Consider the following 97247-nt stretch of genomic DNA (forward strand, 5'->3'; position numbering starts at 1 on the left):
CGCGCTGCTGGGTAGATGGTTCTTCTGGCCGCGGGTCGCCCCGCCGCGCGGTCCGGCGCCGATGAAAGCGCCCGAGCGCCAACTGGTTTCGACGGCAAGCAGCTAGCCTTTAGGATGCCGGCGCGGCGTCGAGCCGGAACACCGCACATCGGCCGGCGAGGGCCTCGAACTCATCGGCGGTGCCGTGCTCCACCAACCCGGAGCGCTTGTAGAACCCCACTCCCCGCGGCACCTTTTCCGGAAAAGCGCGCAGCACGGGACGGGCCTGCTCCACGGAGAGTTCGGCAAACGCCACACGCTCAGCTTTGCGGCCGCGCATGATGGTTCCGGTGCTGGCGGCGCGCGCGTTGAGCACCCAATCGGCCTGCGAATGTCCGACGAGGTAGCGGCTGTCATGAAGCGTGAACGGCGTGACGGGCGTGCTGCGCGGCCTCCCAGATTTGCGGCCCGGCACGGTAAGAACCCGGACTGGTCCGGCGACGATACCGAGTTTCTGCATCTCCATCATCACCTTGTTCATCGCCTTGAGCCAGGCTGGCGGTTTGGGATCAGTCATCTCGTCCCCCGGTCACTCCTCGGCGAATCGGTGTGGCGGCGCTTTCCCAGTGATATCAACCTGCCTGATTCATGTCAAGGGCCCTGATATCCCTTAGTCGCGGTCGTGGTGGCACACGGCCTCGAGACGCAGACCGAAGGGGTCATACCAGAAGGTGGCGTAATAGTGGGCGGCGTACTGCGGGAAATGTCGCGGGGGATGGATGACCGTGCCGCCGATCCGAAGGACATGGTCGTGTACGGCGTGCACCGAGGATCTGCGCCGCACCATGAACGCCAGGTGCTGCAGACCGGTCCGCTCTGCGGAGTACTCGCCCGGTTGGCCCGACGGGTAGAAGAACAGGTACGTCCCGGGCTTGTTGTCCGCGGGTTTGTAGGCGAATTCGTCGACGGCATCAAGGAAGAGCTCAAATCCGACCAAGGGCATCAGCGCGTCGTAGTACCGTTTCGCGGCCCGGAGGTCCGGCACGTTGACACCGAGGTGGCCGAGCATCGCGTCAGCTGGCCGGCCCGCGCCCGTCACCGGCCAGCCGGAGCAGCAGACGCGTGCCGCCCAACGGACTGGAGTGCAGGGACGCTGTCCCGCCGTGTAGTTCGGCCTGCTGGGCGACGAGAGCCAGCCCGAGACCCGACCCGGAACGGGAAGCGGTAGACCCGCGCGAGAAGCGTTCGAAGACCGCGGTGCGCTCGGACTCGGGCACCCCGGTGCCGTTGTCGTCGACGGCGATTTCCACGCCCTCGCCGGAACTGGTTACGTAGAGCCGGATTTCGGTGGCGCTACCGTGCTTGACGGCGTTGGCGATCGCGTTGTCGATCACCAGCCGCAGCCCCGTGGGCAATCCCACCATCAGCACCGTGGGCGACGGCACCAGCGACACCTGCACGTCGGGGTAGATCCGAAGGGCGTCGTGCGCGGCACGATCCAGAAGCTCCGTGATGTCGAACGGGACAAAGTCGTCGACCGTGGTCAGTTCACCCTGTGCGAGCCGTTCCAGCGCCGTCAGCGTCGCTTCGATCCGGCTCTGGGTGCGGATGACGTCACCGATCACCTCTTGGCGTTGTTCCCGCGGTATTTCCAAGGTGGACAACACTTCCAGGTTGGTGCGCATGGCGGTCAGCGGGGTGCGCAGCTCGTGCGACGCGACGGCGGCGAAGTCGCGGGCCGACTCCAGCGCCGCCTTGGTGCGCTGTTGCTCGTTGCCGATGCGGGCCAGCATGCCTTCGACGGCTTCGGCGATCTCCACGGCCTCGCGCACGCCCCGAACCTGGACTTCGTCGGGGCTGGATTGGGCGTTGATGGCGCGGGCCTGCTGCGCCAGCAACAGGAACGGATTGACCATGATCAACGAGATGACCCAGCCGACGAGGATCGTGCCGCCGATGACGCTGCCGCAGATGAGCAACACCCGCAGGTGCAGTTCGTTGATCCGGTGCTGCGCTTCGGCCAGCGGGGCGGCGAGCGCGATCGAGGCGGGGCCCGCGCTGAAGGTGCGGACGCGGTACTGCACGCCGTTGATGGTGGTGTTGGCGTATCCGTTCGGAAGCTTCGGCAAAACGATATTGCCCGGAACGGACACCGTGACATCCCCGATGCGCGCGGTGCGCACCAGGTTGCCGTCCGGCGTCGGCCGATCGGGATTGGCGAGCTGGCCGCTGTTGATCAGCGTGTTGATGTCTCCCAAACTGCTCACCGAATCCAGCCGGCGGTCGAGCTGGCTGTATTGATCGTTGGTGACGCCGATCCACACCCACGCGCCCAGAAGGACGACCAGCGTGATCACCGACAGCGCGGCGACGATGAGGATGGTGCGCAGCGAGAGCACCTTCATCGGCAACCGCAGACGATGAGGCGGAGGCCTATCGGTCGCCATCACTCACACCGTCCGCGGCAGCGGCCGAACTTCTCGTGACATCTTGCCTTCCGTCTTGGCCCTGGCTTGACCAACGAGCTCAGGATATAGGCGCGATGTTTGAGGTTAGCGGTTCACACGCGCGGCGCTACTAGCGCCGGCGCAGCGGTCAGCTCCCTTCGGCCGATGCCGTCTTGGGATGGACCAGGGTCAGCTGGGCCCCGCCGCGCTCGACGTTTGCGGCCTCACCGTCGGACGGACCGCTCCCGTCCGGCTCGCTCATGCCGTGGATGCGCACCGTGCCGCCGGTATGCCGATGGTGGCGCAGCCAGTCGCTAATCGCCTGGTGCGCGGCGTGATCGAGGTAGTTGGCCGCGACGTTGACCGTCACCACCGCGCCCGCCGGGACGGACGCCAGCACCCGGGTCAGCCGGGGCAGGGCGAGAAAGGTGCATGCACCCCCGACGTCGATCGTCCATTCGTCACCCACGCGCGCGGCCTCGACCCTGGCCCGTATCACCCGCCAGCCGGTCAGCGCCACCGCGACCGCAAGGCCGATCAGGACGCCGTGCAGCAGGTTGAGGAAGACCACCGCGAGCGCGGTGACGATATACACGGCGAGATCTCCGGTGCGGCGCGCGGTCTCGATATGGGCCGGCTTGAGTAGCTGAATTCCAATGACGATCAGCAGGCCGGCTAGCGCCGCGCTTGGGATCTGCTCGACCAGTTCCGCGAACGGAAGTGTGAACAGCAGGATCCACACGCCGTGCATGACCGTCGAGGCACGGGATTTCGCGCCCGCGTTGACATTAGCCGCGCTGCGCACGATGACACCGCTGATCGGCAGGCCACCGATCGCGCCCGACACGATGTTCGCAGCGCCCTGTCCGATCAGCTCACGATCGAAGTCGGTCCGCGTTCCGTTGTGCATTCTGTCGATCGACACTGCGGTCAGCAGGCTCTGAACGCTAGTGACAAGCGCGACCGTCAGAACACCCACCGCGACGGCGCCCCAACCGCCGTCGGGCAGTTCCGGCAGCTGCAGCGCGTCCAAAACGGATCCCTCGAGCTCGATCCGCGGCACGTCGAACGGAAAGACCAGCGAGATAACCGTCACGGTGACGATGGCGACGAGCGCGCCGGGTATGCGGGCGACTTTGGTGGGCGCCCACCGCCATCCGATCAGAATCAAAACCACCAGCACGCCCAGGATCACGCCGGGTCGGTGCGCGCCGAGCACCTGGTCCGGTAGGCCGATAACGTTTTGCCAGGCATTGCTTTTCGATTTGCCGCCCAACAACACATGAACCTGTTGAAGTGCGATGGTGATTCCGATTCCCGCCAGCATCGCGTGCACGACGACCGGTGAAATCGCCAGCGCTGACCGCGCGACGCGGCTCATGCCCAGCAAGACCTGCAGGACGCCGGCGCCGACGGTGATCAAACACGTCACCCCCCAACCGAAGTGGGACACCAGGTCGGCGACGATGACGGTGAGCCCGGCCGCGGGACCACTCACCTGTAGTGGCGATCCTCCGATCAACCCAGCGACGATCCCACCGACGATCGCGGCGATCAGGCCGGCGAGCACTGGAGCGTTGGATGCGATGGCGATCCCGAGCGACAAGGGCAGAGCCACCAGGAACACAACCAGTGACGCCGGCAGGTCGCTGCGAATCACGGAGCGCAGCCGGTCGTTTCGTTCACGTCGCGAAGCTTGGTCGCGGCCGACGCCTCGCTCCGGGAATTCTTCGACTTGCTGCATACTCGCCTTCTCGTTGGTTGTTGCCTTGTGCGTCGCAATATTCGGCGTCGACGCCCGCGTAACACGTTGGGGCCTAGCGGTTTACCCGACTAGCGGTGTCGTCATTCGGATGCGAATTCCCCGCCCCCTGCCGTGAAAGGTAATTGGGGTGTCGGGAGCCGGGCAACCCGACGGGCCCGGCGCTTATCGAATGCAAATGTTCCCGCGGGCCCATTTCGTCGCCGCCGACTGCCCCCGGGCACGCGATGTGAATTTCGCAACACAGATATGGCCACCGCCTTGGTGAGTGAGTACTCTCTCACCTATGCAACTTTCGGGGCGTGACCGACTGCTGGGCGAAGCGCTGCGGCTTTTCGCCGACAAGGGTTACGCCGCGACGTCGGTGGCCGACATCCAGCGGGCGTCCGGCCTGGCGCCGGGGTCGGGCGCGCTCTACAAGCACTTCGGCTCCAAGCGAGAGCTGCTGGAGGCCGCCGTCGCGCACCGGATCGACAGCATCGTGGCCGCCCGGGAGCAGTACGACGCCGGAGAGCCCGGCAGCGTCGAGCAGGCGGTGCGAACGGCGGGCCAGTTGATCTGGGGCAACCTCAAGGAGAGCGAGGACTTGCTCAAGGTCATGCTGCGCGAACCCGACGAGCTCGGCGATCTCGGCGAGAAGACCTGGCAGGTCATTACCGACAACGCCTACCAGCGGTTCGCCGACGAACTGGCCGCGTTGAATCGATCGGGCCGCAACGAGATACCCGATCCCGCGGCGACCGCGGCCGTGGCGATCGGGTCGTTGTCCTACGCCGCGACGTTGCAGTCGCTGACCGGGCGCCTGCCCGGCAATATCGCCGAGGACCGCTACATCGAGGCGTGGGTGAACCAGACGCTCAGCGTCCTCAAGCAATATCGCAAGCCGGAAAAGCCGGAAAGCTGAAATCCACCAACCTATTTCAGGAGCCTTACCCGTGACATTCTCACTGCAATTGAGCGACGACGTGATCGAGGTGCGCGATTGGGTGCACAAATTTGCGGCCGAAGTGATCCGCCCCGCCGCATCGGAATGGGACGAGCGGGAGGAAACCCCATGGCCCGTGATCCAGGAGGCCGCGAAGGTCGGTCTGTACTCCCCCGACTTCTTCGCCCAGCAGGCGGCCGAGCCGAGCGGGTTGGGATTTCTCACCACGTTCGAGGAGATGTTTTGGGGTGACGCCGGCATCGCGCTGTCCATCCTGGGCACCGGTCTGGCCGCGGCGGCGTTGGCGGGCAACGGAACCCCGGAACAGCTGGGTCGCTGGCTTCCCGAGATGTTCGGTACGCCCGGCGAACCCAAACTCGGCGCGTTCTGCTCCTCGGAGCCCGACGCGGGCTCGGACGTCGGCGCCATCCGCACCCGCGCACGATACGACGAGGCGGCCGGCGAATGGGTGCTCAACGGCACCAAGACGTGGGCGACCAACGGCGGCATCGCCAATGTTCACATCGTGGTGGCCTCGGTCTATCCCGAGCTCGGCACCCGCGGCCAGGCCACGTTCGTCATCCCGCCGGACACCCACGGCCTGTCGCAGGGGCAGAAATTCAAAAAGCACGGGATCCGCGCCTCGCATACCGCCGAAGTAGTGCTGGACAACGTCCGGCTGCCCGAGGACGCGATTCTGGGCGGACGGGAGAAGTTCGAGGAGCGCATCGCCCGAGTCAAGTCCGGCGCCTCGTCGCGCGGGCAGGCCGCGATGAAGACCTTCGAGCGCACCAGGCCCACGGTCGGCGCGATGGCCGTCGGGGTGGCCCGGGCCGCCTATGAATACGCCCTCGAATACGCTTGCCAGCGCGAGCAATTCGGCCGCAAGATCGGCGAATTCCAGGCGATCGCGTTCAAGCTGGCAGACATGAAGAGCCGCATCGACGCGGCGCGGATGCTGGTGTGGCGGGCGGGCTGGATGGCCCGCAACAACCAGAGCTTCGACTCCGCGGAGGGCTCGATGGCCAAGCTGGTGGCCAGCGAGACCGCGGTCTATGTCACCGACGAGGCCATCCAGATCCTGGGCGGGAACGGGTACACCCGCGACTACCCGGTGGAGCGAATGCACCGCGACGCGAAGATCTTCACCATCTTCGAGGGAACGAGCGAGATTCAGCGCCTGGTCATTTCGCGAGCGGTGACCGGCCTGCAGATTCGTTAGGCTGGCCACCTCATCGCCGGGCCCACTCCTCGGCGAGCAGCCGATAGGACCGAACCCGGTCCTGGTGATCATGAGTAATCGTCGTGATGATCAGTTCGTCGGCCTCGGTTGCATCGCGTAATCGCTCGAGCTGATCGGCGACCTGCACCGCGGAGCCGACGAACTGGGTCTCGACGCGGTCCGCGACTAGTTCACGGTCGGCCGCGGTCCAGGTGTGCCGGCGCGCTTCGTCGGGGGTGGGAAACGGGATCGCGCCCTCGCCGGTGCGAATGCTGCGCACCCAGGGCCCGTAACCCGCGGCGAGGTTGCGTGCGGTGGCCTCGTCGTCGGCGACGACGACGTCGGCCGACACCGAGACGTACGGCCGGTCGAGCTCGGGCGAGGGCTTGAAATCAGCCCGGTAGGCATCGGTGGCCTCCAAGACCGCCGCCGGTGCGACGTGGTAATTGGCGGCGAACCGCAGGCCCCGGTCACCGGCGACTGCCGCGCTCTCCCCGCCGCTGCTGCCGAGGATCCAGATCTGCAGGTCGGCGCCTTCCCCCGGCACGATACGCGCCTCTTCCCCCTCGGCGGATCGATAGGAACCGGCGATCAGGGCGAGAATGTCGTCCACCTGCTCGGTGTAATTCTGCGGTTCGGCACCCGGCAGCGACAGCAATGCCTTGTGCAACGCGAAGCGCGGCGAGCTCAGCAGCGGCGTCGGATCGAATCTGGCAGGGATTCGCAACCCATTCGATGCGTGCCCATTGACCACCGGCCGCGGCGCCGGAGCGACCCGTGCCGGCACCCGCGGCTTGCCACCGGAACGCCCGAGGCCCAAATCGAATCGGCCCGGATGCGCCGCATCCAGCAGGCCGAATTCCTCCACCGTGGACAAGGCGGTGCGATGTCCCATCTGGACCGCGCCCGAACCGAGCCGGATCGTCGACGTGTGCGCGGCGGTCAGGGCGAGCAGCACCGCGGGAGACGTGCCAGCGACGCCGGGGTTGAGGTGGTGTTCGGCGAACCAGTAGCGCGCGTAGCCCAAGCCTTCGGCGTGCCGCGCGAGGTCGATGCTGTTGCGCAGGGCCTGCGCGGCAGTCGAGCCGGACGAGATCGGAACGAGGTCGAGGACCGTCAGCGGGGTGGTCATGAGCCTTACGAAGCCACCCCTCTGGAGGCGTCCGGGTCAGCCGATCGCCCGGGCACCGGCAGCGGCGGCAAGCCGAGGTGCTCGCGCAGGGTGGTGCCCGCGTAGTCGGTGCGGAACACGCCGCGTTCCTGCAGCAGCGGCACGACCCGATCGACGAAGGGATCGAGCCCCCCGGGCGTGATGTGCGGGACCAGTATGAACCCGTCACTGGCGTCGGCTTGCACGAAGTCGTTGATCGTCGCGGCGACGGTCCGCGGCGATCCGATGAAGGACTGGCGCCCGGTGACCTCGACGATCAATTCGCGACTAGTCAGCTTTTGCGCCTCGGCTTTGGCCCGCCAGTCGTTGGCGATCGCGATCGGGTCCCGAAACATGCGGACGCTGGCCCGCCCGCGCGAAACGGTGTTTTCCCCCACGATGGGGTCCACGGCGGGCAACGGGCCGTCCGGATCGTGGTCCGAAAGTTCTCGGTTCCAGAGCTGTTCGAGGAATTTGATCGCCGTCTGCGGGGAAACCTGCGCCAGCCGCACCTCGTGGGCGATGTCGGCGGCCTCGGCGTCGGTGTCACCGATGACGAACGTTGCGGCGGGCAGAATGAGCAACTCGTCGCGACGTCGCCCGTATCGGGCGAGGCGTCCCTTGACGTCGGCGTAGAACGCTTGGCCCGCTCCCAGCGTGCTGTGTCGGGAGAAGATCGCGTCGGCCGCCGAAGCGGCGAACTCGCGACCCTCGTCGGAATCGCCGGCCTGGAAGATCACCGGCCGGCCCTGCGGGCTTCTCGGGACGTTGAATCGACCGTGGATGTCGAAATGTGCGTCTCGGTGGCCGAATGCGCCCGCGTGTGGGTCGGACAGAAAGACGCCGGTTTTCTTGTCCGCCACGATTTCGTCTCCGCGCCAGGAGTCGAAGAGCTCCAGCGTCGTCTGCAGGAAAGTCTTCGCCCGCTCGTAGCGCTGGTCCTCGGCCAGGAATCCGCCCCGGCGGAAGTTCTCGCCGGTAAACGCATCCCAGGAGGTGACGACATTCCACGCGGCGCGCCCGCCGGAGAGATGGTCCAGCGAGGCGAATTGCCGGGCCACTTCGTAGGGCTCGTTGAAGGTGGAGTTGATCGTGCCGGTCAGTCCAAGGCGGTCGGTCACCGCCGCGAGCGCGGCCAACACGGTGAAGGTGTCGGGACGGCCCACTACGTCCAGGTCGTAGATCTGTCCGTTCTGCTCGCGCAACCGCAGGCCTTCGGCCAGGAACAGGAAATCGAACTTGCCTCGCTCGGCCGCCTGAGCAAACCGCGCGAACGAGCTGAATTCGATGTGGCTTCCGGCCGCCGGGTCACTCCACACCGTCGTGTTGTTGACGCCGGGAAAGTGGGCCGCCAAGTGAATCTGTTTTGCCGGAGCGCTCATCTGGAGATCCTCAATATCGGGCCTGTTTCAGGCGACCGCGTAGCGGTTGGTGGGACGGCGCAATCCGAGCAGTCCGCGAAGCGTGTCCGCCTCGTAGGCGGAACGGAACAGCCCGCGACGGCGCAATTCGGGCACCAGGCCCTGGGTGATCTGCACGAGGTCATGGGGCAAAGCGGCCGGGCGTAACCGGAATCCCGACAGCCCTGCGGCATGCCACTCCTGCAGCACGTCGGCCAGCTGTTCCGGGGTCCCGACGAAAATGTCTGCGTCGCTGCGGTATTCGGCTCCGGCCAGTTCATCAAGTCGGCGTCGCCGGGCCTGAGCGGCCTGCGGGGTGCGATCGAGGAACACCACCACGTCACCGAATATGTGCAGCCCGTCGCCGCTTGGGCCCGCGGCGCTTCGCAGCGCCGTGATCTCGCCGACGATATCGCTCGCCTGCGCGGCGTCACGCGGTGTGACGAACCCGACGTCCGCGCTGCCCGCGATCAACCGGTACGACACATGGCTGTGTCCCAGCGCGGCGACGATCGGCTGCCCCTGCGGCGGGCGCGGGGTGATCGACGGTCCCTTGACGGAGAACCACCGGCCTTCGAAGTCGATGTAGTGCAGCTTCTGACGGTCGATGAACCGTCCGGTCGCGACGTCACGGATCTCGGCGTCGTCCTCCCAGCTATCCCACAGGCGGCGCAGCACCTCGACGTAATCCGCGGCCTCGGCGAAATGCTCGCGGATCTGCTCCTGAATGGCGGGATCATCGATTACGTCGAGGGACATGCGAGGCAGCGTGCGGCGCCCGAAGTGCGCCGCCGCGTCGTTGCGAGCGGAGATCTGGACCCGGAGCCCGGCCCGGCCGGTGCTCACGTAGTCGAGCGTGGCGATCGACTTCGACACATGGAACGGTTCGGTGTGAGTGATCGTCGCCGTCGGCACGAACCCAATGCCTTTGCTGCGCGGGGCGATTCGGGCGGCGACGAGGACCGCGTCCAAGCGACCGCTGACGCGGTCGACGCGATTGTCAGGCTCGAAGGGATCGTCCGACTGGACGGTCATCGCGTCCTCGATCGTGACGAAGTCCAGCGATCCGCTCTCGGCTTCGGCGACCAGGTCGGCCCAGTAGGCGGGGTCAAACAGTTCGTGCGGTCGCGCTTCGGCCTCCCGCCATGCGGCCGGATGCCAGCCGGCACCATCCAACGCCACCGCCAGGTGCACGAGGCTCGACGAATCGGGCATCACCAGACCAGCCTTCCTAACGAATACAACCACTGTGCCGCGATGCGCCCGGAGACGCGGACCGCGACGGCGGTTTTGGCCGGGCCCAGCCACCGAGGGGAATAACTGCTCGATGATCAGGTTCGCGTCGCACGGCGGGCGGCGCCGGCGCCCCCGTTGAGCAGGAAAACATGCCGGCGTCGGGGTGGCCGGTTTGCCGGCCGGGGCTTCGCCTCTCGCGCACCGCTCGTCCGCCGTGACTTCGCTTGTTGCGCTTGTGATCCCATCAGTTTGCTTTCCGCGTCCATTGGCGGTTCGGACGCCCAGCGGCGGCGGCCGGAAGCGCGCTGACGGCCCCCAGCGCGGCGCGTGCTTCGGCGGCAAATACGCGCTCTCGCGCTGCATGGCCGGGCGCTGGCGCTCTTGGAATCACACGGATTACAACCCCGTCACGACGTCCAGCAGGGATCCGCTACTTCGGCAGCAGGGGCAGCACGCCCTCGGCGAACCAGTACGCCTCTTCGAGGTGTGGGTAGCCCGACAGGATGAACTCCTCGAAGCCCAGCGAATGGTATTCCAGGATTAGGTCCGCGACCTCCCGGTGGCTGCCGACCAGCGCCGTGCCGGCGCCGCCGCGGACCAGACCGACTCCGGCCCACAGATTCGGGTAGACCTCGAGCTTGTCGACCTGGCCGCCGTGCAGGGCGGTCATCCGTCGCTGTCCCTCGGATTCCGATTTGGCATGCAGCGATGTGGCTTTGGCGATCTCCTCGTCGGTCAGATCGGCAAGCATCTCGTTCGCGACGGCCCAGGCCGCCGCCGAGGTGTCGCGGCTGATGGTGTGCAATCGAATGCCGAACCGAACCTTGCGGCCAACCGCGGCGGCCCGCTCGCGCACGCGCTCGATCTTGGCGGCGGCGTCGTCCGGAGGCTCGCCCCAGGTGAGGTACACGTCGGCATACTCGGCAGCGATCGGCAGCGCCGCCGCCGAGGATCCACCAAAGTAAATCTCCGGCAAGGGATTCGGCGGCGCCGACACCCTGGCGTCGGCGACTCTGTAGTACTTGCCGGTGAAATCTACCGACTCCTGCGTCCACACTGAAGTGACGATCTGTAGGAACTCGGCGGTGCGAGCGTAGCGCTCGTCGTGGCCGAGCCAGTCGCCGAAACGGCGTTGTTCGGCATCGTCGCCGCCGCTGACGACGTTGAGCAGCACCCGTCCACCGGAAAATCGTTGCAGCGTCGCGGTCTGCTGCGCGGCCAGGGTGGGAGGCACCAGGCCGGGGCGGAATGCGACCAGAAACTTGAGCCTCTCGGTCTCCGCCAGCAACGCTGCCGAGGTCAGCCACGCGTCTTCGCACCAAGTCCCGGTGGGTGTCAGCACGCCCTCAAAACCCAGCCGGTCCGCGGCGCGAGCCACTTCCGCCAGGTAGCGGCGGCTGGGTGGGCGATATCCGTTCGGAATTGCGCGGTTCGAGGATGCGTGCGATCCGCCGACAATCGAACGGCTGTCACCGGTGGTGGGCAGGAACCAGAAGAAGCGAGGAGTCATCTGCCGTCGACGCTAGGTTCCTGCCGAGCGGAGAGCAAGCTGGGTTCTGGCCGCACTCAACTCGTGTCCGAGGGAGGTGCGGGCACTGCCGCCGACGGCACGAGACATTATGGCGACATGAGCACCGACATTCGCATCCTCGAGGGCGAGGACGATCTCATCGCCGCGGCGAACGTGTTTCGCGCCGCCATGGTGGGATTTCCCCCGCTGGCGAACCTGGCGCCCGGCCAGATCACCGAGCTGGTGGAACCCGGCCGCACGATCGGGGCTTTCGTTTCGGGGCAACTCGTCGGCACCGCCGACGCGGTGACGAGCGGACTGACGCTTCCCGGCGGCGCGATCGTGGGCCATGCCGCCGTGACCCACATCGGGGTGCTGCCGTCGTTCACCCGAAAAGGCATCGCCACCGAGCTCATACATCATCAGCTTCGCGACATCGCCGCGCGGGGCGAAGCGGTCGCGACGCTGCGCGCCTCGGAGGCGACCATCTACGAGCGGTATGGCTACGGCGTGGCGAGTTCGTCGCAGACCGTCGAGGTTCAGACTGCACGTGCCGCGCTGCGCCCAGGGGTGGCGGCCGGCGGTCCGGTGCGGCTCGTCGAGGTGGGCGAATCCTGGGACCTCCTGCCCCGGATCTACGCCGAGAATCGTCCGTCCCGCCCCGGAACCATCGACCGCCCGGCCGTGTGGTGGCGCAGCCTGCGGATGCGCGCCGAATCCTCGCCGGGCGCTTCGTATGTCGCGGTGCACGGCGAACCGGGCTCGGAGACCGGATTCGCTCGCTACCGCCCCGTCGACACCGATGCATGGTTCGTCAGCGACCAGCGCACCATCGCGGTCGAGGACTTCTTCGCGCCCACGATGCAGGCCTACGTCGGGTTGCTGCGTTTCCTGCTCGGGCTCGATCTCATCGATCGCGTCGTGTTCTGGATGCTGCCCGCCGATGCTCCGTTGCCCTGGCTCCTCGTAGATCGGCGAGCCGCGCGGGTTACCGCGGTGCACGACGAGACGTGGCTGCGCGTCGTCGACGCGCGAAAGGCGTTGGCGGCGCGCGGATATGTCGGCGAGGGGGAGGTCACCGTCGCGGTCGACGACCCCCTGTTGCCGGGGAATTCGGCCAGCTTCACCATCACCGCCGCGGGCGCTGAGCCGACGGACCGACCGGCCCAGTTGCACACCGGAGTCGAAGCGCTCGGCGCCGCGCTGCTCGGTGGCGCGACGTGGCGCGGCCTGGCCACCGCCGGGCTGGCCCGCGCCGATGACCCGCAAGCGCTCGCCGTCGCCGATCGGCTGTTCGCGGTGCCCGACGCCCCGCACGCAGGATTTTACTTCTAACGATGATCGTCATCGTCGGCGCGGGCATCTGTGGGCTGGCGGCCGCCTACGAGCTGTCCCGGCGCGGGGAACGCGCGGTGGTGTTCGAGCGCGGTGCGCCGTTCGCGGAACAATCCGCGGGACTGGCGCGCATCTTCCGCATCGCGCATCGGCGCGCCGTGTTGTGCAGGCTCGCCATGCGGGCCCGCGACGGCTGGCAGCGCTGGGAGACCGAGTTCGGCGCCGGACGCCTGCTCGGCACGGAGGGCTTCATCGCCGCCGACGCCGGCCCGGACATTGCGGCCGCAATGGACGATGCCGGCGCCGCTTACTTTCGGCTTGACCGGTCCGAAATCGTCGCGCGTATACCGTTTTTGGCCGCGCCATGGGAAACCGGAGTGTTCGATCCGCAGGGCGGGAGCCTGCGCATCCGCCGCGCGCGCGACGCCCTGGCGCAACGTGCCGCCATCGAGCGCGGCCACGTCGTGTCGGTCGAAGACGACGGCGCGACGATGCTCGCGGACGGCACCGTCGTGCACGCGGACCGCGTGCTCATCTGCGCGGGTGTCGAGACGCCGGCCCTGTTCGGTCCGCTGGGCATCGAATTCGCCCCGCACACCCGCTTCACCTACGAGGGCGCCGAAGCGGCCGGCGCCGCATGCCTTTCCGCGCCCGAGGGATACGGATTGCCGCTGGGCAGCACGGGGCGTTGGGCGTTCGGGCAGGAGGTGCCCGACGCCGCGACAGTGCGCGCGCTGTTTCCGTCCCTGTCACCCGTGGGCCGGGTGGACTGCGTCACCGCTCGCGCCCCGTGGCTGGACTCGGGTGGCGACGGCTGGACGGTGGCCCGGCGGGGTCGCGTCGTCGCGTTTGTCGGCAGCAACCTGATGAAGTTCGGGCCGCTGCTCGGCGAATTGCTGGCGCGCGCAGTGCTGAACGACGAGCCGCCGAGCGAGCTGACCCTAACTAACGGCGGCATGTCGTAGAAGCCGTGTCCGCATTCAGTCGTGACGACCGCTCCAGGTGTGGTGAGCCTGCCCTTTCCAGCGGGCCGCCCTCGTCGCGATCACCTCATTTTTGGGACGTTTGACCCTTGGTCCGGGCTGTCGTGGCTCGGAATACTTGGGCGGCCTGCCGATTGCTCGGCCAGATTGCCACGTCCCTTGGAGGTAGATCGTGACCGCTGAGGCACCGTCCGTCGCCGCACTCGAAGCTCGCCGGCCATTTCCGCCCCGGCACGGCCCAAAGGGCAACTTGATCTACAAGCTCGTCACCACCACAGATCACAAGATGATCGGCATCATGTACTGCGTCGCCTGCTTCATCTTCTTCTTCATCGGCGGCTTGCTGGCGCTGTTGATGCGGACCGAGTTGGCCGCCCCTGGCCTGCAGTTCTTGTCGAACGAGCAGTACAACCAGCTGTTCACCATGCACGGCGGCATCATGCTGCTGTTCTACGCCACGCCGATCGTGTTCGGCTTCGCCAACCTGGTGCTGCCGCTGCAGATCGGCGCGCCGGACGTCGCCTTCCCGCGGCTGAATGCCTTGTCATTCTGGCTGTTCCTGTTCGGTGGGCTCATCGTGGCATCCGGGTTCATCACCCCGGGCGGGGCCGCGGACTTCGGCTGGACCTTCTACACCCCGCTGAGCGACGCGGTCCACTCACCTGGGGCCGGTGGGGACCTGTGGATCACGGGCATCATCGTCGCCGGCCTGGGCACCATCCTGGGCGCGGTGAACATGATCACCACGGTGGTCTGCCTGCGCGCACCCGGCATGACGATGTTCCGGATGCCGATATTCACCTGGAACATCCTGGTCACCAGTGTGCTTGTGCTGATTGTCTTTCCACTGTTGACCGCCGCGCTGTTCGGTCTGGCCGCCGACCGCCACCTCGGCGCGCACGTCTACGACGCGGCCAACGGCGGCGTGGTCCTGTTTCAGCACCTGTTCTGGTTCTTCGGCCATCCAGAGGTATACGTCATCGCGCTGCCGTTCTTCGGCATCGTGTCCGAGATCATCCCGGTGTTTTCGCGCAAACCGATCTTCGGTTACACCACGCTGGTGTACGCGACGCTGTCGATCGCCGCACTCTCGGTCGCGGTGTGGGCGCACCACATGTATGCCACCGGAGCCGTTCTGCTGCCGTTCTTTTCGTTCATGACATATCTGATCGCGGTGCCCACCGGGATCAAGTTCTTCAACTGGATCGGCACGATGTGGAGAGGCCAGTTGACCTTCGAGACGCCGATGCTGTTCACCCTGGGCTTCATGATCACCTTCCTGTTGGGTGGCCTGACCGGCGTGCTGCTGGCCAGCCCGCCGCTGGACTTCCACATCAGCGATACCTATTTTGTGGTCGCGCACTTCCACTACACGCTGTTCGGCACCATCGTGTTCGCCACTTATGCGGGCATCTACTTCTGGTTCCCGAAGATGACCGGCCGGCTGCTGGACGAGCGGCTGGGCAAGCTGCACTTCTGGCTGACCCTCATCGGCTTCCACACCACGTTCCTGGTGCAGCACTGGCTGGGCGATAAAGGCATGCCGCGCCGCTACGCCGACTACTTACCCACCGACGGCTTCCAAACGCTGAACGTTGTTGCCACGACAGGGGCATTCATTCTCGGTATCTCGGTGTTGCCGTTCGTGTGGAACGTCTCCAAGAGCTGGCGCTACGGCGAACCGGTGCTCGTCGACGATCCTTGGGGCCACGGCAACTCGCTGGAGTGGGCAACGAGCTGCCCGCCGCCGCGACACAACTTCACGGAGCTGCCGCGGATCCGTTCGGAGCGGCCCGCATTCGAACTGCACTATCCACACATGGTTGAACGGATGCGCGCCGAAGCGCACGTCGGCCGCCGGCACACTGACGCCACGACCGCAGAACCGGAGCCGGTGCCACCGCTATAAACACATGGCCGGGACAGCTCCTTCGGGCTAGTTGCGCCGCCTCACCATTCGGCGCTCGAGCGTGCCCAGCGCGGCGTCACTGAGTTTGCCCAATCCGGCGAGCAGGACGATCGCCAGCAGCATCACGTCCGTGCGCCCGGTGTTCTGGCTGTCGATGAGCAGGAAGCCGAGCCCCTTCGACGAGGCGATCAGCTCCGCCGCCACCAGAAACAGCCACGCATTCGCCAGGCCCAATCGCAGACCGTTGACCAGCCCGGGCGCGGCCGCCGGCAGCATGACGGTCGCCAGCAACGCCGCACCGTGCCGACCGTAGGCGCGGCCCACCTCCAGAAGCTGCGGGTCGACGTGCGTAAGTGCCGACGCCGTCGTCGTGTAGACGGGGAAGAACGCACCGATGGCGACGAGCAACACCTTCGGCGTCTCGTCGATCCCAAACCATAAGAGCAGCAACGGTACCCACGCCAACGAGGGCACCGTGCGAAGCGCCGCCACCGTCGGTGCCAGCAGGCTCCGCGCGGCACCCGACAGCCCGATCAGGGAACCGAGCGCTAGCGCGGCCGCCGCCCCGGCCAGGTAGCCGAGCACCACCCGTAACAGGCTGGCTTGCAGGTGGGTCCACAGTTCACCGTGGCGAAGCAGCCCGCCGAGGGCGGCCACCACATCGCCCGGGGGCGGCAGCTGACTGGCCGAGAAAAGTCCCGCGGCAGTGACCAGTTGCCATGTCGCCAGCAGCAGCAGCGGAACGACGAGCCCCGCCACCGGCGCGGCGCGTAACCTCAGGATGCGTGCTGGGCGTACTTCGGGTCGATGATCGTGTTCAAGGCGCCGCGCCCGGCTTCGTCGGATTTGATGTCCGAGTCCGCCACGGCGATCGGCAAGATGTTGGTCAGGACCGCGCGCTGGGGATCGCCCGGCGCGGGCTGGATGTCCAATGCCGTTCGCTGCAACTCCTCCTGGGCCACGCTCTGTGTCACCTTCGCCTGCGAGGCCAGCAACGCCGCCAACTCGTCGGGATGCGCCTTCGCCCATTTCCGGGCCTCCTCATAGCTACTGACCACGGATTGGACGAGATCCGGATGCGCGGTGATGAAGTCCTCGCGGGCGTTCAGCACGCCGTAGGAATTGAAATCCGGGTTGCGGTACAGCAACCGCGAGCCTTGTTGCTGGACGGTCTGGGCCATGAACGGGTCCAGTCCTGACCAGGCATCCACGTCGCCGCGCTCCAGGGCGGTCTTACCGTCGGCATGCTGCAGGTTGATGATCTCCACGTCGGAAGGCGAAAGCCCCGCCGTCGCAAGCGATTGCAACAGGAAGAAGTACGGATCGGTCCCCTTGGTAACCGCGATCTTCTTGCCCTTCAGGTCGGCCACCGAGTTGATCGGGGAGTTCTTCGGGACAACCAGCGCCGTCCATTCCGGCTTGCTGTACACGTCGATGATCTTGATCGGTGTGCCGTTGGCCCGCGCGACCAATGCGGCCGAACCTGCGGTCGACCCGAAGTCCAGCGCTTGCGAACGGAGCCCCTCGTTGGCCTTGTTGCTGCCGGCCGAAAGAACCCAGGTGACGTTGTAACCCCGCCCCTCGAGCAGGTGCTGGTCCCGCACCACCAGACTCAGGGGGTTGTAATAGGCGTAATCGAGTCGGATGTCCTTCGAAGCCGTCGGACCCGCTTTCGAACCGCAGGCGGACACGGCCGCGGCCACCGCGAAAGCCGAAATTGCCGCTAGATAACGGGCTTTCATTGTGCTATTGCCTCCTCATCGTCGGCAGCGCCGTGCCGGCGCACGCCGAGTTCGTCCAACAACCGATCACGCAGCCCGACGATGCGCGGGTCGCCACGGTCGCGCGGTTTGGGAATGGTGATGTCGAACGTCGCGGCAATAGTCGCGACGCCCCCGGTTTCGGCGCGGTCGTCGGCGCGCAGGATCAGCACGCGATCGGCCAGGATCACTGCCTCGTCGACGTCGTGTGTCACCAGAAGCGTGGTGGTGCCCGCCTCCTGCTGCACCGTGTCGAGCAGGTCCTGCATCCGCAGCCGAGTCAATGCGTCGAGGGCCGCCAACGGCTCGTCGAGGAGCAGCACGCTTGGGCGCCGGGCCAGCGCGCGCGCGAGCCCTGCGCGTTGGGCCATACCGCCGGACACCTGCCGCGGATAGTGGTTGCCGAATTCACGCAGCCCAACCACATCGAGCCAATGCTGCACCACGGCTGGCCCTTTCGACCGGGTGGTGCCGCGAGGCAGGCCGAAGGCCACATTGGCTGCCAGGTTTCGCCACGGCAGCAGTCGAGGTTCCTGAAAGACCATGGCGCAGCGCGGATCGATCCCGCGAACCGGAATGCCGTCGATGTCGATCCGTCCGTCAGTCGGACGGTCCAGGCCGGCGATGAGCCGCAAGAGTGTCGACTTGCCGCTTCCGGACGATCCGAGCAACGCGACCACCTCGCCCGGCTCGATCTCGACGTCAATGTCGTCCAGGACGGCGTGCTTGCCGAACGTTCGGTTGACACCGCGCAGGGACACACGCGCCGGCGCGGGGTTGCTCGACGTCACTCGCGCAGCCTAGGAATCGGCGTCGGCGGTCACCAGGTTTGGATCGTTCGTGATTCAAACCCGGCTGCGGCTAGCCCGGTCAGCCGTGCGGAGCCTCGGAGATCTTCGTGTCCGGCTTGCCCAACGTTTGGCAGTACGTCAACGCGGACAGCCGGGTCGCGGTTATCTCCGCGTTGGTCGGATCGGAGCCGTTCTTGTCCTTGAGCATCTTGCTGACTTCATCGCTTTGCTTCTTTTCGTCCTGCCCGGTGAAGTCCTTGCATTTCGTGTCGCCGCCGGTGTTGACGATCTGGGAGGCCGAGCATGCGCCGGACAGCAGCGCGGCCAGCGCGATCGTGGCCGCCGCGGTTCGCTTGATCATTTGCCCTCCTGGGTCCGGTTTGAGCTGTCTGTTCACCAAACCGGCCGATCTCAAACCTCGCTGCGGTTTGCGCCGACGGACGTTGTGTTTGCTTGCGCCGACGCGGGAATACCTTCGTAAGTCGTTACGTCTATTCGTGAGTCACAAAGCCCGGGGAGGACAAAGCAGTGAGCCCGTCGAACGCGTCGGCGTTGGCGACGGCGGACGAGCGCGACGCGGGCCTCGAGTCGGGCGCGAACCGAGCCGTGTTCGCGAGCGTGCTGGCCCTGCTGCTGTCGACGGGTTGGGTCGCCAACCACTTCGTCGCGTTGATGCCGTCGATCGACGATCGCCAGCACCTCGGCGCGGCTCGGCTCGACGCCATATTCGGGATCTACGCGCTCGGGTTGTTGCCCGGCCTGCTTTTCGGCGGGCGCGCATCGGATGCGCTCGGGCGCCAGTCCGTGGCGTTGGCAGGCTCGACGACCGCTCTGGTGGGCACGCTGGCCATGCTGTTCTCGCAACAACCCGACGTCTTGCTGGCGGGACGGTTGGTCGTCGGGCTCGGGGTGGGTCTCCTGATGAGCTCCTGCACCGCATGGGCGTCCGATCTGAGGGGTCCCGCCGGCGCGGCCACCGCGGGCGCGGTGTTGCTCGGCGGGTTCGCCGTCGGGCCGTTCGCCGCGGGCGTGATCGCGCGGGCCGGCCAGTCGGGCATTCGGGTGTCGTTCGGGCTGGCCGCCGCCCTCGTCGTGGCGGCGATGATTTTCTCGATCCTGGCGGTGCGGAGCTCGGCCGCGACGGCGACGGTAGCCGCGCGCGCCTGGGAGCCCCCGACCGTGGCGCGGCGGGGAACCGCGTGGGCCCTGAGCTGGGCCATGCCGCTCGCGCCGTGGGTGTTCGCCTCGGCGACTTTGGGATTCATCGCCATTCCCAGCCGCCTGCATACCGGGCTCGCGGCCCCGATGGCCGCGGGAACCGCCGCGCTGATCGTCAACGGCGTGAGCGGACTCGTCCAAATCCTGGGCCGCGTTCTTCGCTGGGGACCGCACGCCGGCACCGCCGGCGCCGTGCTGGCCGCCCTCGGCTACGCGGCTACCGCGGTGGCCCCGCCGACCATGTCGGTGGCGCTGGGCGTGCCGCTGTTCCTGATCCTGGGGTGTGCGTCGGGCCTATGCCTGCGCGAGGGTTTGATCGACCTGGAGGCCGCCGCACCGCAGCGGCTGCGCGGCGCGCTGGTCGGAGTCTTCTACGTGGTGACCTACGTCGGCTTCGGCCTGCCGCTGATACTCAGCACCGCCGGGTCCGCGGTCTCGACGACGATCTTGGCCGTCATGTCGGTCCTGGCGTTGGCGACAGCGGTGACGCGCGCGGTGCGGCTGCGACGGGCTGCTCACCGCCAGAGTTGATTTCGTGGTCGGATGCCCTAGGCCGCCACGATTTTCGGTCGCTCGCCGACGACGCTCAGCCCCGCCAAACGCCGCCATGAACGAATGGCGTGGCGCGTGATCTCCACGACGCGGGCGGCTCCAGCGTCCGCGTTTGCCAATCGATGCGCTTTGAGGGCGTTGCCGGTCACGGCATCCAGCGTCTCCCAGTCGTCGGTCTCGACGAGTGCAGTCGATTGAGCGGCGGTCCGGACGGCATACCTTTCGGCGGTCACCGGTGTGGTACCGATCGCGCGCGCGGCACGGGCGGCGCCGTCCCACTCGGCGATCGGCGGCAAATCGCCGGGGGCGAGCCGGCGATGCAGTTCTGCGATGTCGGTGATCGCGCCTGCCGCCGCCGCGTTCTCGGCGTAGCGAATGACGCTCCACGGGGGGCTGACCAACAGCTTCGCGACCCATGGGTGCACGACGGTTCCGGCGACGTCGGCGGTGCCAACCGTCAGCCACGCCAAGTCGAGCACCAACATGCTGTCATCCGGCGCGAGATACCCGTCGGGCCCGGCGAGCAGGTCGTTGCACAACTGGACGAAGGAGGCCAGCGGCCGCGCCGAGGTCGCCGGGAAGTCGGTGATCTGCTCGTCGCCGTTGATGTACGAAATCACGTTCATCGCACAGCCTTTGCCCGATCCGGGCCGATGCGATCCACGGGCCAGCCTCAGCGGGTGGGTGATTCGGTCCAGGTCCATTGCAGCTGCTTCCTACGGTCCGCCGGCGCGATAAGCACATGCTATGGCAAGCGCGGCCTCGGTAGGGCGTGACGCCGCGGTCAGAGCAGCTCGCGCAGGGTCTCGATCAGCTTGATCCGCTCCTGCGGCGTGCCCGCCATGGGCGCAACGTTCAGCGTGGTTACGCCCGCCTCGCGGTACGCCGCGAGGCGTTCCTTGACGAATTCGCGCGTACCGATCAAGTTGACGTCTCGCACCAGTTCGTCGGGCACCACCTTGGCCGCGCCGTCCTTGTCGCCGGCCAGGTAGAGCTCTTGAATGCGGTCCGCTTGCGGGCCGTAGCCGTACTTGGTGGCCAGGGTGTGATAGAAGTTCTTGCCCTTGGCGCCCATCCCCCCGATGTAGAGCGCCAGGTGCGGTTTGACGAATTCGCGCAGGGGCTCGACGTTTTCGCCGACGGCCAGCACCGGTCCGGCGTACACGTCGAGCGGCCCGAGGGCGGGGTCCCGCTTGGCCTGACCGGCGGCCAGCGCCTCCCCCCACACGTCGCGCGCCTTCTCGGGCAGATAAAAGATCGGCTGCCAGCCCTCGGCGATTTCGGCGGCCAGCTCGACGTTCTTGGGCCCCAGCGCGGCAACCAGGATCGGGATGCGCTCTCGGACAGGCTTGTTGATGAGCTTCAGCGGTTTGCCGAGCCCGCTGCCCTGGCCCGCGGGCAACGGGATCGTGTAGTGCTTGCCGCTGTGTTGCAGGGTCTCGCGGCGCCACACCTGGCGGCAGATGTCGATGACTTCGCGGGTGCGCGCGATCGGGGCGTCGTAGGGCACGCCGTGGAAGCCCTCGATCACCTGGGGGCCGGAGGCGCCTAAGCCGAGCGTGAACCGGCCGTCGGAGACGTAGTCGAGACCCGCGGCGGTCATGGCGGTCAGCGTGGGGGTGCGCGTGTAAAGCTGCAGGATGCCCGACGCCAGCCCAACCCGTTCGGTGCTCGCCGCCAGGTAGCCCAGCGCGCTGACCGCGTCGAACGAATACGCCTCGGGGACAAAGACGATGTCCAACCCGGCGCGCTCCAGGTCGGCCACTTCGGCGGCGACGTCCTTGAACCCGCCGGCGTAGTTGATTGCCAATCCGATCCGCATGATCCCCACCCCTACGCGGTGGCGAACTGGTTGGCCAGTTCGACGGCCTCTTGCTGAATCCGATCAAACTGCGCGGCCATCGCCTCGGACAGCGCCGTCGCACCCGACAGCGGCCGGACCATCACCATGAAGTCGTCGATCAGCCCGTCGTCGTTGAAGTGCAGGAAGTCGCAACCGGTGATCTTTACACCCGGCGCCCCCGCTACCCCGGTCTCGAAAACGAGCGCGTGGTCACGCCCGTTGCCGTCGCCGATTTCGCGGACGTAGTGGAAGTCCTCGAAGACCCGCAGCACACCGCGCAGGATCGCGGCGGTTATCGGCTTGCCGACATAGGGCTTGAACGCCACCGGGCTGGTGAACACCACGTCGTCGGCCAGGATCGCCTGGATGGCCGCCTCGTCGCGCTCCTCGACCGCCCTGCGAAAGGGATGCTTAGCACTCACGCGACACCTCGCATAGTCAATTAGTTGAATAGGCGTGCTCGACGCTAAAGCCTGTCGGTCGGTATGTCGATGTGCGATTAGTCACTTTGTTGATTATTCACATCGTTACACTGTCAGGCGTGTCCCTGCGTGATGCGGTGCTGGCCGCGCTCCTCGACGGCGAAGCCTCCGGGTACGACCTGGCCAAGGGCTTCGACGCTTCGGTCGCGAACTTCTGGATGGCCACCCCTCAGCAGCTGTATCGAGAACTCGAGCGACTCGCCGAGCAGGGTCTCATCCGGGCGCGGGTCGTGCATCAGGATCGTCGGCCCAACAAGCGCATGTTCTCGCTGACCGAAGCCGGCTACGAAGCGATCGTGCAGTTCACCGCCCGCGCGCCGAAGCCCTCCGTGATCCGCGACGAGCTTGCGGTCAAAGTCATGGCCGTCGACGCCGGCGACGCGCCGGCGGTGCGCGACTTCATGGTGGAACGAGTGCAACGGGCGAAAGCAAAATTGCAGCGCTACGAACGCACCCGCACCCGAATGCTCGACGGCCGCAGCGAAGGGGAATACCTGGCCCAGGCCGAACGAGTCGGTCCCTATCTGACGCTGCTGCGTGGAATCTCGTTCGAAAAGGAGAACATTCGCTGGGGTGAGCGCGCGCTGACGATCATCGAGCGTCGGCTACCCGGTTCACGCACCTAGGAGCGCTGCTCGGCCTGCACCGCGTCGCCGGGCTGTTGCTCGCCGATCAATTCGTCCACGCCCACCTCGGGGACATCGCCGTCGTCGGACGTCGGCGGGTCGGCCGCGAGCGCGTCGCCGGGGTGCTGTGAACCCACCAGTTCCTCGTGCCCGACCTCGGGGACGTTCCCGTGGCCGTTGGACCGACCGTGCTTGGCCGACTTCTTCTTCGCCCCCTTCGCCGCCGCCGCCGCGGCCTTGGCTCGTGAGGGGCGATGACCGTTGGGCGCCAGCCCGACCGCCTCGCTGACTACCTCCATGGCCTTCTCGGTGTACACGCGATAGCCGAAATTCGGTAGGTAGCCGTGGATTTCGGGTGTGTCGAGGTCGCGCATGAACTGCAGAATCTCGCGGCTGAACACCTGGCCGGGCACCAGGACCGGAAACCCTGGCGGGTAGGGCGTCACATACGTCGCCGATACGATGTCGACGCCCGCATCCAAGCGTTCGTCGATCTGCTCGCCGGTGAGGTATTCGCAATTGGTGTCGTCGTAGGAGAGGTAGAACGCTCGGCGGACATCCCCTTCGGGCGTCGCCTCACTTCCGCTGTGATCCAGGAACGCCGGGTGGAAGCCGCCGAAATCCGGCAGCGGCAAAGACATTTCGGTGAGTCGATAGACCGCCCGCGCGAAGTGTTCGCGCTCGCCGAGGCTCATCTCGGAGATGTTCTGGTCCAGCTCGCGGGCGATGTTGACGAGCACTTCCACCAGGAAGGCCACCGAGCTGCGGGTGGTGCCGATGTTGGTCATGAACAGCACGCTGTTGCGCGACGTCTTGTTGATCTGAATTCCGTAGCGGTCCATCAACTGTTGGCGCTTGAACGTGTCGCCGTCGTAGCCGGTGGGCCCGATGAACAACGTGATGCGGGACGGATCGAGCACGAATTCGTCCTGATCCCAGGCGGCCATCATGTTCCGCAGACCCGAGCGCAGGGGCTGTTCGATGGCCGACGGCCGGTAATCCTCGGGGATCAAATCGGAGGTCCGCAGGCAGCGCATGTACTTGCTGAGCAGCGGATGGTTGTCGATAGCGTCGCGCAGCTGCATCGCGTTCTCGATCTGCCGCTGCACCAGCTCGACACCCTCCAGCGCCACCTGCCGGCGGCCGAGATCCAGCGACGCGAGGATCTGGTAGTTCGGCGAGGTGGAGGTGTGCGCCATGTACGCCTCGTGGAACGGTTCCGCCACCTTCTGGTCGTAGTCCTGATCGAAGACGTGGATCATCGATCCCTGTCGCAGCGCGGTCAGGGTCTTGTGCGTCGACTGGGTCGCATAGACCCGCACCCGGGCGCGTGCCGGGTCGGGAAGCAGGCGGCGGTCCAGCAGGTCGTCGTCGCTGGGCGCACCCTCGGTTGCCAGCTCCTCCTCGAAGCGGCGCTTGTACTCGGGGTCGGCCAGCCGCTCCCGCAGCGCGCGTGCCGCCGCCATGGCGGTGCGGGTCCGATATACGGGATGGAAGCGGGCGAACGCGAACCATGCCTCGTCCCACAGGAACACGAGATCGGGCTTGATCGCGAGGCACTCCTCCATGACCCGCTCGACGTCGTAGACGATCCCGTCGAAGGTGCAGTTCGTCAGCGACATCATCTTGACGCGGTCGAGCTTGCCGGCGCGCTTGAGCGCCAGCAGTTTCGATTTGATCTCGCGCAGCGGGACCGCGCCGTACATGGAGTAGTCGTTGAGCGGATACGCCTCGAGGTAAATGACATTCGCGCCCGCGAGCATCATCCCGTAGTGATGGGACTGGTGGCAGTTGCGGTCCAGCAGCACGATGTCGCCGGGCGCCACCAACGCCTGCGTGACGATCTTGTTGGCCGTCGAGGTTCCGTTGGTGACGAAGTAGGTGTGGCGCGACCCGTAGGCCTCCGCGGCGAGCTGCTGGGATTCGCGCAGCGGCCCGGTCGGCTCGAGCAGGGAGTCCAGGCCGCCACACGTCGCCGACGTCTCGGCCATGAACACGTCCAGGCCGTAAAAGCCGACCATGTCCCGGATCCAGTGCGAGTTGACGATCGACTTGCCCTGCGAAATCGGCAGGGCGTGGAAGACGCCCGTGGGTCGGTGACTGTACTGCTTGAGGGCGCTGAAGAACGGGGTGCGGTAGCGCGCCGCCACACCCTGCAGGATCGACAGGTGAAGCTCGAGCATGCCCTCCCGGGCGTGGAACACCCGGCGGAAGTACTGGCCCAGCCGCCCCGCGATGTCCTCCACCTCGATCTCGGTCATCAGGTAGAGGTCGAGTTCCGGCCGCAACTTCGCCAGGGAAACCGCGAGGATCTGCGCGCGTTCCTCGGGCGACTGGTGGTCCGCCAACTCGTGCGACACCCCGGTATCGACGAACTCCGCCAGCGCCGACAGGTCCCGGGTCGATTGGTGTGAGAAGCGCCGCCGGATCACCACCGCCTGCAGGTTGACGTTGAGCCGTGCCGCAATGAGTGCCTCATCCCCGCTGGACACCACCACCAGCTCGTAGACGAATTCGTCGTCGGGGCGCCGCCATTTGCGGACCTCGTTGCGCAGCGCCCGCTCCTGGTCTTCGGTCATCTTCTCGACGACCAACACCTCGAAATAGGGGCGGTCCCGCTGCGTCGCCGGCTGATGCTCGACCAGCTGGCGCGGATCGGACGGGAACATGTCGAGGTCGTCGCTTCCGGCGTTCTCCACGTCGCCCGTGCGGTACGACTCCGTGGTCAGGGCGCGGTTGATCTGCACCAGGGCTTGCGCGAACTTGTCGTAGCTGCCGGCGGCGAACAGGCGCTGGACCCGGGCGAATTGCGGCGAACCCGGATAGGCCCAGTACGGCTCGAGAGTGCTTAGCCGCGTGAGCAATTCCTGGCAGGTGTTGATGCACTTCGTCTTCAGCGCGCCCTCGGTGGTCGGGCGGGTGAGCCGGTCGGCGGCCTCCTCCAACCGGCACCACGAGTCGCTACGGACCTGCCAAAGACTGTTGTAAGCGCGCAAGTGTTCCGTCATGGTCGCCCTTTCTTTGGTCGCGGCGACTCCGTCGCGGAGCGTCGGTCAAGGTTCGCAGACACAATCCGCCCGCCGGTTACCAGAAGACAAATATTGCACGTCCGTCGAGTAGACAGCACCCGGAGACAATGGTTACGGGCTCTCAGAACGCGGACGTCCAACCACACCGCCATCGGTTTAGGCGCGCGGCCCACGGGTAGGCCTCACACGTCAATGCTGACGACGACGTGAGGAGGCGCGCAATGGCCACGGGGGAAACCGGCTTCGACGATGTGACCTACGACCTTGTTTCGGTGCAGTACCACTCGCTGAAGGCCGGGCACGACTATGGACAGTACGTCCGTGATGCCAAGAACGCGGGGCTCGACGACGTGGCCTCGTTCTTCGAGGATGTCATGGCGGAGGATTCCAAGCGCGCGCAGCGCTGCCATGATTTCCTGGTGCAGCTCACCAAATGAGCTCGCCTTCAATCATGTTGCCTCGCAAGTCAATTGGTCGCTATCTTCGCGTATATGAGTGAAGCAACCGGTAACGACCGAATCGACGACGTCGCGCCCGGCGATGTGATCGCCGTCGACCGCGGTGCCGGCGATCAGCCATACAAAGTGGTGTTCAAAGACTTCACCGACGGCCGCTTCGTCGTGACACTCGAGGGCGCCGGCGAGACGTTCCAGCTCGACCTGTCACCCGGCACGCCGGTCAACAGATCCCTCGCGGCGAAATGGGAATCGGGCCAGAGTCCCACACCGCACGCGGACGGTTGACCGGGATCATTTGCCGCTCGTCGCACAGCTGACGGCCAAAGAGTTTGTCAGTTAAGCGGTTTCCGCCGTCCTAGGCAGCCGCGGTGGCTGCCGGGTACACCGACGTCACCTCGGAGTGGAGGTGACCGCAAGCGCCGCACCGCACCTCGTACTCGAGCTTGTTGTCAGCGAGTTCAAGAAATTGATACTCGGCCCACGCCGCGCACCTCGGGCATCGCGCCCGTCCACGTTCCACCGCCATCAGAATCTCGTCCCCCATTACTCGCTGCACAACCTCGACAGAGACATACCCATTCGGGAATCGGCCGAATCACCGTCCCGCCGGCGAGAGGCGCTGGACCTACTTCCAGGCGAACACCGGCTGTTCCAACTCGTCGACCCGGTCGTCGCGGCCTTCCAGGCACAGCCACCGCAGCTGCAGGAGCACGGCGCCGGTCGGGGCGTGGATGAGGTCGTTCCCCAGCGGGATCTGTACGACCGGTCGTGGGCTCTCCGGAATGCTGATGAACCGCGGCGAATCCTCCCGCTGCAGTTGGTGCAGGCCCACCCGGTACACCGCCAGGACCTCCGCGGGCGCGGGCCGCGGGTCCAGCCGTCCGCCTCCCCAGATCACCACCGGGGTGATGACGTAGCCCGACCGGGTCGGGTAGTCATCGAGCAAACCCAACACCGCGGAGTCGCGCAGTTCGATGCCGACCTCCTCGCGCAATTCCCGCAGCGCCGCGTCGACGGCCGTCTCACCCGGATCGACCCGGCCACCGGGCAGCGCCCACTGCGCCGCATGGGAAGTGAGACGAGATGCCCTGCGGCACAGCAGGAAGGCCGCGCCACCGGACACATCGACCATGCGGCCGTCGAGGGCGGTCGCCAACGCCGGGCCCGCGGCGATCCAGTCGTCCAGCGGCGCGGGATCGACCCTGTCCTCCCCGAGCTCCGAGTCGACCAAGACCACCGCGACGGCCGCGTGCCGCTTCGTCGGGTCGGTGACCGTGCGCCGGTCATGGGCGACCAAGTGTGCCCGGATCCGGTCGCGCAGGCCTTCGTCATAGGAGATCGTCACTTCTCGAGCCTAAGCAGCGGCCGGTTGAACTCTGGCTCGGCATGGAACACGATGGCCGAAGGCGTAGCGGTCCGAGAGGTTAGGAGCAGGCATGGCTGATATCACGGTCCTGATCCAGACCGACCACGATTGGTTCCGCGAGCAGTTCGCCAGGCTCGACTCGCTGCGGACGCAGGCGCCGGTCAACAACTCGGCACTCGAGCGGGTGTGGCGCCCGCTCGCCGACAAGCTGGATGTGCACGCCTACATCGAGGAAAAGATCTTCTACCCGCAGCTGCTGAAGCGCGGTACCAACGATCCCGAAGGCGAGACGCTCGACGCCATCGGTGATCACAACGACATTCGGGACGGGGTGCGCGACGCCAACGCGGCTCGGGTCGGCACCGACGAGTGGTGGGCCGCCGTTGGCCGCACCCGGTCGGCGAACGACGACCACATGGGCGAGGAGGAACGGGACGGGCTGCCCGATTTTCGTCGCAACGCCCCGATCGGTCTGCGCGAGGCGCTCGGGCGGCAATACAGCGAGTTCATGGCCGAGCATCCGACCACCGAGGGGTTGCCGATCGTCGACCGCGACCCCGAAGACTACGTCGACACGCTCGAAACCGATTCGCCGCCCAAACGCACGGACTTTTCCCTTCGGATCGGCAGCCTGAAAGGCCAATGAGTCCGTGGCTGCGCACAGTCGCGGGGTGTCCTCGGGACGGCTCCCGACGAGCGGCGTGGTTAACTGCGAACGTGCGCAGAGAACCGGCGTTGGCGCGGCGCTTCTTCGACCGATTCGAGCCGGTGCATGCAGTCACCTACTTCGCGCCGGAGGCGCGGGCGGCGCTCGACGCGCTGGGTTACCGCGGCTTCTGGATGGGCTACTTCGCCGCCCGATCGGCGCCGTTGGGCATGGTGCCGCGCGAGGTCGTCACCGCGATCTTCTACAACTTCGCGCCCGAGCGGGTCGCGAAGGCACTGCCCGCGGCGTGGGAGATCGCCGGTCCCGAGGCCGCGTTGCGTGCCCGGCAGGAATCGGCGGTCGCGGCCCTGCGCCGATACGGCGTCGTGGCGGATGAAAACGTCGCCGTCGCAGCCGAATTGGCGGCCAAGGCGGCCCGAGGGGCACCGCTCGACGGGCGACCGCTGTTCGCCGCGAATCTGGCGCTGCCCTGGCCGGACGAACCGCTGACCGCGCTTTGGCATGCCGCGACCCTGCTGCGTGAGCAACGCGGCGATGGGCACGTGGCGGTGCTGGCGGCCGCCGGTGTTTCCGGGCGGGAATCCAACGTGCTGCATGCGGCGACCGGCCGGGTCGAGCCCGACTACATCGCCCGCACCCGCGATTACGACGAAGCGGCATGGCGCCACCACGAGCAACGGCTCGCCGAGCGGGGACTGCTCAACGGCGACGGCACGGTGACCGCGGCCGGGCGGGAGCTGAAGGACCGCATCGAATCGAGCACCGACGCGCTCGCGCTGTCTGCCCTCGATGCCCTCAGCGACGACGAGGTGGAAACGCTGTTTCGGGCGCTCACCCCGATCACCCGCGCGGTGATTGCCGGCGGGGACATTCCGGCCAGGACGCCGATGGCCCTACGCCGCGACGAATTGGATGACAGCGGTGCGCATTTGGGCAGCGCTAACGAAATACAGTGAACTCACATGCCGCCGGCCGAGCCGCTGATCGGTTGTGCCGCAATGTGATCCATCGGGGGCCCGTCACCGTCTGAGGTGCCACGGTCCGCGACCGCCGTGGCCAGCGCCCTGCCGCCCTCGATCGTCCCGACGATGTCCACTTGCTCGTTGACGGTGAAATGGGAAGCGCCGCCGCGGGGTTGGCCGCCGTCACGGGAGATGACGGTGGTATCCGGGGTGATGCGGTAGGTCTGTGTGTAGCCGTTGGGGCTGCGGGCGGTCACCGAGTCCCCGGACACGGCGATGACGGTCCCCTGCTGGCGTACCGGGTGGGCGGCCGGTGGCGGCCCCAGCGTCGACTCGACCATTGGCTTGTCGGGCTGGACGTAGGCAAACAGGCCCGCCAGGCTGGCCGCGCACAACATCGACGCGGAGACGATCTCGCATGCCATCGTCACGCCGGACAACCCACGCCGCGCACGCCGGCCCGTGGCAGCGCTTCTTTGCTCCGATACTTCGCTCGCTTGGCACCTGACGTCCACGGTCAGTCCTTCCTGCGGTTTTGCACCCAAGCAGCCTCGGCCCCTACCGCATCAGGTCGTTGCTCGTGGTGTTACCCGCGGGGATGCGCCGATAAACCGCGCCGCCGGGGGGCGCGGCCGGTTCCAGCCCGCCGCAAGGGGCGTGACGTCAGCCCTTGGCGAGAGTGAATTGCGCGACGTCCGTGTAGCCGTCGCGGAACAGGTCGGCGCAACCGGTCAGGTACTTCATGTACCGGTCGTAGACCTCTTCGGACTGAACCGCGATGGCCTCGTCGCGGCGCGACTCGAGCGCGGCCGCCCACGTGTCGAGCGTCCGGGCGTAGTGCAGGCGCAGCTGCTGGATCCGCTCGACGGCGAAGCCGGCCCGCTCGGCGTGCTCGACGACGCCCTTGGCTTGTGGCAGGTCCCCGCCCGGAAAGATCTCGTCCATGATGAACTTCATGAATCGGATCTTGGTCATGGTGATGGGCAGTCCGCGCTCGCTGAACTCCTCGTCGCTGGGCTTGATGATGGTGTGCAACAGCATCACACCGTCGGCGGGGAGTGCCTCGTAGGCCATCTTGAAAAAGTCGGGGTACCGGTCGCGTCCAAAGTGTTCGAAGGCGCCGATCGACACGATGCGGTCCACCTTCTCGTCGAACTGCTCCCAGCCCCGCAGCAGCACGCGCTTGCTCCGGGCGGACGGGTGCCGGTCGAGGCGCTGCTGGACATGCGCCTGCTGGTTGCGGCTCAGGGTGAGCCCCACGACGTTGACGTCGTAGCGCTCGAGCGCGCGGACGATAGTGGTGCCCCAGCCGCAGCCGATGTCGAGCAGCGTCATGCCAGGCTGCAATCCGAGCTTGCCCAGCGAGAGGTCAACCTTGGCGATCTGCGCCTCTTCGAGGCTCATGTCGTCGCGCTCGAAATATGCGCAGCTGTAAGTGCGCGTGGGATCCAGAAATAGCGCGAAGAACTCGTCGGACAGGTCGTAGTGCGCCTGCACGTCCTCGAAGTGCGGCTCCAGGCCGACAGCTTCGGTCTGATTCTCAGGCATGGCACTTCCCCCGGACGTGAGTTTATTTGGGCTCAGCGGCGTGTGATCTCAGCCGCGCGAGTTTCTGGCCCGTCAGTCTATCCGTCCGGCCCGCGGCGGTGCCGCACGGCCTGCCGACGTCTCGGCTCCATCCCGCTCGGACCATCCGTCATGCCTTCGCCGGTGCCCAGAACCTAAGCCGCGCAGACTGATTCGTCGCCGGCACTCGCCACGCAGGTGTGAGAGACACCGGGCCGGGTATACCAGCCCAATGCCTGAACGTCGGCGCCGCCGCGGCGCCCCCCTCAGTTGCGCCGGCGTGTCGGAGTGGACCCCGTGATCGCGCGTCCCAAGCCCGTTTCGGACGACCTGCGCCGGTTGGCCGCCGCGCACGGCGTCGCCACGTCCTACCGCAACGAGCGCCGCGAGCCGGTCGAGGTCGACGCCGATGTCGTGATCCGCGTGCTCGGCCTGCTGGAGGTCGACGCCGGCACCGAGGCCGGCCGGCGCCGCGAGCTGGCCAGGCTGGACGAGCGTGAGCGTGCGGGACTGCTGCCGCCTACGGTCGCCGTTCGAGTCGGGGGACGGCCGCAGCCGCGGCCGGGGGCCGCCTTCCTCGTGGGCGAGGACGGCGAGCGGATCGAGGTGCGCGACGAGATCCCCGGCGACCTGGTGCCGGGATGGTACCGGCTGCACACGCGGGACGGCCGGGAAGCCACCGTGGTCGCGGCCCCGCCCCGGGTGCCGCAGGCCCCACCGACCTGGGGCTGGATGCTGCAGCTCTATGCGTTGCGGTCGACGAACTCCTGGGGCATCGGTGACCTGGGGGATCTGCGGGCGTTCATCAATTGGACCGCTTCCGAGCACGGGGCGGGCGCCGTTCTCCTCAATCCCCTGCACGCGCCCGGACCGACCCACCCGGTCCAGGCCTCGCCCTACACCCCGTCGAGCCGGCGTTTCGCCAACCCGTTGGCGCTGCGGATCCAAGACCTCGGCGCCTACCGACGTGCCGACCCGGCCACCCGAGCGGAGCTGGATGCCTTGAGCGTCTCGGCGAGCACGCCGCGCATCGACTACGACCTGGTCTGGGCGGCCAAGCGGGCCGCTCTGGAACTGCTCTGGCGGGCCGAGGGCCGGCCCAGTCCCCTGGACGATTCGCCGGTCTCCGGCGGGTTGCGGGACTGGGCGACCTACTGCGCGCTGGCCGAGCGGCACGGCGGCCGGTGGACCCGATGGCCCGAACCGCTGCGCGATGTCACCGGGCCGGCCGTTGCGGCGGCGCGCGGCGAGCTGGCCCCCAGGCTCGCCTTCCACGCCTGGGTACAGGAGCGGTGCGCCGAACAGCTGGCCGCCGTGCGGGACACCGCCCGCACCGCCGGCATGGCGCTGGGCGTGCTGCACGACCTCCCGGTCGGAGTCGATCCCGAAGGCGCCGATGCGTGGGCGCTGGCCGACGTGTTCGCCACGGGAGTGAGCGTCGGCGCGCCGCCGGACAACTTCACACCGCGCGGCCAGGACTGGGGACTACCTCCCTGGCGACCCGACCGGCTCGCCGCCACCGGTTACGCCGCGCTGCGGGACGTGCTGCGCGCCGTCCTCGACCACGCCGACGGCCTGCGCATCGACCATGTCGCCGGCCTGTGGCGGCTGTGGTGGATCCCTCCCGGCGACAGCCCGGATCGGGGAACCTACGTGCACTACGACGCCGACGTGATGCTCGCGGTGCTGGCGCTGGAAGCGCACCGCGCGGGGGCCACCGTAGTCGGCGAGGATCTCGGCACCGTCGAACCCGAGGTCACGCAAGCCCTCGCCCGCAACGGGATGCTCGGGTCCGCGGTGTCGTGGTTCACCCGTGACGATGACGCGCCCGGTGAGCCGCTGATGCCGTCGGCCAATTGGCCGGCTCGGGCCGCGGCGAGCATCTCGACGCACGACCTGCCGACCGCGGCCGGATTCCTGCGCGGCGAACACGTACGGGCGCGCGCCGAGCTCGGCCTGCTCGACGATGTTCCCGGTGAACAGTCCACGGCCGACAGAGAACGTGCCGAGTGGCTGGCCCTGTTGCGCTCCGAAGGGCTACTCGGTCCGTCCGAGCCGGACGAGGTGGCGATCATCACCGCGATGCACCGCTTTTTGGCCGCGACCCCGAGCCGGCTCAAGCTCATCGCGCCCTACGACGTGATTGCCGAGATCCACCAGCCCAACCTGCCCGGCACCGTCGACGAGTACCCGAACTGGCGCCAGCCATTGCCGGAAACCCTCGAACAGTTGCGCGCCGACCCGCGCGTCGACGAGATCACCGCCACTTTTCGTGGGACCGACGCCGGTTCAGGTGTGGCCGACGCCCGCTTCGGTTAATAGGAGATAGAGCGGGTGTCGGCGGACGGCACACCCAAAAGGAATCAGGGGTGACCATGGAACCGATATCACCGACGGACGCGCTGTTCCTCATCGGCGAGTCACGCGAGCATCCGATGCACGTGGGGTCCCTGCAGCTCTTCGAGCCGCCCGAGGACGCCGGTCCGCACTTCGTCCGCGAGTCCTACCAGGCGATGCTCGAGTGCACGCAGGTTCAGCCCACGTTCCGCAAGCACCCGGCCTTCTTCGGCGGCATCACCAACGTCGCGTGGTCGTTCGACAGGGACGTCGAGCTCGACTACCACCTCCGCCGCTCGGCCCTGCCGGAACCGGGACGCGTCCGCGACCTGCTGGAGCTGGCTTCGCGGCTGCACGGCAGCCTGCTGGACCGTCACCGTCCGCTCTGGGAAGCCCACCTCGTGGAGGGACTGCAGGACGGGCGGTACGCCGTCTACACCAAGTACCACCACTCCCTGATGGACGGCGTGTCGGCGCTGCGGCTGGTGCAACGCGCCTTCACCCCCAACCCGGACGACGACCAGGTACGGGTCCCGTGGGACCTCCCGCCGCGCCACCGCAGCGCGCGCCATAACCGAGCGTCGATGCTGGGGCGGGTCGGCCGCACCGCTGGGTCCGCGCTGGCGTTGGCGCCGTCAACGCTGCGGCTGGCCCGGGCGGCGCTGGTCGAGCAACAGCTGACCCTCCCCTTCCGGGCGCCGCGCAGCATGTTCAACGTCCGGATCGGCGGCGCTCGACGGGTGGCCGCGCAGTCTTGGTCGCTGGACCGCATCAAGGCGGTCAAGTCGGCCGCCGGCGTGACGGTGAACGATGTCGTGCTAGCCATGTCCGCCGCGGCGCTGCGGGCCTACCTGCTCGAGCAGGGCGCCCTGCCGGACGCCCCGCTGACGGCGATGGTGCCGGTCAACCTCCGCAAGGACGACGACGACCGCGGGGGCAACATGGTCGGCACCTTCCTGTGCAACCTGGCCACCGACCTCGACGACCCGGCGCAGCGGCTGGACGTCATCAGCTCGTCGATTCGCGACACCAAGGAGGTGTTCCAGCAGCTGCCCGCGGTGCAACAGCTGGCGCTGTCGGCGTTCAACATCGGCGGGCTGTTCTTCGGGCTGATACCCGGATATCTCTCGGCGGCGTCCCCGCCGTTCAACATCGTCATCTCGAACGTGTCAGCCGGGCCGTCCGAGCCGTTGTATTGGCGCGGCGCCCGGCTGGACGGCAACTATCCGCTGTCGATCCCGCTCGACGGGCAGGCGGTCAACATCACCGTGACCAACAACGCCGGCAACCTGGACTTCGGTCTGGTCGGCTGCCGCCGCAGCGTGCCGCACCTGCAGCGGCTACTCGCTCACCTGGAGACGTCGCTGAAGGAGCTCGAGCGCGCCGTAGCAGCGTGAGCGCATGCGCCGGCGGCCACCCGCCGGCTGGATGACGTTGGAACGAAGCGCCTTTCGGCCGCGTCAATCCAGATACGGGTGCTGACGGGAGGGCCGCAATGCCGATTCGGGTGTCGATCTCCGAACTGCTGGGCTGCCTGGCCATTGCAGCGGGCTGCTGTCTTGGGGACGCGACACCGGCGCTCGCCGGGCCGGACGGTGGCGACACCGGGCCGAACCCCTACCGCGGGCTGCGCTGCGGCTGCCGGGCGCCGGGTCCGGGCGACGCGGACCCGCGGCAAGAAATAGATCGCGGCATCCGCGAAGGCTTGTCCGCGCCGGTGCCCGGCCTGCCTCCCCCACGCCACTACACGCCAGTAACGTTGCCTTGCAACGTGATTGGATCGATCGTGTAGTCCAGGCACACCGTGGTGCCCCCCGGGCGCGCGTTGATGGTGCAGTGATCGGCCAATGCGTGCATCAACATGATGCCGCGCGACGCCCGAGGATCGTTGGGTCTGGCCGGTGAGGGCCGATGCCAGGTCCCGCGGTCGCTGACGCACACGCTGATCGATCGCGCGGCGGGATCGTGGCTGGCCTCGAGCTCCATGGTGCCCGCGGTGCGATGCGTGCGATATGCGTGCTCGACGCAATTCGCCAGCGCTTCACCGGCGCCCAAGACGATGTCGTCGCATACAGCCGCAGGCACTTCGGTCGCCTCGCGCAGCCACCGGCGCAGTGCGCGGCGCAACTCTGTTGCCGTGAGGGGGTCGGCGGCTCCCGCGCGGGCGAATCGCGCCGGAGTGGCAGCCATCGGTGAATCTGCGGTCATGCGATACGCATACCCCATCGTGGCCCGATCGATAACCCGTCCGCGTCTCGCTTCGGCCACAGCTTGCACTCAGCTGAGTTCGCGGGTGCGGCACCAGGATTCGGGGCGGCCGACCGGATCATCCGGCATCGACGGCTGCACGCTCCTCCTCCAGCCGATCCTTGCTGCGCAACAACCGCAGCAGCGTCACCAGACCGAGGCCGCCCACGACATTGCCGGCCGCCGTGTAGGTAAACCACCCCAGCCAGTCGAGGTAACCGAACGGCGCGCGCGCGGCGACCAGTGCGCCGAAAATCAGCAGCGAGTCCAGGATCGAGTGGAAGAGCTGCAGACCGGCCAGGAGGAAGGCCACGGCGACGGCCGCGGCGATCTTTCCGGGCACCGACTCAGTGCCTTGTTGCATCCGGGTCATCAGGGTGATCGCCATGCCGCCGAGCACGGAGAGCGCCAAGGTTTGCGCCGACACCGGTGCCGTGGCGAAGTGCGTGGCCGATTCCACCGTCTGCTCGTGGAGCGGGGGGAAGGCGGTCATGATCAGCCACATGATCACCCAGCCGCCGACGAGGTTGGCCACCAGCGTCCCGCCCCATAGTCTGAACAGTTGCATGAGGCTGGCACGCTTGGCGGCGGCCGTGACGACGGGCACCAAGAAGCCCTCCGTGAACAATTCGCTGTGCCCCAGCAGAAGCGCCAGGAAGCCGATCGAGAACGCCAAACCAGCCAGCAGCGGTTGGTGGGTGGCGTGCATGACTGACAGGTAGGCGAGCACGCCCAACGCGACGTCGGTGCCGCCGAAGAAGCCGGTGACCAGCAAGCCGCGCCAGGTGCGGTGCATCCGCTGGGTGCCCTCGCTCAGCATCCTGCTGAAGGCGTCCTCGAGACGGTCCTCGATCGGGCTGTCGGTTTCGCCGAGGTGGCGTTGAATCGTCTCACTCATGTTGGGCTCTCACGGCCAGGCCTGGTTACCCGCTGATCGGTGGGTCACGCCTCGACGAGATGTGACGTTGGTTATACCCGGTGGCGCGCCGGTGCTTACTCGAGCACGAAGACGGGGATCTGCCTGGCCGTTTTGGTCTGGTACTCGGCGTAGGGCGGAAAGGCTTCGACGGCCAGCCGCCACCACTGCTCCCGCTCGGCGCCGTCCAGCTCGCGCGCGGTGAGGGCGACAACCTTGTCGCCGTCCTGCACCGTCACCGCCGCGTTGGCTTTGACATTGAAGTACCACGACGGGTGGGTGGGGGCGCCGCCCTGGGACGCCACCATGGCGTACCGACCGCCGTTTTCGACACGCATCAACGGCACGTAGCGCTTCTTGCCGGACTTGGCGCCCGTAACCGTTATCAGGACGACGGGCCGGTCGAGGATCTCGACCCCGTCCGTCGTGCCCTGGTGCAGAATTCGCTCGGTCTGCTCGCGCACCCAATCCCTGGGGCTGAGCTCAACGCCGTCGGTCATGGCCCTCTCAACGCGGCCGCAGGGCCGATCCATTCCCCTCCCCGACGAGCCTCCGGCGTCGATCGAAACGACGATGTCATCGACGCGGACGCAATACCGGTGTCACCAGCTCGCCGGTCTCCAGGTAACTGTCCAGGTTGCGAATCGCGAGCAACGCCATCGCCCTGCGGGTCCGCGCGGTTGCGCTGCCGATATGAGGGAACAACACCACGTTGTCCAGGCTCAGCAGCTCGGCGGGCACGTGGGGTTCGTCGGCGAAGACATCCAGCCCGGCTCCCGCCAGCCCGCCCCTCATCAGCAACTCCACCAGGGCTTCCTGGTCGACGACGCTGCCCCGCGCGATGTTGACCAAGTAACCCTCGGGACCCAACGCCTCGAGGACGGTGCGGTCGACGAGCTTGCGTGTCCGGTGGTCGCCAGTGGTGGCGACCACCAGCACATCGACCGACTGGGCCAGCCGCGCCGGGGACTCCGCATAGCGGTACGGGCAATCATCGATTCGGTGCCGGTTGTGATAGGCGATGGCACAGTCGAAGCCGAGCAGCCTGGTCGCGATGGCCGAACCGATCCTGCCCAAGCCCAGGATGCCGACCTGCAGGCCGCTGACGTCCCTGCCATAGGGAAATTGGCCGTCGCGCGCCCACCGACCGGCGCGCACGTAGCGGTCGGCGGCGCCGAAACGGCGCAGCGTCATCAGGATCAAGCCCAGCGCCGTGTCGGCGACCGTGTCCGACAGCACATCCGGCGTATTGCTCACGCCGATGCCGCGGCGCTTCGCCGCCTCCAGGTCGATCGCGTCCACGCCGGCCCCGTTGTTGACGATCACCTCCACGTTGGGCAACGCCGCGATGGTGCCGGCATCGACACCGGGCTGTCCCGAGGTCACGACCACTCGGATCCCGGCCGCATGCTCGGCCAGGAACCGGGTGCGCTCCGCGCCGTCGGGAAGCGAGGGGACGTCGTATCGCAGGGCCAGCTCGTCGGCGAAAGTGGGCTCGAACTTGCCGACCCGCAGCACCGCGTTGGTCTTGTGCACCGTCACGCGTCCATCATGGCGGCGCGCGAACGGCCTCGCTTGTTACTCCGCCCGCCTCGGCGGAAACTCCGCTCGTTTTGCGATGGCGTCACGGTAGGCATACACCCGGTTCGGGATCGTTCCCAGCACCGCGATGGTCTGGCCGTCGCGTCCGTACGCGGCGACGAACTCCCAGCCGTCGGGATAGCCCTCGATGATTTCGGTGGCATCGTAACCCGTTGGGACGCCTAGCATCTGGACCTTCACATCATATTGATCGGACCAGAAATACGGCACGTCGTCGTAAGCTTGCGCCGCGTCGGGCCCCATCAGCAGCGTGCGAGCCGCCACCGCGCCCTGACGCCCGGCGTCGTCCCAATGCTCGGTGCGCAGATGCCGCTCGTAGAGGGGGTGCCACCAGCGCGCGACGTCGCCAGCCGCGACGACGGCAACGTCCCCGTCGGGGCCCTCGGCCGCGCCCGTGGCGTCGCACAACACCCCGTCATCGAGGTGCAAGCCCGAGCCGCCCAACCAATCGATGGCAGGGGTGACGCCCAGGCCGACGATCACGAGATCGGCGGGAACCTGCGAGCCATCGGTCAACCGAACGGCCTCCACGTGTCCGTTTCCGACGAACGCGTCGACTCCCACCCCGACCCGCAGATCCACCCCATGCTGGCGGTGCAGTTCGGCCCAGCGTGGCGCCAGTTCCGCACCCAGCGCGGCCAGCAGCGGGCTGGATGCCTTCTCGATCAGAACCACATCCAGCCCCACCGAGCGGCAACTCGCGGCCACCTCGGCTCCGATGAACCCCCCGCCGACGACGACGACCCGTGGGTGTGAGCCCAGCCTTTGCCGGATCGCCAGACAGTCGTCGACCGTGCGGAGCATCAGCACTCCGTCCGGGACCGGGCCGCCCGGCCATTCGCGTGGTGTCGCACCACTTGCGATCACCAGTCCGTCGAATTGCAGTGCCAGGTCGCGGTTTTCGTCGCACACGTGGACGGTGTGCGACGCCAGGTCCAGCTTGGTCGCCGACGCGCCGCGCAGCACGCGCGCTTCCAGCTCGAATTGGGGCGCCAGGTCGACCCCGGCGCGGTGCACCTCGCCGGTGAGCAGTTTCTTGGAGAGCGGCGGCCGGTGATAGGGGGCGTGGCGCTCGGCGCCGACGATGGTCAGGGCACCGTCGTAGCCCTCCTGTCGGAGGGTCTCGGCTGCCCGTGTCCCCGCCACGCCTCCACCGACGACGACTACGTCCTTCAGCTGACGGCTCGGCATCGGATCACTCCTTCACCGTGATCGCCCGAGTGGGGCAGGACACCTCGGCGCCGATCAGCTGCTGGCGCAGTTCCTCCGGCGGTTCGTCTTGGAGTACGTGCAGTCCGTCTTCTCGTACGTCGAACACCTCGTGGCAAATGCTCATGCACACCCCGTTGCCGTCGCAGGTGTCCAGATCCACCGAAACCTTCATCGAACGTCAACCTTTCGTGCTCCATTGCTTGAAGTCTCGATCCCCTGGGATTGATCCGTTGACTTTGCCTGGGACAGCGCGCGCTCCCGCGCGGCTTTCGCCACCGGGGAGTAGTTCAGGTAGTCGACCGCCATCTGCGTGGACGCCTCGTCGTTCGGATGGTGGCTCGGTCGCAGGTAGCGGACCGGCGTTGTCACCATGAGCTTCCACGGGCCCGGCAACCGGTACTCGCGGGCGGCCCACAGCCAGTCCCGCCAACGCCACTTTTGGTCGATGGTCGGGTCCTGGGCCATCAGGTAGCGCGCACCCGCGACCCACCAGGCGATGAACAACGGCGTGGTGAAGAACATCGAGAATGCCCTGATCCAGTAGTTGCCGCTGACGTGCTGGAAGACGTCGTACACCAGCGAGCGGTGCTCGACCTCCTCAGCGCCGTGCCAGCGCAGCAGGTCGAGCATCATCGGGTCAGCCTTCGCGTAGTCCAGACCCCGGTTCGTCAGCACCCACTGGCCCAACATCGCGGTGTAATGCTCGAGCGCGGCCACATCGGCGAGCCGCCGATACAGCCACCACCGCTTCATGGCCGGCGGAAACCACCTGGGCGGATCGCCCAGCGTCATCGACAACAGCCTCCCGAGCCGGTCGGTGTACGGCTTGGTGTCGATGCCCTGCTCGGCCAAGTGGTCCAGCACGATCTGGTGCGCCCACGCGTGCCACGATTCCTGCTGGATGAACGGCTTGATCGCCGCCTCCAGCTCCGGGTCGTCGACCAGCGACGACGCCTCGAGGACGGCCTTGATGAAGTGCCGCTCGCCCTCGGGCAGCAGCAGGTGCAGGACGTTGATCATGTGGGTGGAGAACGGATCGTCGGGCACCCAGTGCAGCGGCGTTTCCGACCAGTCGAATCGGACCATCCGGCGGTACTTGGGATGTCCTTCGTGGTGAAGTTGGACTTCTGGCATCAGACGCTCCTCCCGCCGACGGGTGGTGCGCCGTCGGCTTCCCCTCGATTTCGGAGAGCGGTCGATCCAAGGGCGGAACGCAGGCCGCCGCTACGCGACCGTTCAACCGCCCGGGTACCCACCCGGTCCCCGCATCATGCGTACCGGCGGTACCGGGTTCCCTGCCAGTTCGCTGTGAACGCGTGTTTACTGGGAAAAGTACGGGTGGGTGCGGCACATTCCGATTCGGGGAAGCAACCGCGGCGCGGCTCGGTTGAACGGGCAATGCGCATTGGTGTCGTGTTCCCGCAGACCGAGCTCGGTGGAGACCCCGCAGCGGTACGTGCCTATGGGCAGCGCGTCGAGGAGTTGGGCTTCACCCACATCCTCGCCTACGACCATGTGGTCGGCGCCGATCCGGCGGTGCACCAGGGCTGGCAGGGCTACTACGACATCGACTCGACCTTTCACGAGCCGTTCGTGATGTTCGGCTACCTGGCCGCGGTCACCTCGCTTGAACTCGTCACCGGCGTGATCATCCTGCCGCAGCGCCAGACGGTGTTGGTGGCCAAGCAGGCCGCCGAGGTCGATCTGCTCACCAAGGGGCGCTTCCGGCTCGGTATCGGGTTGGGGTGGAACGACGTCGAGTACGAGGCGCTCGGTGAGACATTCACCAACCGCGGCCGCCGCTCCGAGGAACAGGTCGAGGTCATGCGCAAGCTGTGGACCGAACGGTCGGTGACGTTCAACGGCAAGTACCACACGGTGACTGGGGCGGGCCTGGCCCCGATGCCGACCCAGCGCCCCATCCCGGTGTGGTTCGGCGCGGCGTCCGACCGCGCCTACGAACGCGCCGGACGGCTCAGCGACGGCTGGTTTCCGATGATGGAGCCCGGACCCGGCCTGGACTACGCGCGTGAGCAGGTCCGTCGCGCGGCAACAGCGGTCGGCCGCGACCCCGACACCCTCGGCATGGAGGGCCGGATCAGCTGGACCGGCGACCCTGAGAAAGCCGCCGCCGACATCGCCGCCTGGAAGGCCGCCGGCGCCACGCACGTATCGGTGAACACCATGAAGGCCGGCCTGGCGACCGTCGACGACCACCTCGCCGCGTTGGAGCGGGTCGCCTCCGACGCGAAGTAGCGGCGGCGGCAGGGGCCGTCGGCTCAGAAGACCGCGAACCAGACGGCGATGTATTGGCAGATCGCCGCGAGCGCGGTGCATGCGTGAAAGACCTCGTGGTAGCCGAACGTCGTCGGCCAGGGATCGGGCCAGCGCAGTCCGTAGAACACGGCACCGACGCTATACAGCAGCCCACCCACCGCCAGCAGGACCGCCGCCGCCATTCCGGCGTTCTGCGAGATTAGTCCGGTGTACCAAACAGCCACCCAGCCCAGCAGCAGGTAGAGGGAAATCCCCAGCCAGCGCGGGGCGGTCGGCCAGAACAGTTGCAGCGCAATGCCAACCACCGCACCACCCCAGACGATCGCCAGGACCAGGTAGCCGGTCCCGCGGGGCATCGCGAGCCTGGCGAACGGTGTGTAGGTGCCGGCGATGAGCACGAAGATCATCGAGTGGTCGAGCCGCCTCATCCAGTTCCGGCAGACCGCGGACTCCCAGTGCACGCGGTGATAGACGGCGCTGACGGCAAACATCGCCACGATCGCCAGGGTGTAGGTCAGCGTCGAGTGTCCCGCCCGCTTGGAGGCCTCGGCCCACGAGATCACCACCAGCGGCGCGCCCGCGATCACGGCCGCCACAGCGCAGTATTGGTGGATGAAGCCCCGCAGCCGTGGCTTGGTCAGCGCGACGGCCACGTCGTCGGCGAGCTTGGGTCGTGCGGCCACGTCGGTCTGGAAGCTCAATGTCCCTCCCTCGCTTGGGGCCGCTGATAAGCCTGGCTCGATGATTTCGCCGCAACCTAAGCGGCCGCTATGGCGAATCTGTGCAGAACGTGTACGCGAGCGAAGCGGGTATCGTTCGAAAGCCGGCGGCTAGGCCATCACGCTCTGGTGGACCTGGTCTCCGCCACGGCGTTTGGCGGCATACATCGCGTCGTCGGCGATCTTGATGAGGTCGTTGACGACGTAGGCAGCGTCGCCGTTGAACTGGCGCAGCTCGGTGCTCGCGATGCCGACACTCGCGGTGACCCTGGGGAGAAGCCCGGCCAGCGCGCTGCTGAATTGCACGGTCAGTGGCTTCACGTCCGACGTCACGGCGGTCAGCGCGACCAAGAACTCCTCGCCGCCGGCGCGGCAGATGACCGCGTTGGCCGGGGTGTGCTCGCGCAGGAGGTCGGCCACCGCCCGCAGAGCGCGGTCACCGGCCAAATGGCCATGGGTGTCGTTGATGCGTTTGAAGTTGTCCAGATCGACCATCAGCATCGCCAGGTGCGTGTGCTCGGCCGGCGGATTCGCCAATCGGTTAGTGACGGCGTCGGCGAACGCGCGCCGGTTCAGCAATCCGGTGAGGGCATCTTCTTCGGAGCGCTGAACATACATTCCCATGGCCCGCGACATACCCCAAATGCCCAGGGCCACAGACACATTGAGAAATGTAATTATCCAGAGCGCGGAGGCCGCCGTGGCAATATTGGTCTCACGAGCCAGCCGCACCACCGCCGCCGCGGTGACCGCGCAGGCCACCACGCTGTTGAAGACCAGGAGCTTGGGACCGTGGTAAAACGCGATGTAGCCGCCGGTGACGGCCAGGGCCGTGCACGCCAGCGCGGCGAGGGCACCGCTGGGCTGCACCAGGCTCCACCCGCCGACGAACAACGAACCCAGCCCCACGCCAACGCGCGACTGCCAACGGGTGGGCCAGCGGGTCAGCCACAACAGGGTCACACCGATGGTGAAGGCGGCGGCGACAGTACCGGTTGTCAGTTCAACGGCACCCGGGTGGCTTCGGCTCGGCAACACCGCCAGCGGCACCATCGCCGACGATCCGGCGACAACCGCCATGATCATCCGTGCCGGACGCAGCATCCCACGCTGGTCCAGGAATGCGGTGACCCACTCATACTCGTCGGGTTGGCTCCACCACGCCTTAAGCCGCGTCATCATTGAACGAAGCCCCGGCCAAGCATCAAGTCGCGTCTTGCCGGTTGGGGCGGAGACACGCTATGCCAGGTCAACCAAGGCAGCCCATCGTGGAGGTAGTTTGGCCTGCGCACGAACTCCCGTTCGTCTGACTGCGCAAACGTCTCACCGGCCACGGGATCGGCACCTTTCGTGACCCGCGTCGGCCCCACGCGTCGTTTGAGCCGGCAGCTGCACCCACACCCTGAGAGTGTGAATGCTACTACGTTGCGAGCGTGGTCTTTTCAACCGACTAAACTCGCCGGAACCCCCGCAAAGCGTTACGGCTAGCTGTAACGTCCCGGCAATGGCGGCCTCGAAGTTGCGATGTTGCGTGTGCCGGACGCCGTTCTATGGTCGTTCCGACGCGTGTTACTGCTCAGGGGCGTGCCGGCAGAAGGCCTACCGGTCCCGCATCGCTCGACGGACCTTCAACGAATCTGCCCTGCAACAACCGCGTGACCCGACCATGCAAGCCCGCCAGCTTCGCAGGCACGCGCGGCTCGTCCGCAAAGAAGCCGTCCTGGTCCGCGCTAAAGCAGCCGCCTCCCGGGAGGCCCGTCGCCGTGCTCGATCAGGCCCGTCGTCGTGACTGTCCGGTTTCGGATCGCGTGATCGGGGAGATCCTCCCAGGAACAGCCGTCGAAGCTCGAGGGAGATCTCGCGTGGATCAACAAGTCAACATCGACCCGCCGCCGGCACCCGAAGACGCTCGGAAAGCGACCGAGGAGCAGCGGGAGCTTCAGGAGAAACTGGAGCACCAGGACGATGACCCGGACGGACCCGCGCTGCACCAGTCCCGGCGCGATCTTCCCGACGAGAGCACGCGGTAGGTCTCGCCGCCGCGAGTGGGCGGCTCGGCGCTCGATCGGACTGGGACGCTCCAGCCCGCCGAGTCGAAAGAGCAGGACCGACCGTGGTTACCGACGAACGAGGTACGTAGCGTGCCCCTCGATCACCACGTCGCCGTCGAACCGTAAGACTTCGTTCATCAGCTTGTCGGCTTGGTTTCGGTAGGCGATGACGATGGTATCGATGCCCAGGTAGACCCCCTCGACGGCAAACCGAAGGTCGGGAATGCGCTGCAAGGCCCGAGTCCAGTAATGCCGCAGCGCGGCCTTGCCGCGAACCAGCCCCGCCGTTTCCGGGAGCAGCTCGGCCGCCACCGGCGAGGTGAACAGCACGTCTTCGTGGAAGTGCTTCAGCACGGATTCGACGTCGTGGGCGTTCCATGCCGCCACCCACTGCTCGCTGAAGGCAATCGCGTCAACGTTCACAGTTCATGACTGTACGCAGGCCGGCCGCAGTCGCCGGGCGACCGGACGCTCGTGTGATAGACAGACCGCGTATGCGCGACGAGCCCCTGCCCATCACCGGACGGACCTGCTGGCGCGTCGAGCGCGCCGACCAGCTGGCCTGCATCATCGACGCCGCCGACTACTTTCGCCAGGTCAAGGCGGCGATGCTGCGGGCCCGACATCGAATCATCTTGATCGGCTGGGACTTCGACGCCAGGACGGCGTTCGAACGAGGAGGAAAGAAGCTCGCCGGCCCGAACCAGCTGGGCGCCTTTCTCTACTGGCTGCTGTGGCGACGCCCGACCCTCGAAATCTACGTACTGAAGTCCAACCTCCGCCTGCTGCCCGTGTTCGACGGCCTGTGGTACGGCGTCACGCCCGTGTCGGTTGTGAATCGACTGAGCAGCAGCCGATTGCGCCTGGCCATCGACGGGGCACGGCCCACCGGCGCGGTCCATCACCAGAAGATCGTGGTCGTCGATGACGTCCTCGCGTTCTGCGGCGGCATCGACCTCACACTGGATCGCTGGGACACTCCGGAGCACAAGCACGACAATCGATTTCGCCGCGCGCTCGGCCGCAGGTACGGTCCGCGACACGAGGTCGCGGCCGCGGTGGACGGCGCCGCGGCGGCCGCGCTCGCGGAGGTCGCCCGGGACAGATGGCGGACCGCGACCGAGGAGTCGCTGGCCCCGATCGAGTCTGCGCGCGACGTATGGCCCGGCGGCTTGCCGCCCATCTTGCGCGACGTCGAGGTCGGGATCGCGCGCACCTTGCCCACATTCGGTGGCCGCGACGAGGTTCGCGAGGTGGAAGCGCTCAACCTCGCGGCGATTGCGGCGGCACGTCACACCATCTATCTGGAGAACCAGTACCTGGCGGCCCGACAGGTGGTCGAGGCACTGGCCGCTCGGCTCAAAGAGCAGGACGGCCCGGAGATCGTCATCGTCCTACCCCGCCGCGGGCTGAACCGGCTCGAGCGCGAGACGATGGACAGCGCACGCCACCGACTCATCCAAAAACTCTGGGCGGCAGACGAATACCGCCGTCTGGGCGTCTACTGGGCGGTGACCGACGGCGGGTCACAGATTTACATTCACTCGAAGATACTGGTCGTCGACGATTGGCTGTTGCGCGTCGGCTCGTCGAACTTCAACAACCGGTCGATGGGGTTCGACAGCGAGTGCGACCTCGCCGTCGAAGCGGACCCGAATAGCCAAGCGCACGAACATATCCGGCGGACGATCGAGTCGGTGCGGCAACAACTGGTGTGCGAGCATCTGGGGATTTCCGTCGACGAGTTCGAGGGGACGATGCGGAAGGATAGGTCGTTTCTGGCGACAGTCGAGACGCTGCGTGGGCAGGGCAAGACATTGCGGCGATTCACCGGGCGGACGGTGGCCGGCGAGGACAGCGCGCTGGCCGAGAACGAGCTGATGGATCCCGATCACGTTCCGCGATCACTCGGCCGCAGTATGCGGCGGCTGATTACCAAGCTGTCCGCACAACCTCGCAGTTCGAGCGGAAATTCATAACGGACCCTGATTTTCAGGTCCCCCCAGCCGCTGAGCCCGCCGCCACAATCGCCGGTTGATCAGGAAGCTCTGCCAGGCCCTGGCCGAACTCTCTCGCGGGCGGGAGCGGCCAGCCGCTTTCGTCTAATACAGGCGCATCTTTTGGGCGCGGCCGGTGAGGGCGGTTATCCGGTAATGGTCACGCTGGCCGGGAAGCGTCACCACAGCGGGGATCTCGTGGGTGGCGATGATCAGCATCGACTGCACCGGGATTTCCCCTCCTGTCGGGGGCATTACGACGGTTGGGAAGAGAATCGTTGCGGTGACCGAACCGGCATCGCCGAGTTCGTGCGTCGTCACGCTCAGAGTCCAGCCCAGGTCGGCCACGAACGTACTGCGGATCTGCTCGCGCTCGAAGTTGAGCGTCTGCCAGCCGTTGTCGTATCTGAGCACGAAGGGCGGCCTGCCGGGGATCCGCGGTGGGGTGACGCAGTACTCGATGTAGATGCCGTCGCCGGCGAGGTCGCAGTAGTAGTCGGGGAACGTCTGGTGAGTAGCCATGGCTGCGGTCATTAGAATCGGGCTCCTCGGTTCACAATTCGCTCCTTGGTGACGGCATCCATCGCCGTCCTCCGGTTCAGGCAGTACTGGACGGCAACAGAGTGTCAGCTGCCGGGCCGCTTCACATGCGTAGTCGACTACTCGACTTGCGTACACGCAGAGCGTCTTGGCGGTGGGCGCGCGTTTCCCAGGGAGTTTGACTGCAGTTAAGGTAGGGCGTCCACTGAGCTGCGTTTACGTGCACACGGAGGTCGGAGCCTGTTTTCCCGTTCGCGCCGGGTGGAAACTGAACCGTCCTGGTTCACCGCGGCGCTGGCCCAGCGACCGGACCATTGCGACGTCGACGTCGACGGTTGCCGCATTCACTTACGCGCCTGGGGCGCCGCAGACCAACCCACGGTCGTGCTGGTCCACGGCGGCGCCGCCCACTCCGGTTGGTGGAACCACATCGCGCCGTTCTTGTCCCGCACCCATCGCGTGATCGCACCCGATCTGTCCGGCCACGGCGACAGCGGCACGCGTAACAACTACGACCTGCAGACATGGGCGGACGAAGTGATGGCAGTTTCCACAGCCGCCGGGGCATCGGGGCGACCGACCATCGTCGGCCACAGCATGGGCGGCTGGATCGCGGCCACAGCGGCGATGAGTTGCGGTAATCAAATCAACAGCATGATCGTGATCGACTCGCCGCTGTGGGATCGTTCCCCCGAGGAAGCGCGGTTACGCAACCGCAAGCACACCCCGTATCGGACGAGAGACGAGATCCTGCAACGCTTTACGGCGGTGCCCTCGCAGCAGGTGATACTCCCCTACATCCGGCGGCATATCGCGGTCGAGTCGGTGCGGAAGACCACCGGGGGCTGGAATTGGAAGTTCGACCCGGCGATTTTCGGTGGTGACCTTCTTGCGCCGACAACCTCGGATGAAGAATCGCTGGAAACCATGATGGCCGAAATGCGTTGCCGTTTGGGCTATGTGCGTTGCGAATCGGGACTGGTGCCGCCCGCCATGGCCGAACGAATCCGCTCCATGCTCCAGCTGCGGGGGCCTTTCGTCGAGCTGGCCGAGGCCGGCCACCACCCGATGCTCGACCAACCACTCCCCCTTGTCGCGACGTTGCGCACCCTGCTCGAATTCTGGTCGATTACCTAACCGGGGTCGATTCAGCCCGGCAGATTGCGCGGCAGATCGAAGTCGTCGCTAGGCGCCCGAGCCCGGGCAGTCCGCACGGACACCGAGCACCGGCTGCCGACACCGGCCGTGCCCCCACCCCGCATCCCAAGACCAACGGCCCTTGTCGTCAGCCCACACCAACTGCAGGGCACGAACCCGGGGGCCGAAGAGCCCAACTGCGAATTTCAAGTGGACACCGGGATGCTCGACCTGGGCAACTTCGATAAGAAACCTGTCTTGGTAGTCGATATGCATCGCCGGTGCGAGCGCCGTCCCGTCGTCGACGATCATGTGGGCAATGGAATTCAGCACGCGACAGGCCGTGTCGGCTCACCGGAGCACGGTCCCTTCCGGGATCACGTTCACGAAGCGCTTTCGATCATGGTCCTCAGCGCTGTGCCCGCGGCATGCATTCCCGCCAGCACCTCGTCTCGGACGCTTCGGTCAGAGGCATCCCAATTGGCGATCACCGCATAGTTAAACCAGACGGAGTCTCGCCCGATCGTCCCGACATCTGCGCTGATACCTGCGTCAGCACCAGTTTTGTTACGAACAAAGAACTTTCGATCCGACGTCGCATGGGCCAGCGGATCAAGCCCAAATGCGCCCGCGACCATGGATAGGTCTACGGAGGTTGCCAGCCAGGCGTTCACCTGTTCTGAAACCGTCGGGGATATCAGCTCTTTGCGACCCAGCTGAGTCATCAGGTGCGACAACTCGGATGCTGAGCCGGTCGACAGTATCGCCGGGTCATCTGGGCCTCGGTGATCCCTGACGTAGTCCAGCAGCGCCGTGTGGACTAAGCCGAGGGATTCGGCAAGGTCGCGAAGCTTGCGCAAGCCCACCCTCTTGAGCAGGACATTTGTCGCCAGGTTGTCGCTGACGCTGGCAATCAGAACGCAGAGATCCCGGATGGACAGTCGCTCGACGAGAAGGTGCTGCCAGATCCCCGAATCGGCGACCAAGAGCGCTGGATCCCGGTCGAGCAACGTAGCGCCGCTGAGCTCGCCCCTCGCGCATTGCCGTGCGACCTCGAGCAGCAGCAGCAGCTTGCCGATGCTCGCAGTCTTCATCGGGCGCTCGGCATTACGAGAGGCTAGGTCGTGGCCCGCGCCATCTCGAATACAAACCGACCAATCGATGTTGGCGCTCGCACCCATGACATCGTCGATCGACCGTTGGAGCACCTCTAGCCCTTCAATCCGGTCAGGGACGAGTGGCGGCATACCGTTGATTATTGCGCCGTCAAGTAGGCGCCGAGGGTCACAGTTGTCGCGAGCCTAGCGAAGAAATAATGGTGTCCACGACCGTGGCCGATCCTGGCTCTAACATGAGCTCGTGTCCCATCCCTGGGAGGAAGACGGGTTCGGTGTTGGTTCTCGGGCGCCTAACCGGCGAACGTTTTGAGCACCCTTCGAGAGGCCGTTTTGGCTGCCTGCCCTCATCAGATGGATCGCGGGTCAGATTCGGTTTGTGGCTTTGATGAATTGCGCAGCGCGCTCGCCGATGACGACGCAGGGCGCCATGGTGTTGGCGGTGCTGATGCGGGGCATGATCGATGCGTCGGCGACGCGCAGGCCCTCGACGCCGTAAACCTTGAGGTGTCCGTCGACCACCGACATGGTGTCGCGGCCCATCTTGGCGGTACCGGATTCGTGCCAGTAGGTGGTTACGGCGTCCCGCAGATATGTCTCGAGTTCAGCGCCGGTCAGGTCGCCCGGCATGATCTCGCGCGCGACGAACGGCCGAAGCTCGGCGGAGTTGCCGATCTCACGGAGGGTTTCGATGCAGGTGATGGCGGTCTTGAGTTCTTCGGGGTCGGCGAGCGCGTTGGCTTGGATAAGCACAGGGTCGGCCGGGTCGGGACCCGACAATCGAATCCGACCCCGACTGCGGGGGTGCGTTGGTGAGCCGAATAAGACCCAACTATTCTGCGGCAGCTCGTATTTCGCGGCATTTTCCGCAGTGGCTTTTGGGAAAGGCCCCAAACACGCGAACAAGTCGGGTCCGTCGACATCGGCAGCTCCGGAGTCCCAGAACAATGTCGCACCCACCTGAGTGCTGCCATGAATGTTCTCGGGAAACTCCCACACGCAGTCGAACCCGAAGTGGTCCTGAAGGTTGCGTCCGACCCCGGGCAGGTGCTGCCGAACGGTGATGCCGACTCGACGCAATTCGTCTTCGTCGCCGATGCCGGACTGCATCAGCACCTTCGGTGTGTGAATGGCGCCCAGCGACAGGACGACCTCAGCGTCGGCAGCTATTCGATGCACTGAGCCGCCGTGGACGATCTCGACACCGGCGGCCCGATTGCCTTCGAAGATCACGCGGGTGACCAGTGCGTGCGGGGCCACGGTCAGATTCGGCTGCTGTTGACGCGGGGCGGTATAAGTGCGAAACACCGATAGGCGTTTTCCGTCGCGCCAGCGCAGATCGGTGATGGCGGCGCCGCGGATCTCCTCCATCAGGCGGCCGTTGGGGCTCTGGTAGGTGGGAATGCCGATGGCCCTGGCCGCCTGAAGGGTCGCCGCGGCAAGCGGGTGCGCATCGGGTGCCGGCTGGACGAACACCGGCCCGCCCCTGCCCCGATGGTTTGGCTCGCCGATGCCGTGCCAGTCCTCGAGCCGCCGGTAGAGGTCGAGGATTGCTTGGTATCTCCAGGCCGACTCGCCGGACTCCGAGGCGTAGTGGTCCCAGTCGCTGCGGTGTCCGCGCGCCCAGATCATCAGGTTGATGCTGGACCCGCCGCCGAGCACTTTTCCCATCGAAAACGGGATCGCGCGGCCGTGAAGCCGCGGGTCTGGCTCGGACGTGAATTCCCAATCGCGTTCGCTGCCAAGGTTCGACGGCCATTGGCTTGCGTCGGTCACGCTAGGGACGTCGTCGCTGCCGCCAGCCTCCAAAAGTAAGACCGTGATGTCGGGGTTTTCGGCCAACCGGCCGGCGATCACCGATCCTGACGATCCAGCGCCGCACACGATGACGTCGTAACGCGGCTTCAACTCAGTATTCACCAAGGTCTCCTGACTTAACAGAACTGGGTATATCGGCAGATACCTAGATCACGTGTGGATAGGCTGAGCAGTTCAAGCCCATTCGAAAACGAACCGCGGCCGCCAACTGCGTACTCCCACAACGCTTTCCGCGCGGGCCGCGGTATCGGCCGCCTGAGAACTTGCGTTCGGCCGCCGCCGCGGCGTTGGCGGCCAGCTCGGCGGTGACGTTGCTGAACGCGTTGGTCTCCGGCTCGACCGGCGGTAGCGCCTTGACCCGAATCTCCCGTGCGGCGGCGGGCAACGTCAGTTCGAACGGCTGCATACCTGTCAGGCCACGGCCGTCTGGAGCCCAAGCACGGAGCGCAGCCAGCGACCCATCTCGGCGATCGCGCGGTCGACCTCGTCGACGCGGCCCGCCCCCATGATGAAGGAGTGCTGCCCCTCGTCGACCCGCCGGACGAGGACGTCATTGCCTGCCTCCTTCGCCCGCCGCGCGAAGGCGATGGCGTCGGACGCGAGGAGCTCGTATTCGCCGTAGTACACCGCGGTCGGGGGCAGCCCGGACAGGTCGGCCCCGAGCAGATGCACCTGCGGGTCGGTGAATTCCACGCCGGTTCCATCAAGCCAGCACGACCGGAACAGCTCGAGCAATCCCCGGGTGAGCAGCTTGTCTCGCTCGGCGTTGGTCTCGATGGAGTCCCCCGACAGCGTGGCGTCGGTCCACGGCGAGATGGACAGCACGGCACCGGGCAGTGCCTCGCCCCGATCACGCAACCGCAGTGCAAGTTCGACCGCGAGATAGCCGCCGATCGAGTGGCCGACACTGCCGATCTTGTCGGGCCGGTAGCCCTGGTCAAGCAGCCAGCGGTAGGCGGCGTCCACATCTTCAACCTGCGCTGGGTACTTGTGCTCCGGGGAACGCCGGAAGTTCAACACCAGCGATCGCACGCCCGCTGCTTTCGCAATGTGCGCGGCAGCTTTTCGGTCCGAATGCATCGACATCAGCACGCTGCCGCCCATGTGCGTGTGCAGCAGCACCGACTCGGGGTCGCTGTCGACCGGGATACACCACAGCGCCTCGACTCCGCCGGCGTCCACCTCGGCGTAGGTCACGCCCTCGGGTTCCTTCGTCGCCAGATGGATGTTCTCGGTGACGTCGCGGATCGTCTCCAGCTCGAAATTGGGATTCGAGGATCGCGTGCCGATCTCGGCGTAGAAGTCGGCGAACTCGATCGCTTGCTGGCTTGCCATCGCTTTCCTTTCGTCGTCCATAGTATAACGACCACTATATAGCGATCGTTATACTATGGCTAGCCTAGGATCGGTGAAGCTGCAGTGGGATGGGCCGCGAGGAACCTCTGGTTAGGAGAAGTACGCGTCAAATGACCCGATGTCGGTCAAATGCGCTGTGACCTCAGAAATCTTGTCGTCACGGATGGTGAGCACGTTGACCACGTCCTGTTCGAGCCGCTTGCCATTGTGTTCACCGGTGTCGTGCAGTGTGACCGCAACGGTGTCTTGACCGAAAGCAAATCCGCGCGGCGAGATGTGCAGCCCGTACTGGGCAAACGTGTCGGCCAGCCTGGTGACGTCGTCGATTCCAGTCGCCCTGCCGGCCACCACACTGGAGCCGGGGATAGTCCAGACAATATCGGGGGTGGCGTGTTCGGCGATTCCGGCGTGGTCGTCGTGCACGATGGCGGTCGCGAAGGCGCCGACGATGGCCCGCTGCCGCTGCATTGTCGCAGCTTCGTCGTCCGGCGCGGCGATCGAGTTGCCGCCCGGCACAACGCAAAACAAGACCATGGCGATACCTAGGCTTGCCGGGGCGGCTTTCCAAGCACTCGATGTCCACATGCCGCCTCCACTCATGTGCGTCGCTTGCCGGGTGAGATGAGCCTGTCCGCGGTCTCGCTCGCGGCGTCGATCACGTCTGCCTGCGTGGCGGGGTCGGCCATCGCGCGCGAGATCGACACCGCCCCCACCATCAGCGCGACGACGCTCCATGCACGCCGCTCCCGATCGGCTCCGTCGAGAACATCGGCCACCCGCTGTGCCAGCGCGGTGATCTTGTGTTCGTACGCCTCTCGGGTGGACACTCCCGCCCGCGCGACGTCGGCGCTAAGGGTCGGCATCACACATCCGTCGCCCGGGTTTTCCACGTGGTAGGTGCTGAGGTATTCCGCGAGAAAGCTCTTCAGCTTCGACCGGCGCTCCGTCTTGCTGCCGGACTCCGTGTCGGAAAGGAACGGCTCACCGACGGCGGCCTCGATGATCGCCTCGAGCATCGCTTCCTTATTGGCGAAGTTCGAATAAAACGCTCCGGAGGTCACGTCCGCCGCAGCGGCTAGCCCATCCACGCCGATCCCGTTGAAGCCGGCGACCTTCATCGACCGCGTGCCCGCACGCAGCAATGCCGCGCGCGCCTTGACCTTCTGGTCTGCCGGATATCTCATGACAAAGCTATTTATAGCATAACCATCGATATTCTATCTTCGGGAAGCCGGCTCGGTCATTTGCCTGGCAGACGCGGCCCGGTGAGACCGATAGGAGGGCAATGCCGAAGAAGTTATCGCGTTGTCGAGCTTCCGCCCGAGTCCGACAACTGACACCACACGAAGCACGGGCATGACAGTAAACCATTTACACAAACAAATCAATCGACTGGTGGATTAATGGTTTGGAACTTGTTAAAGTGGTGTCGTGAAGACCAGGGTCTACAACCAGAACTGCCCCATTGCGCGTGGTCTGGACATCATCGGCGAACGCTGGACACTGCTCATCGTGCGCGAACTCATCGGCGGCCCCCGCCGCTACAGCGACCTGCGGGCGGAACTGCCCGGCATCGCCACCAACCTGCTCGCACAACGCCTCAAAGAGCTCCAAGACGTCGGGCTGATCGACCGCACCGACCTGCCCGCGCCGATCGGGCGCACCGTGTACACGCTCACCGACAGCGCCTGGCAGCGCGTGCTTCCCATCGTGCAGGCGATCGCCCGATTCGGCCTGGACAAGCTCGATCCCATGGACAGCAGCGCGGTCACACCGCTCAACGGATTCCTCGCGGGCGTGCTTCTGGCCTTCGATCCGGCCGCCGCAGCCAACCTGAACACCACCTACCGCATCGACATCGACGGTCGGCGTTTCGAATTCGCCGTCACCAACGGGCATCTCGCCAGCGCTCGCGGCGAACCCGGCGTTATTGTCACCGCAGCCGCCGCAGACCTCATCGCCATCCGCCTCGGCGGCGACGCCGCCACCCGCAAGTCCGCGCTGCGTCGAGTCCGCTTCGACGGCGACAAGGAAGCCGTCGACACGATGCGTGATGCCTTTTCCCTGCGTGGTTAACAAGCCCCACGCCTCCCATCGAGCACCTGCTAACCGGCACCCACGCACCAAGGGCAGTCGTGAGCCCATCGCCGATCTACCTCTGGCCGCTGCCATCGCCCCAGCGCCAACATCGTTCAGCTGCTTGTTATCTCGCCATCGACGAAAGCGACTACTACGTGGTCGTCGTATCCGGCGGCTTCCTGCACTGTCTCCAAGACCAGAACTAATACGAAGTGCTCACACCCGGATGCACCTGGTTCCAAAAGGGCAACGCCGCATCGCTACGGTCAGCTAACTGCTCGCACAAGCCAAGGCAGCATTCTCACCTTGATGTCAAATGGGACATCGGGTGGACATTTGGAATGGGAGAAATGGACATCAAACTTGAGAAGTCACAAGACATTTACGTCACCTCGCCATGTTGGCGAAGCGCGACAGGTGCAGTTGGTGCGCGACCGTAACCGTCTTGGTCGGACCGTTGCGGTGTTTGGCGAGAATGAAATCCGCCTCTCCCCCACGCGGATCATCGCGCTCGAACGCGTCCGGCCGGTGCAGCAGGATGACGACGTCGGCATCTTGTTCTAGCGAACCCGACTCGCGAAGATCGGCGAGCATCGGCCTCTTGTCGGTGCGCTGCTCCGGACCGCGGTTGAGCTGGCTGATCGCCACCACCGGAACCTCGAGTTCCTTCGCCAAAAGCTTGAGGTGCCTTGAGAATTCGGACACCTCCACCTGGCGCGACTCGTGCTTCTTGCCTGACGTCATCAGCTGCATGTAGTCGATGACGATCAGCCGCAGGTCGGCCTTTTGCCGCAGCCGGCGCGCCTTGGCCCGGATCTCCATCATGGTCAAGTTGGGCGAGTCGTCGATATACAGTGGCGCCTCGCTGATTTCGCTCATCCGCCGCGCCAGGCGTGTCCAGTCGTCGTCGCTCATGCGGCCCGAACGCATGTCGGCGAGCTTGATCTTGGCCTCGGCCGACAGCAGCCGCATCACAATCTCGGATTTGCTCATCTCCAGCGAGAAGATGACGCTGGCCAGCCGGTGCTTGATGGAACACGACCGCATGAAGTCCAGACCCAGCGTGGAATTGTGCGTCGGCACCATCCCAGGGCCGGCCAAATAAAGACGCGCGGCGTTGTCCACCTGGACACAGCGCACCGGCACACTTTCCACTCGGCGCACCGAGGTGATCTGCAGGGCAGGAGCCAACAAGGCCGTCGTCCCAAGGTTGGCGTAGTGCGGCGTCGTGCCGGCCGCCGCAATCGCGTCCCAGCCGCTGCGCAGCTGAGCCGATGTCCGGATGCCGCGAGTCGTCGGCCACTGATGCGCGGCGTCCGCGGTGATCACTGTCCCGTCCGAGAACTGCACCTCATAGCAGGGGCGTCCCAGCATCACGTCCGTCGCGGCGACCACCCGCGTCGGCTGCCCGTCGGCATCGAGCAGCTCCTCGCCGACCGCGACGTCTCCCATCGTTGTCCAACCGCCCGGCGTCGGCAGGGGCGTTTTCAGCGCCAGCGCCTTACCCACGCCGGGTCGCGCCGCCACGATGATCATCTGCCCGGGGTGCAGGCCGTTGGTCACCTCGTCGAGCTCGGTGAAACCGGTCAGCACGCCACGCGACACCCCGCCGCTGGACGCGATGGCGTCGATCTCGTCCATGGTGGGCTGCAACAGGTCCTCGAGGGGGACGAAGTCCTCGGACATCCGGCGGTCGGCGACGTCGTAGATCTCGGCCTGCGCGCGGTCGACTATCTCGGCCACGTCGGCGCCCTCGGCGCCCGCGTAGCCGTATTGCACGACCCGCGTCCCGGCCTCCACCAGCCGGCGCAGCAGCGCCTTCTCGGCGACGATGCCTGCGTAGTAGCCCGCGTTGGCCGCCGTCGGCACCGTCGAGATCAGGGTGTGCAGATAGGGCGCGCCGCCGATGCGGCGCAGCATGCCGCGACGGTCCAGTTCCGCGGCGACCGTCACGGCGTCGGCCGGCTCGCCCCGCCCGTAGAGGTCGAGGATCGCGTCATAGATGTTTTGGTGCGCCGGGCGATAGAAGTCGCCGGGCCGCAGCCGCTCCAGGACGTCGGCGATCGCGTCCTTGCTCAGCAGCATCCCGCCCAGCACCGACTGCTCCGCGGCGAGGTCCTGCGGGGGCTGTCGGCCGAACTCTTCGTTCGGTGGCGACGAATCCATGCCAGGCGCGAGGTCATCGACGACCGCCACGGACTCTCACCTCCCCTAACACGAGTACCCGAACATATATTCGAACCGACGTTCAGAGCTTAAGTCAAGGCGCCGACATCCAACGACCACATGAACCCATATCGCATCGCGCCGGGACGACCGTAAACGTTGCTGGCCAGTAGTTGAAAGGGCCACTGTTTATAAGGCTGTGCATCGTGTGTGCATATCCTTCGACACCTGTGTTGAACGGGGTGTGGAGAACCTGTGGATTAATTCGAGACTCCGCTACATCGCTGCTGATAAGAGCAGTACAACTCACCTCAATCGGTGTGGACAGGAATCTCTACGGCGTGTCGTCGCAGGTTACTGCGTCGGGCGTGTTGGCTTTCGGCCATATTTTCGGCGAGTTACCAGGTGGTTAAGAGGATCGCTCGGCGGGACCCCTGAAAGAGTTCGCCAGCCGAGCAAACGCGGCCGCGGTCCAAAGCCGCCGCGAAGCCCGCGCCGAGCACCAAAGGTTCGGCAAACGCTACTTAGTTAGCTATCCGCGACTACGTCGAGCGCGACCTCGGCGTCGATCTCGGGGTGCAGGTGCACCGAGACCGCATAGGTGCCGACGGACTTGATGTGCGTCTTGGGCAGGCGGACGACCCGCTTGTCGAGGTTGGGTCCGCCAGCCTTCTTGATGGCCGCGACGACGGCACCGGCGGTCACCGAGCCGAACAGCTTGCCCGTGTCGCCCGCGGCCTTCACCGGCAGTGGGACGGGGCCCAGCGCATCGATCGCCGACTTGATTTCGTTGGCGTGCTCGAGGTCGCGCACTGTCTTGGTCTCGCGGGCCCGGCGAATCTCGTCGGCCTGCTTCTGCGCGCCGCGCGAGGCCAAAATGGCCAGGCCGCGTGGGAGCAGGAAGTTGCGGCCGTACCCGTCCTTGACCTCGACCGCGTCGCCGACGGTCCCGAGGTGATCGACGTCAGCCGTCAGAATCAGCTTCATTGTTCAGTACTTTCGGTTGGCTCTCGGCGGCTACCGCGTCGAGGAGGTGAAGGGCAGCAGGGCCACCTCGCGCGCGTTCTTCACCGCGATGGCGATGTCGCGCTGGTGCTGCACGCAGTTGCCGGTGACGCGGCGCGCCCGGATCTTTCCGCGCTCGCTGATGTAGGTGCGCAACAGGGTGGTGTCCTTGTAGTCGATCGCTTGACCCTTTTTGGCGCAGAAGACGCATTTGCGCGCCTTGATCGGCTTTTCCGGAGCCGGGCGCCGCTTGGTGGACTTGGCCATGTCTGTCTTTCTTTCCGTTTGTTACTGGTCTGAAGTTTTGTGTTTTAGAAGGGTGGCTCGTCGTCGCCGCCGCCGAAGGACCCCGAGGCCGGGGCGCTGCCCCACGGGTCGTCCCCGCCACTCGGCTGGGCCGCCGGGGCCGCCGCCGGGCGCGAGCCACCGCCCCCGCCGAAGCCACCGCCCCCGCTCCCGCTGCGGCTGGCCTTATTGACCTTGGCGGTGGCGTACCGCAGCGACGGCCCGATCTCATCGACCTCGACCTCGACGACGGTGCGCTTCTCGCCCTCACGGGTCTCGAACGAACGCTGCTTAAGCCGCCCGGTGACGATCACCCTGGCACCGCGAGTGAGGCTTTCCGCCACGTTCTCGGCGGCCTCCCGCCAGATGTTGCACCGCAGGAACAGCGCCTCGCCGTCCTTCCATTCCCCGCTCTGGCGGTCATAGATCCGTGGCGTCGACGCCACGGTGAAGTTCGCCACGGCGGCACCCGAGGGAGTGAACCGCAGTTCGGGGTCGGCGGTCAGGTTGCCGACAACGGTGATTGTGGTGTCACCAGCCACAGGTTCCTCCTCGTTCCACCCTGTTCGTCGCCTTTGGACGGGGGATAGACATCAGTGTGTTCCCGCTGAGCGTACGCAGCTCCGACGACACTCGGCAGTCAGTGCTTATCGGTGCGCATCACCTTGGTGCGCAACACCGACTCGTTGAGGCTGAGCTGGCGGTCGAGCTCGGAGACCGTCGCCGGCTCGGCCTTCAGGTCGACGACGACGTAGATGCCCTCGGCGTGCTTGGCAATCTCGTAGGCCAGGCGGCGCTTGCCCCAGATGTCGACCTTGTCGACGGTCCCGCCATCCTTGCGGACGACGTTGAGGAACGTCTCCAAGGACGGGGCAACGGTGCGCTCGTCGAGCGTGGGGTCAAGAATGACCATGATTTCGTATGGACGCATGGAAACCTCACCACCTCCTCTGGTCTCAAGCGGCCACGGTCGTTCCGTGGCAGGAGGGTCGCCTGCGTCGGCAACCGCACCAGGGTACCGGACGGGGGGCCGGCCCGAAAAATCCGTCGGACCGGGGCCTTACTTTCGGCGTTCGGTGTATTCCTTCGCCCTGGCCCTCGTCGCGTCGTCGGCCTTGGCGAGCGACCCGGAGTCGAACGGCGGCTGCGGGTCGTATTCGATCAACAATTGAGCGGCTTGCGCGGCCTGTCGGTCGACAAGAAGCTCGACCAACCGTAGGGCCATGTCGATGCCGCTGGATACACCGGCGGCGGTGATGATTCGCTGCGACAGGTGCTCGACAACTCGTTCGGGCACGTAACGTGCGCCCAACTCGTTCAACAAATCCGCAGCACTGAAATGGGTCGTCGCGGTGAGCCCGTCGAGCAGGCCCGCGGCGGCCAGCAACAACGCCCCGGTGCACACCGAGGTGGTGAACGTGGTGTTGGGGTGCACCGATCGAAGCCAGGCGCGGATAGCGTCGTCGTGGATCAGCTGGCGGGTTCCGATCCCGCCCGGCACGACCACCACGTCGGGGGCGCCGACTTCATCGAAGGCCGCATCGCAGGCGACGCCGAGCATGCCGTTTTCGGTGCGCACCTCGCCGCGGCGGTGCCCGACGAACACGACCTCGATCGATGGAATGCGTTGCAGCACTTCGTACGGGCCCACGGCATCCAAGGCGGTGAACCGCGGAAACAGCGGGATCGCGACTAAAGTCATGGCGCCACTCTCCCCCGCAAGCGGGAGGTGCCCCCACCTATCCCGGCTACGCCGGCACCATCGTCGTCGGCGCGGGTCATGGCGCCGCGGCCACCGCTTCCTTGTCCGGTTCGGCTGCCGGCGCCGTCGGGCGGCGCACGCCCGGCGGACGCAGCCAGTCGGGCAACCAGCGAGGCGGTGCGTCTGAGGCGCGATCGAAGGGGCCGCCCGCCGGATCGTCGACGCGCCCGCCCCAGCGCACCAGGTCTTCCTCGGGCCGGTAGATCTGCCGGAGAACAAGCACACACAGCGCAACGACCGCGATGTCGCGCAGTAACACCGTCGTGGTGAAGAACTGCTCCGGCAGCCCGCGGTTCGGGTTGCCGTACAGGAAGTACATCCGCGGCACCCAGACCAGTGCGTCAATCGTCATCCACGCCAACAGGATTCGGCGATGCGGCAACGCCAGCACCGCCAACGGCACCAACCACAACGAGAACTGGGGACTCCACACCTTGTTGGTCAACAGGAAGGCCGCCACGACCAAGAACACAAGCTGCGCCAGCCTTGGCCGTCGCGGGGCGGTGAGCGCGACATACGCGATCGCCGCACAACACAGCGCGAACGACACCGCAACGACCGCGTTCAATACGGTCGGCGGCTGCCAGAAGCCGAGCCCGGGATCGAACCCGCGCCAGCCGGTGAACGACTTGACCACGTTGTACAACGAGTCCATGTCGTCGCCGCGCCGCGTGTTGAGGCGGAAGAACTCGGACCAACCGCGCGGAAACAGCACCAGCACCGGCAGATTCACCAACAACCATGTCGCCGCGGCCGTCGCCGCCGTGCGCGCCAGGGCGCCGAGGCGACCGGTCCGGATACCCAGCACCAGCATCGGGCCCAGGAACAGCAGCGGGTAGAGCTTAGCCGCGGCACCCAGCCCGATCAGCACACCGGCCAACACCGGTTTGCGCCGTGCCCAGGCCAACAGCCCGCCCATCGCGAAAGCCGTTGCCAAAGCATCGAAGTTGGTGAATATCTGAAAGATCACCAACGGCGAGGCGGCCACCAGGGCGGCGTCCCAAATGCGCCGGCCCGACAGGCCCGCGGTCGCCCAGACGGTCGCCAGCCAGGCCAACGCCAGCCCGAACGCCGCGATGTCGAAGAACATCACCACCTCGGCCACCACGGGCAGCGGGGCGACCTTGCTCAGCGCGGTGTAGGTCTTGGCCACCGCCATCGACACGTACTGATAGACCCCGGTCAGCACCGGATACTCCATGTAGCGCACCGCGGGCCGGCCGTCGTAGCGCGTCTGCGGCGCGCCGCTGCCGTCGGTCTCGATCCAACTCGACTTGTACGGGAACTTGCCCTGGCTCAACAACTCCGCGCCGTAGAGGGGCACCGTGTCGGAATAGCACAATTCGTAGTAGGCCCGTTGGTTCTCCCAATTGGCAACCCGCTGGTCGCCGGACCCCGAGCCGGTGCTCTGCAGGCACGCCGCCTTGGTCGACCAGCCGAGCGCCAGGAACACCAGCGCGATCAGGAACATGACCCGCACCGGCGTCATCACCCTCGTGCGGCCGATGAGCGCGTGGCGGCCCACCGGTCCGCCGACGACATCGGCCAGCGCCGCGCCCAAAACGTCGGTGCGGCTGGGGCAATCGCGATTGTCGGCGCTGCGCAGATCGGCGGCCAGGGGCCGCGGTGAGATGGTGCTGTCCTGCTGCCGCGCGCCGGTCACGGCGGCGGCGGGGGCGCTTGCGGGCCGCCCGGCGGGACGCCGGGTGGTTGCGGGCCACCCGGCTGGGTGCCTCCAGGCGGCGGCGGCGCGTTGGTAACCGTCGTCGGCGGGCCGACCGGAATAGTGATGCCGGGCGCCACCTCGATGGTGGGCTGGATGACGGTCACCGCGGGCGGTGCCGGCGGGGGCGGCGCGGCGGGAACGCCGGCGTAGCCACCGATCTCGCTCGGCTTGGGGAAGGTCTCGTTGGGGGTGCCCTTAAGGGCGCCGTCCATGGTCGCCTTCCAAATGTCCGATGGCAGCCCGGAACCGTAGACCTCCGCGCCCGAGGCCGTCACCAGTGGCACGTTGTCCTGCACGGTGCCCACCCAGACCGCCGTCGACAGCGACGGCGTGTATCCGACCATCCAGGCATCCTTGTTCGCCTGGGTGTCGCCCAGTTGCACGGTCCCGGTCTTGGCGGCCGAGGGCCGACCGCCGGCCAAATTGTGCCCGCGCGAATAGCCGGCAATCGGCGCCATCGCGGCAGTAACGTTGTCGGCGACGCCCTTGTCGATGCGGTTCTCACCGTTGTTGTCGGAGTTGCCGGCGTCGAACAGCACCTGGCCTTCGGCGTTGACGACCTTTTGCACCAGATGGGGCCGGTGGTAGACACCTGACGCGGCCAGTGTGGCGTACGCCGATGCCATGTCGATGGGCCGGGTTTGATACTGGCCCAACACAATTCCGTTGTTGGGCGGCCCGCCCTTGCCGTCCTCGGACAGCGTGTGCGCGACACCGGGGAAGCTGGTCGCGACGCCCGCCTGGTGTGCGGCGTCGGCGACGGCCTGCGGTCCCCCCTTGAGCTTGAGCATCAGCCGGTAGTAGGCGGTGTTGAGCGAAAGCTTCAGCGCCTCGGCGATATTGCAGGTGCCGCAACTCTCCCCGTCGACATTGGTGATCTTGATCCCGTCGACGGTGAGCGGTGAACTGTCCACCTGGTAGCCCAGCCCGATACCTTGTTGCAGCGCGGCAACCAGAGCGAACACCTTGAACGACGATCCGGTCTGCAGCCCGGCCTGAGCAAAGTCGAAACCGTTGGCGTCCGAACCGCCGTAGTAGGCGCGGATCGCGCCGGTGTGCGGATCGACCGACACCGCCGCGGACCGCATGTCGGGGTCCTGCCCGTCAAGGTATTTCGACACCGCCTTCTCTGCGGCCTGCTGGGCCTTCGGGTCGATCGTCGTGGTGACCTGCAGCCCCTGGGTGTTCAGGGTCTGCTCGTCGATGTTGAACAGCTCCATCAGCTCTTTGGCCACCTGGCGCTCGATCAGCCCGTTGGGCCCGGTGGTCTGGTTCTGCGCGCGGGCCTGATCGGGCGGCAACGTCGCCGGAAACACCTGCGCCGCACGGTCGCTCGGCGACAGCGCCTTGGTTTCCACCATGCCGTCCAAAACCCAGTTCCACCGCTCCGCGGCGCCCTTGGGATCGACGGCGGGATCCAGCGAGGAGGGCCGCCGGATCAGCGCCGCCAACAGCGCTCCCTCGGAGACGGTGAGCTGCTCGACCGGCTTGTCGAAATAGGCCTTCGCGGCGGCCGAAATGCCGTAGGCCCCGCGACCGAAGTAGATGATGTTCAGATAGGCCTGCAGGACATCGTCTTTGGACCACTCCCCCGACATCTTGGTCGCGATGACCAATTCCTTGGCCTTGCGCATCAGCCCGCTGAACCCGTGCTGCGCCGAACCGACGAGCGCGTTCTTCACGTACTGCTGGGTGATCGTCGAGCCGCCCTGCAGGTCGCCGCCGAAGAGGTCGTTGTTGACCGCCCGCGCGAACCCGGTGAACGAAATGCCCGGGTTGGAATAGAAGTTGCGGTCTTCCGCGGCAATCACCGCCTGACGCACATGCACCGGAACCTGGCTGATGTTGACGTCGACCCGATTCCCCTCGGGCGGAACGATTTTGGCGAGCTGCGAGCCGTCGCTCGCCAGGATCGTCGAGACCTGGTTGGTGCGGATATTGCCGGGTTTGGGCACGTCGACGATGAAGTACGCCATGGTGAAGGTGACGATCGGCAGCAGCACCAGCGCCGCGGCCGTGATGTAGGCGGCGCGTCGCACCCACAACCAGTTGATCTGCTGGGTCCAGTTCCAGTCCACCCCGGGTCGTGGGGCTCTGCCACGAGGTCCGCCCGGTCCGCCAGGCCCACCGGGCCCTCGGGGCGGGGGTGGGGGCCCTTCGGGCGGGCGGCGCCCGGACATCGGCTCGCTGCGGCGCGGGGTGGTCGCCCGTCCGTCCAGCGCGGCCTTGACCTCTTCGATCGGGTCGCTTTGCAGGGGCGCGGACGCGGGGCGGTCGAGTGCGGCCTTCACCTCTTGGATCGGGTCGGGCCGGCGTGGTGCGCGGTCATCGGCGACGGGCGGCAGGATCGTGGTCAACCGGTCGTCGGGCGGAACCGGACGGCGGCGGCCGGGCGCTTGGGGCGCGTCGCGCCGCTGCGGATCCGGACGGTCAGGGGTGCCGGGCCGGTCGGTGCTCGCGTGCTTGCCCACGCGCTCAGTCGCCGATCCGTTGAGGTCACTGGGCGACTGGTCGTGGGGCCCTTCGTTACTCAATGGCCGTGCGGGCGCCGTTGCGCGCCGTCCGGGTGCCGCCGGTGCCTTTGGGGGGGCGCGCCGCACCCATCACGTACGACTTCACGAGGTGGTTCCAGCTGCACGTTCGGCACACCTCCACCACGTGGACGGAAAACTCCGGGAAGCGGGTCGCCAGCAGCACCAGCTCCTCGGCGGTGCGCGCCGATCCCGACACCGCGCCCAGGTGGTCGCCGAACACCCACGACACCAGGGTCAGCTGCTCCTTGCGGCAGATCGGGCACATCACCTGGCTCTGTTTCCCGTGAAATTTCGCGGCGCGCAGCAAATACGGGTTGGCGTCACACACCTCGGTTACACCGGTGCGGCCCGAATAAACCTCGGCGAGCAGGGAGCGCCGCCGAAGCGCGTAGTCCACCACTTGTCGCTGCAGTCGCACGCTGACCAGAGTACGTGGCCGCCCGCACCGCCGATACGCAACCGACGCCGTCGCCGGACCGTGCCGCGACGATCGGCCGTCGGCGTCCTGTGCCGGATCCGGACGGGACTTCTACGATCATCGGCGTGGCGAAATTGCTCGGGACGACGGCGCGCGGCGCGGTTGCCGGCGCCACGTCGACGACCCGCGCCAAGGACCGCGACCGGCAGGACGCCTGCCAGATCCTCGACACCGCCCTGAACGACGGCGAGATATCCGATCAAGAGCACCGAGAACGCGTCAGCGCGGCGACCAACGCGGTCACGCTGGGCGAACTGCGGGCCTTGGTGGACGACCTGCAGGGCGACACCGCCGGCCTGCAGTCGACCGCCCACCCGTGGGCGTCAACGTCGTCGATGCTGCCGAAGTTCGGTGGCTGGCGCGGCCTGGCCGCCGCCTTGCTCGTGTCGGTCCTGCTGGGCGTCGGCATCGGTTGGGCCGTCTACGGCAACACCCGCTCGCCGCTGGATTTCACGACGGACCCCGGAGCCAAGCCCGACGGCGTCGCCCCGGTCGTGCTGACGCCGCCCACGCAGCTGCTGTCGGTCGGCGGCCTCACAGGCCTGATGGAGCAAACGCGCAAAAGGTTCGGCGACACCATGGGCTTCCGGCTGGTGATCTACCCGACCTACGCGGTGCTGGACCGCCCCGACCCCTCCGACGACCGGCGCATGCTGGCCTACGACTACCGCGGCGGATGGGGAGACCCCACCAGCTCGGCCAAGAGCGGCACCGACGGTCCCGTCCCGGTCGACCTCTCCAAATTCGATATCGCCGCCGCCGTGGGCCTGGTGCGCGGCGCCCCGGAGAGCCTCCGGATGAAGAAGTCCGACATCAAGACCACCTATCTGGTGATCGATCCCTCGACCGACCCCACCACCCCGGGCGCGCTCTCGCTGTCGGTGTACGTGTCGGGCGACTACGGCGGCGGATACATCGTTTTCGCAGGTGACGGCACCATCAAACGCATCAATCTGCCGTCCTAGCGGTCTCCGCGGCAGTGTGACGAATAGCGCACCAACGGCAGGTAGTGTTGTGGCGAATATATCGAAACGATACGATGACGCGAGGCGTCGGACCGTTAAGTCGGTCAAAGCAATTAGCTGAGAGAAGCCGTACTTAGTCGTTCCCAGCCATTTCGAGGGGGTGTATATCGATGCTTGAGCTCGCCATCCTGGGGCTCCTGATCGAATCGCCCATGCATGGGTATGAACTACGTAAACGGTTGACGGGCCTGCTCGGCGCATTCCGCGCCTTCTCGTACGGATCGCTGTACCCAGCCCTGCGGCGCATGCAGGCCGAAGGGCTGATTGCCGAGGACGCCGCGCCTGCCGGCACCCCGGTCCGGCGGGCTCGTCGGGTCTACCAACTGACCGACGCGGGCCGGCAGCGCTTCGGCGAGCTGGTGGCCGACACCGGTCCGCACAACTACACCGACGACGGATTCGGCGTGCACCTGGCCTTTTTCAACCGCACGCCGGCGGAGGCGCGGATGCGCATCCTGGAGGGCCGTCGCCGTCAGGTCGAGGAGCGCCGTGAAGGGCTCCGTGAAGCGGTGGCGCGGGCGAGCAGCTCGTTCGACCGCTACACCCGCCAGCTGCACCAGCTCGGGCTCGAGTCCAGCGAGCGCGAGGTCAAGTGGCTCAACGAGCTGATCGCGGCGGAGCGGGCGATGCCAGGCCTGTCCGAACAGACGTGAAACCCCTGCACGAACCCGCAACCAGAACACCTAAGACAGAAGTAACAGAAGTTAGGAGAACGCCCTATGAGTGACCACAAGCCGTTCGGGGCGCCCGAGGCGTCGACAGAGGTACGAGTCGCCATCGTCGGCGTCGGAAACTGTGCCTCGTCGCTGGTTCAGGGCGTGCAGTACTACCTCGAAGCCGACGAGAACAGCACGGTGCCCGGCCTGATGCACGTGAAGTTCGGCCAGTACCACGTCCGCGACGTGAAGTTCGTGGCCGCGTTCGACGTCGACGCCAAGAAGGTCGGGTTCGACCTGTCGGAGGCGATCTTCGCGTCGGAGAACAACACCATCAAGATCGCCGACGTGCCGCCCACCAACGTGACTGTGCAACGCGGTCCGACCCTCGACGGCATCGGTAAGTACTACGCCGACACCATCGAACTGTCCGACGCCGAGCCGGTCGACGTGGTCAAGGTCCTCAAGGAGAACAACGTCGACGTGCTGGTGTCCTACCTGCCGGTGGGCTCCGAGGAGGCCGACAAGTTCTACGCGCAGTGCGCGATCGACGCGGGCGTGGCGTTCGTCAACGCGCTGCCGGTGTTCATCGCCTCCGACCCGGTATGGGCCAAGAAGTTTGCCGACGCCGGCGTTCCGATCGTCGGCGACGACATCAAGAGTCAGGTCGGCGCGACCATCACCCACCGCGTCATGGCCAAGCTGTTCGAGGACCGCGGCGTGCAGTTGGACCGCACCATGCAGCTCAACGTCGGCGGCAACATGGACTTCCTCAACATGCTGGAGCGCGAGCGGCTGGAATCCAAGAAAATCTCCAAGACGCAGGCGGTCACCTCAAACCTGCAGCGCGAGTTCAAGACCAAGGACGTGCACATCGGGCCGTCCGACCACGTCGGTTGGCTCGACGACCGCAAGTGGGCCTACGTGCGGCTGGAGGGCCGCGCGTTCGGTGACGTTCCGCTGAACCTCGAATACAAGCTCGAGGTATGGGACTCGCCGAACTCGGCCGGGGTCATCATCGACGCGGTGCGCGCGGCCAAGATCGCCAAGGACCGCGGCATCGGCGGCCCGGTGGTGCCGGCGTCGGCCTACCTGATGAAGAGCCCGCCGCAGCAACTGCCCGACGACATCGCGCGGGCCCAACTCGAAGAGTTCATCATCGAGGGGTAACTCTCCGTACCGGTGTGCGGTGGGGTCGCCTTGGGTGGCCTCACCGCACGCTTGTTTTGCGGGCCGCTTGGGTGTGCGGTGGGAGCTGAGGGCGCCCCGAATGCACGCGCAAAACCCTGGACGCACATCCCGCGGTCCAAAGTAGTGTCTTTAGACCGTGACCGAGATATCTGAGGACCGACTCGCCGAATTGTCGGAGTTCTCGCTCCTTACCGAAAACGCTGAGCAGGCCGGCGTTCCGGGTCCGCTGCCCGACGTGAAGCGGGTCGAATCCGGCGCCTCGGAGCGCAAGATCAGCGCGCTACGCTGGGGCGCCCCCTCGTTGGACCGTCCCCCGCGAATTGTCTTCCTGCACGGCGGCGGGCAGAACGCGCACACCTGGGACACCGTGATCGTCGGTCTCGGTGAGCCGGCGCTGGCCCTGGATCTGCCCGGGCACGGGCATTCGGCATGGCACGAGGATGGCGACTACTCGCCGCAGCTGAACGCCGACGCCCTGTTGCCGGCGGTGCGCGAGCACGCGCCGAGCGCCGACCTCGTCGTCGGAATGTCGCTCGGTGGGCTGACCGCGATCCGGCTGGCCGCGGTGGCACCCGAACTCGTGAACGAACTCGTCCTGATCGACGTCACCCCGTCGGCGTTACAACGCCACTCCGAGCTGACGAAAGAGCAGCAGGGCACGGTTGCGCTGATGCACGGTGAGCGCGAGTTCCCCAGCTTCCAGGCCATGCTCGACCTGACCATCGCGGCGGCACCGCACCGCGAGGTCAAGGCGCTGCGTCGCGGCGTGTTCCACAATTCCCGCCGCCTCGACAACGGCAACTGGTCCTGGCGCTACGACGCCATCCGCAAGTTCCCCGACTTCGACGGCCTGTGGGACGACGTCGACGGGCTGTCGGCGCCCGTCACCCTCATCCGCGGCGGCTCCTCGGGCTTCGTCACGGACGACGATGCCGCCGAATTAGCCAGGCGCGCAAGCAATTTCCGAGCGGCGCACGTGGTCGACAATTCGGGCCATTCCGTGCAGAGCGACCAACCCCGCGCGCTTATCGAGATCCTGCGCGGAGTGCTCGACGCGGGCTGAGCCTACGGTGGGTGTTATGACTCCCGACCGTCCCGTTCGTATCGGCGTGCAATTGCAGCCCCAGCACGCCCCGCATTACGGCCAGCTCCGCGACGCGGTTCGCCGCTGTGAAGACATCGGCGTCGACATCGCCTTCAACTGGGACCACTTCTTCCCGCTCTACGGCGATCCCGACGGCCCGCACTTCGAATGCTGGACGATGCTCGGCGCCTGGGCCGAACAGACGTCACGCATCGAAATCGGTGCGCTGGTGACGTGCAACTCCTATCGCAATCCCGAATTGCTCGCCGACATGGCCCGCACCGTCGACCACATATCCGCGGGCCGGCTCGTCCTGGGGATCGGTTCGGGCTGGAAGCAAAAGGATTACGACGAGTACGGCTACGAATTCGGCACCGCCGGCAGCCGCCTCGACGACCTGGCGGGCGCCCTGCCGCGGATCAAGGAGCGGCTGGCCAAGCTGAACCCGCCGCCGACCCGCGACATCCCGGTGCTCATCGGCGGCGGTGGCGAACGCAAGACCCTGCGGCTGGTGGCCGAATACGCCGACGTCTGGCACAGCTTCAGTTCGGCCGACGAGCTCCCGGCCAAGTCCGCGGTCCTGGAGCGGCACTGCGCCGACGTCGGCCGCGACCCGGCCGCGATCGAACGCTCGGCCGCGGTCAGCGGCGACGTTTCGGGCGGCCAGCTGATCACCAACGCCGATGCGCTGGTGAACCTCGGCGTCACGATGCTGACCGTCGGCTGTGGCGGTCCGGATTACGACCTCGGCGCCGCCGAGGCGCTGTGCAAGTGGCGCGACGGACGCTAGGGGCCGCTGCTCGAATTCGCTCCCCGTTTTGGTTTCGATTCATCCACCAAAGAGCTGAACACTGCGCCAAGACATGAGAAACTCTCTGCGCTAGGTGGACCGAACCGGTTGGAAAGGCACTCAAGAAACGGATGCCAAAAAAATACGGGGTCAAAGAAAAAGACCAGGTGGTTTCGCACATTCTCAACCTGGTTCTGACGGGGAAACTTCGCAGCGGCGACCGCGTCGATCGCAACGAGATCGCGGTCGGCTTAGGGGTCAGCAGAGTGCCGATCCAAGAGGCGCTGGTGCAGCTGGAACACGACGGGATCGTGTCCACCCGCTATCACCGGGGCGCATTCGTCGAGCGGTTCGACGAAGCGACCGTCCTGGAACATCACGAACTCGACGGCTTGCTCAACGGCATTGCCTCGGCTCGCGCGGCCACCAACCCCACGCCCCGGATCCTGGGTCAGCTCGATACGCTGATGCGATCGCTGCGCTCCGCCAAAGAAGCCCGCGCCTTCTCGGAAATCGCCGGGGAATACCGACGCACGATCAATGACGAATACGCGGGCCCGCGGCTGCACGCCACGATCCGCGCTTCGCAAAACCTCATCCCGCGAGTGTTCTGGATGACCTACCAATGCAGCCGCGACGACATGTTGCCGTTCTACGAAGACGAGACCTCCGCGATCCACCGGCGGGACCCGGAGGCCGCGCGGGCGGCATGCGTCGGCCGGTCCAACCTGATGGCCCAGACCATGCTGACCGAGCTGTTTCGGCGCAGGGTGTTCTCCGCGCCGGATGACATCGGCCAAGTCGTCGCGGGCCCGCTTCGGGTACTGGCCGGCGCGGAGGCGGCCGAGGACGAACCGTCGATCGCGCTGTAAATCTCTTTCCGGCGAGCCAGGTTGCCGGTGTGCCGATACGGTAGCGGTGATGAGTTTGCGCCTGGACCGGCGTCCCATGTGCCGAAAGCTCTTCGCGCTGGCCACGACAATGCTGATTGTCTGCGGCCTGACAATGGCCGCACCCGCCGCCGCCGACTGGAATCAGTGCGCGCCGGGCGGCTTGGACAGCGCCCGCGTCCTGCCGAAGGATCTGATCGAGCACCCAGCTACGGATGACGACGACCGGAACACCACGGCCACCGTCGAGCCGCTCGCGTCGGTGGATGGCGGCGCCTTGGGGCTGAGCACGCCGGGCGTCCTGACGGTCGGCACCCTGTCGGACGCTCCGCCCAACATCTGCATCAATCCCACCGGCGAATTCAGCGGCTTCGACAACCAGCTGTTGCGGGCCATCGCGGCCAAGCTCGGCCTCCAAGTCCGCTTTGTCAGCACGGATTTCTCCGCGCTGCTCGCCCAAGTCGCATCGCGGCGTTTCGACGTCGGGTCGGCGTCAGTGAAAGCCACCGACGCCCGCCGTCGCACGGTTTCGTTCACCAACGGCTACGACTTCGGCTTCTATTCGCTCGTGGTCCCGCCCGGTTCGGCGATCCACCAATTCAGCGATCTCGCGGCGGGCCAGCGCATCGGCGTGGTCCAGGGCACCGTCGAGGAGGCGTACGTCGTCGACCACCTGCACCTGCAGCCGGTGAAGTTTCCCGGCTTCGCCACCCTGTACGCGAATCTCAAGACCCGCCAGCTCGATGCGTGGGTGGCGCCGGGAACCCTGGCCTCGACCATCATTCGACCGGGCGACCCGGCGGTGGTGGTGGCGAACACCTTCAGCCGAGGCAGCTTCGTGGCCTACGCGGTCGCCAAGGACAACCAGCCGTTGATCGACGCGCTGAATTCCGGGCTGGACGCCGTCATCGCCGACGGCACCTGGGCGAACCTGTACTGCCAATGGGTACCGCGGACAATGCCGCCAGGCTGGAAACCTGGATCCAAAGCGGCTCCCACCCCACGCCTGCCGAACTTCGCCGCGATCGCCGCGAGCCACCATCGTGAGCCGGTTGGCCCGGCCGCGCCGATGTCGACGCTGGACCAGTTGCGTGAGTCGTTCTTCGACTGGGATCTGTATCGGCAGGCCATCCCGATTCTTCTCACCGTCGGCCTGCCCAACACGATGATCCTGACCAACAGCGCACTGGTTATCGGCCTGGCGCTGGGGATGCTGCTGGCAATGGCCGGGATTTCGCATTCACGCTGGCTGCGCTGGCCGGCGCGAATCTACACCGACATTTTCCGCGGTCTGCCCGAAGTGGTGATCATCCTGATCATCGGGATGGGCGTCGGGCCGTTGGTCGGCGGGCTGACGCACAAGAACCCCTACCCGTTAGGCATCGCCGCCTTGGGACTGATGGCCGCCGCCTACATCGGCGAGATTCTGCGCGCGGGGATCCAAAGCGTCGACCCCGGCCAACTCGAGGCCTCCCGCGCACTCGGGTTCAGCTACGCGACCGCGATGCGTTTGGTGGTGGTACCGCAGGGAATACGGCGGGTGCTGCCGGCCCTCGTCAATCAGGCCATCGGGCTGTTGAAGGCCTCCGCCCTGGTGTACTTCCTCGGCCTGGTCGCCAAACAGCGAGAGCTCTTTCAGGTCGGCCGTGACCTCAACGCGCAGACCGGCAGTTTGTCGCCTTTGGTCGCCGCGGGTCTCTTCTATCTGATATTGACCATTCCGTTAACGCATTTCGTGAACTACATAGACGGCCGGCTTCGCCGCGGCCGCTCCGCCGCCAAGCCAGAAGACCACGACCATGTGCTCGCGACGCCGTTAAGCCAGGAGATGACGTGACGGCGACTGTCGCCCACCGCGCGCCAGTATCGCTGGCGGCCAAGGATGTTCACCAAACCCTTGGTGGAAACTTGGTGCTGCGCGGCGTCGATTTCGAGGCCCCCGCGGGCACCACGGTGGCCGTCATCGGACCGTCCGGTAGCGGCAAGTCGACGCTGTTGCGCACCCTGAATCGACTGCACGAGCCCGATAGCGGCGACATCCTGCTCGACGGCAAGTCGGTGTTGCGCGACGATCCCAACGAGCTGCGCCAGCGCATCGGCATGGTGTTCCAGCATTTCAATCTGTTCCCGCATCTGTCCGTGCTGAAAAATGTTGCGTTGGCGCCGCGCAAGCTGCGGCGGCTCTCCGCGGACGCGGCCCGCGACCTTGCGCTCGCTCAACTGGACCGAGTTGGCCTGAAACACAAGGCAGATGCCCGCCCCGCCATGTTGTCCGGTGGCCAACAACAACGGGTCGCGATCGCCCGCGCGCTGGCCATGGCGCCGCAGGTGATGTTCTTCGACGAGGCGACCTCGGCGCTCGATCCCGAAATGGTCAAGGGCATTCTGCAACTCATCGCCGACCTCGGAGCCGACGGCATGACGATGATTGTCGTCACCCACGAAATGGGCTTCGCCCGGTCGGCATCCGACACCGTCGTTTTTATGGATCACGGCAAGGTCCTGGAATCGGGCCCCCCGGAGCAGATATTCGAAGCCGCCAAGACGGAGCGCCTGCAGCGGTTCTTGTCCCAAGTCCTTTGAAACGTCGATAACCGGTCCGGAATAGCTCCCTTGTACGCCACGCATATCGGGTTAGACTGCCGACTTATGGCGGACAGCGAATCCACCGCACCCGAGGTGACGGAGCTTGCGGAAGGTTTGCACCGCGCGTTGTCCAAATTGTTTTCGATTCTGCGCCGCGGCGATCCCAGCGGGGTGGTGGCCGGCGACCTGACCCTGGCGCAGCTGTCCATCCTGATCACGCTCCTCGACCAGGGCCCCATCCGGATGACCGACCTGGCCGCGCACGAACGGGTGCGCACCCCGACCACGACGGTCGCGATCCGCCGGCTGGAGAAGATCGGGCTGGTGAAACGCTCGCGCGACCCCTCCGACCTGCGAGCGGTGCTCGTCGACATCACGCCGCGGGGACGGGCAGTGCATGGGGAATCGCTGGCCAACCGGCATGCCGCCCTGGCCGCGATGCTCAGCCAGCTGCCCGAGTCCGACCTCAATACCCTGGCACGTGCGCTGGCGCCGCTGGAACGCCTGGGCTGCGGCGAATCGCCGCCCGCCGGGGAGCCCCCCGCGCGCAAGCAGGCCTGAAAGTGGCTGATCCCCAACGGAATTGGTCGCTTCCGTAGACTGAGTTCATGCCTATCGCACTCATCACCGGCGCGAGCGGCGGCATCGGTTCCGCGATCGCCGCGGCACTGTCCACCACCCACACCCTGCTGCTGGCGGGCAGGTCCTCCAACCGGCTCGACGCCGTCGCGGAGCGGCTCGGCGCCACCACCTTTCCGCTCGACCTCACCGACCCCGGCGAGATCGAGGCCAGCTGCGAAATCGTCGACGAACTCGACGTGCTGGTCCACAACGCCGGGGTATCCATCCCCGGCCGTGTCGCCGAGTCCAACGTGGACGACTGGCGCGCCACGTTCGCCGTCAATGTCTTCGGGGTCGTGGAACTGACGCTGGCCCTGCTGCCGGCGCTGCGGCGGGCCCGGGGCCAGGTGGTGTTCATCAACTCCGGTGCGGGGCAAAATGTTTCACCCGGCATGGCCTCCTATTCGGCCAGCAAGTTCGCGTTGCGGGCCTTCGCCGATTCGCTGCGCGCCGACGAGCCGGAGCTGCGCGTGACCACCATCTACCCCGGCCGCACCGACAGCGCCATGCAACGCGAACTCGTCGCGTTCGAAGGCGACCAATATGACCCGGCGAACTTCCTGCGGCCCGAAACGGTCGCGGCGGCGGTCGCCAACGCGGTGGCCACCCCACCCGACGGTCACGTCCACGAAGTCGTGCTGCGGCCGCGCAAGCACTGACCGGCGCAAGCTAGACGACCAGGTTGACCAGCCGGCCGGGGACCACGATCACCTTCCGCGGGGCGGCGCCGGCCAAGAACGCCTGCACCTTCTCGTCGCCCATGGCCGCGGCCTTCAGCGTGTCGTCGTCGGCGTCGGCCGCCACCACCACGCGTCCGCGCACCTTGCCGTTCACCTGCACCGGGTATTCCACGGTGTCTTCGACGAGGTAGGCCGGGTCGGCCTGCGGGAAGGGCCCGTGCGCCAACGAGGCGCCGTGGCCCAGCCGCGACCAGAGCTCCTCGGCCATGTGCGGGGCCAGCGGCGCCAGCATCAGCACCAGCGGCTCGACCGCCGCACGCGGCACCGAGTCGCGGTGCTCCTTGGTGAGGTGGTTGGTGTACTCGATCAGCTTGGCCGCCGCGGTGTTATTGCGCAGCGCCGCATAGTCTTCGGAGACTCCGGCGATGGTGCGGTGCAGCGACCGCAGGGTCTCGGTGCCCAGTGGGCCGGGGTCATCGGCCACCCGAGTCTCGCCGGTCTGCTCGTCGATCACCAACCGCCACACCCGCTGCAGGAAGCGGTGCGCGCCGACCACGTCCTTGGTCGCCCACGGCCGCGACGCCTCCAAGGGCCCCATCGACATCTCGTACACCCGCAGCGTGTCCGCACCGTATGCGTCGCAGATCTCGTCCGGAGAGATCGAATTCTTCAGGCTCTTACCGATCTTCCCGAATTCCTGGGCAACCTCGATCTCGCCGTCCGGTCCCGGATAGAAGAATCGGCCGCCGCGTTCGATCACTTCCTCCGCCGGGACATACGATCCGCGCGAATCGGTGTACGCGAAGGCCTGAATGTAGCCCTGGTTCACCAGCCGGCGATAGGGCTCGCGCGAGGTCACGTGACCCAGGTCGTACAGCACCTTGTGCCAGAACCGGCAGTACAGCAGGTGCAACACCGCGTGTTCGGCGCCCCCGACGTATAGGTCGACCCCGCCGGGATCCTGCGGGCCGTGCTGGGCGGGCCGCGGGCCCATCCAATACGCCTCGTTTTCCTTGGCGCAGAACCGTTCTGAGTTGTGCGGATCGGTGTAGCGCAGCTCGTACCAGGAGCTGCCGGCCCACTGCGGCATCACGTTGGTGTCCCGGGTGTAGGGCTTGAGGCCATCGCCCAGGTCGAGCTCGACGTGTACCCAGTCGGTCGCCTTGCCCAAGGGCGGCGACGGCTCGCTGTCGGCGTCGTCGGGGTCGAACGACACCGGCGAGTAGTCCGACACGTCGGGCAGTTCGACCGGCAGCGCCGACTCATCGAGCGCGTGCGGCCGTCCGTCGCTGTCGAAGACGATGGGGAACGGCTCACCCCAATACCGCTGCCGGGCGAAAAGCCAGTCGCGCAGCTTGAATTCGATGCGCGCCCGCCCGCGGCCATCGGCCTCCAGGCGGGCGGTGATCGCCTCCTTGGCCGTCGCCACATCCATGCCGTCCAGGTAGCCGGAGTTGACCAGCACACCGTCGCCCGCATGCGCCGCCTGCGAGATATCCCCACCGGCAATGACTTCCACGATCGGCAGCCCCAGCTCGTGGGCGAAGTCCCAGTCGCGCTGGTCGTGGCCGGGAACCGCCATGATCGCCCCGGTACCGTAGCCGGCCAGCACATAGTCGGCGATGAAGATCGGAACGGGTTTCCCATTTACCGGGTTGGTCGCGTAGCTGCCCAGGAAGACGCCCGTCTTCTCCCTGCTCTCCTGGCGTTCGAGGTCCGACTTCGCGGCGATCGCGCGGCGGTAGGCGGCGACGGCGTCGGCCGGTGCGGCGGCGCCGTAAGTCCACCGCGGGTCGGTGCCGTCGGGCCATGCGGCGGCGACGAATTCGTCGACCAGGTCGTGCTCGGGCGCCAGCACCAGGTACGTCGCGCCGAACAGCGTGTCGGGCCGAGTGGTGAACACCTCGATGTCGACCGCCGAGCCATCGCCGGTGGTCGCCGAGAACAGCGCCTGGGCCCCGGTCGATCGACCAATCCAGTTGCGCTGCATCGTCTTTACCTGATCCGGCCAATCGAGCAGCTCGAGATCGTCGAGCAGCCGGTCGGCATACGCAGTGATGCGCATCATCCACTGCCGCAGCCGTTTACGGAACACCGGGAAGTTGCCGCGGTCGCTACGGCCGTCGGCGGTGACCTCTTCGTTGGCCAGCACCGTGCCCAGTCCCGGGCACCAGTTCACCATCGAGTCGGCTCGATAGACCAGTCGGTGGCCGTCGATCACGTCGGCCCGCTCCCCCGCGGTCAGCGTTGCCCAGTCGCGTCCGTCGTCGAGACGCCTTGCGCCGGAATCGAACTCGGCGATCAGCTCGGAGATCGGCCGCGCCTTGTTGGCGGCGGGGTCGAACCACGCGTTGTAGATCTGCAGGAAGATCCACTGGGTCCACTTGTAGAACTCGGTGTCGGTGGTCGAGAAGCTGCGCCGGCTGTCGTGGCCCAGGCCCAGCCGGCCCAGCTGGCGCCGGAAGTTGACGATGTTGGCGTCGGTCCTGGTGCGCGGGTGTGTGCCGGTTTGCACCGCGTATTGCTCGGCGGGCAGCCCGAACGCGTCAAAGCCCAACGCGTGCAGCACGTTATGGCCCGTCATCCGGAAGTACCGGGCGTAGACGTCGGTGGCGATGTAACCGAGCGGGTGCCCGACGTGCAGTCCGTCACCCGATGGATACGGAAACATGTCCTGCACGAACAACTTGTCCTCGGGCAGGGGCCGCCCGTCGGTCGGAGCCAGATCACCGACGGGGTTGGGTACGTTGAACGTGCCGAGCTCCGCCCAGTTCTCCTGCCAGGTGCTCTCGACGCGGCCCGCCAGCGCGGCGGTGTAGCGAAACGGCGGCGCATCGGGGTCCGGCGCGGCGGCGGCCGGGGTGCCCCCAGGCGCCGTGGTCGGGGATTCGGTCACCTGAACAGGGTATAAGGGTCGTCCGGACCGGCTTGCCGGCCACAGGTTGGTCTCGGTTGCGTTGCGCGCCGATCAGAGCTTCATCCCAGGTCGATTTCGACGGTATCCAGCGCGTTTGACCTGTGGTTACAGTCAGCCTCTACGACGGGTGCTGGGACCCGGGGCCATGGGAAGGATCGACGCAGATGATTCACATCGCCCGTACCGTGCGGGTATTAGCCGGAGGTTTGACGGCCGGTGCGATCGGCGTTACCGCGTTCGCGGGCGCCACCGCTTCGGCAGATCCCGTACTGCCCGCGCTCCCCGCGCCGCCGCCCGTCCCCGCCGTCGCGGCGCCGGCGCCGCAGAACGTCACGGCCGCCCCCGCACAGGTTCCCGGGAACAGATTGCTCGCCGCTCCCCCGGCGGCAAATCCGGTGGCGCCAACCCCGGCCGTCGCGCCGGCGGCACCCGCGCCCGCGGCCGTCGCACCGGCCGCGCCGCTGCCCCCGGCGCAGACACCTGGCGTCTCGGGCACACTGCGTGACTATTTCCAGTCGAAGGGCGTCAAGCTGGAGGCGCAGAAACCCCAGGGCTTCAAGGCGCTGGACATCACACTGCCGCTGCCCACCCGCTGGACGCAGGTGCCCGACCCCAACGTGCCCGACGCGTTCGCGGTGATCGCCGACCGGCATGGGACCAGCATCTACACCTCGAACGCGCAGGTGGTGGTGTACAAGCTGGTCGGTAACTTCGATCCGAAAGAGGCCATCACCCACGGCTTCGTCGACAGCCAGCAACTTCCCCTCTGGCAGACCACGAACGCCTCGATGGCCGACTTCGGCGGCTTCCCGTCGTCGATCATCGAGGGCACCTACCGCGACGGCGACATGCTGCTCAACACGTCGCGCCGGCACGTGATCGCGACGTCCGGGCATGACAAGTACCTGGTGTCGATGTCGGTGACCACCGACCGTGCGGTGGCCGTCGCGGACGCGCCGGCGACCGACGCGATCGTCAACGGTTTCCGGGTGACCGTGCCCGGAACCGCCGCACCCGTACCCGGACCGGGCGCCGCTGCGGCCCCAGTCGGCATTCCCGCCCAAGCAGCCGGCGCGGCCCCGGTCGGGCTTCCCCCCCAGCCGGTCGGAGCGGCGCCGGTCGGAGCGGCGCCGGTCGGGCTTCCCTCGCAGCCGGTACCACCCAACCAGGTGGCCGCACCCCGACCCAACCTGTTGACCATGGTGCCGGGTTTGCCGCCGCTGCCGAACTTCGCGTTCCTGCAAGGGCGTTAATCGGCCGCTAAACGAAAGCTGCTCGAGCCCGGCGCGCGGGCGTGCGTTCGGACTCGTATTGTGAGGCCATGTTGATCGCAGGCGTGGTGTGCATGTGTGCGGCGTTGGCCTCCGCCGGGTTCGGGACCTGGTCGCTCTCCCACAACCAGACCACCGAAGGCGTCGGCGGCACCGAATTGGCGTTGCGCGCCATGGCTCCGCCCCAGTTGGCGGCCGCCGTGATGTTTGCCGCCGGCGGTGTGGTGGCCCTGGCCGCCTCCCCCGACACCGCTCTGGTCGTGTTGATCATCTGCGTCGCCGGCGCCCTGGGGACGCTGGCCACCGGGTCGTGGCAGAGCGCGCGTTTCGCGCTGCGCAGTGAAGCCACGGCGGCCGACTGCGCCGGCAGCTGCGCCGTCTGCACGCAGTCTTGCCACTGACACCCTTACCGCTCGAGCCGTCATGTTGAAACGGCTGTCGGCGTTGCCGATCGATACTTTCCTGCTGGCGCTGGGGTCGACCGTTGCGTTGGCCGCCCTCGTCCCGGCACGCGGCGAAGCGGCCGATGCCGTGTCGGTCGCGGCGAAAGCCGCGATCGCGTTGCTGTTCTTCCTTTACGGCGCCCGCCTGTCGCCCCAGCAGGCCTGGCACGGTGTCCGACAGTGGCGGCTGCACCTGCTGGTGCTGGCAACGACGTTCGTCCTCTTCCCGATGCTGGGATTGGCCGCCCGAGCGTTGATGCCGTCGGTGCTGACCATCGACCTCTACAACGGGCTGCTGTTTTTGTGCCTTGTCCCGTCGACCGTGCAATCGTCCATCGCGTTTACCTCGATCGCGCGGGGGCACGTCTCGGCCGCCATCGTCAGCGCGTCGTTGTCCAACATCCTCGGCGTGGTGCTGACGCCGCTGCTGGTGGTCCTGTTGATGACGACCACCGGCGCGCCGCGGGTCGACGGCACCGCGATTCGCGACATCATGGTGCAGCTGTTGCTGCCGTTCGCGGCGGGTCAGCTGGCGCGCCCATGGTTGGGCGGGCTCATTACCCGGTACGCGGCGCTGCTGAAGGTGGTGGATCGCGGATCCATCCTGCTGGTGGTCTACACCGCCTTCTCGATGGGCGTCGTCAAGGGGATCTGGGTCAGTGTCGATGTGTGGCGCCTGATCTCGGTGACCGTCGTCGCCGCCGTGCTGCTGGCGGTGGTGCTGGGCGTCACCACCGCCGTCGGCCGGCTGGCCAGGCTGGACCGTGGCGACGCGATCGTCCTGCTGTTCTGCGGCTCGAAAAAGAGCCTGGCGTCCGGACTTCCGATGGCGCTGGTGCTTTTCCCGGCGGCCACAGTCGGTTTGACCATGTTGCCGTTGATGATCTTTCACCAGATCCAGTTGGTGGTCTGCGCGGTGATTGCCAGCAGGCTGGCGCGCGACGACGACGAGGCCGGCCCGGCGCCGTCGGCGATCTCGGCCGCGCCGGACGAAATGGGCTAGTTTCTGCTGACGTCGATCGGGTGGGTAGCAAGCAGCGACAGCGGCAGCGGTTGCCTGCGCAGCACCTGCCCCCACAGATCGGCCCTCGGCCCGGCTAGCACGTCAGATGGCAAGGCGGACAAGACAATCCAGTCGTCGCGTTCGATCTCACCCTCGAGCTGACCGATGGTCCAGCCGGAGTAGCCGGCGAAGATGCGCACCCCTTCGAGCAGGGGAGCGATCAGGTCGGGGTCGGCGTCCAGGTCCACCATGACGATCCGGCCGTCCACATGCCGCAAGCCCGGCACGCCCTCCGGATCGGCGCCGATCCGCAGCGGCGCCAGGCAAAGTGCCGCGTCGCGCTTGACCGGCCCGCCGATGAACATCGTCTTGGGTTTGGCGGACAGCTTGGCCCACTGCGGCAATACGTTGTACACCGCGGTCTCGCTGGCCCGGTTGAGCACGACACCCAGTGTGCCGCCGTCGTTGTGCTCGACGATGTAGATCACGCTGCGCCGAAAAGTCGGCTCGAGAAGATCGGTGTTGGCGAGCAGCAAGGTGCCGGCACGCACCCGCTGCGCTGCGGGTGCTACGTAGTCCTCCGGATCTTCGGGCGGCATCAAACCATCATCGCACCTTCGTAACGTCGGCCGGTGCAATCGGGCATGGCCGATACATATTTGTACTGTTGGCGATGGCGCCCAACCCCAACGGTGGAAGTCGGTTCTGTGATTCAATCCCGGATGCAGTCACGCGCACCCGTCGACCTGTGGCGGTCGGTGCGCGGTTTGCCGGACTTCTGGCGGCTGCTCCAGGTGCGCGTGGCGAGCCAGTTCGGCGACGGCCTTTTCCAGGCCACCCTGGCCGGGGCGCTGCTGTTCAACCCCGACCGCGCCGCCGACCCGATGGCCATCGCCCGCGCGTTCGCGGTGCTGTTCATGCCCTACTCCCTGCTCGGGCCGTTCGCCGGCGCGCTGATGGACCGCTGGGATCGCCGGCTGGTGCTGGTCGGTGCCACCGTGGGCCGGCTAGTCCTCCTCGCCTGCATCGGCACCATCCTGGCGTTGCGGGCCGGCGACATACCCCTGCTGATCGGCGCGCTGCTCGCCAACGGCCTGGCCCGGTTCGTCGCATCCGGCCTCTCGGCGTCCCTGCCGCATGTGGTGCCGCGGGAGCAGGTGGTCACCATGAACTCGGTGGCGACCGCATCCGGCGCCTTCGCGGCCTTCCTCGGCGCCAACTTCATGCTGGTGCCCCGGTTTTTCGTCGGCGCCGGCGACGAGGGCGCCTCGGTGATTATCTTCATCACCGCGATACCGGTGTCGATCGCGTTGTTCCTGTCGTTGCGGTTCGGGGCCCGGGTGCTGGGCCCGGACGACACCAAGCGCGCGATCCACGGATCGGCCGTCTACGCGGTGATCACCGGCTGGCTGCACGGCGCCCGGACGGTCGTGCAGCGCCCGACGGTCGCGGCCACCCTGTCCGGCCTGGCCGCGCATCGGATGGTGGTGGGCATTAATTCGCTGGTGATGCTGGTGCTGGTGCACCATTTGCCCGGTCCGCGCCCGGCGACCGGGGGCCTCGGTATCGCGTTGCTGTTCTTCGCCGCGGCGGGCCTGGGGGCGTTCCTGGCCAACTTGTTGACACCGGCGGTGGTGCGCCGCTGGGGGCGCTACGCCACGGCCAATGGCGCGCTGGTGGCGGCCGCGGTCATCCAGATCCCGGGTGCCAGCCTGCGGCTCCCGGTGATGGTGGTGTGTGGCTTTTTGCTCGGCCTGGCCGGTCAAGTGGTCAAGCTCTGCGCCGACTCCGCGATGCAGATGGATGTCGACGACGCGCTGCGCGGACACGTGTTCGCGGTGCAGGACGCGCTGTTCTGGGTGGCGTTCATCGTCTCGATCACGTTGTCCGCCACGCTGATTCCCGACGACGGACGCGCGCCGGGGTTCGTGCTGTTCGGCTCGGGGCTGTACCTGATCGGGCTGGCCATGCACGCCTCCATCGGCCGTCGCGGCCAGCCGGCGGGCACTGGTTAAGGTGCATACATGACCGGTGCCGCGCCGATGGTGGCCGACCTGCGGGCCGAAAGCGACGACCTCGACACGTTGGTGGCGCCGCTTGCGCCGGACCGCTGGGCGGATGCGACGCCCGCGCCCGGCTGGACCATCGCGCACCAGATCGGGCACCTGTTGTGGACGGACCGGGTTGCGCTGACCGCGGCCACCGACGAGGAGGGCTTCGCCGCCGTGCTCGCGGCGGCTTCGGCCGACCCCACCGGGTTCGTCGACGCGGGCGCCGAGGAACTTGCCGCCGTCGCGCCGCCCGAGCTGCTCGTCGAGTGGCGGACCACCCGAGCAAGGCTGCACGACACCCTGCTGACGGTGCCCGACGGTCGCAAGCTGCCGTGGTTCGGGCCACCCATGAGCGCGGCCTCGATGGCGACGGCCCGGTTGATGGAAACGTGGGCGCATGGACTCGACGTAGCCGACGCGCTCGGCGTCAAGCGCCCAGCCACCGAGCGCCTGCGGTCGATCGCGCACATCGGGGTGCGCACCCGCGATTACGCGTTCGCCATCAACAACCTGACGCCGCCCGCGGACCCGTTCCTGGTCGAGCTGCGCGGGCCCGGCGGCGACACCTGGTCCTGGGGGCCGCCGGACGCCGCTCAGCGCGTCACGGGCTCCGCCGAGGACTTCTGCTTCCTGGTGACCCAGCGGCGCCCGTTGGGGGCGCTCGACATCACAGCGCACGGTCCCGACGCGCAGCGGTGGCTCGAGATCGCGCAGGCTTTCGCCGGGCCTCCCGGACCCGGTCGATGAGCGCGCGAGCGCGCGAAGAGAGCCGGGGCCATCTGACCAAGCCCCGGTCGATGAGCCGTTACGGCGCGCTGAGTTTCTGAAACCAGGCCAGGTGGTAGTTCGCCGCCACCGCGTCTCCGGTCGCGGCGGCTTCGGTGGCGGCCAGCAACAAACAATTGAGGAAGAGCGCGGGATCGAGGTCCGGGTACTGGGTCAGCAGCTGATAACGCGCGGTATCGAGATGCACTCTCAGCAGGTCGATTTCTTCCTCCACCACGCCGGTTCCGGCGGCGGCGGCCCGGGCCACGGTGTGCACCATCCGCGGCAGTCCATCGCGCCAATGCGTGGCCTGGCTCAACTCCCAGCCGAGATCGTCGACCGCGGGCAACTCGCGGGGCTGCGCCGAGGCCTTGGTCTCGGCGAAGTCGTCCAGCCGGCCCAAAGAATCCCCGGGCGCGTAGGTGACGGCGCGCTCGGTTTCGCCCAGCACGGCAGATACCTTTCCGGCGCGCCGCTCCGGTTCCAGCAACCGCACGCCCTCCGGAATCGCGATGTCCGGCGGTATCCAGCCGTGGGCGAAGTCGGTGACCAATACGGTGGTGCCGTCGGGACGATCACCGACCGCCCAATTGAGGCGCGGCTCTTGATGGATCACGAACGCGAGGAGCCGCCGCAACCGCTCGTCGTCGGATTCGCGTGCGGCCGCGGTTGCCGGGGTGACCGCTTCTTCCCGGGGCTCCGTGGGTTGCGGCACCGGTTCCGGCGTCGCGGCGCCGTCGTCGGGGGCTCGGTGCCGAGCCTCGGTGGCTTCCGGGGCGGCCACGTCGGTGACGACGGGGATGACCTGAGTCTCCTCGAGATCGGCGCCGTTGCTTCCTCCCGGGCACTCGGCGTCGATGACGACGGGGATAACCTGCGTCGTCTCCAAATCGGCGCCGTTGAGGGTTTCGGCATCCCGCGGGCGGTCGCGTTCGACGGGCGCCGCGGCGCGCATCGCGTGCAATTGGCGAATCGTCGAATCGACTCGTCGCGCGGCGCGGGCCCGTGCCTCGTCGATGACCCTGGCTTCTTCCGCCCGTCTGGTGAAATCGGGCATTCCCGCCAGCTTGATGGCCCGCAGCTCGTCATTGGCGCTTCGGGTGATCCGTTGCAGGTCGTCCTTGAGATACTCTGCGAGACTGGCGGTTTCGTCGTTCGTCGTGGAAAGTTCGGCAGGCCAAAGCCCGCCCGTCACCCAGGGCGTGCAATCCAGCGGAGAGCTGAAGGCGGGAATCGTCAGTGACTCCCGAGTAGCTCTCCGGAGGCGCTGGCGCGCCGCCATCCGACCGAAGATTGCCACTGGTTAAGCCTACCGACATCCATCGGGGCGTCCATTCAGTCAGTGAATTGTGCAGCTTCGATGGCCTGGGTAGCGTGGGGACATGGCTGATTCTGCGCTGCAGCAGCAACTCGACGAGGTGCGTGCCCTGCTGGCCCGTGCCCGAGAGTTGTTCGGCCCCAATCCCATAGAGCCGCCTACCGACATCGCGCCCGATCCGGACAGCGCGAAGAGGTGGCTGCTTTAGGCCCTTGAGCCGCTAGCGCGCGCCGTCGCGGCGGCGCAGTTTGTGCGCCAGCAGCTTTTCGATGGCCGCATCAAGATCGTGCGGGGTGGGGACTTCCATCGACGGGGTATGGCCTGCCGCAAGGATCTCGTTGCGGACTTCGAGTAACGCCTTGAGGCACGACACATCGGCGGTCAGCAGGATGCCCTGTGCCAGCGTATCGGCGTCGGTTTCCATCGCCTCTTCGCTCAGCGCGACGCTGTGCATATACCCACCGCGGCAGGAGCGGACCAGGATGTGCCCGCTCGGGTGGACGGTGTCGAAGGCTGGATTGGCGTCCGTCATCGACCGCCGTCGATGATGCCGCCGAAATCTCGTGCCGCGTCCTGCTCGTGCTGTTCCCACGCGGCCGCCGAAATGCCCAATTTCTCGGCCATGTCGGCGTGGTCGTCGGCTTGCTGTTCGTAGCACTGGCGGCGGAGCTCGAGCAGATCGCGCCCGGCCTCACGCAGTTCACCGAAGATAGGCCCGAGTGAGTCCAGGCTTTCCTGGATCGCGGCGTGCGACGACGGAACGGTGCGCAAGTAGTCGGAGGTCTCCTGGTGATGCGCAGCGGCTTGACGTAAGTGCGCGGGCACCACGCGGATTGGCTCGGCCATCTGCTGTCTCCTCTTCCTGCGGCGCCGGGGAAGCCCGGCGAGATCACTATTCTCATGCGGTCGACGTGGCGGCCGGCCCGGTGGGTGTCGGTGTGTGCGGCTCCGCCGGCGGCGCGGCGGGCGCGGTCGCCGCCGGTGGATGCTCCCAGCCTAGAAAGCTCGGACCGTTCACGGAGGCGATGCGCTGAATCTGGCCGTCGAGAAGGGCCTTCTCGTGACCGAGCGCGAGCGCGTGACGATCGGTGAGGATGCCGATGTCGCCGGGTACCGCTCGCAGCGGGTCGACGGGGTCGGTGACCGCCGTCCCCGGCGGCGGGATGGTAATTCCCTGCTGCTGGAAGGCATCTGCGATAGGCGCGCCGCCGACGGCGGCTTTGATCACCGCGGCGAGCTGTGGGCTGGCCGCGGTGACCGTGTCGCCGTCGGGCAGGGTCACCGTGCTCGGACCCACCGGCGGCGAATCGCGCTCGTCCGTCCCGGCGTCTTCTGCGTCGGCCCGGTTTTGCTCTTTCTCGGGATCGTCCGCTTCCGGGTCGTGCGACCCGACCAGCCGTTCGTCGCCCGCGCCCCGCAACGGGTCGGTGCGAGCGACGTCCGCCGGCCCGGGCAACGGCAGGCCGCCCAGCCCACCCAGGCCCGGCAGCGATCCGGCGCCGAGGCTCGGGATGGCCGGCATCAGCGGTGCCGAGGGCGCTGCCGGGGCCGGGCCGCCCCCGGCGGTGGCCGGCACCGGGGAATCCGCTGCGGGCGGGCCGGAGTCGTCGGCCGGCATCGAATCCAGTAGCGGGTCCCAGCCGGTCTCGAGGTCCTCGACCGGCTCCTGCGTCGTGGTGTCGGCGGGTGCGGCGACGGGGGCGGGGGTCGCGGGCGGCCGGCCGTCGGCTCCGCTCTTGGAGGCGTCGTAGAGCGAAGTCCACGCGGCCATCAGCGCCGATTTCGACGTGTCGTCGAGGCTCGCGTTCAGGACGACCGCCCGGATGTCTTTGAGCTTGCCGATGAGGAATCGCTGGAAATCCCGCGCGCCCGCCGGAGTGTCGAGATCCGACCGGCTCAGGACGGCGGCTTCGGTCTCGCGCTGCAGCTTCGACAGGGCTTCTCTGCCCTCGAGGGACTTCAGGTGGGCGTTCAAGATCGCCGTGATCACTTGCATATCGAGCTGGGAGCTCGCCGAATTCTGGTGTGCCAGTGCGGCTTCGGCCCCCGCCATGGCCTCGGCGGCTTCGCCCTGTTCCCGGTCGGATACGGGCGCCGCGGCGCCGAAGATGTCCAAATGTTGCTGGCGGATCTTGCGCACGATCGCCTCGAGTTGGTCGGCCCGGGTGGTGGGGGTGATGATCGCCGTCACCTCATTCGGCGCCAAGCCGGCCTGCCACGCGTTCGGGTCGCCGGTGCGGTCCCGGACGGATTTGATCGTGTTGATCAGCTCGTCATACGTCGACATCGGTGTCGCGGCCCCTCCATGCCGGGCGACAGTACCCAGGCATCTGCCCGTCGACAATTCACCCCGGCGCGCCTGTGCACGACCGGATCGAAGCGCGATCGGGCTAGCCGGTGGGGACGGTGTACTGAGCGCGCAAGCCATCCAGCACAGCCTTTTTCGCGCGGCCGAGTTCGCGCGCGTCGGCGACCACCGTCGCGATCTCGCGCTGCTTGTCGGCCAGGAACCGACGAAATTCGCGCGCCCCCATCGGGGTATCGACGGCAAGGTACGAGCGGCCGCTGGCGGCGCGGTCGATCTCCTCGGCGATGGCGTCGAGCCGACCGATGCTTTCGCGGGTCGCGGCATGCGCGCTGGCAAGCACTTCCGCCAGCACGCGGTCGGCGTCGGCGGCGGTGCCATGCTGGCCGGCCAACGCCGACTGCCGCGCCTGGATGGCGCCCATCGAAGGTCCGGCTGGTTCCGACATTTGTTCAACCTTTTCGTGTCATAGCGGGCGGCGAATCGCGATGTTGCTGCCCAGTGGACTGATTCGCACCGACGCGCCCGAGTAGGGCGCTTCGACGACCAGATTGTTGCCGATGGCCATCTGGACGTGTCCGGCGTGGGGGAAGACCAGGTCGCCCGGGCGGACCTGGGAACGGGAAACTGGCATCCCGTCATCAATCTGCTCATAGGTGGTGCGGCCCAAGCGGATGCCCGCCTGGGCGTAGGACCACTGGACCAACCCGGAACAGTCGAACTGGTTCGGCCCCGTCGCACCCCAGACGTACGGACGCCCCAGCCGCGACAACGCCGCGCGCACGGCGATCGCCGCGCGGGTCGGTGCCCCGCGATGATGCGTCAACCGGTATCGCAGCGTCCGCAGCGCCGCGGAGTGCCTTCGCGCGTTCGCGCGGGCCGACAGGACATGGGACCGCTGCGCGCGCAGTCGGGCGACGCTGCGGCGCATCGCCTCGCGCTGGGCCATCGGCGTCACCGGGGTGGCGGCGGTGTCCGCGCGGGCCTCGTCGACCAGGGATTTGGTCAGCGCACCGGCCAGGGCCCGATCCCGGTGGGCGGCGGCGATGATGTCGGCGGCCGCGGCGTCCGTGCGCGCGGCCGATAGCAGCCGCTCCCGGCCGCGTTCCGCGGCTATTTGGTAATGACCTTGTGCCACAGCGCTATTCATCACGCCGTAGGGCACCGTGCCGGCATCCAGCGTCGGCTGCCGAGTGTCGCCGGCGAACAGTCGATGCGCGCGGCTCAACACCTCGATTTCGTTTGCATTCACGGCGCCCCCTCGCCACCCGTCGCCTCGACCGCCTCGGCGAAGGCGCGAACGCGGGGGAGGGCCCCAGGGGGTATCACGCCCCGATTGCGGATGTCCCACATTTCGTCGGTGCCGACACCGACCAGGGCGGCGATGACTGCCTCCGGCAGCGAAGCCTCCGAGCACGCCCGATCGAACCGCGCGCTCAAGCTGGTCGGCATGCGCTTGAGGAGGGAGGTGCGCGTCGCCTCGAGTGCCTGTAGATGCTCCATGAGCCGCCCCGTGGAATCGGCGCCGGCGTTGACGGCCACGCGCCACGAGCTCGCGGCCAGCATCTCGGCCTTCACGCATTGAGCGATCACAGACAGAATATACGTCTCATATTCGTTTGATGTTGTCGCCGGCAGCCGATCGATGACGGATTTGAGGGCGTCGAGTTGGGCTTCGGCGTAACCTTCCAGCACTTCGGTGTCGCTGTGGCGGTCGACGACGACCGTGCCGGCGGGCGTCGCCGACCTCGTGTCGACCGGCTGTGCGGCCAGCAGCCTGGCCAGCTCGGCGTCCGGATCGGCGGCTACCAGCAGGCGGGAGTAGGTGCCCGGTGGCAAGCCGAGTCCATTTTCGACCTTCTGAACTGTGCTTTTATGCGGCTTGCGGGCGCCGCGCTCCAGAAAACTGAGGCCCATGATGCTGACCCCAGTGGCGGCGGCGAGCTCCGCCAGCGACCAGTCGCGTGACTCGCGCAACGCGCGGATCGCGGCGCCGGCCGACTCACGGCTCACCGCAGGCTCCGGCCATAGGCCGGATATTACACACGGGGCCCGCCCATCCTGCGGATATACGTTTTTATCACGTTTCTCTTGCGCGGGCGTACGACATGTGTATACGCTTTTGGCTACGTTTTGCTACTGACCCAAGGAGACCGGCCATGGGACACCCTTGCGCAGCCAACCCGGAATTGTGGTTTGGCTACCCCGACGACGACGGTGGTGACGGCGCGGCGAAGGCACGCGCCTACGAGCGCTCCGCGACCGAAGCGCGGATCCAATGCCTGCGCCGCTGTCCGCTCGCCCAGCAGCGTCGCTGCGCCCAGCACGCCATCGCACACCGCGAGGAGTACGGGGTCTGGGCCGGCGTGAAGCTGCCCGGCGGCCAGTATCGGAAGCGGGAACAGCTCGCCCGTGCCCACGACGTGCTGCGGCGGATCGCCGCCGGCGAAATCAACTCGCGTCAGCTTCCCGAGAACGCGGCCCTGCTGGCGCGCCACGAACACGAGGCGATGCCGGTCGCGGCGGTGGTTTTGCACCTGCCGATCGCGCAAGTGGGTCCCCGTTCGGCCGCATGACAGTTTGCTGACCCCGCCGACGGGGTAGTCGGGCTTGGCACGACCGAGTCTGTCGACCCGAAGGCGGATCCATGACATTCGACCTGACACCGACGGCCGCACAACACGATCTGGCCCGGCGCACGCACGAGTTCGCCGAAGAAGTGATCCGCCCGGTGGCCCTCCATTACGACCAGCGCCAGGAGTTTCCCTGGCCGGTGCTGGAGGAGGCGGCCCAGCGCGGCTTCTACAGCCCGTTGTTCTACCGCGACCTGATCGGGGACCCGACCGGTATCTCGCTCCCGATGTTCATGGAGGAGCTCTTTTGGGGCTGCGCCGGAATCGGTTTGGCGATCGTCATGCCGGCGTTGGCGCTGTCGGCGATCGGCCAGGCCGCGTCACCCGAGCAAATGCTCCAGTGGGCACCCGAGTGTTTCGGGACACCGGGCGACATCAAGCTCGCCGCGTTGGCGATCTCCGAACCCGAGGGCGGCAGCGACGTGCGGAACCTGCGCACCCGGGCGCGCCGCGACGGTGACGACTGGATCATCGACGGCCATAAGATGTGGATTGGCAACGGCGGCATCGCGAACGTGCATGTGGTGAACGCCGTGGTCGACGAGGAACTCGGGCATCGCGGGCAGGCGCTGTTCGTGGTGCCGGGCGGGACGCCGGGGCTGAAGCTGCTGCGAAAGCTCGACAAGCTGGGCTGCCGGGCGTCCCACACCGCCGAGCTGCTGTTCGAGGATGTGCGCGTCCCTGGCGCCAATTTGCTTGGCGGAGAAGAAAAGCTGGAACACAAGCTCGCCAAGGCCCGCGAAGTGGTGGCCGGCGGAAAACAGTCCGGCTCGGCGACGCTGGGCACCTTCGAGCAGACCCGCCCCATGGTGGCCGCTCAGGCAATCGGGATCGCCCGCGCCGCACTGGAGTACGCGACGGCGTACGCCACCGAGCGCGAGGCGTTCGGCGGACCGATCATCGACAACCAGGGCATCGCCTTTCCGCTGGCTGACCTGGCCACCCAGATCGATGCCGCTCGGCTGCTGACCTGGCGCGCCTCCTGGATGGCGGCCAACGGAGTGCCCTTCGAGCGGGGCGAGGGCTCGATGTCGAAACTGGCCGCCAGCGAGGTCGCCGTGCGGGCCACCGAGCGCGCGATCCAGACCATGGGTGGCTGGGGCTACATCACCGACCATCCGGTGGAGAAATGGTATCGGGATGCCAAGCTGTACACCATCTTTGAGGGCACCAGCGAGATTCAGCGGATGGTCATCTCCAACGCGCTGGGCGCCACCGTGGGCACCCCGCCGCTGCATGTGGTGATCGAGCCGTCCGGTGGGCCGCTGAACCGGATCTTCGGCCGCGGCGCCCCGCTGCGATCCCGGGCCGCCGATACCGCGTTAGCGATGCAGGATCGCGTGCCGGATCCGGTCATGCGGCTGGCCATGAGGGTGCTGCGGCCGCCGCGCAAGTGATGGCCCGACAAGGCGTAGCGTCGATCCGGTGAGCAACCTCGAGACCGCACCGGACGAAGTCGCCTGCGGCGCTTCGCGGGTGCTCGGCACCGAGTTGTTGCATCCGCGCGAGGTTCCGTTGGGCGGGCCGCGGGCGATCAGGGTGCAGCGCACGCTGCCGCAGCGGCAACGCTCGCTGATCGGCGCGTGGTGTTTCGTCGACCATTACGGACCCGTGCGCGCACGAATGGACGTCCCGCCCCATCCGCACACCGGATTGCAAACGGTCAGTTGGTTGTTCAGCGGGGGAGTGGAGCATCGGGACAGCGCCGGCGTGCATGCCGTGGTCCGGCCCGGGGAGCTGAACCTCATGACGGCGGGTGCGGGCATTTGTCACTCCGAGGTGTCGATCGGTTCGGACGCCGTCTTGCACGGGGTTCAGCTGTGGGTGGCGCTGCCCGATCCTGCCCGCGACACGGGCCGCGATTTCGCGCACTATGTGCCGCCGCCCGTGGCGCTGCCCGGCGCGGTGGCACGGGTCTTTCTCGGGGAGCTGGCCGGTGGCCGGTCGCCGGTGCGCACGTTCACCCCACTGGTCGGCGCGCAGATCGATTTGGCGCCCAACGCCGGGCTGGACATCGACGTCGACCCGGCATTCGAACACGGCGTGCTCTGCGATGTCGGGCCCGTCGACATGGGCGACACCACGCTCGCGGTCGGCGACCTCGGATACCAGGGCGCGGGCGCTTCGTCGTTGCGGTTGCGCAACGCGGGCGACCGGCCGGCGCGGGTGCTGCTGCTGGGCGGGACCCCGTTCGCCGAAGAGCTCGTGATGTGGTGGAACTTCGTCGGGCGCAGTCACGACGACATCGCAGGCTACCGCCGGCTTTGGCAGGACGGCGACGAACGCTTCGGCGCCGTCACCGGCTACCAGGGGTCGGTAACCCGGTTGCCGGCCCCGCCGCTGCCGACCGCTCGGTTGCGGCCGCGACCGATACCCCAAGGGAAGGAACACATATGACCGCCGACAAGACCGGCGCACCAACCACTGTCACCGCCGAGGAGGGCCGGTACACCATTGCCGTCGACGGCAAAACCGTCGGCCTCGCCGACTTCTTCGACCGCGGCGACCAGCGCGTCTTCCACCACACCGAGATCGATCCCGCGTACGGCGGGCGCGGCCTGGCGACCATCCTCGTCGAGGAGGCGCTGCAGGCGGCGCGGGCCGACGGCAAGCGCATAGTCCCGGTGTGTTCCATGGTCGTCACCGTGCTCAAGAAGCATCCCGAATACGACGACATCACCGATCCCGTCACGCCCGACGTGCGGGGCTAGGCGCGGCCGTTGCGCTCCCGGTGCTTGCAGCCGGGCCAGCAGCACGGCCGGCGCATGCCTTCCTCCAGTTCTTCCTGGGTTCGGCGAATGCGACGCTTGCGGGTCGCCTCCTGTTTGGCGTCCTCGACCCAACAGATGAACTCGTTGCGCGCCAACGGGGTGATGTCCTTCCAGGCCGCCAGCGCGGTGGAGTTGGCCGCCAACGCTTCACGCAGGTCGGCCGGCAGCGTGTGCACCACGCCGCCCGGTACTCGGTTGCTGCTCACGGGGCTAGGGTAAGGCGACCCGGCCCGCAGGAGGCACCAATGAGCGATCACGAAGTGCGGATGATCGTCTTGTCGACCGACGACCTCGACGAATCGATTCGGTTCTACAGCGAGACGCTGGGGATGCCGCTGAAGTTCCGCGACGGCGCCCACTTCGCCGCGCTCGACGGCGGGGCCGTCACCCTGGCGCTGGCGACCGCGGTGGATCATCCCATCCCCGGACAGCTGGTCGTCGGTATCAAGACCCCGGACGTCGACGCCGCAGCGAGGGCCGTCGAGGCCAGCGGCGGCGGCATCGTCAAAGGCCCGTATGACGACGCCCACGAGCGACGGGCCGTGGTCTATGACAACAAGGGCAACGGCCTGGTCTTCTACAGCCCGCTGGCCCGCTGAACAAGTGTTAGCGTCGTCGTCAGTGTCAGGGTGAGGTTGCCGCTTGTTGCGGTGGTTGGATCCTGATCACCTGGTGTCTGGCTCGTAGCGTCGGTGCCGCCCTGTGGGTTGGCGTTCATGCGTTTTGTCGGCATCAGGTGTGAAGGACCGGCCGGCGTGACTTGATAGGAGCGTGGCGTCGCCCCCACTGAGATGTGTCCGCCGACCGGCCCAACCGTCACCTCACAGTGAAGGAGGCAACCTCCATGGTTGTTGTTGGAGCCGATGTTCACAAGCGCACGCATACGTTCGTCGCCGTGGACGAGGTGGGCCGCAAAGTCGGCGAGAAGGTCGTTGCAGCTACGACGGTAGGTCATCGTCAGGCGGTGCGCTGGGCTCGCACTCAGTTCGGTGTCGAGCTGGTGTGGGCGATCGAGGATTGCCGACATTTGTCCGCCCGACTCGAGCGCGATCTGTTATCCGCTGATCAGAAGGTGGTGCGAGTTCCGCCGAAGTTGATGGCCCACGTGCGGGCCTCGGCGCGTACGCGAGGCAAGTCTGATCCGATCGACGCGTTGGCCGTCGCGCGGGCTTACCTGCGTGAGCCCGATCTTCCGGTGGCCTCCCACGACGTGGTGTCGCGGGAGCTCAAACTCCTGGTGGACCGGCGTGAAGACCTTGTGTGGCAACGTACTTCGACGATCAACCGGTTGTTGTGGAGAGTGCATGAACTTGATCCGGGCCGGGCGCCGAAACCGGCGTCGCTGGATCTGCCCAAGCACCGCAGGCTGCTCGCTGACTGGTTGGCCGCTCAGCCTGGTCTGGTCGCCGAGCTGGCCCGCGAGGAGTTGGCTGACATCGCCCGACTCACCGAGGCCATCAATGTGTTGGCCAAACGGATTGGTGAGCGGGTGCGTGCGATCGCTCCGGCGCTATTGGCCATGCCCGGCTGCGGCGAGCTCACTGCGGCCAAGATCATCGGTGAGGCCGCCGGAGTCACCCGTTTCAAAAGCGAAGCCGCATTCGCCCGCCATGCCGGCGTGGCCCCCATCCCGGTGTGGTCCGGCAACACCGCCGGCCGAGTCCGGATGACCCGCACCGGCAACCGTCAACTCAACGCCGCCCTGCACCGCATCGCCGTCACTCAAATCCGCCTCAACGGCCTCGGCCAGGCCTACTACCGCCGCCGCCTCGCCGCCGGCGACTCCACCACCGAGGCCCTGCGCTGCCTCAAACGCCGCCTCGCCCGCATCGTCTTCCATCACCTCCACACCGACCACCAAAACCGAATCCAGCCCTGCCAACCGGCAGCGGCTTGACATAGGAGAAACGCGTGACCCTCAATGACATCGCCCTGACCACCCTCGACGGCAAGCCCACCACGCTGGCCGAATTGTCCGGCGGCGCAACGCTGATCGTGAACGTGGCGTCCAAGTGTGGGCTGACGCCGCAGTACACCGCGTTGGAGAAGCTGGCCCGCGACTACCGCGACCGCGGCCTGACGGTCGTCGGCGTTCCGTGCAACCAGTTCATGGGCCAGGAGCCGGGCAGCGCCGAAGAGATCCAGGAGTTCTGCTCGACGACGTACGGGGTGACGTTCCCGCTCCTCGCCAAGACCGACGTCAACGGCGACCACCGCCACCCGCTGTACGCCGAGCTGACCAAGGCCGCCGATTCCGACGGCTCGGCGGGCGACATCCAATGGAACTTCGAGAAGTTTTTGGTTGCCCCCGACGGTCAGGTGGTCAATCGGTTTCGTCCCCGCACGGAGCCCGACGCCCCCGAGGTCGTCGACGCCATCGAGTCCGTGCTCTCGCGCTAGGCGACTCGACCCAAAACAAAAAGGTCACGCCCTCTTTCGAGTTCGTGACCTTTCTCTCCAACCACGCTTGGTGGGCGAAGGGGGACTTGAACCCCCACGTCCCGAAGGACACTGGCACCTGAAGCCAGCGCGTCTGCCATTCCGCCACTCGCCCGGAAAATCAACCGATGGACCATACCACTCTAATAGTCGTGTGCCCCAATCGCCGCCGCGGTCCCGGGCGGCCGTCAGCGCCCGCTGATGGCCGGGCCGCACGGCTCTGACCTGGACGGATACGATTCTCAGAATTCCCACGGTGCCGCGGTGTCCCGGTGTCCCGATAACATGCTGGGGTGAAACAACACGCGGGCGGTTCGTTTGCCTCGCGCCCGCGACACACCACAACAGCAGCGGGCGAGCGCTGAAAGATGAGTAGCCAACGGGGGCTCGTGCAACGCATCGAGCGCAAGCTCGAGGCGACCGTGGACAACGCGTTCGCCCGGGTGTTCGGCGGATCGATCGTCCCGCAAGAGGTTGAAGCGCTACTGCGCCGGGAAGCCGAGGACGGTGTCCGAGCCCTTCAGGGCGGGCGTCTTTTGGCCCCCAACGAATACATCATTACCCTCGGTGTGCACGACTTTGCGAAGGTCGGCGCCGACAGGAATCCCACGTCGAGCGCTTTCGCGAGGTACTTGGCCGACTATATCTATGAACAGGGGTGGCAAACGTATGGTGATGTGGTCGTCCGGTTCGAGCAGTCGTCGAGCCTGCATACCGGTCAGTACCGCACCCGCGGTGCTGTCAATCCCGATGTCGAGCCCCGCCCGACGGTCAACCATCCGCCCCGGCCACAATCAAATCACGCGTTCGGCGCAGAACGAGGAGTAGCAGCAATGACTGACAATTCGAGCTACCGCGGTGGTCAGGGGCAGGGGCGGCCCGGCGACGAGTACTACGACGAGCGCTACGGCCGGCCGCAGGACGAGCAGCGCGGCCCGGAGCCGCAGGGCGGACCGGATCCGCGTGGTGGCTATCCGCCCGAGCAAGGCGGCTACCCTCCGCAAGGCGGATATCCGCCGCCTCGTCCGCCGGAGCAGGGCGGCTACCCCCCGCAGGGCGGCTACCCCGACCAGGGCGGCTACCAAGAACCGCGCGGCGGCTACCCCGAGCAACCGCAGGGAGGCTACCCCCCGCAGGGCGGCTACCCCGACCAGGGCGGCTACCAAGGGCAGAGCGGCTACCCCGAGCAAGGGCCGGGTGGCGGCTACCCGCCGTCCTATGAGCAGCGTCCGCCCGCCCCCGGTGGCTACGGCGGACAGGGTTACGACCAGGGCTACCGGCAGGGCGGCGGCTACGGCCCACCCGGCGGCGGCCAGCCCGGCGGTGGCCAGCAGGGCTACGGCGGCGGCTACGAATACGGTCGCGGCCCGGCTCGCCCGGAGGAGGCGGGCTATGCGCCGCCGGCCCCGCAGGCCGCGCCCGAACAGCGGCCGCCCTACCCCGAGCAAGGCGGCGGGTACGAGCAGGGCTACCAGCAGGGCGGTGGATACGGCCAGCAGGAGTACGGCGCGGGCGACTACACCCAATACGCCGAAAGCGTTCCGGGCGGTGGCTACCCCCCGCAGGGTGGCGGATACCCCGAGACCCAGCACCGCGACTACGAATATGGCGGCCAGGCCGCGGAGTACGGGCAGCCGGCCGACTACGGTGCGGCGGACTACGGGCAGCCGGCGGGCGCGGGCTACGGAGGTTACGGCCAGGGCGGCTATGGGGCCGCCGGAGCGGCGGTGACCCTGCAGCTCGACGACGGCAGTGGCCGGACCTACCAGCTGCGCGAGGGCTCCAACATCATCGGCCGCGGCCAGGACGCCCAGTTCCGGTTGCCGGACACCGGGGTGTCGCGGCGTCACCTGGAGATCCGCTGGGACGGGCAGGTCGCGCTCCTTTCCGACCTCAACTCGACGAACGGCACGACCGTCAACAACGCACCGGTACAGGAGTGGCAGTTGGCCGACGGCGACGTCATCCGTCTGGGCCACTCGGAGATCATCGTTCGCATCCACTAGACGCACCGGGCTCAAAGCTGCCGTGCTTCGCCCCGCGGCGACGACCGTCCAAGTATCGTGACGTTGCTGATGTGCTCGGTGTCACGGGCGCGACGAGGGGTGCGGCGCCAGGACGGAAAGGACGCCAGATGCAGGGACTAGTACTGCAGCTGACGCGTGCCGGATTTTTAATGTTGTTATGGGTATTCATCTGGTCCGTGTTGCGGGTCCTGCGGACCGACATCTACGCACCCACGGGGGCCGTCATGGTGCGGCGCGGTTTGGCGTTGCGCGGCACCCTGCTGCCCGCACGCCAGCGCCGCACCGCCGCACGCTATCTGGTGGTGACCGAGGGGGCGTTGATGGGCGCTCGAATCACCCTCAGCGGGCAGCCGGTGTTGATCGGCCGCGCTGACGACTCGACCCTGGTGCTCACCGACGATTACGCCTCGACGCGGCATGCCCGGCTGTCTCAGCGTGGCTCGGAATGGTATGTCGAGGATCTAGGATCGACCAACGGCACTTACCTTGACAGGGCGAAGGTGACGACTGCGGTACGGGTTCCCATCGGCACGCCGATTCGGATCGGCAAGACGGCGATTGAGCTGCGCCCGTGAGCCTGGTCCTGCGATATGCGGCCCGCAGCGACCGCGGCCTGGTACGCGCCAACAATGAAGATTCTGTCTACGCCGGCGCCCGGCTGCTGGCCCTCGCCGACGGCATGGGCGGTCACGCGGCCGGTGAGGTGGCCTCGCAGTTGGTGATCGCCGCGCTGGCTCACCTCGACGACGACGAACCCGGTGGCGACCTGCTCGCCAAACTCGATGCGGCGGTGCGCGCGGGCAATGCGGCCATCGCCGCACAGGTCGAGATGGAGCCCGACCTGGAAGGCATGGGCACCACACTCACCGCAATCCTGTTCGACGGCAACCGAATTGGGCTGGTGCACATCGGGGACTCGCGCGGCTACCTGCTGCGCGACGGCGAGCTGGTCCAGATCACCAAGGACGACACGTTCGTTCAAACCCTCGTCGACGAGGGACGCATCACCCGCGAAGAGGCGCACAGCCACCCTCAGCGATCGCTGATCATGCGGGCGCTGACGGGTCACGAGGTGGAGCCCACGCTGACCATGCGCGAGGCGCGCGCCGGCGACCGCTACCTGCTGTGCTCCGACGGACTGTCCGACCCGGTCAGCGACGAGACCATCCACGAGGCGCTGCAGATCCCCGACGTCGCCGAAAGTGCTTACCGCCTCATCGAATTGGCGCTGCGGGGCGGCGGGC

The 97247-nt window shown here is 67.0% G+C and carries 100 protein-coding genes, 1 tRNA gene and 1 pseudogene (1 of these 102 only partly in view); 45 read left to right on the forward strand and 57 right to left on the reverse strand.

Annotated features, from left to right (window positions below; translation table 11 throughout):
* A protein-coding gene (locus A5712_RS25525) for an RND family transporter (protein ID WP_369830434.1) crosses the window boundary here: on the forward strand, positions 1-106 show its final stretch. The gene continues 2729 nt to the left of window position 1, outside the view; the window shows 106 of its 2835 coding nt (coding positions 2730-2835); its start codon lies beyond the left edge, outside the window; it ends in the stop codon at positions 104-106.
* Positions 107-109: 3 nt separating this feature from the next.
* On the opposite strand, the gene A5712_RS25530 is transcribed toward A5712_RS25525, so the two are convergent.
* From A5712_RS25530 to A5712_RS25545, 4 genes are all read right to left on the reverse strand, one after another.
* The gene (locus A5712_RS25530; protein WP_068111750.1) at positions 110-556 is read right to left on the reverse strand and encodes a nitroreductase/quinone reductase family protein; all 447 of its coding nucleotides are present in this window, start codon (positions 554-556) and stop codon (positions 110-112) included.
* 93 nt (positions 557-649) lie between these two features.
* The gene (locus A5712_RS25535) at positions 650-1048 is read right to left on the reverse strand and encodes a VOC family protein (protein ID WP_068112014.1); all 399 of its coding nucleotides are present in this window, start codon (positions 1046-1048) and stop codon (positions 650-652) included.
* Positions 1049-1052: 4 nt separating this feature from the next.
* Complete coding sequence (locus tag A5712_RS25540) at positions 1053-2384, reverse strand: sensor histidine kinase KdpD (protein ID WP_068111751.1); 1332 nt, start codon at positions 2382-2384, stop codon at positions 1053-1055.
* Positions 2385-2574: 190 nt separating this feature from the next.
* A complete protein-coding gene (locus tag A5712_RS25545) occupies positions 2575-4170 on the reverse strand; it encodes a SulP family inorganic anion transporter (protein ID WP_082973658.1) in 1596 nt (531 codons plus the stop codon).
* A gap of 304 nt (positions 4171-4474) precedes the next feature.
* On the opposite strand from A5712_RS25545, the gene A5712_RS25550 reads away from it, so the two are divergent.
* Together A5712_RS25550 and A5712_RS25555 are read left to right on the forward strand one after the other, a co-directional pair.
* Complete coding sequence (locus tag A5712_RS25550) at positions 4475-5092, forward strand: TetR/AcrR family transcriptional regulator (protein ID WP_068111753.1); 618 nt, start codon at positions 4475-4477, stop codon at positions 5090-5092.
* Positions 5093-5123: 31 nt separating this feature from the next.
* Positions 5124-6335 carry an acyl-CoA dehydrogenase family protein gene (locus A5712_RS25555; RefSeq protein ID WP_068111755.1) on the forward strand — a complete coding sequence of 404 codons (1212 nt, stop codon included), beginning with the start codon at positions 5124-5126 and terminating at the stop codon, positions 6333-6335.
* A gap of 10 nt (positions 6336-6345) precedes the next feature.
* On the opposite strand, the gene A5712_RS25560 is transcribed toward A5712_RS25555, so the two are convergent.
* The 4 genes from A5712_RS25560 to A5712_RS25575 all read right to left on the reverse strand — a co-directional run bounded on the left by A5712_RS25560 (position 6346) and on the right by A5712_RS25575 (position 11631).
* Positions 6346-7467 (reverse strand): LLM class flavin-dependent oxidoreductase, encoded by a 1122-nt coding sequence (locus A5712_RS25560; protein ID WP_068111758.1) that lies wholly within the window; start codon positions 7465-7467, stop codon positions 6346-6348.
* Between the two features lie 5 nt (positions 7468-7472).
* A complete protein-coding gene (locus tag A5712_RS25565) occupies positions 7473-8867 on the reverse strand; it encodes an NtaA/DmoA family FMN-dependent monooxygenase (protein WP_068111761.1) in 1395 nt (464 codons plus the stop codon).
* 27 nt (positions 8868-8894) lie between these two features.
* A complete protein-coding gene (locus A5712_RS25570) occupies positions 8895-10100 on the reverse strand; it encodes an LLM class flavin-dependent oxidoreductase (protein WP_068111764.1) in 1206 nt (401 codons plus the stop codon).
* Between the two features lie 451 nt (positions 10101-10551).
* Positions 10552-11631: an LLM class flavin-dependent oxidoreductase gene (locus A5712_RS25575; protein WP_068111767.1), complete on the reverse strand. Its 1080-nt coding sequence runs from the start codon at positions 11629-11631 to the stop codon at positions 10552-10554.
* 117 nt (positions 11632-11748) lie between these two features.
* On the opposite strand from A5712_RS25575, the gene A5712_RS25580 reads away from it, so the two are divergent.
* The 3 genes from A5712_RS25580 to ctaD all read left to right on the forward strand — a co-directional run bounded on the left by A5712_RS25580 (position 11749) and on the right by ctaD (position 15858).
* On the forward strand, positions 11749-12966 hold the full coding sequence (locus tag A5712_RS25580) for a GNAT family N-acetyltransferase (RefSeq protein ID WP_068111769.1): 1218 nt from the start codon (positions 11749-11751) through the stop codon (positions 12964-12966).
* Positions 12967-12968: 2 nt separating this feature from the next.
* Positions 12969-13931 (forward strand): FAD-binding oxidoreductase, encoded by a 963-nt coding sequence (locus A5712_RS25585; RefSeq protein ID WP_068111772.1) that lies wholly within the window; start codon positions 12969-12971, stop codon positions 13929-13931.
* A 190-nt stretch (positions 13932-14121) separates the two neighbouring features.
* Positions 14122-15858 carry a cytochrome c oxidase subunit I gene (ctaD, locus tag A5712_RS25590; RefSeq protein ID WP_068111775.1) on the forward strand — a complete coding sequence of 579 codons (1737 nt, stop codon included), beginning with the start codon at positions 14122-14124 and terminating at the stop codon, positions 15856-15858.
* Positions 15859-15885: 27 nt separating this feature from the next.
* Here ctaD and A5712_RS25595 read toward each other — a convergent pair whose 3' ends face one another.
* From A5712_RS25595 to A5712_RS25610, 4 genes are all read right to left on the reverse strand, one after another.
* Entirely contained in the window at positions 15886-16596 is a 711-nt protein-coding gene (locus A5712_RS25595; RefSeq protein ID WP_082973667.1) for an ABC transporter permease, read from the reverse strand.
* A gap of 38 nt (positions 16597-16634) precedes the next feature.
* Complete coding sequence (locus A5712_RS25600) at positions 16635-17600, reverse strand: aliphatic sulfonate ABC transporter substrate-binding protein (RefSeq protein ID WP_068111781.1); 966 nt, start codon at positions 17598-17600, stop codon at positions 16635-16637.
* Positions 17597-18379: an ABC transporter ATP-binding protein gene (locus tag A5712_RS25605; RefSeq protein ID WP_197519501.1), complete on the reverse strand. Its 783-nt coding sequence runs from the start codon at positions 18377-18379 to the stop codon at positions 17597-17599. Before A5712_RS25605 ends, A5712_RS25600 begins: the two co-directional genes overlap by 4 nt.
* A 109-nt stretch (positions 18380-18488) precedes the next feature.
* Complete coding sequence (locus A5712_RS25610) at positions 18489-18770, reverse strand: hypothetical protein (RefSeq protein ID WP_068111788.1); 282 nt, start codon at positions 18768-18770, stop codon at positions 18489-18491.
* Positions 18771-18961: 191 nt separating this feature from the next.
* Here A5712_RS25610 and A5712_RS25615 point away from each other — a divergent pair, with 191 nt between their 5' ends.
* Positions 18962-20158 (forward strand): MFS transporter, encoded by a 1197-nt coding sequence (locus A5712_RS25615; protein WP_369830436.1) that lies wholly within the window; start codon positions 18962-18964, stop codon positions 20156-20158.
* 17 nt (positions 20159-20175) lie between these two features.
* Here A5712_RS25615 and A5712_RS25620 read toward each other — a convergent pair whose 3' ends face one another.
* The 3 genes from A5712_RS25620 to A5712_RS25630 form a co-directional block, all read right to left on the reverse strand.
* Complete coding sequence (locus tag A5712_RS25620) at positions 20176-20805, reverse strand: hypothetical protein (protein WP_197519497.1); 630 nt, start codon at positions 20803-20805, stop codon at positions 20176-20178.
* A gap of 158 nt (positions 20806-20963) precedes the next feature.
* Positions 20964-22001, reverse strand: coding sequence for an LLM class F420-dependent oxidoreductase (locus tag A5712_RS25625; RefSeq protein ID WP_068112020.1), 1038 nt, complete (start codon positions 21999-22001; stop codon positions 20964-20966).
* Positions 22002-22012: 11 nt separating this feature from the next.
* Positions 22013-22444: a nuclear transport factor 2 family protein gene (locus tag A5712_RS25630; protein ID WP_082973659.1), complete on the reverse strand. Its 432-nt coding sequence runs from the start codon at positions 22442-22444 to the stop codon at positions 22013-22015.
* Between the two features lie 119 nt (positions 22445-22563).
* Between A5712_RS25630 and A5712_RS25635 the strand changes: the two genes are divergently transcribed.
* Positions 22564-23130 carry a PadR family transcriptional regulator gene (locus tag A5712_RS25635; RefSeq protein WP_068111799.1) on the forward strand — a complete coding sequence of 189 codons (567 nt, stop codon included), beginning with the start codon at positions 22564-22566 and terminating at the stop codon, positions 23128-23130.
* Here A5712_RS25635 and A5712_RS25640 read toward each other — a convergent pair.
* Positions 23127-26138: an aminotransferase class I/II-fold pyridoxal phosphate-dependent enzyme gene (locus A5712_RS25640; RefSeq protein ID WP_231982245.1), complete on the reverse strand. Its 3012-nt coding sequence runs from the start codon at positions 26136-26138 to the stop codon at positions 23127-23129. The genes A5712_RS25635 and A5712_RS25640 overlap by 4 nt on opposite strands.
* 242 nt (positions 26139-26380) lie before the next feature.
* On the opposite strand from A5712_RS25640, the gene A5712_RS25645 reads away from it, so the two are divergent.
* Entirely contained in the window at positions 26381-26596 is a 216-nt protein-coding gene (locus A5712_RS25645; RefSeq protein WP_066935553.1) for an acyl carrier protein, read from the forward strand.
* 54 nt (positions 26597-26650) lie between these two features.
* Entirely contained in the window at positions 26651-26902 is a 252-nt protein-coding gene (locus A5712_RS25650) for a hypothetical protein (protein WP_068111801.1), read from the forward strand.
* Between the two features lie 340 nt (positions 26903-27242).
* On the opposite strand, the gene A5712_RS25660 is transcribed toward A5712_RS25650, so the two are convergent.
* Complete coding sequence (locus tag A5712_RS25660) at positions 27243-27962, reverse strand: CoA pyrophosphatase (protein ID WP_068111808.1); 720 nt, start codon at positions 27960-27962, stop codon at positions 27243-27245.
* A 91-nt stretch (positions 27963-28053) separates the two neighbouring features.
* Here A5712_RS25660 and A5712_RS25665 point away from each other — a divergent pair, with 91 nt between their 5' ends.
* Together A5712_RS25665 and A5712_RS25670 are read left to right on the forward strand one after the other, a co-directional pair.
* On the forward strand, positions 28054-28629 hold the full coding sequence (locus A5712_RS25665; RefSeq protein ID WP_068111811.1) for a hemerythrin domain-containing protein: 576 nt from the start codon (positions 28054-28056) through the stop codon (positions 28627-28629).
* Positions 28630-28700: 71 nt separating this feature from the next.
* Positions 28701-29606, forward strand: a complete 906-nt coding sequence (locus A5712_RS25670; RefSeq protein WP_068111813.1) for a hypothetical protein — start codon at positions 28701-28703, stop codon at positions 29604-29606.
* A gap of 2 nt (positions 29607-29608) precedes the next feature.
* On the opposite strand, the gene A5712_RS25675 is transcribed toward A5712_RS25670, so the two are convergent.
* Positions 29609-30037, reverse strand: a complete 429-nt coding sequence (locus A5712_RS25675) for a hypothetical protein (RefSeq protein WP_231982246.1) — start codon at positions 30035-30037, stop codon at positions 29609-29611.
* A gap of 238 nt (positions 30038-30275) precedes the next feature.
* A complete protein-coding gene (locus tag A5712_RS25680; protein WP_068111818.1) occupies positions 30276-31160 on the reverse strand; it encodes a cyclopropane mycolic acid synthase family methyltransferase in 885 nt (294 codons plus the stop codon).
* A gap of 315 nt (positions 31161-31475) precedes the next feature.
* Between A5712_RS25680 and malQ the strand changes: the two genes are divergently transcribed.
* Positions 31476-33497 (forward strand): 4-alpha-glucanotransferase, encoded by a 2022-nt coding sequence (malQ, locus tag A5712_RS25685; protein WP_068112022.1) that lies wholly within the window; start codon positions 31476-31478, stop codon positions 33495-33497.
* A 56-nt stretch (positions 33498-33553) separates the two neighbouring features.
* Entirely contained in the window at positions 33554-34912 is a 1359-nt protein-coding gene (locus tag A5712_RS25690; protein ID WP_068111821.1) for a wax ester/triacylglycerol synthase family O-acyltransferase, read from the forward strand.
* 346 nt (positions 34913-35258) lie between these two features.
* Here A5712_RS25690 and A5712_RS25695 read toward each other — a convergent pair whose 3' ends face one another.
* The 7 genes from A5712_RS25695 to A5712_RS25725 form a co-directional block, all read right to left on the reverse strand.
* A complete protein-coding gene (locus A5712_RS25695; protein ID WP_068111825.1) occupies positions 35259-35723 on the reverse strand; it encodes an ATP-binding protein in 465 nt (154 codons plus the stop codon).
* A gap of 118 nt (positions 35724-35841) precedes the next feature.
* The gene (locus A5712_RS25700) at positions 35842-36660 is read right to left on the reverse strand and encodes a formate/nitrite transporter family protein (protein WP_068111828.1); all 819 of its coding nucleotides are present in this window, start codon (positions 36658-36660) and stop codon (positions 35842-35844) included.
* Between the two features lie 95 nt (positions 36661-36755).
* Entirely contained in the window at positions 36756-37178 is a 423-nt protein-coding gene (locus A5712_RS25705; protein ID WP_068111832.1) for a nitroreductase family deazaflavin-dependent oxidoreductase, read from the reverse strand.
* A 76-nt stretch (positions 37179-37254) separates the two neighbouring features.
* Positions 37255-38220: a 2-hydroxyacid dehydrogenase gene (locus A5712_RS25710; RefSeq protein ID WP_068111835.1), complete on the reverse strand. Its 966-nt coding sequence runs from the start codon at positions 38218-38220 to the stop codon at positions 37255-37257.
* Between the two features lie 36 nt (positions 38221-38256).
* Entirely contained in the window at positions 38257-39471 is a 1215-nt protein-coding gene (locus A5712_RS25715) for an NAD(P)/FAD-dependent oxidoreductase (RefSeq protein WP_068111839.1), read from the reverse strand.
* 4 nt (positions 39472-39475) lie between these two features.
* A complete protein-coding gene (locus tag A5712_RS25720; RefSeq protein ID WP_068111843.1) occupies positions 39476-39664 on the reverse strand; it encodes a ferredoxin in 189 nt (62 codons plus the stop codon).
* Positions 39661-40626 (reverse strand): metal-dependent hydrolase, encoded by a 966-nt coding sequence (locus tag A5712_RS25725; protein ID WP_068111847.1) that lies wholly within the window; start codon positions 40624-40626, stop codon positions 39661-39663. The genes A5712_RS25720 and A5712_RS25725 overlap by 4 nt, the downstream gene beginning before the upstream one ends.
* Positions 40627-40890: 264 nt before the next feature.
* Between A5712_RS25725 and A5712_RS25730 the strand changes: the two genes are divergently transcribed.
* Positions 40891-41748: an LLM class F420-dependent oxidoreductase gene (locus A5712_RS25730; RefSeq protein ID WP_068111850.1), complete on the forward strand. Its 858-nt coding sequence runs from the start codon at positions 40891-40893 to the stop codon at positions 41746-41748.
* A gap of 23 nt (positions 41749-41771) precedes the next feature.
* Here the strand turns inward: A5712_RS25730 and A5712_RS25735 are convergent, their stop codons facing one another.
* Positions 41772-42470: a hemolysin III family protein gene (locus A5712_RS25735; RefSeq protein ID WP_068111852.1), complete on the reverse strand. Its 699-nt coding sequence runs from the start codon at positions 42468-42470 to the stop codon at positions 41772-41774.
* 129 nt (positions 42471-42599) lie between these two features.
* The gene (locus tag A5712_RS25740) at positions 42600-43667 is read right to left on the reverse strand and encodes a diguanylate cyclase (RefSeq protein WP_068112025.1); all 1068 of its coding nucleotides are present in this window, start codon (positions 43665-43667) and stop codon (positions 42600-42602) included.
* A gap of 683 nt (positions 43668-44350) precedes the next feature.
* Between A5712_RS25740 and A5712_RS31520 the strand changes: the two genes are divergently transcribed.
* Positions 44351-44518, forward strand: coding sequence for a hypothetical protein (locus A5712_RS31520; RefSeq protein WP_197519498.1), 168 nt, complete (start codon positions 44351-44353; stop codon positions 44516-44518).
* Between the two features lie 87 nt (positions 44519-44605).
* On the opposite strand, the gene A5712_RS25750 is transcribed toward A5712_RS31520, so the two are convergent.
* Complete coding sequence (locus tag A5712_RS25750; protein WP_068111858.1) at positions 44606-44962, reverse strand: nuclear transport factor 2 family protein; 357 nt, start codon at positions 44960-44962, stop codon at positions 44606-44608.
* Between the two features lie 71 nt (positions 44963-45033).
* Here A5712_RS25750 and A5712_RS25755 point away from each other — a divergent pair, with 71 nt between their 5' ends.
* Positions 45034-46518, forward strand: coding sequence for a phospholipase D-like domain-containing protein (locus tag A5712_RS25755; RefSeq protein WP_068111860.1), 1485 nt, complete (start codon positions 45034-45036; stop codon positions 46516-46518).
* A gap of 123 nt (positions 46519-46641) precedes the next feature.
* On the opposite strand, the gene A5712_RS25760 is transcribed toward A5712_RS25755, so the two are convergent.
* Positions 46642-47070 carry a hypothetical protein gene (locus A5712_RS25760; protein ID WP_068111863.1) on the reverse strand — a complete coding sequence of 143 codons (429 nt, stop codon included), beginning with the start codon at positions 47068-47070 and terminating at the stop codon, positions 46642-46644.
* Positions 47071-47316: 246 nt separating this feature from the next.
* On the opposite strand from A5712_RS25760, the gene A5712_RS25765 reads away from it, so the two are divergent.
* A complete protein-coding gene (locus A5712_RS25765; RefSeq protein WP_082973661.1) occupies positions 47317-48213 on the forward strand; it encodes an alpha/beta fold hydrolase in 897 nt (298 codons plus the stop codon).
* A gap of 48 nt (positions 48214-48261) precedes the next feature.
* On the opposite strand, the pseudogene A5712_RS25770 reads toward A5712_RS25765, so the two are convergent.
* The 7 genes and pseudogenes from A5712_RS25770 to A5712_RS25800 all read right to left on the reverse strand — a co-directional run.
* Positions 48262-48549, reverse strand: a pseudogene (locus A5712_RS25770) (DUF4262 domain-containing protein); the annotation flags it as partial.
* Between the two features lie 47 nt (positions 48550-48596).
* Entirely contained in the window at positions 48597-49460 is an 864-nt protein-coding gene (locus A5712_RS25775; RefSeq protein ID WP_082973662.1) for a serine hydrolase, read from the reverse strand.
* Positions 49461-49694: 234 nt separating this feature from the next.
* On the reverse strand, positions 49695-51251 hold the full coding sequence (locus tag A5712_RS25780) for a GMC family oxidoreductase (protein WP_068111869.1): 1557 nt from the start codon (positions 51249-51251) through the stop codon (positions 49695-49697).
* A 40-nt stretch (positions 51252-51291) separates the two neighbouring features.
* Positions 51292-51552 (reverse strand): hypothetical protein, encoded by a 261-nt coding sequence (locus tag A5712_RS25785; protein WP_068111872.1) that lies wholly within the window; start codon positions 51550-51552, stop codon positions 51292-51294.
* A 5-nt stretch (positions 51553-51557) separates the two neighbouring features.
* On the reverse strand, positions 51558-52481 hold the full coding sequence (locus A5712_RS25790) for an alpha/beta hydrolase (RefSeq protein WP_068112034.1): 924 nt from the start codon (positions 52479-52481) through the stop codon (positions 51558-51560).
* Positions 52482-52592: 111 nt separating this feature from the next.
* Positions 52593-53036 (reverse strand): nuclear transport factor 2 family protein, encoded by a 444-nt coding sequence (locus tag A5712_RS25795; RefSeq protein WP_068111874.1) that lies wholly within the window; start codon positions 53034-53036, stop codon positions 52593-52595.
* Between the two features lie 62 nt (positions 53037-53098).
* Entirely contained in the window at positions 53099-53686 is a 588-nt protein-coding gene (locus tag A5712_RS25800; RefSeq protein WP_068111877.1) for a TetR/AcrR family transcriptional regulator, read from the reverse strand.
* Between the two features lie 247 nt (positions 53687-53933).
* On the opposite strand from A5712_RS25800, the gene A5712_RS25805 reads away from it, so the two are divergent.
* Entirely contained in the window at positions 53934-54578 is a 645-nt protein-coding gene (locus tag A5712_RS25805) for a helix-turn-helix domain-containing protein (protein WP_068111879.1), read from the forward strand.
* Between the two features lie 390 nt (positions 54579-54968).
* On the opposite strand, the gene dnaB is transcribed toward A5712_RS25805, so the two are convergent.
* From dnaB to A5712_RS25850, 9 genes are all read right to left on the reverse strand, one after another.
* Positions 54969-56777 carry a replicative DNA helicase gene (dnaB, locus tag A5712_RS25810; protein ID WP_068111882.1) on the reverse strand — a complete coding sequence of 603 codons (1809 nt, stop codon included), beginning with the start codon at positions 56775-56777 and terminating at the stop codon, positions 54969-54971.
* A gap of 498 nt (positions 56778-57275) precedes the next feature.
* Entirely contained in the window at positions 57276-57734 is a 459-nt protein-coding gene (rplI, locus tag A5712_RS25815) for a 50S ribosomal protein L9 (protein WP_068111884.1), read from the reverse strand.
* Between the two features lie 30 nt (positions 57735-57764).
* Positions 57765-58019, reverse strand: coding sequence for a 30S ribosomal protein S18 (gene rpsR / locus A5712_RS25820; protein WP_066935440.1), 255 nt, complete (start codon positions 58017-58019; stop codon positions 57765-57767).
* A 44-nt stretch (positions 58020-58063) separates the two neighbouring features.
* The gene (locus A5712_RS25825; RefSeq protein ID WP_068111888.1) at positions 58064-58579 is read right to left on the reverse strand and encodes a single-stranded DNA-binding protein; all 516 of its coding nucleotides are present in this window, start codon (positions 58577-58579) and stop codon (positions 58064-58066) included.
* Positions 58580-58677: 98 nt separating this feature from the next.
* Positions 58678-58968, reverse strand: a complete 291-nt coding sequence (gene rpsF, locus A5712_RS25830; protein ID WP_044509152.1) for a 30S ribosomal protein S6 — start codon at positions 58966-58968, stop codon at positions 58678-58680.
* A gap of 129 nt (positions 58969-59097) precedes the next feature.
* Entirely contained in the window at positions 59098-59739 is a 642-nt protein-coding gene (locus A5712_RS25835; RefSeq protein WP_068111890.1) for a DJ-1/PfpI family protein, read from the reverse strand.
* A gap of 76 nt (positions 59740-59815) precedes the next feature.
* Complete coding sequence (locus A5712_RS25840) at positions 59816-61462, reverse strand: glycosyltransferase family 87 protein (RefSeq protein WP_068111893.1); 1647 nt, start codon at positions 61460-61462, stop codon at positions 59816-59818.
* The gene (locus A5712_RS25845) at positions 61459-63996 is read right to left on the reverse strand and encodes a transglycosylase domain-containing protein (protein ID WP_068111896.1); all 2538 of its coding nucleotides are present in this window, start codon (positions 63994-63996) and stop codon (positions 61459-61461) included. The genes A5712_RS25840 and A5712_RS25845 overlap by 4 nt, the downstream gene beginning before the upstream one ends.
* Before the next feature lie 55 nt (positions 63997-64051).
* A complete protein-coding gene (locus tag A5712_RS25850) occupies positions 64052-64477 on the reverse strand; it encodes a DUF5318 domain-containing protein (protein ID WP_068111897.1) in 426 nt (141 codons plus the stop codon).
* A gap of 125 nt (positions 64478-64602) precedes the next feature.
* Here A5712_RS25850 and A5712_RS25855 point away from each other — a divergent pair, with 125 nt between their 5' ends.
* From A5712_RS25855 to A5712_RS25900, 10 genes are all read left to right on the forward strand, one after another.
* On the forward strand, positions 64603-65502 hold the full coding sequence (locus A5712_RS25855) for a DUF1707 domain-containing protein (protein WP_068112036.1): 900 nt from the start codon (positions 64603-64605) through the stop codon (positions 65500-65502).
* Positions 65503-65672: 170 nt separating this feature from the next.
* A complete protein-coding gene (locus A5712_RS25860; RefSeq protein ID WP_068111901.1) occupies positions 65673-66215 on the forward strand; it encodes a PadR family transcriptional regulator in 543 nt (180 codons plus the stop codon).
* Between the two features lie 66 nt (positions 66216-66281).
* A complete protein-coding gene (locus A5712_RS25865; protein WP_068111904.1) occupies positions 66282-67388 on the forward strand; it encodes an inositol-3-phosphate synthase in 1107 nt (368 codons plus the stop codon).
* A gap of 157 nt (positions 67389-67545) precedes the next feature.
* Positions 67546-68472: an alpha/beta fold hydrolase gene (locus A5712_RS25870; protein WP_068111906.1), complete on the forward strand. Its 927-nt coding sequence runs from the start codon at positions 67546-67548 to the stop codon at positions 68470-68472.
* Positions 68473-68488: 16 nt separating this feature from the next.
* On the forward strand, positions 68489-69283 hold the full coding sequence (locus tag A5712_RS25875; protein ID WP_068111910.1) for an LLM class F420-dependent oxidoreductase: 795 nt from the start codon (positions 68489-68491) through the stop codon (positions 69281-69283).
* 131 nt (positions 69284-69414) lie between these two features.
* Positions 69415-70155 carry a GntR family transcriptional regulator gene (locus A5712_RS25880; protein WP_068111912.1) on the forward strand — a complete coding sequence of 247 codons (741 nt, stop codon included), beginning with the start codon at positions 69415-69417 and terminating at the stop codon, positions 70153-70155.
* A gap of 49 nt (positions 70156-70204) precedes the next feature.
* Positions 70205-72010, forward strand: coding sequence for an ABC transporter substrate-binding protein/permease (locus tag A5712_RS25885; RefSeq protein WP_068111916.1), 1806 nt, complete (start codon positions 70205-70207; stop codon positions 72008-72010).
* A complete protein-coding gene (locus tag A5712_RS25890; protein WP_068111920.1) occupies positions 72007-72756 on the forward strand; it encodes an amino acid ABC transporter ATP-binding protein in 750 nt (249 codons plus the stop codon). Before A5712_RS25885 ends, A5712_RS25890 begins: the two co-directional genes overlap by 4 nt.
* Before the next feature lie 66 nt (positions 72757-72822).
* Entirely contained in the window at positions 72823-73320 is a 498-nt protein-coding gene (locus tag A5712_RS25895; protein WP_068111922.1) for a MarR family winged helix-turn-helix transcriptional regulator, read from the forward strand.
* 47 nt (positions 73321-73367) lie between these two features.
* Positions 73368-74039: an SDR family oxidoreductase gene (locus A5712_RS25900; RefSeq protein ID WP_068111925.1), complete on the forward strand. Its 672-nt coding sequence runs from the start codon at positions 73368-73370 to the stop codon at positions 74037-74039.
* A 10-nt stretch (positions 74040-74049) separates the two neighbouring features.
* On the opposite strand, the gene leuS is transcribed toward A5712_RS25900, so the two are convergent.
* Positions 74050-76956, reverse strand: coding sequence for a leucine--tRNA ligase (gene leuS / locus A5712_RS25905; RefSeq protein ID WP_068111929.1), 2907 nt, complete (start codon positions 76954-76956; stop codon positions 74050-74052).
* Between the two features lie 185 nt (positions 76957-77141).
* On the opposite strand from leuS, the gene A5712_RS25910 reads away from it, so the two are divergent.
* The 3 genes from A5712_RS25910 (at position 77142) to A5712_RS25920 (ending at position 79694) form a co-directional block, all read left to right on the forward strand.
* Positions 77142-78230 carry an LpqN/LpqT family lipoprotein gene (locus A5712_RS25910; RefSeq protein ID WP_068111933.1) on the forward strand — a complete coding sequence of 363 codons (1089 nt, stop codon included), beginning with the start codon at positions 77142-77144 and terminating at the stop codon, positions 78228-78230.
* 68 nt (positions 78231-78298) lie between these two features.
* Complete coding sequence (locus tag A5712_RS25915; protein WP_068111935.1) at positions 78299-78649, forward strand: hypothetical protein; 351 nt, start codon at positions 78299-78301, stop codon at positions 78647-78649.
* Between the two features lie 25 nt (positions 78650-78674).
* Entirely contained in the window at positions 78675-79694 is a 1020-nt protein-coding gene (locus tag A5712_RS25920) for a bile acid:sodium symporter family protein (protein WP_068112040.1), read from the forward strand.
* On the opposite strand, the gene A5712_RS25925 is transcribed toward A5712_RS25920, so the two are convergent.
* On the reverse strand, positions 79691-80293 hold the full coding sequence (locus tag A5712_RS25925; RefSeq protein ID WP_156766772.1) for a YqgE/AlgH family protein: 603 nt from the start codon (positions 80291-80293) through the stop codon (positions 79691-79693). The two genes, A5712_RS25920 and A5712_RS25925, sit on opposite strands and share 4 nt — an antisense overlap.
* Before the next feature lie 123 nt (positions 80294-80416).
* Here A5712_RS25925 and A5712_RS25930 point away from each other — a divergent pair, with 123 nt between their 5' ends.
* Both A5712_RS25930 and A5712_RS25935 read left to right on the forward strand, forming a co-directional pair.
* Positions 80417-81709: an MFS transporter gene (locus tag A5712_RS25930; protein ID WP_068111943.1), complete on the forward strand. Its 1293-nt coding sequence runs from the start codon at positions 80417-80419 to the stop codon at positions 81707-81709.
* A gap of 9 nt (positions 81710-81718) precedes the next feature.
* Entirely contained in the window at positions 81719-82492 is a 774-nt protein-coding gene (locus A5712_RS25935) for a TIGR03084 family metal-binding protein (RefSeq protein WP_068111946.1), read from the forward strand.
* A gap of 58 nt (positions 82493-82550) precedes the next feature.
* Here the strand turns inward: A5712_RS25935 and A5712_RS25940 are convergent, their stop codons facing one another.
* Complete coding sequence (locus tag A5712_RS25940) at positions 82551-83810, reverse strand: DUF5631 domain-containing protein (protein ID WP_068111951.1); 1260 nt, start codon at positions 83808-83810, stop codon at positions 82551-82553.
* Positions 83811-83892: 82 nt separating this feature from the next.
* Here A5712_RS25940 and A5712_RS31525 point away from each other — a divergent pair, with 82 nt between their 5' ends.
* Positions 83893-84036, forward strand: coding sequence for a hypothetical protein (locus A5712_RS31525; RefSeq protein ID WP_169924623.1), 144 nt, complete (start codon positions 83893-83895; stop codon positions 84034-84036).
* A 12-nt stretch (positions 84037-84048) separates the two neighbouring features.
* Here A5712_RS31525 and A5712_RS25945 read toward each other — a convergent pair whose 3' ends face one another.
* The 6 genes from A5712_RS25945 to A5712_RS25970 form a co-directional block, all read right to left on the reverse strand.
* Positions 84049-84360 carry a DUF2694 family protein gene (locus tag A5712_RS25945; RefSeq protein ID WP_068111954.1) on the reverse strand — a complete coding sequence of 104 codons (312 nt, stop codon included), beginning with the start codon at positions 84358-84360 and terminating at the stop codon, positions 84049-84051.
* Complete coding sequence (locus tag A5712_RS25950) at positions 84357-84674, reverse strand: ESX-1 secretion-associated protein (protein ID WP_068111957.1); 318 nt, start codon at positions 84672-84674, stop codon at positions 84357-84359. Before A5712_RS25950 ends, A5712_RS25945 begins: the two co-directional genes overlap by 4 nt.
* Before the next feature lie 52 nt (positions 84675-84726).
* Positions 84727-86115, reverse strand: a complete 1389-nt coding sequence (locus A5712_RS25955) for a DUF4226 domain-containing protein (RefSeq protein ID WP_068111960.1) — start codon at positions 86113-86115, stop codon at positions 84727-84729.
* A gap of 103 nt (positions 86116-86218) precedes the next feature.
* Complete coding sequence (locus A5712_RS25960) at positions 86219-86581, reverse strand: DUF4226 domain-containing protein (protein ID WP_068111963.1); 363 nt, start codon at positions 86579-86581, stop codon at positions 86219-86221.
* An 18-nt stretch (positions 86582-86599) separates the two neighbouring features.
* On the reverse strand, positions 86600-87385 hold the full coding sequence (locus tag A5712_RS25965) for a C40 family peptidase (protein WP_068111968.1): 786 nt from the start codon (positions 87383-87385) through the stop codon (positions 86600-86602).
* Entirely contained in the window at positions 87382-88146 is a 765-nt protein-coding gene (locus tag A5712_RS25970; RefSeq protein ID WP_068111971.1) for a helix-turn-helix domain-containing protein, read from the reverse strand. Before A5712_RS25970 ends, A5712_RS25965 begins: the two co-directional genes overlap by 4 nt.
* 146 nt (positions 88147-88292) lie before the next feature.
* On the opposite strand from A5712_RS25970, the gene A5712_RS25975 reads away from it, so the two are divergent.
* The 4 genes from A5712_RS25975 (at position 88293) to A5712_RS25990 (ending at position 91477) form a co-directional block, all read left to right on the forward strand.
* Positions 88293-88709: a WhiB family transcriptional regulator gene (locus tag A5712_RS25975; protein WP_068111974.1), complete on the forward strand. Its 417-nt coding sequence runs from the start codon at positions 88293-88295 to the stop codon at positions 88707-88709.
* A gap of 71 nt (positions 88710-88780) precedes the next feature.
* The gene (locus A5712_RS25980; protein ID WP_068111976.1) at positions 88781-90163 is read left to right on the forward strand and encodes an acyl-CoA dehydrogenase family protein; all 1383 of its coding nucleotides are present in this window, start codon (positions 88781-88783) and stop codon (positions 90161-90163) included.
* 28 nt (positions 90164-90191) lie between these two features.
* Positions 90192-91163, forward strand: coding sequence for a pirin family protein (locus tag A5712_RS25985; protein WP_068111979.1), 972 nt, complete (start codon positions 90192-90194; stop codon positions 91161-91163).
* Positions 91160-91477 carry a GNAT family N-acetyltransferase gene (locus A5712_RS25990; protein WP_068111983.1) on the forward strand — a complete coding sequence of 106 codons (318 nt, stop codon included), beginning with the start codon at positions 91160-91162 and terminating at the stop codon, positions 91475-91477. The genes A5712_RS25985 and A5712_RS25990 overlap by 4 nt, the downstream gene beginning before the upstream one ends.
* On the opposite strand, the gene A5712_RS25995 is transcribed toward A5712_RS25990, so the two are convergent.
* Positions 91474-91743 carry a YdeI/OmpD-associated family protein gene (locus tag A5712_RS25995; RefSeq protein ID WP_068111986.1) on the reverse strand — a complete coding sequence of 90 codons (270 nt, stop codon included), beginning with the start codon at positions 91741-91743 and terminating at the stop codon, positions 91474-91476. The two genes, A5712_RS25990 and A5712_RS25995, sit on opposite strands and share 4 nt — an antisense overlap.
* 39 nt (positions 91744-91782) lie before the next feature.
* Here A5712_RS25995 and A5712_RS26000 point away from each other — a divergent pair, with 39 nt between their 5' ends.
* The 3 genes from A5712_RS26000 to A5712_RS26010 all read left to right on the forward strand — a co-directional run bounded on the left by A5712_RS26000 (position 91783) and on the right by A5712_RS26010 (position 93937).
* On the forward strand, positions 91783-92136 hold the full coding sequence (locus A5712_RS26000; protein WP_068111989.1) for a VOC family protein: 354 nt from the start codon (positions 91783-91785) through the stop codon (positions 92134-92136).
* Between the two features lie 227 nt (positions 92137-92363).
* Positions 92364-93434 carry an IS110 family transposase gene (locus A5712_RS26005; RefSeq protein ID WP_197519499.1) on the forward strand — a complete coding sequence of 357 codons (1071 nt, stop codon included), beginning with the start codon at positions 92364-92366 and terminating at the stop codon, positions 93432-93434.
* 14 nt (positions 93435-93448) lie between these two features.
* Positions 93449-93937 carry a glutathione peroxidase gene (locus A5712_RS26010; RefSeq protein ID WP_068111992.1) on the forward strand — a complete coding sequence of 163 codons (489 nt, stop codon included), beginning with the start codon at positions 93449-93451 and terminating at the stop codon, positions 93935-93937.
* A gap of 68 nt (positions 93938-94005) precedes the next feature.
* Here the strand turns inward: A5712_RS26010 and A5712_RS26015 are convergent.
* Positions 94006-94091: transfer RNA gene (locus tag A5712_RS26015), tRNA-Leu, on the reverse strand.
* Between the two features lie 253 nt (positions 94092-94344).
* Between A5712_RS26015 and A5712_RS26020 the strand changes: the two genes are divergently transcribed.
* The 3 genes from A5712_RS26020 to A5712_RS26030 form a co-directional block, all read left to right on the forward strand.
* Complete coding sequence (locus A5712_RS26020) at positions 94345-95982, forward strand: DUF3662 and FHA domain-containing protein (protein ID WP_068111995.1); 1638 nt, start codon at positions 94345-94347, stop codon at positions 95980-95982.
* Between the two features lie 128 nt (positions 95983-96110).
* The gene (locus A5712_RS26025) at positions 96111-96578 is read left to right on the forward strand and encodes an FHA domain-containing protein (RefSeq protein WP_067154186.1); all 468 of its coding nucleotides are present in this window, start codon (positions 96111-96113) and stop codon (positions 96576-96578) included.
* Positions 96575-97247, forward strand: a 673-nt coding sequence (locus tag A5712_RS26030; protein ID WP_197517865.1) for a PP2C family serine/threonine-protein phosphatase, incomplete at its 3' end; no start/stop codon positions are given. The genes A5712_RS26025 and A5712_RS26030, both read left to right, overlap by 4 nt.

The organism is Mycobacterium sp. E2327, from assembly GCF_001672675.1.
In the GTDB taxonomy this organism is placed as follows: Bacteria; Actinomycetota; Actinomycetes; order Mycobacteriales; family Mycobacteriaceae; genus Mycobacterium.

Excerpts from the sequence above, each read along its gene's own strand:
- A5712_RS25550 (WP_068111753.1), top strand. The coding sequence starts at position 4,475 with ATGCAACTTTCGGGGCGTGACCGACTGCTGGGCGAAGCGCTGCGGCTT.
- A5712_RS25860 (WP_068111901.1), top strand. The coding sequence starts at position 65,673 with ATGCTTGAGCTCGCCATCCTGGGGCTCCTGATCGAATCGCCCATGCAT.
- A5712_RS25955 (WP_068111960.1), bottom strand. The coding sequence starts at position 86,115 with ATGTCGACGTATGACGAGCTGATCAACACGATCAAATCCGTCCGGGAC.
- A5712_RS25740 (WP_068112025.1), bottom strand. The coding sequence starts at position 43,667 with ATGACGCGGCTTAAGGCGTGGTGGAGCCAACCCGACGAGTATGAGTGG.
- A5712_RS25565 (WP_068111761.1), bottom strand. The coding sequence starts at position 8,867 with ATGAGCGCTCCGGCAAAACAGATTCACTTGGCGGCCCACTTTCCCGGC.
- A5712_RS25755 (WP_068111860.1), top strand. The coding sequence starts at position 45,034 with ATGCGCGACGAGCCCCTGCCCATCACCGGACGGACCTGCTGGCGCGTC.
- A5712_RS25930 (WP_068111943.1), top strand. The coding sequence starts at position 80,417 with ATGCAGTCACGCGCACCCGTCGACCTGTGGCGGTCGGTGCGCGGTTTG.
- A5712_RS25720 (WP_068111843.1), bottom strand. The coding sequence starts at position 39,664 with ATGAAGGTTTCGGTGGATCTGGACACCTGCGACGGCAACGGGGTGTGC.
- A5712_RS25690 (WP_068111821.1), top strand. The coding sequence starts at position 33,554 with ATGGAACCGATATCACCGACGGACGCGCTGTTCCTCATCGGCGAGTCA.
- A5712_RS25915 (WP_068111935.1), top strand. The coding sequence starts at position 78,299 with ATGTTGATCGCAGGCGTGGTGTGCATGTGTGCGGCGTTGGCCTCCGCC.
- A5712_RS25945 (WP_068111954.1), bottom strand. The coding sequence starts at position 84,360 with ATGACGGACGCCAATCCAGCCTTCGACACCGTCCACCCGAGCGGGCAC.
- A5712_RS25675 (WP_231982246.1), bottom strand. The coding sequence starts at position 30,037 with ATGGCATGCGAGATCGTCTCCGCGTCGATGTTGTGCGCGGCCAGCCTG.
- A5712_RS25950 (WP_068111957.1), bottom strand. The coding sequence starts at position 84,674 with ATGGCCGAGCCAATCCGCGTGGTGCCCGCGCACTTACGTCAAGCCGCT.
- A5712_RS25725 (WP_068111847.1), bottom strand. The coding sequence starts at position 40,626 with ATGCCAGAAGTCCAACTTCACCACGAAGGACATCCCAAGTACCGCCGG.
- A5712_RS25975 (WP_068111974.1), top strand. The coding sequence starts at position 88,293 with ATGGGACACCCTTGCGCAGCCAACCCGGAATTGTGGTTTGGCTACCCC.
- A5712_RS25585 (WP_068111772.1), top strand. The coding sequence starts at position 12,969 with ATGATCGTCATCGTCGGCGCGGGCATCTGTGGGCTGGCGGCCGCCTAC.
- A5712_RS26020 (WP_068111995.1), top strand. The coding sequence starts at position 94,345 with ATGAGTAGCCAACGGGGGCTCGTGCAACGCATCGAGCGCAAGCTCGAG.
- A5712_RS25600 (WP_068111781.1), bottom strand. The coding sequence starts at position 17,600 with ATGAAAGCCCGTTATCTAGCGGCAATTTCGGCTTTCGCGGTGGCCGCG.
- A5712_RS25610 (WP_068111788.1), bottom strand. The coding sequence starts at position 18,770 with ATGATCAAGCGAACCGCGGCGGCCACGATCGCGCTGGCCGCGCTGCTG.
- A5712_RS25880 (WP_068111912.1), top strand. The coding sequence starts at position 69,415 with ATGCCAAAAAAATACGGGGTCAAAGAAAAAGACCAGGTGGTTTCGCAC.
- A5712_RS25785 (WP_068111872.1), bottom strand. The coding sequence starts at position 51,552 with ATGCAGCCGTTCGAACTGACGTTGCCCGCCGCCGCACGGGAGATTCGG.
- rpsF (WP_044509152.1), bottom strand. The coding sequence starts at position 58,968 with ATGCGTCCATACGAAATCATGGTCATTCTTGACCCCACGCTCGACGAG.
- A5712_RS25730 (WP_068111850.1), top strand. The coding sequence starts at position 40,891 with ATGCGCATTGGTGTCGTGTTCCCGCAGACCGAGCTCGGTGGAGACCCC.
- A5712_RS25895 (WP_068111922.1), top strand. The coding sequence starts at position 72,823 with ATGGCGGACAGCGAATCCACCGCACCCGAGGTGACGGAGCTTGCGGAA.
- A5712_RS25625 (WP_068112020.1), bottom strand. The coding sequence starts at position 22,001 with ATGCGGATCGGATTGGCAATCAACTACGCCGGCGGGTTCAAGGACGTC.
- rplI (WP_068111884.1), bottom strand. The coding sequence starts at position 57,734 with ATGAAGCTGATTCTGACGGCTGACGTCGATCACCTCGGGACCGTCGGC.
- A5712_RS25980 (WP_068111976.1), top strand. The coding sequence starts at position 88,781 with ATGACATTCGACCTGACACCGACGGCCGCACAACACGATCTGGCCCGG.
- A5712_RS25570 (WP_068111764.1), bottom strand. The coding sequence starts at position 10,100 with ATGCCCGATTCGTCGAGCCTCGTGCACCTGGCGGTGGCGTTGGATGGT.
- A5712_RS26025 (WP_067154186.1), top strand. The coding sequence starts at position 96,111 with ATGCAGGGACTAGTACTGCAGCTGACGCGTGCCGGATTTTTAATGTTG.
- A5712_RS25875 (WP_068111910.1), top strand. The coding sequence starts at position 68,489 with ATGACTCCCGACCGTCCCGTTCGTATCGGCGTGCAATTGCAGCCCCAG.
- A5712_RS25775 (WP_082973662.1), bottom strand. The coding sequence starts at position 49,460 with ATGCCGCCACTCGTCCCTGACCGGATTGAAGGGCTAGAGGTGCTCCAA.
- A5712_RS25545 (WP_082973658.1), bottom strand. The coding sequence starts at position 4,170 with ATGCAGCAAGTCGAAGAATTCCCGGAGCGAGGCGTCGGCCGCGACCAA.
- A5712_RS25540 (WP_068111751.1), bottom strand. The coding sequence starts at position 2,384 with ATGAAGGTGCTCTCGCTGCGCACCATCCTCATCGTCGCCGCGCTGTCG.
- rpsR (WP_066935440.1), bottom strand. The coding sequence starts at position 58,019 with ATGGCCAAGTCCACCAAGCGGCGCCCGGCTCCGGAAAAGCCGATCAAG.
- A5712_RS25795 (WP_068111874.1), bottom strand. The coding sequence starts at position 53,036 with ATGGTCTTGTTTTGCGTTGTGCCGGGCGGCAACTCGATCGCCGCGCCG.
- A5712_RS25800 (WP_068111877.1), bottom strand. The coding sequence starts at position 53,686 with ATGAGATATCCGGCAGACCAGAAGGTCAAGGCGCGCGCGGCATTGCTG.
- A5712_RS25535 (WP_068112014.1), bottom strand. The coding sequence starts at position 1,048 with ATGCTCGGCCACCTCGGTGTCAACGTGCCGGACCTCCGGGCCGCGAAA.
- A5712_RS25865 (WP_068111904.1), top strand. The coding sequence starts at position 66,282 with ATGAGTGACCACAAGCCGTTCGGGGCGCCCGAGGCGTCGACAGAGGTA.
- A5712_RS25530 (WP_068111750.1), bottom strand. The coding sequence starts at position 556 with ATGACTGATCCCAAACCGCCAGCCTGGCTCAAGGCGATGAACAAGGTG.
- A5712_RS26000 (WP_068111989.1), top strand. The coding sequence starts at position 91,783 with ATGAGCGATCACGAAGTGCGGATGATCGTCTTGTCGACCGACGACCTC.
- A5712_RS25960 (WP_068111963.1), bottom strand. The coding sequence starts at position 86,581 with ATGTCGGAACCAGCCGGACCTTCGATGGGCGCCATCCAGGCGCGGCAG.
- A5712_RS25990 (WP_068111983.1), top strand. The coding sequence starts at position 91,160 with ATGACCGCCGACAAGACCGGCGCACCAACCACTGTCACCGCCGAGGAG.
- A5712_RS25650 (WP_068111801.1), top strand. The coding sequence starts at position 26,651 with ATGAGTGAAGCAACCGGTAACGACCGAATCGACGACGTCGCGCCCGGC.
- A5712_RS25680 (WP_068111818.1), bottom strand. The coding sequence starts at position 31,160 with ATGCCTGAGAATCAGACCGAAGCTGTCGGCCTGGAGCCGCACTTCGAG.
- A5712_RS25900 (WP_068111925.1), top strand. The coding sequence starts at position 73,368 with ATGCCTATCGCACTCATCACCGGCGCGAGCGGCGGCATCGGTTCCGCG.
- A5712_RS25700 (WP_068111828.1), bottom strand. The coding sequence starts at position 36,660 with ATGAGTGAGACGATTCAACGCCACCTCGGCGAAACCGACAGCCCGATC.
- A5712_RS25835 (WP_068111890.1), bottom strand. The coding sequence starts at position 59,739 with ATGACTTTAGTCGCGATCCCGCTGTTTCCGCGGTTCACCGCCTTGGAT.
- A5712_RS25640 (WP_231982245.1), bottom strand. The coding sequence starts at position 26,138 with ATGACGGAACACTTGCGCGCTTACAACAGTCTTTGGCAGGTCCGTAGC.
- A5712_RS25790 (WP_068112034.1), bottom strand. The coding sequence starts at position 52,481 with ATGGCAAGCCAGCAAGCGATCGAGTTCGCCGACTTCTACGCCGAGATC.
- A5712_RS25925 (WP_156766772.1), bottom strand. The coding sequence starts at position 80,293 with ATGCCGCCCGAAGATCCGGAGGACTACGTAGCACCCGCAGCGCAGCGG.
- A5712_RS25695 (WP_068111825.1), bottom strand. The coding sequence starts at position 35,723 with ATGACCGCAGATTCACCGATGGCTGCCACTCCGGCGCGATTCGCCCGC.
- A5712_RS25715 (WP_068111839.1), bottom strand. The coding sequence starts at position 39,471 with ATGCCGAGCCGTCAGCTGAAGGACGTAGTCGTCGTCGGTGGAGGCGTG.
- A5712_RS25580 (WP_068111769.1), top strand. The coding sequence starts at position 11,749 with ATGAGCACCGACATTCGCATCCTCGAGGGCGAGGACGATCTCATCGCC.
- A5712_RS25885 (WP_068111916.1), top strand. The coding sequence starts at position 70,205 with ATGAGTTTGCGCCTGGACCGGCGTCCCATGTGCCGAAAGCTCTTCGCG.
- A5712_RS25760 (WP_068111863.1), bottom strand. The coding sequence starts at position 47,070 with ATGACCGCAGCCATGGCTACTCACCAGACGTTCCCCGACTACTACTGC.
- A5712_RS25935 (WP_068111946.1), top strand. The coding sequence starts at position 81,719 with ATGACCGGTGCCGCGCCGATGGTGGCCGACCTGCGGGCCGAAAGCGAC.
- A5712_RS25665 (WP_068111811.1), top strand. The coding sequence starts at position 28,054 with ATGGCTGATATCACGGTCCTGATCCAGACCGACCACGATTGGTTCCGC.
- A5712_RS25705 (WP_068111832.1), bottom strand. The coding sequence starts at position 37,178 with ATGACCGACGGCGTTGAGCTCAGCCCCAGGGATTGGGTGCGCGAGCAG.
- A5712_RS31525 (WP_169924623.1), top strand. The coding sequence starts at position 83,893 with ATGGCTGATTCTGCGCTGCAGCAGCAACTCGACGAGGTGCGTGCCCTG.
- A5712_RS25645 (WP_066935553.1), top strand. The coding sequence starts at position 26,381 with ATGGCCACGGGGGAAACCGGCTTCGACGATGTGACCTACGACCTTGTT.
- A5712_RS25620 (WP_197519497.1), bottom strand. The coding sequence starts at position 20,805 with ATGAACGTGATTTCGTACATCAACGGCGACGAGCAGATCACCGACTTC.
- A5712_RS25575 (WP_068111767.1), bottom strand. The coding sequence starts at position 11,631 with ATGACTCCTCGCTTCTTCTGGTTCCTGCCCACCACCGGTGACAGCCGT.
- A5712_RS25560 (WP_068111758.1), bottom strand. The coding sequence starts at position 7,467 with ATGACCACCCCGCTGACGGTCCTCGACCTCGTTCCGATCTCGTCCGGC.
- A5712_RS25910 (WP_068111933.1), top strand. The coding sequence starts at position 77,142 with ATGATTCACATCGCCCGTACCGTGCGGGTATTAGCCGGAGGTTTGACG.